This window comes from Zunongwangia sp. HRR-M8 (assembly GCF_027594405.1).
Classification (GTDB): domain Bacteria; phylum Bacteroidota; class Bacteroidia; order Flavobacteriales; family Flavobacteriaceae; genus Zunongwangia.
This window is the reverse complement of sequence record NZ_CP115161.1, coordinates 749,726-865,068: the sequence shown is the minus strand read 5'-3', so window position 1 is coordinate 865,068 and position 115,343 is coordinate 749,726. Positions and strand designations below refer to the sequence as shown.

Annotated in this window: 87 protein-coding genes, 1 tRNA gene and 2 riboswitches (2 of these 90 running past the window's edge); of the genes, 31 read left to right on the top strand and 57 right to left on the bottom strand. The window is 35.1% G+C overall.

What is annotated here, in order from left to right; genetic code table 11:
* The 5 genes from PBT89_RS03755 to PBT89_RS03735 all read left to right on the top strand — a co-directional run.
* On the top strand, window positions 1–209 hold the end of the coding sequence (locus PBT89_RS03755) for a TolC family protein (protein WP_270063455.1). The gene continues 1,072 nt to the left of window position 1, outside the view; only the last 209 of its 1,281 coding nucleotides appear in the window; the start codon falls outside the window, past its left edge; the stop codon is at window positions 207–209.
* A 228-nt stretch (window positions 210–437) separates the two neighbouring features.
* On the top strand, window positions 438–1,019 hold the full coding sequence (locus PBT89_RS03750) for a Crp/Fnr family transcriptional regulator (protein WP_270063454.1): 582 nt from the start codon (window positions 438–440) through the stop codon (window positions 1,017–1,019).
* An 83-nt stretch (window positions 1,020–1,102) separates the two neighbouring features.
* Entirely contained in the window at window positions 1,103–2,173 is a 1,071-nt protein-coding gene (locus PBT89_RS03745; RefSeq protein WP_270063453.1) for an SDR family oxidoreductase, read from the top strand.
* Between the two features lie 153 nt (window positions 2,174–2,326).
* Window positions 2,327–2,911 (top strand): Crp/Fnr family transcriptional regulator, encoded by a 585-nt coding sequence (locus PBT89_RS03740; protein WP_270063452.1) that lies wholly within the window; start codon window positions 2,327–2,329, stop codon window positions 2,909–2,911.
* A 57-nt stretch (window positions 2,912–2,968) separates the two neighbouring features.
* On the top strand, window positions 2,969–3,427 hold the full coding sequence (locus PBT89_RS03735) for a DUF2798 domain-containing protein (RefSeq protein ID WP_270063451.1): 459 nt from the start codon (window positions 2,969–2,971) through the stop codon (window positions 3,425–3,427).
* Window positions 3,428–3,735: 308 nt separating this feature from the next.
* Here the strand turns inward: PBT89_RS03735 and PBT89_RS03730 are convergent, their stop codons facing one another.
* The 7 genes from PBT89_RS03730 to PBT89_RS03700 form a co-directional block, all read right to left on the bottom strand.
* Complete coding sequence (locus tag PBT89_RS03730; RefSeq protein WP_270063450.1) at window positions 3,736–6,087, bottom strand: beta-glucosidase family protein; 2,352 nt, start codon at window positions 6,085–6,087, stop codon at window positions 3,736–3,738.
* A 10-nt stretch (window positions 6,088–6,097) separates the two neighbouring features.
* Window positions 6,098–6,979 carry an alpha/beta hydrolase gene (locus tag PBT89_RS03725; RefSeq protein ID WP_270063449.1) on the bottom strand — a complete coding sequence of 294 codons (882 nt, stop codon included), beginning with the start codon at window positions 6,977–6,979 and terminating at the stop codon, window positions 6,098–6,100.
* A gap of 6 nt (window positions 6,980–6,985) precedes the next feature.
* Entirely contained in the window at window positions 6,986–9,295 is a 2,310-nt protein-coding gene (locus PBT89_RS03720; RefSeq protein ID WP_270063448.1) for a glycoside hydrolase family 3 protein, read from the bottom strand.
* Window positions 9,296–9,357: 62 nt separating this feature from the next.
* Window positions 9,358–11,646 carry a TonB-dependent receptor gene (locus PBT89_RS03715; RefSeq protein WP_270063447.1) on the bottom strand — a complete coding sequence of 763 codons (2,289 nt, stop codon included), beginning with the start codon at window positions 11,644–11,646 and terminating at the stop codon, window positions 9,358–9,360.
* Between the two features lie 93 nt (window positions 11,647–11,739).
* A complete protein-coding gene (locus tag PBT89_RS03710) occupies window positions 11,740–12,885 on the bottom strand; it encodes a formylglycine-generating enzyme family protein (protein ID WP_270063446.1) in 1,146 nt (381 codons plus the stop codon).
* A 4-nt stretch (window positions 12,886–12,889) separates the two neighbouring features.
* A complete protein-coding gene (locus PBT89_RS03705) occupies window positions 12,890–14,605 on the bottom strand; it encodes a sulfatase family protein (protein ID WP_270063445.1) in 1,716 nt (571 codons plus the stop codon).
* Window positions 14,606–14,945: 340 nt separating this feature from the next.
* Window positions 14,946–16,703 carry a hypothetical protein gene (locus PBT89_RS03700; RefSeq protein WP_270063444.1) on the bottom strand — a complete coding sequence of 586 codons (1,758 nt, stop codon included), beginning with the start codon at window positions 16,701–16,703 and terminating at the stop codon, window positions 14,946–14,948.
* 437 nt (window positions 16,704–17,140) lie between these two features.
* On the opposite strand from PBT89_RS03700, the gene PBT89_RS03695 reads away from it, so the two are divergent.
* Window positions 17,141–20,116, top strand: a complete 2,976-nt coding sequence (locus PBT89_RS03695) for an AsmA-like C-terminal region-containing protein (protein ID WP_270063443.1) — start codon at window positions 17,141–17,143, stop codon at window positions 20,114–20,116.
* A 260-nt stretch (window positions 20,117–20,376) separates the two neighbouring features.
* Here the strand turns inward: PBT89_RS03695 and PBT89_RS03690 are convergent.
* Together PBT89_RS03690 and PBT89_RS03685 are read right to left on the bottom strand one after the other, a co-directional pair.
* Window positions 20,377–20,450: transfer RNA gene (locus PBT89_RS03690), tRNA-Arg, on the bottom strand.
* Window positions 20,451–20,479: 29 nt separating this feature from the next.
* On the bottom strand, window positions 20,480–20,929 hold the full coding sequence (locus PBT89_RS03685; RefSeq protein ID WP_270063442.1) for a GatB/YqeY domain-containing protein: 450 nt from the start codon (window positions 20,927–20,929) through the stop codon (window positions 20,480–20,482).
* Between the two features lie 105 nt (window positions 20,930–21,034).
* Here PBT89_RS03685 and PBT89_RS03680 point away from each other — a divergent pair, with 105 nt between their 5' ends.
* Window positions 21,035–21,931 (top strand): alpha/beta hydrolase, encoded by an 897-nt coding sequence (locus PBT89_RS03680; RefSeq protein WP_270063441.1) that lies wholly within the window; start codon window positions 21,035–21,037, stop codon window positions 21,929–21,931.
* Between the two features lie 81 nt (window positions 21,932–22,012).
* Here the strand turns inward: PBT89_RS03680 and bglX are convergent, their stop codons facing one another.
* The 6 genes from bglX to PBT89_RS03650 form a co-directional block, all read right to left on the bottom strand.
* Window positions 22,013–24,310, bottom strand: coding sequence for a beta-glucosidase BglX (bglX, locus tag PBT89_RS03675; protein ID WP_270063440.1), 2,298 nt, complete (start codon window positions 24,308–24,310; stop codon window positions 22,013–22,015).
* A 152-nt stretch (window positions 24,311–24,462) separates the two neighbouring features.
* Window positions 24,463–25,194 (bottom strand): prolyl oligopeptidase family serine peptidase, encoded by a 732-nt coding sequence (locus tag PBT89_RS03670; RefSeq protein WP_270063439.1) that lies wholly within the window; start codon window positions 25,192–25,194, stop codon window positions 24,463–24,465.
* Between the two features lie 42 nt (window positions 25,195–25,236).
* Window positions 25,237–26,619 (bottom strand): glucoamylase family protein, encoded by a 1,383-nt coding sequence (locus PBT89_RS03665; protein ID WP_270063438.1) that lies wholly within the window; start codon window positions 26,617–26,619, stop codon window positions 25,237–25,239.
* 65 nt (window positions 26,620–26,684) lie between these two features.
* Window positions 26,685–28,163, bottom strand: a complete 1,479-nt coding sequence (locus tag PBT89_RS03660) for a RagB/SusD family nutrient uptake outer membrane protein (RefSeq protein ID WP_270063437.1) — start codon at window positions 28,161–28,163, stop codon at window positions 26,685–26,687.
* A gap of 14 nt (window positions 28,164–28,177) precedes the next feature.
* Window positions 28,178–31,153, bottom strand: a complete 2,976-nt coding sequence (locus tag PBT89_RS03655) for a SusC/RagA family TonB-linked outer membrane protein (RefSeq protein WP_270063436.1) — start codon at window positions 31,151–31,153, stop codon at window positions 28,178–28,180.
* 223 nt (window positions 31,154–31,376) lie between these two features.
* Window positions 31,377–34,142 carry a helix-turn-helix and ligand-binding sensor domain-containing protein gene (locus PBT89_RS03650; RefSeq protein ID WP_270063435.1) on the bottom strand — a complete coding sequence of 922 codons (2,766 nt, stop codon included), beginning with the start codon at window positions 34,140–34,142 and terminating at the stop codon, window positions 31,377–31,379.
* A 116-nt stretch (window positions 34,143–34,258) separates the two neighbouring features.
* Between PBT89_RS03650 and PBT89_RS03645 the strand changes: the two genes are divergently transcribed.
* From PBT89_RS03645 to PBT89_RS03630, 4 genes are all read left to right on the top strand, one after another.
* The gene (locus PBT89_RS03645) at window positions 34,259–35,530 is read left to right on the top strand and encodes a putative DNA modification/repair radical SAM protein (protein ID WP_270063434.1); all 1,272 of its coding nucleotides are present in this window, start codon (window positions 34,259–34,261) and stop codon (window positions 35,528–35,530) included.
* Window positions 35,520–36,287 carry a TIGR03915 family putative DNA repair protein gene (locus tag PBT89_RS03640; protein ID WP_270063433.1) on the top strand — a complete coding sequence of 256 codons (768 nt, stop codon included), beginning with the start codon at window positions 35,520–35,522 and terminating at the stop codon, window positions 36,285–36,287. The genes PBT89_RS03645 and PBT89_RS03640 overlap by 11 nt, the downstream gene beginning before the upstream one ends.
* 48 nt (window positions 36,288–36,335) lie before the next feature.
* Window positions 36,336–36,551, top strand: a complete 216-nt coding sequence (locus tag PBT89_RS03635) for a hypothetical protein (RefSeq protein WP_270059061.1) — start codon at window positions 36,336–36,338, stop codon at window positions 36,549–36,551.
* A gap of 89 nt (window positions 36,552–36,640) precedes the next feature.
* Window positions 36,641–36,883 carry a hypothetical protein gene (locus PBT89_RS03630; protein WP_270059062.1) on the top strand — a complete coding sequence of 81 codons (243 nt, stop codon included), beginning with the start codon at window positions 36,641–36,643 and terminating at the stop codon, window positions 36,881–36,883.
* 39 nt (window positions 36,884–36,922) lie between these two features.
* Here PBT89_RS03630 and PBT89_RS03625 read toward each other — a convergent pair whose 3' ends face one another.
* From PBT89_RS03625 to rsgA, 10 genes are all read right to left on the bottom strand, one after another.
* Window positions 36,923–37,900, bottom strand: coding sequence for a polyprenyl synthetase family protein (locus tag PBT89_RS03625; protein ID WP_270063432.1), 978 nt, complete (start codon window positions 37,898–37,900; stop codon window positions 36,923–36,925).
* A 43-nt stretch (window positions 37,901–37,943) separates the two neighbouring features.
* Window positions 37,944–38,990, bottom strand: coding sequence for a 23S rRNA (adenine(2503)-C(2))-methyltransferase RlmN (gene rlmN, locus PBT89_RS03620; RefSeq protein ID WP_270063431.1), 1,047 nt, complete (start codon window positions 38,988–38,990; stop codon window positions 37,944–37,946).
* A gap of 101 nt (window positions 38,991–39,091) precedes the next feature.
* On the bottom strand, window positions 39,092–40,141 hold the full coding sequence (gene queA / locus PBT89_RS03615; RefSeq protein ID WP_270061472.1) for a tRNA preQ1(34) S-adenosylmethionine ribosyltransferase-isomerase QueA: 1,050 nt from the start codon (window positions 40,139–40,141) through the stop codon (window positions 39,092–39,094).
* Window positions 40,142–40,232: 91 nt separating this feature from the next.
* Window positions 40,233–41,456 (bottom strand): 3-phosphoshikimate 1-carboxyvinyltransferase, encoded by a 1,224-nt coding sequence (gene aroA, locus PBT89_RS03610; RefSeq protein WP_270063430.1) that lies wholly within the window; start codon window positions 41,454–41,456, stop codon window positions 40,233–40,235.
* Window positions 41,457–41,471: 15 nt separating this feature from the next.
* Window positions 41,472–41,735, bottom strand: coding sequence for a hypothetical protein (locus PBT89_RS03605; RefSeq protein WP_270059066.1), 264 nt, complete (start codon window positions 41,733–41,735; stop codon window positions 41,472–41,474).
* Window position 41,736: 1 nt separating this feature from the next.
* Window positions 41,737–42,063, bottom strand: a complete 327-nt coding sequence (locus tag PBT89_RS03600; protein WP_270063429.1) for a nucleotide pyrophosphohydrolase — start codon at window positions 42,061–42,063, stop codon at window positions 41,737–41,739.
* Window positions 42,032–44,035, bottom strand: a complete 2,004-nt coding sequence (locus tag PBT89_RS03595; RefSeq protein WP_270063428.1) for a DUF3857 domain-containing protein — start codon at window positions 44,033–44,035, stop codon at window positions 42,032–42,034. Before PBT89_RS03595 ends, PBT89_RS03600 begins: the two co-directional genes overlap by 32 nt.
* 11 nt (window positions 44,036–44,046) lie before the next feature.
* On the bottom strand, window positions 44,047–45,957 hold the full coding sequence (locus PBT89_RS03590; protein WP_270063427.1) for a DUF3857 domain-containing protein: 1,911 nt from the start codon (window positions 45,955–45,957) through the stop codon (window positions 44,047–44,049).
* Window positions 45,958–46,008: 51 nt separating this feature from the next.
* A complete protein-coding gene (gene dtd, locus PBT89_RS03585; RefSeq protein ID WP_270063426.1) occupies window positions 46,009–46,461 on the bottom strand; it encodes a D-aminoacyl-tRNA deacylase in 453 nt (150 codons plus the stop codon).
* Complete coding sequence (gene rsgA / locus PBT89_RS03580; RefSeq protein WP_270063425.1) at window positions 46,458–47,405, bottom strand: ribosome small subunit-dependent GTPase A; 948 nt, start codon at window positions 47,403–47,405, stop codon at window positions 46,458–46,460. Before rsgA ends, dtd begins: the two co-directional genes overlap by 4 nt.
* Window positions 47,406–47,469: 64 nt before the next feature.
* Here rsgA and PBT89_RS03575 point away from each other — a divergent pair, with 64 nt between their 5' ends.
* Window positions 47,470–48,111: a hypothetical protein gene (locus tag PBT89_RS03575; protein WP_270063424.1), complete on the top strand. Its 642-nt coding sequence runs from the start codon at window positions 47,470–47,472 to the stop codon at window positions 48,109–48,111.
* Between the two features lie 89 nt (window positions 48,112–48,200).
* On the opposite strand, the gene PBT89_RS03570 is transcribed toward PBT89_RS03575, so the two are convergent.
* From PBT89_RS03570 to PBT89_RS03555, 4 genes are read right to left on the bottom strand one after another with little or no spacing between them, the layout of a single operon-like run.
* Entirely contained in the window at window positions 48,201–49,283 is a 1,083-nt protein-coding gene (locus PBT89_RS03570; protein ID WP_270063423.1) for a bifunctional 3-deoxy-7-phosphoheptulonate synthase/chorismate mutase type II, read from the bottom strand.
* Between the two features lie 11 nt (window positions 49,284–49,294).
* Complete coding sequence (locus PBT89_RS03565) at window positions 49,295–50,143, bottom strand: prephenate dehydrogenase (RefSeq protein WP_270063422.1); 849 nt, start codon at window positions 50,141–50,143, stop codon at window positions 49,295–49,297.
* The gene (locus PBT89_RS03560) at window positions 50,140–51,285 is read right to left on the bottom strand and encodes a pyridoxal phosphate-dependent aminotransferase (protein WP_270063421.1); all 1,146 of its coding nucleotides are present in this window, start codon (window positions 51,283–51,285) and stop codon (window positions 50,140–50,142) included. Before PBT89_RS03560 ends, PBT89_RS03565 begins: the two co-directional genes overlap by 4 nt.
* A 2-nt stretch (window positions 51,286–51,287) precedes the next feature.
* Window positions 51,288–52,112, bottom strand: coding sequence for a prephenate dehydratase (locus PBT89_RS03555; RefSeq protein ID WP_270063420.1), 825 nt, complete (start codon window positions 52,110–52,112; stop codon window positions 51,288–51,290).
* A gap of 419 nt (window positions 52,113–52,531) precedes the next feature.
* Here PBT89_RS03555 and gldA point away from each other — a divergent pair, with 419 nt between their 5' ends.
* Entirely contained in the window at window positions 52,532–53,437 is a 906-nt protein-coding gene (gene gldA / locus PBT89_RS03550) for a gliding motility-associated ABC transporter ATP-binding subunit GldA (RefSeq protein ID WP_270063419.1), read from the top strand.
* Here gldA and PBT89_RS03545 read toward each other — a convergent pair.
* From PBT89_RS03545 to PBT89_RS03475, 15 genes are all read right to left on the bottom strand, one after another.
* The gene (locus PBT89_RS03545; RefSeq protein WP_270063418.1) at window positions 53,434–54,321 is read right to left on the bottom strand and encodes a retropepsin-like aspartic protease; all 888 of its coding nucleotides are present in this window, start codon (window positions 54,319–54,321) and stop codon (window positions 53,434–53,436) included. The two genes, gldA and PBT89_RS03545, sit on opposite strands and share 4 nt — an antisense overlap.
* A 165-nt stretch (window positions 54,322–54,486) precedes the next feature.
* Window positions 54,487–57,873, bottom strand: a complete 3,387-nt coding sequence (gene thrA / locus PBT89_RS03540; RefSeq protein WP_443089605.1) for a bifunctional aspartate kinase/homoserine dehydrogenase I — start codon at window positions 57,871–57,873, stop codon at window positions 54,487–54,489.
* 125 nt (window positions 57,874–57,998) lie between these two features.
* A riboswitch (SAM riboswitch) is annotated at window positions 57,999–58,100 on the bottom strand.
* A gap of 427 nt (window positions 58,101–58,527) precedes the next feature.
* Window positions 58,528–59,484 (bottom strand): methylenetetrahydrofolate reductase [NAD(P)H], encoded by a 957-nt coding sequence (gene metF / locus PBT89_RS03535; protein WP_270063417.1) that lies wholly within the window; start codon window positions 59,482–59,484, stop codon window positions 58,528–58,530.
* Between the two features lie 139 nt (window positions 59,485–59,623).
* Complete coding sequence (gene metH, locus PBT89_RS03530) at window positions 59,624–62,344, bottom strand: methionine synthase (protein ID WP_270063416.1); 2,721 nt, start codon at window positions 62,342–62,344, stop codon at window positions 59,624–59,626.
* Window positions 62,345–62,346: 2 nt separating this feature from the next.
* The gene (locus PBT89_RS03525) at window positions 62,347–63,366 is read right to left on the bottom strand and encodes a homocysteine S-methyltransferase family protein (RefSeq protein WP_270063415.1); all 1,020 of its coding nucleotides are present in this window, start codon (window positions 63,364–63,366) and stop codon (window positions 62,347–62,349) included.
* A 48-nt stretch (window positions 63,367–63,414) separates the two neighbouring features.
* Window positions 63,415–63,525, bottom strand: a riboswitch (SAM riboswitch).
* A 328-nt stretch (window positions 63,526–63,853) separates the two neighbouring features.
* Window positions 63,854–64,276, bottom strand: a complete 423-nt coding sequence (locus tag PBT89_RS03520) for an OsmC family protein (RefSeq protein WP_270063414.1) — start codon at window positions 64,274–64,276, stop codon at window positions 63,854–63,856.
* 445 nt (window positions 64,277–64,721) lie between these two features.
* Window positions 64,722–65,783: an NAD(P)/FAD-dependent oxidoreductase gene (locus PBT89_RS03515; RefSeq protein ID WP_270063413.1), complete on the bottom strand. Its 1,062-nt coding sequence runs from the start codon at window positions 65,781–65,783 to the stop codon at window positions 64,722–64,724.
* Window positions 65,776–66,369 carry a precorrin-2 dehydrogenase/sirohydrochlorin ferrochelatase family protein gene (locus PBT89_RS03510; protein ID WP_270063412.1) on the bottom strand — a complete coding sequence of 198 codons (594 nt, stop codon included), beginning with the start codon at window positions 66,367–66,369 and terminating at the stop codon, window positions 65,776–65,778. Before PBT89_RS03510 ends, PBT89_RS03515 begins: the two co-directional genes overlap by 8 nt.
* Before the next feature lie 258 nt (window positions 66,370–66,627).
* Window positions 66,628–67,425 carry a uroporphyrinogen-III C-methyltransferase gene (cobA, locus tag PBT89_RS03505; RefSeq protein WP_270063411.1) on the bottom strand — a complete coding sequence of 266 codons (798 nt, stop codon included), beginning with the start codon at window positions 67,423–67,425 and terminating at the stop codon, window positions 66,628–66,630.
* Window positions 67,418–69,511, bottom strand: a complete 2,094-nt coding sequence (locus PBT89_RS03500) for a HEPN domain-containing protein (RefSeq protein WP_270063410.1) — start codon at window positions 69,509–69,511, stop codon at window positions 67,418–67,420. The genes cobA and PBT89_RS03500 overlap by 8 nt, the downstream gene beginning before the upstream one ends.
* Before the next feature lie 208 nt (window positions 69,512–69,719).
* Window positions 69,720–70,349 carry a phosphoadenosine phosphosulfate reductase domain-containing protein gene (locus PBT89_RS03495; protein WP_270063409.1) on the bottom strand — a complete coding sequence of 210 codons (630 nt, stop codon included), beginning with the start codon at window positions 70,347–70,349 and terminating at the stop codon, window positions 69,720–69,722.
* Window positions 70,350–70,503: 154 nt separating this feature from the next.
* The gene (locus PBT89_RS03490) at window positions 70,504–70,914 is read right to left on the bottom strand and encodes an RrF2 family transcriptional regulator (protein WP_270059087.1); all 411 of its coding nucleotides are present in this window, start codon (window positions 70,912–70,914) and stop codon (window positions 70,504–70,506) included.
* Window positions 70,915–70,971: 57 nt separating this feature from the next.
* A complete protein-coding gene (locus PBT89_RS03485; RefSeq protein ID WP_270063408.1) occupies window positions 70,972–72,138 on the bottom strand; it encodes a trans-sulfuration enzyme family protein in 1,167 nt (388 codons plus the stop codon).
* A 48-nt stretch (window positions 72,139–72,186) separates the two neighbouring features.
* A complete protein-coding gene (locus PBT89_RS03480; protein ID WP_270063407.1) occupies window positions 72,187–73,464 on the bottom strand; it encodes an O-acetylhomoserine aminocarboxypropyltransferase/cysteine synthase family protein in 1,278 nt (425 codons plus the stop codon).
* Window positions 73,465–73,954: 490 nt separating this feature from the next.
* Window positions 73,955–75,403: a PQQ-dependent sugar dehydrogenase gene (locus PBT89_RS03475; RefSeq protein ID WP_270063406.1), complete on the bottom strand. Its 1,449-nt coding sequence runs from the start codon at window positions 75,401–75,403 to the stop codon at window positions 73,955–73,957.
* 333 nt (window positions 75,404–75,736) lie between these two features.
* Between PBT89_RS03475 and metK the strand changes: the two genes are divergently transcribed.
* The 7 genes from metK (at window position 75,737) to PBT89_RS03440 (ending at window position 84,446) form a co-directional block, all read left to right on the top strand.
* The gene (gene metK / locus PBT89_RS03470; protein ID WP_270063405.1) at window positions 75,737–76,993 is read left to right on the top strand and encodes a methionine adenosyltransferase; all 1,257 of its coding nucleotides are present in this window, start codon (window positions 75,737–75,739) and stop codon (window positions 76,991–76,993) included.
* 114 nt (window positions 76,994–77,107) lie between these two features.
* Window positions 77,108–79,702 carry a DUF3857 domain-containing protein gene (locus PBT89_RS03465; RefSeq protein WP_270063404.1) on the top strand — a complete coding sequence of 865 codons (2,595 nt, stop codon included), beginning with the start codon at window positions 77,108–77,110 and terminating at the stop codon, window positions 79,700–79,702.
* Between the two features lie 171 nt (window positions 79,703–79,873).
* Window positions 79,874–81,238, top strand: coding sequence for an acyl-CoA dehydrogenase family protein (locus tag PBT89_RS03460; protein WP_270063403.1), 1,365 nt, complete (start codon window positions 79,874–79,876; stop codon window positions 81,236–81,238).
* 60 nt (window positions 81,239–81,298) lie between these two features.
* Window positions 81,299–82,228, top strand: coding sequence for a 2-hydroxyacid dehydrogenase (locus tag PBT89_RS03455; protein ID WP_270059094.1), 930 nt, complete (start codon window positions 81,299–81,301; stop codon window positions 82,226–82,228).
* A gap of 12 nt (window positions 82,229–82,240) precedes the next feature.
* A complete protein-coding gene (locus PBT89_RS03450; RefSeq protein ID WP_270063402.1) occupies window positions 82,241–82,684 on the top strand; it encodes a universal stress protein in 444 nt (147 codons plus the stop codon).
* Between the two features lie 72 nt (window positions 82,685–82,756).
* On the top strand, window positions 82,757–83,710 hold the full coding sequence (locus PBT89_RS03445) for a pyridoxal-phosphate dependent enzyme (RefSeq protein ID WP_270063401.1): 954 nt from the start codon (window positions 82,757–82,759) through the stop codon (window positions 83,708–83,710).
* Window positions 83,711–83,807: 97 nt separating this feature from the next.
* Window positions 83,808–84,446 (top strand): hypothetical protein, encoded by a 639-nt coding sequence (locus PBT89_RS03440; protein WP_270059096.1) that lies wholly within the window; start codon window positions 83,808–83,810, stop codon window positions 84,444–84,446.
* A gap of 150 nt (window positions 84,447–84,596) precedes the next feature.
* Here PBT89_RS03440 and PBT89_RS03435 read toward each other — a convergent pair whose 3' ends face one another.
* Complete coding sequence (locus PBT89_RS03435) at window positions 84,597–85,112, bottom strand: DinB family protein (RefSeq protein ID WP_270063400.1); 516 nt, start codon at window positions 85,110–85,112, stop codon at window positions 84,597–84,599.
* A gap of 179 nt (window positions 85,113–85,291) precedes the next feature.
* On the opposite strand from PBT89_RS03435, the gene PBT89_RS03430 reads away from it, so the two are divergent.
* The 5 genes from PBT89_RS03430 to PBT89_RS03410 all read left to right on the top strand — a co-directional run bounded on the left by PBT89_RS03430 (window position 85,292) and on the right by PBT89_RS03410 (window position 89,494).
* Window positions 85,292–87,085: an SLC13 family permease gene (locus PBT89_RS03430; protein WP_270059098.1), complete on the top strand. Its 1,794-nt coding sequence runs from the start codon at window positions 85,292–85,294 to the stop codon at window positions 87,083–87,085.
* Between the two features lies 1 nt (window position 87,086).
* Window positions 87,087–87,404 carry a DUF202 domain-containing protein gene (locus PBT89_RS03425; RefSeq protein ID WP_270059099.1) on the top strand — a complete coding sequence of 106 codons (318 nt, stop codon included), beginning with the start codon at window positions 87,087–87,089 and terminating at the stop codon, window positions 87,402–87,404.
* Window positions 87,405–87,446: 42 nt separating this feature from the next.
* Window positions 87,447–87,806: a DUF6122 family protein gene (locus PBT89_RS03420; RefSeq protein ID WP_270064298.1), complete on the top strand. Its 360-nt coding sequence runs from the start codon at window positions 87,447–87,449 to the stop codon at window positions 87,804–87,806.
* A gap of 370 nt (window positions 87,807–88,176) precedes the next feature.
* A complete protein-coding gene (locus PBT89_RS03415) occupies window positions 88,177–88,791 on the top strand; it encodes a deoxynucleoside kinase (protein ID WP_270059100.1) in 615 nt (204 codons plus the stop codon).
* Window positions 88,792–88,801: 10 nt separating this feature from the next.
* Complete coding sequence (locus PBT89_RS03410) at window positions 88,802–89,494, top strand: sterol desaturase family protein (RefSeq protein ID WP_270063399.1); 693 nt, start codon at window positions 88,802–88,804, stop codon at window positions 89,492–89,494.
* Window positions 89,495–89,800: 306 nt separating this feature from the next.
* Here the strand turns inward: PBT89_RS03410 and PBT89_RS03405 are convergent, their stop codons facing one another.
* The 5 genes from PBT89_RS03405 to PBT89_RS03385 form a co-directional block, all read right to left on the bottom strand.
* Window positions 89,801–92,608 (bottom strand): M16 family metallopeptidase, encoded by a 2,808-nt coding sequence (locus PBT89_RS03405; RefSeq protein WP_270063398.1) that lies wholly within the window; start codon window positions 92,606–92,608, stop codon window positions 89,801–89,803.
* A gap of 125 nt (window positions 92,609–92,733) precedes the next feature.
* Window positions 92,734–94,242: a redoxin domain-containing protein gene (locus PBT89_RS03400; RefSeq protein WP_270063397.1), complete on the bottom strand. Its 1,509-nt coding sequence runs from the start codon at window positions 94,240–94,242 to the stop codon at window positions 92,734–92,736.
* 6 nt (window positions 94,243–94,248) lie between these two features.
* Complete coding sequence (locus tag PBT89_RS03395; protein WP_270063396.1) at window positions 94,249–95,679, bottom strand: RagB/SusD family nutrient uptake outer membrane protein; 1,431 nt, start codon at window positions 95,677–95,679, stop codon at window positions 94,249–94,251.
* A 24-nt stretch (window positions 95,680–95,703) separates the two neighbouring features.
* Window positions 95,704–99,063 carry a SusC/RagA family TonB-linked outer membrane protein gene (locus tag PBT89_RS03390; RefSeq protein WP_270063395.1) on the bottom strand — a complete coding sequence of 1,120 codons (3,360 nt, stop codon included), beginning with the start codon at window positions 99,061–99,063 and terminating at the stop codon, window positions 95,704–95,706.
* Between the two features lie 77 nt (window positions 99,064–99,140).
* Entirely contained in the window at window positions 99,141–100,253 is a 1,113-nt protein-coding gene (locus PBT89_RS03385) for a FecR family protein (protein WP_270063394.1), read from the bottom strand.
* A gap of 297 nt (window positions 100,254–100,550) precedes the next feature.
* Between PBT89_RS03385 and PBT89_RS03380 the strand changes: the two genes are divergently transcribed.
* Complete coding sequence (locus PBT89_RS03380; RefSeq protein ID WP_270063393.1) at window positions 100,551–101,117, top strand: RNA polymerase sigma-70 factor; 567 nt, start codon at window positions 100,551–100,553, stop codon at window positions 101,115–101,117.
* A gap of 22 nt (window positions 101,118–101,139) precedes the next feature.
* Here the strand turns inward: PBT89_RS03380 and PBT89_RS03375 are convergent, their stop codons facing one another.
* The 6 genes from PBT89_RS03375 to PBT89_RS03350 all read right to left on the bottom strand — a co-directional run bounded on the left by PBT89_RS03375 (window position 101,140) and on the right by PBT89_RS03350 (window position 109,660).
* Complete coding sequence (locus tag PBT89_RS03375; RefSeq protein WP_270063392.1) at window positions 101,140–102,177, bottom strand: App1 family protein; 1,038 nt, start codon at window positions 102,175–102,177, stop codon at window positions 101,140–101,142.
* Window positions 102,178–102,212: 35 nt separating this feature from the next.
* On the bottom strand, window positions 102,213–104,633 hold the full coding sequence (gene ligD, locus PBT89_RS03370) for a DNA ligase D (RefSeq protein ID WP_270063391.1): 2,421 nt from the start codon (window positions 104,631–104,633) through the stop codon (window positions 102,213–102,215).
* A 2-nt stretch (window positions 104,634–104,635) separates the two neighbouring features.
* Window positions 104,636–105,412, bottom strand: a complete 777-nt coding sequence (gene ku, locus PBT89_RS03365; protein WP_270063390.1) for a non-homologous end joining protein Ku — start codon at window positions 105,410–105,412, stop codon at window positions 104,636–104,638.
* Between the two features lie 140 nt (window positions 105,413–105,552).
* The gene (locus PBT89_RS03360) at window positions 105,553–106,065 is read right to left on the bottom strand and encodes an inorganic diphosphatase (protein ID WP_270059112.1); all 513 of its coding nucleotides are present in this window, start codon (window positions 106,063–106,065) and stop codon (window positions 105,553–105,555) included.
* Between the two features lie 68 nt (window positions 106,066–106,133).
* A complete protein-coding gene (locus PBT89_RS03355; protein WP_270063389.1) occupies window positions 106,134–108,620 on the bottom strand; it encodes a DUF5686 and carboxypeptidase-like regulatory domain-containing protein in 2,487 nt (828 codons plus the stop codon).
* A 62-nt stretch (window positions 108,621–108,682) separates the two neighbouring features.
* Window positions 108,683–109,660, bottom strand: a complete 978-nt coding sequence (locus PBT89_RS03350; protein WP_270063388.1) for a pyruvate dehydrogenase complex E1 component subunit beta — start codon at window positions 109,658–109,660, stop codon at window positions 108,683–108,685.
* 307 nt (window positions 109,661–109,967) lie between these two features.
* Between PBT89_RS03350 and PBT89_RS03345 the strand changes: the two genes are divergently transcribed.
* The 5 genes from PBT89_RS03345 to PBT89_RS03325 all read left to right on the top strand — a co-directional run bounded on the left by PBT89_RS03345 (window position 109,968) and on the right by PBT89_RS03325 (window position 114,593).
* A complete protein-coding gene (locus PBT89_RS03345; RefSeq protein WP_270059115.1) occupies window positions 109,968–110,714 on the top strand; it encodes an electron transfer flavoprotein subunit beta/FixA family protein in 747 nt (248 codons plus the stop codon).
* Window positions 110,715–110,766: 52 nt separating this feature from the next.
* Complete coding sequence (locus PBT89_RS03340) at window positions 110,767–111,735, top strand: electron transfer flavoprotein subunit alpha/FixB family protein (protein ID WP_270063387.1); 969 nt, start codon at window positions 110,767–110,769, stop codon at window positions 111,733–111,735.
* A gap of 83 nt (window positions 111,736–111,818) precedes the next feature.
* Window positions 111,819–112,442, top strand: coding sequence for a bifunctional nuclease family protein (locus PBT89_RS03335; RefSeq protein ID WP_270059117.1), 624 nt, complete (start codon window positions 111,819–111,821; stop codon window positions 112,440–112,442).
* A 15-nt stretch (window positions 112,443–112,457) separates the two neighbouring features.
* Window positions 112,458–114,155: a NupC/NupG family nucleoside CNT transporter gene (locus PBT89_RS03330; protein ID WP_270063386.1), complete on the top strand. Its 1,698-nt coding sequence runs from the start codon at window positions 112,458–112,460 to the stop codon at window positions 114,153–114,155.
* A gap of 9 nt (window positions 114,156–114,164) precedes the next feature.
* The gene (locus tag PBT89_RS03325; protein WP_270063385.1) at window positions 114,165–114,593 is read left to right on the top strand and encodes a VOC family protein; all 429 of its coding nucleotides are present in this window, start codon (window positions 114,165–114,167) and stop codon (window positions 114,591–114,593) included.
* Between the two features lie 26 nt (window positions 114,594–114,619).
* Here the strand turns inward: PBT89_RS03325 and PBT89_RS03320 are convergent, their stop codons facing one another.
* On the bottom strand, window positions 114,620–115,343 hold the final stretch of the coding sequence (locus PBT89_RS03320) for a hypothetical protein (protein ID WP_270063384.1). The gene runs 899 nt beyond the window's last position; 724 of the gene's 1,623 nt are visible here — the last part of the coding sequence; the start codon falls outside the window, past its right edge — the gene reads right to left on this strand; it ends in the stop codon at window positions 114,620–114,622.

Here is a 115,343-nt window from a genome sequence, read left to right as displayed (position 1 = left end):
GAGAAGTAAAACTTTCTGAAGAATCTTTAGAGCAGGCGCAGGAGAATTTAAGATTACTCAAAAATCAGTTTGATTCCGGTATTATTACCGGGAAAGATGTTTTAGAAGGACAAGTGTTGTGGCAAGAAGCTTACACGCAAATGATTCAGACCAAAGCGGCACTAAAAATTAACGAGGCAAAGTATAAAAAGGCGATTGCAGCTTATTAATTGCTGAATTTTTTTAAGCAAAAAAACCCTTCAAGCTAATAGTATTTAGATTGAAGGGTTTTCTTTTTACCCGCATCTTAATTTTGATAGCTATTTTACAGATCACAGTCTGTTTTAAACTTCGTTTCCTAGAGCTAAAAACTTTTAAGTATAAGATTGTAAATTTTGTATATTTTCGTTTTTAAACGACAAAGCTTACCCGTAAAATAAAAAGCCAATACAAATAATATGTTTAAGGAACTTTTTGATAATCTTGAAGACAAAATTGAATTAACAGAAAGCGCCAAAAAACGTATTCCTAATTTTTTTTCGACTAAAAAACTTAGTAAAAAACAGTTTCTACTTCAAGAAGGAGAATATTGTAAAAACCTAGCCTTTGTAGCTAAAGGAATTTTGAAATCTTACACTATAGATGATAAAGGACAAGAACACATTAGTTTATTCGCTATGGAAGGTTGGTGGGTCTCAGATTTTAAAAGTTTTATTGTAGATGAAAAAGCTATTTTATCTATTGATGCTATTGAAGATAGCGAGGTTTTATTGATTTCGCGTTCTAATTACGAGCAACTTTTAGTTGAAGTACCTGTGATGGAGCGCTATTTCAGAATTTTATATCAAAACAGTTTGGTAACAAAAGATCGACGCTTAATAAGTTCTAATACTCATACTGCAGAAGAAAAATACGCGCATTTTTTAAAATTATATCCATCAATTTCACAGCGTATTCCGCAGCATCTTATTGCCTCTTATCTTGGGCTTACTCCAGAAACCATTAGTAGAATAAAGAAGAATATCATTCAGAATAATTGATAAAACTCAATTCTCGTTCTTGATTCAAATCAATGCACAGCAGTAAATTTCAGCATAACTTTGTCAAAAAGAAAAAGATAATTATGGAAAATATTGCATTAATAGTTGGCGCAAGCGGCATTGCAGGAAACAACCTTGCCCAAGAACTCATCGAAAATAATTGGACCACCTACGGGATTACACGAAATTCTGACGTAAACCTAGAAGGATTAAAAAATATTAAGGCAGATTTGCTAGACCCGGAAGCGCTAGAAGAAGCCTTAAAAGATGTAAAACCAACTCACGTATTTTTTACCGCCTGGATACTAAAAGATTCAGAAGAAGAAAATATTAAAGTGAATAGCAAGATTGTTAGAAATTTGATAGACGTTTTATCTCCTAAGAAATCGGTAAAACACGTTGCGTTAGTAACCGGACTTAAACATTATTTAGGTCCATTTGAAAATTACGCGAAAGAAGGATTTTCACCAGAAACCCCTGTAAGAACCGAACACCCACGATTAGAATTGAAGAATTTCTACTATGCACAAGAAGATGAGGTTTATGAAGCTTCTAAACGTGATGGATTTACGTGGAGCATACACCGTGCGCACACGATGATTGGAAAAGCGGTTGGAAATTTAATGAATATGGGAACCACTTTAGCCGTTTACGCAAGTATCTGTAAAGAACACGGAACCCCATTTATCTGGCCGGGCTCTGAAGCACAATGGAATGGAATTTCTGATGTGACCGATGCCAATATTTTAGCCAAGCAATTTTTGTGGGCGGCCACTACACCAGAAGCAGAAAATGAAGCCTTCAATATCGTAAATGGCGATGTATTTCGTTGGAGCTGGCTGTGGAAAGAAATAGCTAATTACTTTGGGGTTGAATATCAAGGTTATGTTGAAAACAATAAAACTCTTGAAGAAATGATGAAAAATGATGAAGAGATTTGGAAACAAATTGCAGAGCAACACGAATTAGTTGAATCTGAATTAAAAAGACTAGCTTCTCCCTGGCATACAGATCTAGATTTGGGAAGACCAATTGAGGTGATGACCAATATGGCCAAAAGCCGCAAACTTGGTTTTAAAGAATATCAAGATACCAGAGAATCATTTTTTAACTTGTTTGAACAACTGAAGGAAGAAAAAATAATTCCGGCTTAGGGTTGATTCAATCATCATCATTGTATAAAAACAAAAGCGGTTTAGGTGAAAACTAAAACCGCTTTTTTATTTTTATTTAGTATTTTTCAACTCAAAAATAGAACTTATAATTAAAGAATAAGAAATAATTCAGCTGAAACAAATCCCCAAAAAGTGTTTGAAAAACTAATTGAAAATATAAATAATTCCATTAATTTAAAGAAAAGTGAATGGTCTTTATTACAAGAAAAATTCACTGTCAAAAAGATACTGAAGAATGATTTTTTTGTTCGAGAGGGCGACATTTTTAACTATGAAGCTTTTGTAACCAAGGGTTGCTTTCAAGTTTATCATATTAACGATAAAGGAAACAAACACGTTATTTATTTTGCTCCTGAAGAATATTGGCTTATCGACCCAAGTAGTTTCAATAGCAAAAAACCTTCCCGAATTTTTATTCAAGCTATTGAAGATAGTGAAATTTTAACGCTGACGCTTGAAGACAAAAATGAATTATTAGAAAAAATGCCTGCGTTAGAAAAGTATTACAGAAAATTATTAGAAAACGTATATGAACACTCTCATAACGGTATGATTACCCGTTCTGGAAAAACTGCAAAAGAGAAGTATATTCATTTTATGGAAGAGAATCAGCATCTAAAACACAGACTTTCTAATGTAAATATTGCAAATTATCTCGACCTGACTCCAGAAATTATCAGTAGAGTGCGTAAAGAATTCTATTCAGAAAAACAATAAACGAGATCAATGTTTTAAAGATCTTGAATGCTCAAATTTGCATTTTAAAAATAAATGATGCAAAAGATAAAATTATTCTCCCCAATACTTTTAATACTACTAACCATTGTTGGCGCTATAACCTTTTTCTTTACTTGGGTTAATTTAGGTTTTGCTCCTCAATTTTTAGAAGAATGGTTTACTTCATTAATTATAGGACTATTTATATTTTCACCATTAGGAATGCTTAGTACCTTAGTAATTACAAAATTAGTTTCGCTATTTTTTAGAAGAGATTCCTTATCAAAAAAGATTTTGATCGGTGCTTTAATTGGTTGTACGATGGAGTTCTTCATTTCTTTTATTGTAGTCACCATCAATTTTGGATTCACTTCATCTTTTATCAATCAATGGTTTAATGCTTTTCTAAAATCTGTACCTATAGGTATTTGTTTGGGATTACTCATTTCATTTTTAATAAAACCCTGGATTTTAAATCGTATTCAGAAATTTAAAACCGCTGAACAAATAAGTTAAGGAGATGAAGAAAATCTAAAGCTTAGAGATTTCAGGTCAATGTTTTTGCTAAATAAAATTTGCAGATAAAACACTTAATTTAAATATAATGAAGCATTTACCAGAAAACTATTTGATATTTCGAGGCAAGTTTCGGAACATTTAATCTCAATTATCGAGTAAAGAAACGATCTGCAAAAAGCGCATTAATTTTTTAAGAATCTTGATTTAACAAGACCTGGAATAATTAGCAATGATGATAAAACAACTTCAATAAAAAAGCCTTATCAATTTGATAAGGCTTTTTAATAATTACTGTATTTAAAGAATTAATTCTTTAAAGTTTTCATATCTACATCAAGATCAAACGTATTGTTTACTTTCTCTACTGTAATGTCGTTATCTAAAGTGAAATTTTTAGCCATTTTAAGGTCTAAAGATGAAGCACCTATTTTTACAGTATAAGTTCCTTTTTCAGCAATCCAAGCACTTTTAGCATCTACAAAAGAAGCTAAATCTCTTGCTTTAATGGTGAAATTTAATTTTTGAGACTTTCCTGGTTTTAAAAGTTTAGTTTTTCCGAAAGCACGTAATTCTTCAGCAGGTTTATCTACCATTTTTGCCGGAGCAGAAACGTAAACCTGAACAACTTCTTTACCCGCAACTTTTCCGGTATTTTTCACTTTTACAGACACTTCTATTTCATCTTTAAAATTAGTTTCGCTAAATTTTAAATCTGAATATTCAAAAGTGGTATACGATTTACCAAAACCAAACTCGTAAGATGGCTTCACATTAAAGGTATTAAAGTAACGGTATCCTACATAGATTCCTTCTTTGTAAAATACTTCTTTAGGATCGTTAGCAGGAACGCCTGGGAAGTTAGCCGCAGAAGGTTCGTTGTTATAATCCATTGGGAAGGTCATTGTTAATTTTCCTGAAGGGTTTTTAGCTCCAGAAAATACATCGGCTACAGAGTTTCCTCCTTCTTGTCCGGCTTGCCAAGCTAGTAAAACAGCATCTACTTTATCTTTCCAGCTAGCAGTTTCAATAACTCCACCAATGTTTAAAATTACGATCACTTTTTTTCCTTCGGCGTGAAAAGCATCACTTACCGTATTGATCATTTTTATTTCATCTTGACCTAAATAGAAATCATTATCGATTTTTCTATCGTGTTGCTCACCGGCATTTCTACCAATAGTAATCACCGCAACTTCAGAAGATTTTGCCTTATTTGCTACCATCTCATTTTCTAAGGGCATCTCTGGGATACGTTGTACAGAGGCTAGCAAACCACCTTCTTCTTGGCGACGTTTCATTTCTTTTGCTGTCGCTTCTTTTACAAAAGGAACGTAAGCATTTTGAAGATCTTCATCGATGGTATAACCTGCATTGGTTAAACCTTCAATTAACGAAACGGTATAGGCTTCATTTACATCTCCACTACCGGTACCACCCGCAATAAAGTCGTAAGAAGTATCGCCAAAAACAGCAACAGTCCCTTTTTTATTGGTAAAAGGCAATGCGTTTTCGTTGTTTTTCAATAAAACCATTCCTTCTGTAGCAGCGTTACGCGTTACTTCAGCGTGCGCTTTTAAGTCTGGATCGTCGCTGTACTTATAGTTTGCTACTGTTGGTGTTTGCAAAATATAATTTAAAATATGGCGTAGGTTTCTATCAATAGCTGCTTCATCTACTTTACCTTCTTTAATGGCTTTGATTAAAGCATCTTTTTGGTTTTGAGTACCCGGCATTAATAAATCGTTACCAGCTTCCATCTGAGCAACAACATCACTTACGCTATTTTTTCCATTGATAGAACCAAAACCTGGATAACCACCAAACCAGTCTGTCATTACCAAGCCTTTATAACCCCACTCATCTCTTAAAACTTTGGTTAGTAAATCTTCATTAGCAGAAGCATACACGCCATTAATTTTATTGTAAGCCGTCATTACCGTCCACGGATTCGCTTCTTTTACGGCAATCTCGAAACCACGTAAATAAATTTCGCGCATTGCACGTTCTGAAATATGTGCATTAACCGATAAACGGTTAGTTTCTTGATTATTTGCTGCAAAGTGCTTGATGGAAGTGCCCACATCGTGAGATTGAATTCCTTTAACATAAGCCGAAGCAATTTTACCGGATACTAATGGATCTTCGGAGTAATATTCAAAGTTTCTTCCGTTTAATGGGTTTCTATGAATATTTAAAGCAGGAGCCAATAAAACATCAACACCATATTCTTTTACTTCTTCACCCATCGCTTTACCTACTTCTTCAATTAATTCAGTATTCCAAGAAGAAGCTAAGGCAGTTCCTACCGGAAATGCAGTAGCGTAATAGGTATTGGGATTATTTTCTCTTTTAGGCTGAATTCGTAATCCGGCAGGACCATCAGCAAAAACGGTTTTAGGAATTCCTAAACGGTTCACTTCTTCATTTCCTCCGGCTTGTCCTAACACACGTACGTCAGGCTCACCTTCTAAAGGCACCAAACCTGCATAACCAGGCATCCCGGGACCTACTAATAATTCTACTTTTTCTTCAGGCGTCATTGCCTTTATAACTTCGTCTACCGAAGCTTTGCCTAACTGAGGTGCTTTTTGCGCATTGGCAAGCGAAAAACTCCCTAATGCAACAAAGGCTAAAACCTTTAGTTTGTTCATTTTCATATGCTATTATTTATTTGAGGTATTTATATTGAGTTAACCAGTCTTCAAAACGCTTATACCAAGCGTCTACCGGTAAATTTTGTGTTTTCATTCCAAAACCGTGTCCGCCTTTTGCATACATATGCAACTCTACCGGATACCCTGTTTTTAGCCATTTGCTATACAGCGCAACACTTTTTGGTGCTAATTTTAATTGATCGTCACTTGCAGCTGAGATAAACAACGGAATTTCTGGAACTTCTTTAGCCATTAACTCATCGCTAGGCCCTCCGTAAAGGGAAGCTGCAAAATTAGGTAGGCTTGCTGAATGAGCTTCGCCTAAAACAGTTCTAAGAATCACCGATGCTCCTGCAGAAAAACCAATTACTCCTACTTTTTCGGTATCCACTGAAAATTCTGAAGCGTGGTTACGTACATAATCGATAGCTGTTTTACAATCCTCCCCCGCTAGTTTCTGAATAGCATTAGATCTTTTATAATGCGCATCACGATCTTTTAAACCCTCCATAAGTTCTTTTGCAGGCGTATCTGTTTTAGAATGAATCAACCGATATTTTAATACAAAAGCGGTTACGCCTTTTGATGCTAATTCTTTAGCTACATCAATCCCTTCTCTATTAATTGATAAAGTTTGAAAACCTCCACCCGGAGCGATAATAATCGCGGTTCCGTTTGGATTTTCTGGTTTAAAAACTAATAACTCAGGGTCGGTTACATTATAGACCACTTCCGTCTGAAATAAGTCGGAATATTTTTGAGCTTCCTGCCAGTTCCAATCTTCAGATCCCGGAGCTTTTCCGTCGTAAAGTTTCACTACCTGATCTTGTGCGCTAAGCTGAAAAACAGCCATTAGCAACATTACAGAAGTGATTATTTTAGTTAACTTTTTCATTTTATTCTAATTTTTATATTTAGCAGTTCTTTTATCTGAAATCACTCCATTCCAGTCTAAACCATAACCAAAATCGTAGGTATTTCCTTCTGAATCTTGATACGGAATCATATCGAAAGGCACATCTTCTTTTTGCGCTTCTACTGTTTCCATATTAGCCGGCATTTGCACTGGTAATAATCCTGAAGGTTCTGATTTTCCGGAAACAATATCTAGCACCGCTTGCGTTGAAATACCAAAGTTGAGCACAATACCTTCCACCTGTGATTCAAATTCACTAAAAATCATTGGTTTATTTGCGGTTACCGAAACAATTACCGGTTTATCTCCCATTAACATTTTGGTATCTTCAATAGTTCGTAGATCCATAATGTTAGAAGAAGTTGACGTTTTACCTTTGTACGAACGATCTTTAATTTCAGGATCAATCACCGGGTCACCGGCTGCAATACTATGCTCTCTTGCAGTAGTTGCGGTATATGTTTCGTATTGAAGTGAAATAGGCACATATCCATTCCCCCCTTCTTTACGATCTACTTCGCTATAACCGGCTTCTTTAGTTTGCGGATTTTTGACAAAAACCATCGCAAAATCTGCTTCTTTTGGATTATCGGTTACCTTGTAATACTTCTCAATAAGTTCTATATCTACCGGATAATCTAGTTTTGCCGGTGTAGGATTTCCCCACCAGTCGGTCGCAACCGGCGTATAAATTTTAGGAATGTAAACCGTTTTCTTTTCTTTTATAGGTAATACTTGAGCTTTATTTTTAAGCATTACCACAGATTTTACCTGAGCTTCATAGCCTGCCTGCATAAATTCAGCATTTCCTACGATTGCTTTAGTTTCAGCAACATTTACATAAGGATTTTCAAATAATCCGGTTCTAAAAATATTTTTTAATAACCGAACCGCAGAACGCTCAAAGCGTTTACGCATATAATCTTCTCCAAATTCTTCAACTCCCATTTGGTAAGCTTCCAAAACAGGACCTTTTTCGTTATTACCTCCAAACTGGTCTACACCCGCTTTTAGCACTTTATAATGACGTTCGGCTATAGAAAGTTCTTCGGTTCCCCAAGGTTTTCCGGCAAAAGTAGCTGGTGTCGCGCCTTCATCTGAAGTGATTAACCAGTCGGTACACACCACTCCGTCGTACCCATATTGATCACGAAGTAATTCAGTAATCATATATTTACTGAAACCGTTCCCTACATTTTCATTATAAACATCGTCACGATCAAAACTAATGGTGTAATATGGCATTACAGCAGCGGCTTTTTCGGTACCACCATCTAATTTAAAAGCTCCTTCGGTAAACGGTTTTAAGTGATCTGAAAAATTATCTCCCGGATAAACCGCAAATTTTCCCATTGCCCAGTGCGCATCTCGTCCACCTTCTTCCGGACCTCCGCCAGGCCAGTGTTTTACCATCGCATTAACACTTTGGTAACCCCAACCGCTATTGATTTCTGAGTCTTTATCTGAAGTTTGGAAACCTTCGATATAAGCTTTCCCCATTGCTTTTACCAATTCCGGAGATTCACTAAATACATAAGCAATGCGGTACCAACGTGGTTCGGTTCCCAAATCTACCTGAGGCGAAAGTGCTGTGGTAATACCCAAAGCACGATATTCTTTAGAAGCCATTTCTCCAAACTGTTTTACCAGTTGCGGATCGAAAGTAGCGCCCATTGCTAAACCGTCAGGCCATAATGAAATCGTACCACCGGCACCGGCATTAAATTCTGAAGTAACTTCTGCCGTATTTCTTGGGTCTGAACTGTTATTTGCAGGAATCCCTAAGCCCAAACCTTCTACATAAGCTTGTACATTGTTATTCCATTTCGCAGCAACTTCAGGCGATTTTACCGCGGTAAGTAAAACGTGGCGTAAATTATCGTCTTTTAAAAATTGTTTTTGCTGATCTGATATTGCAGAAGCTTCAGCTCCGCTTTCAGAAAATGGCTTTCCGTTATAAGTTCCGGCTCCAAAACCAACCTCTCCGGAAGGAATGGATTGATGCTGACTATATAACATTAATCCTGCGATTTGCTCGACAGACATTTTTGAAGCCAAATCTTTAGCACGCTCTTCTACGGGAAGACGCCAATCTTCGTAAGTGTCTAGCTTTCCGTTTTTATTTAAATCTTTAAACGATTCTTTACCGTCTTTTATGATTTTTACACCAGAATCTTTATGATACTTCAAAACAGTACCCGATTTACTGGTTACTGTTTTTATATCATTTTGTTGTGAAAATCCCATTTGAATTCCTAAGGCTAAGCTTAGTACTAAGCAAGTTTTTGTTTTCATAGCTAATCTTATAAAAGTCAAAAAGCATTCATATCTGAATGCTTTTTGAGGATGTTTATATTTTAGAAATTAAAGCTTACAGAAAGTTGTGCTGTAAACGGACGGATGTATGAAGCCGTTAACAGTCTTCCGTAATAAGGTTCCGGATCTTCAATTAATTCAGCTCCATTAATGGTCCCTTTAGCTCCAACTTGGTTTAAGAAGTTAACCAATGTAAGACCAAAATTTAAGTGGTCACTAAACTTGTAATTAATCCCTCCAAAATTTTCCCAACGTGGTGCAAAAGTCAGCGCATTATTGATATTAGCATATTGCTTACTAAAATATCTAAAACTAGCCCAAACTCTCCAGTCTTTGTAGGTATAACTTGGATCTAACTCTAATAATACTTTAGAAATCTCTAATACCGTTTTATCACTAAAATCATAATTGTTTCCGAAAGCATCAAAAGTAAAATCTTTATATTTTGGATCCTGTACCGTTACTAAACCATGAAAACTAAAACCTTTAAATGGAGTTAATACTACATCTGTAGTCCAGCCTAAGGTTTCTATATCATAAAAAGTTGTTGTTTGTTGCGTTTCAGAACTATTATCTGGATTAACTAAATTAAATCGTTTTAAATAGTTATTTTTAGTTAAATAGGTTACTTGTGAAACTAAACTTACCCAATCAGAATTATAGAATACACCAAAAGCACCCATTGGGCTTTTACTTGTAGTGGTATTAGGGTTTATAGGAGCAGAATATCTTTCTAATCTTCCGTTCTCTTCGGTATATTGTAAATTAGCTAGTACTCCAAATTTTTTAGTTAAATTATAGGTTGCATTTACTTTACCGGCAATATTGAACCAATTTTTATCGATAGGTGATTTTTCAGCGTCCTGAATAGTAAAATCTACCCCTCTTTGTTGCAAAGAATACTCACCGTCTAAATATTGATGTCTAAAGAAAACACCATAACTAAGATTAAAACGATCATTTACCTGCCAGTCGTCGCTAGCGTATACCGCCAATTTATTTTCTTTACCGGTGTGAAACTCTGCTCCTCCATTATATCCGTAAAATCCATATTCATCTGTTGTTGGACTAATTAATCGTTGAGGCTGATTTTCGACAGTTTGGTAGAATAAAGATCTATTAGATACATAATTATCTATGTTGTAATATTGTTCTAAAATCCCCAGCGTCACATCGTGATTTTCAATTTTTTTATTTATTGAGAATCTTCCCATAACACTTGTACTAGAAATTTCTGGAGAATTCATTCCTAACTGCGTGCCTACAGATCCCGTGTATGCTTCACCTGTACTTGCTATTTGATAACCGTCTCCAGCATTTGCATCAATTATACTAATAGGTATAATATTCAGTAGAGAAGCTTTAGCCAAGTGTAAACGTGTAGAATATTTAAAATTCCATCCATTATCCATAAGATAATTACCGAAAATATCAATATTATGAGATTTATTGGTATTTTCTTTCCCATCCATAGATGCCCAATAATAATCGCCCCCATCTACATCTTTAAAACGAACTTTACCGTCTCTAACTATATACGAATCGCGACCAATGCGAAAATCATCTATTTCATTAGCTTCACCATCTGGACCGTATTCGACCACCGCATAATTAGTAGTAGTATAAGAATCGGCATATTTGTAAGAAATATTAAAAATGCCTTTTCCATCCTTAAATCGTTTGGTTAAACCAGCTCTAAATATTTTAGTTTGATCTGCATAATTATTATATCCTAAATCGTAAGTACTGGGATCAAAGTTTACAAATGCACCAGCAGTGTAAGACCATCCATTCTCTGAAATTGGTCCAGAAACATTAATATCCCCCTGAAACCATCCAAAATGGCTTCCTGAAAGCTTTCCTTTTAATTGAAATTCTTCAGTCCCTGTTTGTGTGTAAGAATTAACCGCAAAGCCTAAATCTCCCATTGTGCTGGCTAACTCATCCATCTTTAACAAACCGGTTTTTTGAAGACTTACACTTTGTCTCCAAGTTTTGTTAGGCAACTCTGGCCAAAAAAGATAAACCACAGGTAAATCATTCTCAAGAATTGTTATACCTCCTACACTTCCTGGCAAACCTATATTTACATCTCTGGGACCTGAGTTACTAGATGCATTTAGCATCACATTTCGATCACTCCCGTTTTTCTTCCCGTCTGCTTCCTTGTCTCCTTTCAAATCCTGTTGCAATGCAATGGAATCCTGAACACTTATATTTTTATCTTTATCTTCTTGCGCAAATATCGATTGCGAAGCAAATAAAGAAAAGCCTGCGAAGAATAAGCTTAAACTTGTTTTTGTAAAATTCCTGTTCATATAATGCTTCATTTTGAAACTTTTAAAAATTGATATAAAATTTTCTCACCCTAACATGAGAAAAGACTTTTTTAAACTTTTTAATTCTTTTCTACTTCATGTAGATTATTGACTAACTATTTCTTTTACACAACGAAAGCCTGTATTTTCTAATCCTGTATCTGGTGAGGAAGCCATTCTTGAAGATGCTCTATAGCCAGAACAATAGGATTCGTTACACATAAACGAACCACCTCGAACTGTTTTTACTGGAATACCAGGCTGACGAGGATCGTTACTTGTTTGTGGACCTATAGGGTTATCTTGAACATCTACCGAGATTGTTTTATAATAATCACTTTTGTAATTATCTGCCGTCCATTCCCAAACATTTCCCGCCATATCGTATAGACCAAAATCATTAGGCGCGTAAGATTTTACAGGAGCAATCCCATAAGCCCCATCACTTTCTGTATTTTTGTAAGGAAATTTTCCCTCCCAGGTATTGGCTTTAGGCTTACCATGATAAGGCTCCTCTTTTCCCCAAGGATAGGGTTGGTTTTTTAATCCACCTCTGGCAGCATATTCATATTCGGCTTCTGTAGGCAATCGTTTTCCTGCCCATGTAGCATAAGCATTTGCATCATCCCAAGACACATGAACTACCGGATAATTTTCTTTCCCTTCAATAGAGCTTTGAGGTCCTTGAGGATGTTTCCAATCGGCGCCTCTTTTCCATTCCCACCATACTGAAGGATTATTTAAAGGAACTTCATTTTTAGTGCCTTTAAACACTAATGATGATGCTTTTAACAAACTATCGGCAGGTTTTGGAGTATTGGCAGGTAATTGTTTCTTCATCTCATTCCAGTCTACATCTCTTTCAGCAGTGGTTACATAACCTGTTGCTTTTACAAATTCAGCGAACTGAGCATTCGTTACAGAAGTTACATCCATATAAAAGGGATCTACTTTTACTTGATGCTGAGGGTACTCATCTGCTCTACCTCTATTATCTGAAGCCCCCATTAAAAACACACCACCTTCAAGTTTCACCATTCCTTTAGTAGAAATACTATCACTTTTCTTTTTAGAAATATTGGATTTTTCTGAAACTGAAAATCGACTCGGTAAATTAGCGTGACAACTGAGATAGGTGGAATCTTTTTTCGATACCGTTTTCGTTACCAAATCTTCTTTTTGTTTCTTCTCGTTTTTACAAGAAGAAACAAAAAGTAAAAGCAACAGTATGTAACTAAACCTAAATCCCATTCAACTATTTTTCAAATTCAGTAGTATAGGGTTTATAACCAATACGCATCGCATTAATTTCTAAGCGTTCATTTCTTTTAAGATCTAAAGTCTCGCCGTTATAAACCTTCCAACGTTTAGGAGCTTCTAGCTTTTCTCCTTGTTTATTGATTTTAAAAATAATTGCAAGATCCCAAGATTTAACCACGTGTTCGACAGGTTTGTAATCTTCAGATTTCTTAACGATTCTATAGCCTATAGAAGTTCCTGGAGTTTGCGCCACTAAATGAATTCCATCTTTAGCCTGAATAACTTCTACCGGCTTGGTTTGAGGTGCTTCTCCTTCTCCATTCCACATATATTCTTTCACCATTTCTGGCTCTGACATATAAGAAAGATCACCAACTCTAGAAACCCAATCTAAATATGCTAAACGCATTTCTTTTAATTTATCTTGATATTTAGGATCTTTTGCAAGATTATGAACTTCATCTGGATCTTCACTTACATTATATAACTCTTCAACTGGTTTTGTAGGTTTAAACCAATCTGCTAAATAAGGATTGGTGATTTCTCCCGCTTCTTTTTTGTCCAAAATTTCTTGCATCAACGGAATACCTTTTCTGTAATTAAGATCTTGATATTTTGGAAGTTCCGGATGATAATTATAAATATATCTGAAATTCTCATCTCTCACTGAACGTACTCTATCGTATTGTGCGTCCATTCGATCTCTAGCGGCATATACGTAATCACGCTTATTTTCCGCTGCATATTTTCCGATAAAGGCCTGACCTTGTAAATATTTTGGTGGCTTAATTCCTGCTATCGAAAGCACGGTTGGAGCAAAATCTATAGAACTAATCAAATCTTTAACTTCTGTATTAGCATTTGCGCCTTTTGGATACTTAACTACCAAAGGAATATGAGTCCCTCGTTCTAGAATTTCTCTTTTCATCCAAGGTAAATTCCCGCCATGATCGCTATAAAAGAAAATATAACTATTATCATATACTCCATCTTCTTTTAATTGCGCTATAAGCTCTCCCACGTTAGCATCCATCATTTCAATATGCGTTAGTAGGTTTGCAAAATCTTTACGTACTGTAGGAGAATCTTCATAAAATTCAGGCACGTCTACTCCAACATCGGCTGGATCTACAGTGAGCGTTTCAGGATATTCCATCACCTGAGATTCGTGAGTGATGAATAAATTATATACACTAAAAAAAGGTTGATCTTTATCTCTATACGTATAACTAGCAGCCGCACTGCTCTCGTCCCAAACGGTTACCGGAGCCTTAAACTGATAATCTTCTTTCATATTATTAGTAGTGTAATACCCCTCTTTACGTAAAAATTCTGGAAATGCTTTTACTTCAGCCGGCAATACCGCATCGTACATAGGTACTCCTTCCGGCATAAATTTAGCTTCAATAGCTCTGGTTCTCATATGCTGAGTTCCTACTGAAACCGGATGCATACCCGTAATAATACCCGCTCTACTAGGTGAACAAACTCCGGCAACAGTATATGCTGAAGTATATTTAACACCTTCTTCTGCTAATTTATCAATGTTTGGAGTTTTAATAACTTCATCCCCAAAGGCAGCGATATATGGAGATATATCTTCACATGTAATCCAAATAATATTTGGCTGCTCGTTATTTTGCTGAGCAAACATGCTATTGACTAGCAGAATCGCAATAATAACTAAAGGTTTGAATAATTTTTTACTCATGGGACTTACATCGTTTTCGAGATAATTTATTGTTTCATTTAAAAGCAATATTACAGCATTTTCTACAAGTTTCAAAAAGAAGCATTGTAATTTTAATCAACTTTTCTACTTCATAAAACTTAATACTTTCTGAATACCTTGTTATTATTGAAATAATGAGAAAAATGGATTTTAAAATAAATTCGTAATTAAATTTAAACAATATTAATATTTAGTTATTGCTGAACTCTAAAATTACTGATTTGATATATTTAGATTTCTTTAAAAATAATTTAGCCCCATGATAGGGGCTTTAAAGTTATTGTTCAAAAAATGCAATTTGACTTAAGATATTTTTATTTTAGAGTGTTCCTATTCTTTTCAAGTTGAAATTAGAACTTCCACTTACCAAAGATAATTTATCGCCTTCGCCGCGAGTATTATATTTTCTAGCATATACCGCTAATTGTTCCCATTGATTAAGTTCTACAAGCTTATTTAAACTGATTGTATAAATTTCGCCATTTTTAACTGCACTATCTATTGTTATAAAAACTGAAGATCCTTCAATTTTATTTCCCCACTTTGCAAAATAGAATTCGTAAACTGTATTTTCAGCATCGTCATCTTCTATTTTCAACGAGATAGTCGAATTAGCTTCGTAAACTCCGGACTTTTGTACCTGTATGCCATCTCCAGACATACTAGAATTTTTCAAATAAGAAGATTTATTGAATTTGATACTAAAAGCATTTCTATCGTTTCTCAAAAATTGAGTCCCATTATTATAAAGATCTCCAAAAACTTCTGCACTATTATCGGCAGCACCTCCACCACTAGATACTTCTTTCCAACTCGCATTACCGTTGCCGTCTGAAGTTAATACCTTACCAGCTCCTTGAGTCCCATCCACTAATTTAAAGCTTCCGTGAAGATCTAAACTAGCTTCAGGTTTATAGGTACCTATCCCTATTTTAGATTTATACCAATCATTCTTCCCACCGTTACTGTCATATCCAGCATTTCCTATAATTACAGTATTGTCTTGATCAGCTTTCGCTCCGTAGCCGATAGCAACAGCATTTAAGCCTTTTGTATTAGCCTCGTAACCTAGGGCTATAGAATTTACGCCATCTGCTCGAGATTTAAAACCATATGCTATAGATTTATCTGCGGTTGCGGTAGAACTTCCTCCAATGGCCATTGCGTGCATTCCACTAGAAGCAGCACCATTACCTAGTGCGATACTAAATTGATTTGATGCATTCGCTGAAACCCCAATAGCTAATGAATTTACATTGGAAGATTTACTATTCTGTCCCAAAGCTAAAGAGGCGCTAGAAGATGCATTTGATCCCGTACCTATAGCAAAAGCATCGGTTGCTGAAGCTTTTGAATTGCTACCTACAGCAAAAGAACTTGTACCATCTGCCCGTGAATTTACACCCATTGCAAAAGCATTGGTTTGATTTGTTTCTGCATTATAACCTAAGGCTACAGATCTATTGGTATTAGCTTTGGCTTTTGTACCTATGGCAAACGCATCCTGATTTCCGCTGGCATCAGATTCTTGCCCCAGCGCAAAAGAACGCTGGCTATTATCTATCACAGATCCTATACCGAAACTAACACCTCCGTTAGGGTGCAATTTACCAATTTGCTTATCGTTAACTCGGAAATTTAATTCTGCATAAGTAGTGCTGCCTATATACTTTTCTGAATTACCAGAATAACCAAGATCATTACCTTCCAAAGACCAAGAGCCAGAAGCATTATTACCAGGTCCAGAAGATAAATCATCTATTCTTGCTTCAAGAAAATCAAAATCATTTTGAGATTGAATTTTATCCCATTTTTCACCATCCCAAAAATAAAATCGTTCTTCTAAATCCCTATTTTTAATATCGTTATAAACTAATAGCCCAAGGACAGGATTAGGAACAGTAATTCTATCGGTCAAAGAAGTCAATTCTACTCTGGGGATTAATACTCCGGCATGTTTACTTCTAATATCCACTATAGAAGAAGGATCGGGTTTGGTTGTATTTATACCTATTTGTGCTGAAGCAAAACCTGACATTAAAAGACAGATTATTATAAAAATTTTATTGGTTTTCATATTGTAGGGTTTTTAGCCAGACAAATTTATTTTGAAAACCTTGGCTTAATGCCTGTTATTCGACAAGCTGCAAATCTGTATCGTTCAATTCATTTAAAATGAAATCGAATGGTTTTGAGCAATTCTCATATTATGCAAAATTCAGATATTTTAATGTGGTCATTAATAGCTTTGCTCATTTATAATTACTGAAGAAATTAGTCGGAACTCATATTTATATTCTTTTTATAATATCAAGATATGTCTCATTGTTTACTAGATTATTTCTTCAAAATAGGCGGTCTTATTCCAAAAAATTCTTTTCTTATTTTTAAAATCTGTCAGCAGATTAATTACGTTTATAAAATATTAGATTTTACAATACGTTGAAAGATTTCAATATTTGTAATAAAAGAAATACGTTCTCCTCGCCTCAGAAAACTGTATTCTATACTAGAATGAAAACAAAGAAAATAATAAGAAGAAGTCTAAGAATAATAATTACGCTTGTTTTAGTACTGAGCTTAGCAATGGGTATTTTACTGAATTTTGTATTTACTCCGGAAAAAATCACTCCAAAAGCGTTGGCAATTGCCAATGAATTTTTAGTAGGTGAAGTAAAATGTGAACGTATTGAACTCACTTTCTTTTCTACTTTTCCAAATTTTGGATTGAAATTTCAGGAAGGCGCCTTGTTGCCAAATCCCAGTTACCCCGATCAGGATACCTTAGTAAAATTTAAAGAAGCAAAACTTTCCTTTAATCTCTATAAATTCTTAAAACATAACGAAGTTGATATTAAGAATATTCAACTTGATGCGCCTCAAATTTACTTTCAGTTAGATTTGTTAGGCGATTCTAATTGGAACATTTTAAAACCTGAATTAGCCGAAGAAGAAGCTCAAGACACTACCGAGCAATTAGAAATTAAGGCGTTTGCTATTGAAAAATTAGAAATTAATCACGCCCAAGCACGCTATAAAGATGGTGTTTCTCAACTCAATTATGCCGTTAATGATTTTAATGTGCTTTTAAATCTTGCTAAAGACGATAAGGGTTTAGAACTTAAGCTTAAAAATCTAAATAAAGAAATTGCCGTTTATCGCGTTCCGGAGAAAAAGTTTAAAATTGAAAAAACCGGAATGGATGCTGAGCTGTATTTTTCATTTTCAGACACCTTGTTAAGCCTTCAAAAAAGTAATTTTATAGTGAACGATATTGATTTTCAGAATAAAGGTGAAATTCAATTCTATCCTAATCAAAAGCGCACTTTTTTCAATATTGACAGTGAACTCCAAACGAAATCCTTGAACAATATTATTGATTTAATTCCGCATACCATTTTAGAGAAAAGAGAAGTCACTACACAAGGAGATGTACAACTTCAATTGCATACCGAAGGTTTTTATGCTAAGGATGAATACCCTAAACTTAGTGCTAATTTACAACTAGAAAATGCCGCTTTGGCGTACACAGATTTCCCAGGAAAAATTAGTGATTTGACCGCGCATATCACTTCAGAAATAGATGTGCAAAACCCTGAAAACTCTTTCGCCACTATCCAGAATTTAAAAGTATTGGGTACCGGAATTAATTTGCAAAGTTCCGGTAATATTCAACAAATATTACTCGATCCGCGAGTTCAAGTACAGGTGAACGGAAATCTTAACCTTACGCAACTTTACCAAGCTTTTCCTTTTGATGAGAACATAAAAGCTGCCGGAACTATTTATACAAAAATAAACACTCGTTTCTTAGCCTCTCAACTTCAAAATAGCGAGTTTAAAGATTTAGAAATTGGCGGTGAAGTTCAGCTGAAAGACTTAGCCATTGCCTCGATAAAAGACAGCCTGTCGATTAATTCAAAACGTTTAGACCTGCATTTCTTTAAAGATAAAGAGGAATATAACACCTTGGCCTCTAAAATTGATCTTATTAAATCTAATGTTGAATTTAAAAATCAGTTGAAAGCTTCCGCAGAAAAATTAGCAGGAAAAGTTTGGATAGCACAAACCGGAAAACGAAAAGCGCATATAAACAGTCAAATTGAACTTCAAAAATTAAAATTCAACGCACAAGATTCGATTTGGGGTTTTGTTAAAAATGCACAAATTGATGCCGAATTACAGCCCAAAGAAAAAGATCGCCCAGCTTCTATCAACTCTCAATTTAGCATTGATAGTGTTGCGGTAGGGCTCCATAAATCGTATATAGCCATTGCCAAAGGAAACTATGAGCTAGAGCTTACTAAAAAAGCACCTAAAAAATGGCTCCCTAAAGGTTCGGTACGTTTTAAAAATTTAATGGCTTACGATCCTAAATTAATACATCGTTTGGAAATGCCAACTTCTACCATTGATTTTGAAAATGACAACCTTAGGTTAGATAAAACTAAATTGACCTTTGGAGATTCTGATGTTGAACTCACCGGAAACCTTGATCACGCCATAGGATTTAAAAACGGAGAACAAGTTACTGCTAATTTATCGTTGAATTCTACTAAGATTAATGCCAACCTATTAATGCAAGTTTTTGCAGGCATCGAAGACCAAGTTGCCAATACAGAAGATACGAATGCAACCACAACCGATACAAGTGATAGCTTAGCCCAAGAAAAACACGCATTTAAAGTACCGGAAAATTTAGCTTTTCAGCTAAACACCAATATTAAAAAATTGGAATTTGGGAAGATGGGATTGAACAACATTTACGGAAAAGTAAATGTGAATAATGGTGACTTAAAACTGAATCATTTACACTTCAACACTCCTGCAGCAAACTTAGATGCCAGTTTAACCTATACGGCTAAAGATAAACAAAAGCCGGCTTTAGATTTTGAGTTTTATATGACCGATATTGAAATGAGAAAACTAGATGAAGTAATTCATGTATTAGATTCTTTACTGCCCGCAGCCAAGGCTTTTGAAGGAAAAGCTGATTTTAGAATTAAAGGTAAAGTGAACCTTACTAATCAATTAGATTTTGAAGCTTCAAGTTTACGCGGTATTGCTGCACTAAAAGCCAAAGATATTATGGTTCTTGATGGGCCGACGTTTAGAGAACTCGCCAAAACGTTTATGTTTAAAAGCAAAGCCAAAAACCCGGTTAAAAATTTAGAAGTCGAAATGGAATTTGAAGAAGATGATGTACACATCCTTCCGGCCTTACTTGAAATTGATCGCTATCGCTTAGCTATTGGCGGCGTACAAAATTTAGATATGACCTATGATTATCATATTTCGGTATTAAAATCTCCCGTGCCGTTTAAAACTGGAGTTGACGTTAGCGGCAAAGATTTCGACGATTATGATATCTCGATCACCCGTGCCAAATACAAGTATTATTTTACGGATAAAGAACGGTTACTTAAAAAAGCTGATTCTAGTGTCTTTAGAAAGAAAGCACGAATTTTAGAAGAATTGAAATTTGAGTAATATTTATAATTGAAGGCGCATCACAGCATTCACTTTTTCCACTTATGCATTTATTTAGAATTCAGAAAAAGATTCGAAGAAAATTAAAAAAGAGGCTTAGTAGATAATGTAAAGAATTCTATACCGAAAAACAATAAACTAGATCAATATAGCAATTTATTGGAAAAAAAAGATCTAAATTTAATTTAAAATATCAAAACAAAAAACCACGCAATTCCTAGGATTTGCGTGGTTTTGTAATCATTTACCTTCTTAAAAAGTGACCCCGGCAGGATTCAAACCTGCAACCCTCAGAGCCGAAATCTGATGCGCTATTCAGTTGCGCCACGGGGCCTTTTTTCCGACTAAAGTCGGAAAATATTATTAGTTGCTAAGCTTTTGCTTAACTACAGTAGAAATCGTTTTTCCGTCAGCTTTACCAGCAAGTTGTTGAGAAGCTATTCCCATAACTTTCCCCATATCTTTCATTCCATCAGCTCCGGTTTCAGTAATAATTGCTTCTACTTTAGCTTCAATTTCAGCTTCACTTAACTGTTCTGGTAGAAATTGAGCAATCACTTCAATCTGCTTCTCTTCCGGTTCAGCTAAATCTTCTCTATTTTGTTCTCTGTAAACTTGCGCGCTATCTTTACGCTGCTTTACTAACTTCTGAACAATTTTCACTTCTTGCTCTTCAGTTAATTCCTGCTGACTATTTTCAGTCTTTGCTAAAAGTATTGCTCCTTTAACTGCTCTTAAAGCTTCTAAAGCTGCCGAATCTTTTGCTTTCATCGCAGCCTTCATCTGGGTCATTACGTCTTTTTCTAAGCTCATCGTAATAAATTTGAAGTGCGAAGATAAAATTTTAAAATCAAAAAAACCACATTAAATTCAGCCAAAAATCGCTAATTTCAGCTTATATCAAAACATATTAAAGTAATGAGAATCCTCTATTTTGGCTTAGTTATCCTTATAAGCCTGCAAGTTTCTGCGCAACAACATTTTACCGAAAGTATTTACCGATCAAAAGATCGAAAAACATATACTTATGCTGAAAAAGATAATGAAGAACTATATCTCGATGTTTACGAACCTGAAAATACTTTTAAAAACCGACCTGTATTTATTTTTATGCATGGTGGCGGTTTTGGCTATGGAAGTCCGCGTAATGATGACGAAGTAAAATTGGCAAAGATCGCCGCTAGCTATGGCTATGTAGCCGTACAGATCTCTTATCGGCTAACACGAAAAGACCAATCTTTTGGTTGTGATTTTGATGCTAAAGGAAAAATCGAAACTTTTCAGCTGGCTGCTGAAGATTTTCTGGATGCTGTTAACTTCATGATCGATAAGAAAGACGAATTCAATATTGATCCTAATAAAATTATTATTGGCGGAAGTAGCGCCGGGGCTGAAGCTGTTTTAAGTGCTGCTTTTAACCGTGATTTGCTTTTAAAAAATGCTTCACAATACAAGAATCTTAAAATTAAAGGTATTTTATCTTTAGCGGGCGCTATCGTGGATAAACGTTATATCGATAAAGAAAATGCTGTACCTGCAATATTTTTCCACGGAACTGCTGATAATTTAGTTCCTTACGCTACCGCACCTCATCATTTTTGCAAAAAAAATGAACCTGGCTATCTAATTTTAGATGGCTCCAGAAGTTTAGCTGCTAAATTGAAGGAATTAAATACATCTTACATGCTAAATACCTTTCCTGAAGCAGGACATGAGATATCCAGAATCCCTTTTGATCATTTACAAATGGTTTTTCAATATTTCGATGATGTATTTTTAAATTCTGAAAATCAACAGGTGGAGAATACTTTTTAGACCGAAAAATCTTAAAATTAAAAAACCGATGCTAAAAGCATCGGTTTTTTTGGAATTATAATAAATTAGTTAAGCTTCAAATTATTCTGTAAGCATAAATGTATTTTCAAATTCAGCATCAGAGCTTCCTGCGATAAAGAAATCAAATTCGCCTGGCTCGGCTACGTGTTCTAAACTGCTGTTATAAAATTTTAAATCTTCAGCACTTACTTCAAAAGTAACCGTCTTAGATTCACCTTTTTTCAGCATAATTTTTTCAAAACCTATAAGCTGCTTCATTGGCGGTGTGATGCTTCTCACTTTATCATGAATGTAAAGCTGAACCACTTCCTCTCCATCATAATCACCAGTATTTGTAATTGTAGCGCTTAGCGTTATCGTTCCGTCCATTTTTAATTCATCAGCGCTTGCTTTTACATCACTATATTCAAAATTGGTATAACTTAAACCGTATCCAAAAGGATAAAGAGGTGAGTTATCTACATCTAAAAATTCAGATTTAAATTTCTCAAAACCTTCTGCTTCCCCAGGTCTTCCTGTTCTTTTCATAGAATAATAAACCGGCACCTGCCCAACATTTCTTGGCCAAGATGCAGTAATTTTTCCTGAAGGATTGTAATCTCCAAAAATAACATCGGCGATTGCGTTACCCGCTTCTACACCTGGATGCCAAACCTGAAGAATATCTAAATTCATTTCAGACTCTTCTGAAATATTTAAAGGACGACCACTCATTAAAACTAACGCCATTGGCTTTTCTAATTTAGCCAATTCTCGGATCATTTTTTTCTGACTTTCAGGAATTAATAAGTTAGTTCTACTTGCAGCTTCTCCGCTCATTTCGCTTGCTTCACCAACAACAGCCACAATAACGTCAGATTTTTCAGCTACTTTTAATGCTTCTTCTAACATTTTTTCAGGAGAAGTTTCACTAATTTCAACACGAGGACCAAAAACATTTATGTTTTCAGCAAATTGCTTATCGTCGGTAATATTTGCTCCCTGAGCGTAACTAATCTTTGCCTTTGGAGCAACATTTTTCATTCCTTCTAAAACCGGAATAGAGAGTTGTGGATCACCAGTTGGTGCCCAGGTTCCTAACATATTATTTTTGTTGTTGGCTAAAGGCCCGATAAGTGCAATCTTAGCTTTTTTATTGATCGGGAAAACTCCGGCATCTTTTTTAAGTAACACAAAAGAATGTGCTGCTACTTTTCTGGAAAAAGCTCTATTTTCTTCGGAAAGAATATTTTTTTCAGGTCGGCTTTCATCTAAGTATTTATAAGGATCTTCAAAAAGACCAAGCTTATATTTAGCTTCTAAGATTCTACGTGCTGCTGTGGTAATTTCTTCTTCAGTTACTTTTCCTTCCTCTAAAGATTTTTTCAAAGTCTTTAAAAAACCTTCACCTACCATATCCATATCTAAACCAGCTTTTAAAGCTAATGCTGAAACTGCCTGAAGATCTCCCATTCCGTGAGCGATCATTTCATTTAGAGAAGTATAATCTGAAGTTACAAAACCATCAAATCCCCAGCGGTCACGAAGCAAATCGGTTAATAACCATTTGTTACCTGTTGCAGGAATACCGTCTACATCGTTAAACGAACTCATAATACTTGCTGCACCGGCATCGATCGCCGCTTTATAAGGAGGCAAATATTCGTTGAACATCTTTACTCTACTCATATCGGTCGTATTGTAATCACGACCAGCTTCTGAAGCTCCGTACAAGGCAAAATGCTTAACGGTAGCAATCATGGTATTTTCTTTAGTAAGATCGTCACCCTGGTAACCTTCTACCATTGCTTTTGCAATTTGAGAACCTAAATAAGGATCTTCTCCTGCACCTTCAGCAATTCTTCCCCATCTTGGATCGCGAGCGATGTCTACCATTGGAGAGAAATTCCAGTTAATCCCATCTGCGGTAGCTTCTTGAGCGGCAATTTCTGCAGTTCTTTTGATCATCTCTAAATCCCAGCTAGCTGCAGTTCCTAACGGAATTGGAAAGGTGGTTTTATAACCATGAATAACATCTGAACCGATAAGCAATGGAATTCCCAATCGGGTATCGTTCACTGCATAATCCTGGGCAATTCTAATTTTATCGGGACCGGCCACACCAAAAAGTCCGCCTACTTCCCCGTCTTTAATTTTTTGCTGAACGTTATCACTTACCACAGCACCGGTAGCAACACCGCCACCAGGATTTAATAAGTTAAGCTGACCTATCTTTTCTTCGATAGTCATTTCGGCTAAAATCTCATCAACTTTAGCATTCATTTTTGAATCACTTGTGGTTTGTGCAGTAGCGTTTTTTGTTGGGGCAAAAAAGCATCCTGTAATTAGCGAAAATGTGATTAAACTTTTCTTTATCATGTAAATTTATTTAGGATTGTACTAACAATTATTTTATAGGTCTACCACGCATTCTTTCGAAATTTCTGTAGGCATTTTCTATACTTTTTTCTGAAGCTTTTTCAAATTCCTTTTCAGTTATATTATAATATTGCTGAACAGAATATACTTTTTTATTTCTTTTTCTCCTGACTTAGCAACCAGTCATATAATTCTGGATTATTATAGGTTTCTGTCCAGCTGTTGTGATTTGCAAAGGGATAAATAGTATATTTTACATCTGCATTACCGGCTTGTTTTAAAGCCATCACCATATTGTTACTGTTCTCAGGTAAAACTACATCGTCCATCGCTCCATGAAAAACCCAGATTGGCATTGTTTTAAGATGCTGCGCATTTCTATAAATTGGTCTGTAAATTGCACCACAAACCGGAGCCATAGCAGCAAATAATTCAGGATATTTTCCACCGGTAGCCCAAACACCATAACCGCCCATACTTAGACCGGTTAAGTACACTCTACTAGGATCAATATGTTCTTCTTTAATAATTTTCTTTATTAGACCTGCAACTTCATCGGGTTGCCAATACGTACCTTCCGGGCACTGCGGGGCAAGTATTACAGCATCAATTTCATTGCCGTCTTTTAAATATTGAAATGGTCCATTTACTTTTACTTTCTGAAGATCTGTGCCGCGCTCCCCGGCACCGTGTAAAAATACAATTAAAGGATAATCTTTTTTAGAATTCTTATAGCCTTCAGGTTTATAAAGTAAGTAGCCCATATCTACAGGGATTTCTACTTTCTCTTTAAATTGGTTTTTTGAAATACCGTCGGTTTGTGCTTCCGAAGAAATTCCGAAGAAAATAAACAATCCTAATATTGCGATTTTCGATATTTTCATATTTACTTTTTTTGAGTTTATCTTAATTGAATTCTGATTCCCTTATCTTTTAAAATCGAGTCTTTCAAGCCCATTTTTAATTTCAGGAGCACTCATAAATAGATCCCAAATGAGTCCGCTTCTATAATTTTCAATCATTACCATCATAGGTCCCTGATCGATCGCTAAGTATCTTTCAGCCACCCAATCACCGCCATCTAAACTGAAGGCATCGTAAAAACCGGCAGGTCCCCAAAGTAAATCATGCTGATCTTCGTAAAAATATCTTATTGCTTTTAAAGACTTTTCGGGAGTATAAGGTATAGAACTTACTGCTGCAGTTGGCGCTACAACACCTTTATCATCATCTGGAGAATGTGCTGTATACCCCACACTTCCGTCTTTATTCTTAGTATAACTTGCAGTTAAGCCCCAGCTATTCTCGCTATATGTTTTGAACTTATTAGGATTTTCCTGAGCATATTCGTAATTAATATTGCTGTGATTTACATTTAAATCCCAATAATTTGCATAACGATCGCTCAACCCTTTTGGATTTAAACCTAAGTAAGAATAGTGCGCCCAGAAAAGTGGTCCTGCTTTATCGCCATTAGTATTAAATTTTAATATTAGCGGAATTCCGTAAGCTTTTTTATCTGTTGTGATATTTCCGCTTCTCGCCCATCCGTCATGGTAAACTTCAGGTTTTATGGCATGTTCTGGAGAACTTGCTGCCATGATATAAGTGATTAGACATTCATTATAACCTTCAATCATAAAGTTTTTCTGGAACTCATAATTTGGTGACCAATGCCAAAAAATGCCGTTTTTATTATTTGTGTACCAATCCCACTCAATATTCTTCCATAATTTATCGAATTTTGCTGCTACAGCTTTTTCCTCTTCATTGCCATCTTGCAAATATTGGCGCACTACCAGAAATCCCTGAGCTAAAAATGAGGTTTCTACAATATCACCACCGTTGTCTTTAGTGTCGTTGCCAAATTCCTGAGTTCCGGCAGTTCTCCCATTGATCCAATGAGGAAAAGCACCGTGATATTTTGGTGTTTCTTCTAGGAAAGTTGCGATTTTATCAAAACGTTTCACAGCTTCTGCTCGAGGAATAAAACCACGTTCTACACCAGCAACAATTGCCATCAATCCAAATCCAGAGCCTCCTGTAGTGACAATATCAGGATCATTTTCTCCATAATCTCCGTTTGGATGGTATCGTTCTCTGGCCATGCCGCTATTAGGTTCAGCGAAATCCCAGAAATATTTTAAAGTTTGCATCTGGACGGTGTCCAGCAAAGCTTCTTCACTCAGTTTGGTTGAATCCTGAGCAGTTTCTTTTTTGTCTTCTGATTTTTCTTTTGAAGCGTCATTGCATGCGGTAAATGCGAAGCCCAAAAACAGAAGATATATAATGTGTTTATTTAGATTCATCGGTTAAGCTTAAAATAAAAAAGGTGTTTCAGAAATCTCCCGAAACACCTTTTAAAATAGATTTATTAGTATCCAGGGTTTTGTTTTAATAGACCTCCTGAAAGGCTTATCTGATCTTGAGGAATAGGGAAAACTTCATTTTTGCCAGCCTGGAAACCAAGCGGTCCAAAAACCTCTTGTCCTCTTCCTTGTCGAATTACATCAAAATATCGATCGAATTCCATACCAAATTCTAATCTTCTTTCTTTCCAAATAGTTTGTCTAAGTTCAGATTGAGAGGTTGTAGTAATTGCAGGTAACTCTACACGAGATCTTACTTCATTAAGACTGGCCAGGGCTGCACTTGAATTTCCTAACTCATTATTAGCTTCAGCATTCATAAGCAATACATCTGCATAACGAAGCAATATTAGATTTTTATCCAAGGCATTAGCTGCAAGTGGCCCAAAATACATCTTCTCACTATAGTAAGGATTAGGCGCATCTTCACTTACCACTGCAGAGATATTTGGATCACTGTCGTAAAGATCGTTATCATACATTTCTTCTCCACGGAAAATAATTGTTGCATCCCTACGAATATCATCTCCAGCAGCGTTATAAGCATCTACGAGACTTTGGGAAGGAACATCAAACCCCCATCCCCACTGGCCACGTACGCCATGGTGTTCTGCAAGGTTATTAACTCCTAAATTTTCTGAAGAGCTTCCCTGAACTTCAAATATTGATTCAACAGTATTTTCATTCTGTATTCTCCATAGCTCTTCGTAATTAGGATGTAAAGCATACTGTCCTGAAGCAATCACTTCATTCGTAAGTTCCAAAACTTCTTCCCAGTTCCCTTGATACATTTGCACTTTGGCAAGTAAAGTTTTAGCTGTTCCTCTAGTAACTCTACCTGTTTGCGCAGGCGTTTGTGGTAAGTTTTCTGAAGCTTCAGTTAAATCTTCTACGATAAAATTGTAAACATCTTCGCTACTGTCTCTTACAAGTAGCGCTTCCTGATCACTAGGATCTGTTTCTTCAGTAATAATTGGCACTCCCCCAAAAACTTTCACCAACGTAAAATAATGGTATGCTCTAAAGAATTTGAATTCTGCCTGATATTCTGCTATAGTTGCTTCAGCTAGATTATTTGAAGGTTCATTTACAATATCAATCCCGGTATTTGCAGTAGCAACACCACGATAATTTGCTCCCCATATTCCAGCTACAGAAACATCTGTAGGCTCGTGAGTAAAATTATCCAATTTAGCTTTATCTGCTCCTGTATCTCCTGGCGAACTTCCTTTATCTGCATCGTCTGATGCTATACTGAAGATACCAGAGAAAGAAAAAGAATGCTGACTATAATCTAACAAGTGAGAATAAGAAGCAACCACTGCCTGCTCTACATTTTCTCCCTGAAAATACCCACTGCCTGTTGTGGCCTGGCCTTCAGGTTTTACATCTAAATAATCGTCTGAACAAGACATTGCCAGCAGTGCAGAAACCACTACTAAGGTTTTTGTCATTGTTTTATATTGAAGTCTTAAATTTTTCATTATCATACTATTTTTTAAAAGTCAATATTCAATCCTAAAAGAAACTTAGCTGTCGTTGGATATGCATCCAATTCTAAACCGCTATCAAGAATTCCTCTTGGTAATTCAGGATTAAATCCGCTATACTTTGTGAACGTTAGTGCATTTTGTGCTGTAGCATACACTCTTAAGCGAGAAAGTTGAATCGCTTCCAGAATATTGTCTGAGAAATTATAACCTACAGTGATGTTATTTACTCGAAGAAAATCGCCATCCTCTAAGTAATAATCTGATGGAAGAGGCACTTCATTAAAAGCTGCCGGTCCTCCGTTAGTATTACCTCCAGTATATCTCTCTCCAAACAAATCTGAATCTATGTTCTCTCCACTAAATCTTTGTGCTCTTAAACCATTAAATACTTTGTTTCCTGAGTTTCCGAATAAAGAGGTAGAAAAGTCCACTTGCTTATATGTTACTCCCAAATTAATTCCGTAGTAAAAATCTGGCTGATAAGATCCCATGTATTGTCTATCGGTTTGCGTAATAGAGCCATCGCCATTAGTATCTACATATCTAAAATCTCCAACTTTAGCTCCTGGTTGTGCGCTGTTATCGATTTCCGTTTGATTTTCAAAAACACCATCTGTTTTATATAACCAAAATGTACCAAGTTCATTACCTTCTACGGTTCTAGTAACGATCTGTCCATTTTCTAAATTTCCACTATCAATAAACGGAGTTGCATTTGCTATCACCGGATTAATGTTAGTAAGCTCGTTCTCATTTTTAGTAATATTGAAACCAATATTATAGCTAAAATCTCCACTCTCTGAAACATCAGACCAGTTTAGAGCAAACTCGACACCTGTATTCTGGATGCTTCCAGCGTTGGTTACAAAACTATCATCACCTGAAGTTTGTGGCAAAGCCAATGGGAATAGTATATCATCGGTTTTTTTGTCGTAATATGTGAATTCACCACTCAATCTATTATCCAACAATCCAAACTCAATACCTAAGTCCAGTTCTGTAGTGGTTTCCCAAGTAAGATTCTCATCATACTGCTGAATTGAAGAACCTCCAATGGCAACACCACCTGGGAATGGATAAGCTGAAAAATCTATTAATTGAAGGAAGAGACCAGAATCGATACGATCATTACCAACCAATCCATAACTACCTCTTAATTTAAGATTACTAAGGAAGTTTTGATTGCTGAAAAATTCTTCATTATCAATATTCCAGGCAACACCAAAAGATGGATAGTATTTTATACGCTGAGATTCTGCAAATTTTGAAGATCCTTCTCTACGAATTGTTGCATTAAAAACATATCGCTTATCAAAATTATAAAGTAAACGTGAGAAATAAGCAAGACGACTAGAGCGGTCACCCTCATTAGTTATCGTTTGCCCTTCTTGCTCACCTACTCCTAAATATAACAAGTTATCTGAAGGTGGAACGCCGCGACGTGAAGCTTCTAAAACCTCAGATGCTATTCTTTCTGAAGTTAATCCTAAAGTAAGATTAATGTCATGTTTACCGAATTTTTTATCGAAAGTTAAAAAGTTATCCCAGTTAAATCGCTCTTCATCATAATCACGAATTGTTAAAACCTGATTTTGATTATTAATTTGGTTACCACTTTCGTTAGCTACAATGTATCTAGCACCATAACTTCTATTTTTCTCTCTAAGCACATTCACACCTAAGCTAGAACGATAAGTTAACCAATCAAAAATGTCAATTTCTCCCCAAGCATTACCTAAAATTCGAACTTGTTCGTTAACATTCTTATTGTTTTCAATATTTGCTACAGGATTACCAACATTATTCACGTTAGTACTTCTATAGTTTCCATTCTCATCTCTTACAGGAATATGTGGTGATTGTTTGTAAGCATTGGTGAAATTGGCAAATGAAGGATTAAACCCTCTTTGTCTCACTAAACTTACATTATGACCAATACGTATATTCTCACTTAAATGATAAGTATTGTTTAAGCGCACAGTTAAACGTTCATAATCGTTATCTTTTAATATTCCTTCTTCGTCCAAATAGTTGGCAGAAATGTAGTAATCTACATCTTCCTTACTTCCTGAAACAGAGATATTATAATTTTGATATAAACCTTCTCTAGTTATCTGGTCCATCCAGTCTGTAGTTTGAAGGCCTCCAATTTCTGCATCAGAAAATGCAGGCTCGTTGCCTCCACGAACTAAAGCTTCATTTGTATAACGCGCATACTCCTGTGCATTAGCCATGTCTACTCCATTTACCAAAGTATTAATACCTGTAGTAGAAGAAAGAGAGATTTTCATCTTTCCTTTCCCAGATTTGGTAGTAATCAAAACGACACCATTCGCACCTCTAGCACCATATATAGCAGTAGAAGAAGCATCCTTTAAGACATCAAAACTTTCAATATCTGAGTTTGCAATACCACTTATATCCTGAGTAATAACTCCATCAACTACATAAAGCGGATCTGCACCACCAAGTACTGAAATTGCACCTCTAATTCTTACATTACCAACAGATCCCGGAGATCCGTCATTTACGACCTGTACACCAGGAAGTTTACCTTGCGCAGCCTGCAACGCAGACGTTGTAGGGGAATCATTAATTTCTTCGGCCTTAAGGTTTGAAATTGTTCCCGCTAAATCGCGAGATTCAGCTTTTCCATACCCAATTACAACGACCTCGTTCAAAGCTGCAGCTTCTTCCTTAAGTTTAATACTATATTGATTCTGGGAATCAATAGTAATATCAGTAGGTTGAAAACCTAAAAAGGTTACTCGAAAAGTATCACCTTCAACCACATCTTCTAAAGAGAAATTACCATCAAAATCGGTAACTGTAAAAATCTCTTTCCCTTGTACTTTTAATTGAGCACCAGGCAATGGCACATCAGCAGTATCTGTAACAGTACCGCTAATGGTCTTGGTTTCTTGTGCCATACCTATATAGGATAGAAGCATGACAAAAACAGTAATTAATTTGAATTTCATACGGTTTAATGTTTACTTAATTTTGCCGAAATATAGCTTTAGAACCAAAAACAACGCAAACGATATAGTACACATCTACTACATCAAGAGAATTATATTTTTAAACTTCTAAAAATCAGCACTATAAATACATTTTGTAGTAAAATTTAAAGGGCAAAATACAGCAGTGATGTAGTGTTGTAGTAGTAATAAATTAGAAAATTAAGCGTGAATTTTTAAAAATTTAGAAATTTTTAATAAGATAGTTTGTTAGATTCTCGTTTTTATCCAAATCCATTTTCTTTCTTAAGCGATATCGATGTACTTCTACGCCCCTTACTGAAATTCCCATTAGTGGAGCAATTTCTTTTGAAGTAAGATTCATTTTTAGATAAGAGCATAATTTTAAATCCTTGCTCGTTAAGGCTGGATAAACCTCTAGAATATCTTTAAAGAAATCTTCGTGTATTTCATTAAAATTGGTTTCAAAAACCTGCCACTCGTCTTTGTTTTTTATCGCAGCATTAATTTTAGTCATTATGTTCTTTAAGCGATACTCATTCATTTTAGACTTATCTTTATTCAATTCACCCTGAATTTCCATAAGCACTTCATTCTTCTTAGCAGCGATCATGGTTGTATTCGCCAATTCTTTGCGTTTCATGTCGATCTCATCCATCAAACGCTCTTTTTCCAAACGATTAATTCGTTCATTATGCTCTTTTTCAAATTTCTGTTCTATAAGAATACGGTGCTTTTTTAAGCGTTTTCGATTGTACCAGTAGATTAGCGTTGTTAAGAACACAAAAAAGAGAAAGTAAACTATCTTCATTATAGTTGATAAATACCATGGCGGAAGCACTCTAAAATTAAATGTTTCAATCTTTTCCTTTTCACTGCCAACGGGTTGCAGTTGCAATTCATATTCACCAGAAGATAAATTCTGAAATTCTAAATTCCCACTATCCAAGAGCCCGTTTACCGTGTCGTTACCTATTAAACGATATTGAATATTCTGAGAATCAGAAAGTGGATAACCTATATCAAAAGTTAGGAATTTAGCATCCTCGAAGGCAATATCGGGATGCTCAACTATATCATATTCTAATTTCACGCCATCTAGACCTGCTACATAAGGCTTCGCTATAAATACCTTTTTTTGCTCTTGTTGTAAACCTTTAATATTTAATTTTGCGAAACCATCTTTAAGAGTAACATAATATATGGAATCTGAAGTGGAGATAATATTCTCATAATCCTTAACTAATCGATCTTCTAATCTATGGGAAGGCAAAATGAGATTTTGGTTCTTAAGATCTGTATACACCAAATCATTATTCTTAGCATTTATGAACCAATAATAACCATTCCGTTCTTCTAAAAGTCGATTTGAATTAAGGTGCTTCAATTCATCAAAAATTTCTAATTTATCTAAAAATGAATTATATCGATACCATTTTGAATTAGAATAAACCGCAATTTGATTATTAATCTTATAAATTTCAGGATTAAAAAACTGCAGACTATCTGAACTTGGTAATGAATATACTTCAGTTGTTTCTTTTAAATCTTCGCTCAGGCTAATCCTATAAATTCCTTCGTAAGGGTGTGCCGCCCATAAGACCCGTTCATTTTCAAACACAATCTTTTTAACCGGAAAATCCAGTTTTTCGAAGCGAGTGAAAGCGGTATCACTCAGCTTCGCTAAACCGGTATAAGTTCCTATCCAAAAATCTTTGTTAGGGGACAATTCACTTTCAAAACTTCCCGTAGAATTATCTAAAGCAACAGCTCGGTCTTTATATATCTGAAAAGTCGCAGCATTACTATTACTTATAATCCTGTTTTTTGTTTTAGTTAGATTCCAAGAGTGACCTTCGGCACCCTTAAGTAATTTGAGACCTTCATCATCTAAATAATAGACACCTGTATTACTAGCAAGGAAAAAATGATCTTCTTCTTTAATCATATCATAAACAGTACCCAGTTCTCCATAACTATCTGTATAAAAGTTTATTGGAGATCCAACCTCTACCCTATCAATCCCATTATCAAGACCAAGCCACAAATTTCCATTGAAGACGTCCATAGAAAGAATGGTGTTGTTTTGCAAGCCGTTTGTTCTATCAAATGTTTGGATCTTGCCAGTATCACTATCCCAAGTTAAAAAACCATTTTTTAAAGTTCCTACTACTAAAACTTTACTTGACAAAGAACTAAGTTTATTAAGTTCAGCTCTACTGATAAAATCATTTACCTCAGTACTAATTAGTTGAAACTGATTGAGCTCTTCATCTAACTGATATAACCGATCTTTAGAGCCCACAATTAATTTCTTATTATGAACAATTATATCCGCAATAGTATTTTGAATTATTTCTGAAGGTTCAAAATGAGTCAATTTATCATTCATATCTACTGTAAACAAACCATCCCTGCCCTTAGCGACAAACAACCGATCTTTGAACAATATCATACTGGTAAAAACACCACTTTCAATCTTTACTATTTCCTCACCATTATATTTATATAACCCTGCGAAAGATCGAAAATAGATATTGCCATGATATTGTTTAATACCCCAAAATTCTTCATTACTAAGTTCTATGTCTTTAAAAAGATGTTTTAAAGAATGATAGACAAAAGCACCTTTAGAGTTCCGTTTCCAATAGCCAAACTCCAAATATGACCCTGTATACACTCTATCTTTATACGCAAAAACAGAACGAATTATGGAACCACTTTCTAAATTGAAAATTTTCCATTTTAAACCATTAAAAACTAAAAGACCTTTGTTGTTCGCACTGTATATAATTCCGCGTTCATCTATTGATAAATCCCAATTTTGACTAGCCGCACTGTATTCGAATGAAGTATAATTTTGTATAGGTGGATTTAATTGCTGTGCAGTAGAAACTTTGGTATTTAAAATACTGAGCAACAATAAATTGAAAAACAATAGAAAGTTTATAAAAATTCTATTTGAGCAAGTAGGGTTAATGTATTTCATGTCTCAAAATTACAACAAAAATTAAATAATTTAAGCCAAAATCACCTAGGTAAATATTTAACATTGGAATATATCCTTACAATAGGATTTATTCCTATTTTTGAAAAAAGAAGAGTATGAATTTCGAAAGAATAAATGAGAAGCTGGAAATTTTAGCTGATGCTGCTAAGTACGATGTCTCATGCTCTAGCAGCGGAAGTAATCGGAAAAATAAGAATAATGGCTTAGGAGATTCTTCTGGAATGGGAATTTGCCACAGTTATACAGAGGATGGTCGCTGTGTCTCTTTGCTTAAAATATTACTTACTAATCATTGTATTTTTGATTGTGCATATTGCGTTACTAGAAGAAGTAACGATATTAAACGAGCTGCTTTTAAGGTGCAGGAAGTGGTCGATTTAACAATCAACTTTTATAGACGAAATTATATAGAAGGGCTTTTTCTTAGTTCCGGCATTTTTAAAAGTCCAGATCATACTATGGAGCGCTTAATTAGAGTGGCTAAAAAATTAAGAGAAGAAGAAAACTTTAATGGCTATATTCATCTAAAATCTATTCCCGGCGCTAGTGATGAGTTAATGTATGAAGCAGGTCTCTATGCCGATCGTTTAAGTGTAAATATTGAAGTGCCTACAGTTTCGGGCTTAAAACTACTTGCTCCGGAAAAAAAGCATGAGGATTTCACCAAACCGATGGAGAAGGTCAAAAATGAAATTATTCAGTTTAAAGAAGACCGTAAGTTGATACGCAGTACGCCTAAGTATGCGCCGGCGGGCCAAAGTACACAAATGATCGTTGGCGCAACGGGAGAAAGTGACCGCGATATCATGTACTCTGCTCATTACTATTATAAAAAATACAATATGAAGAGAGTTTATTATTCAGGATATGTTCCTGTTGCGGTAGACCCTAGACTCCCTGCAATCACCTCTCAGGTGCCTATGCTACGAGAAAACAGATTATACCAAACCGATTGGCTTCTGCGTTTCTACGGTTTTGACGTAAGGGAACTATTAAACACAAATCATCCCAATTTAGATTTAGATATAGACCCAAAATTAAGTTGGGCCCTTAGGAATCAGCACTTATTTCCAATCAATATTAATTATGCCGACAAATCTATGTTGGCAAGGGTGCCCGGTTTAGGGATGCGATCGGTTTTTAAAATTTTACAGGCTAGAAAATATCGAAAACTAAACTGGGAACATCTTAAAGCTATTGGTGTTGCACTAAATCGTGCAAAATATTTTATTGTTTGTGATTCGCGATTATGGGAGAAAAAAGATCTAACTGCAGAGCAAATTAAATCTAAGATTATAAAAACAAGTTCGAGCAAGTTCAGAAAAGCCTATTCTACGCAATTAAATTTATTTGATCATGCCTCATAAAATTCTTATTTATGATGGCACCTTTCAGGGGTTGCTCACATGTATATTCCAGATATATGAAGAAAAAATTGTGGATTTTAACATTCATCCTGAAGGAAACGAAAAACCCGACTTTTTCGCTGAGAAAGAACTTATATATACAGATACTGAAAAATCAAAAAGAGTACTGCAAAGCTTTCAATCGTACACGTCTAAAAAAGCGGTACATCGTATTTATAGATCTTTCCTTTCAGAAATCCCCGGAATTGAAATTGATATTGTAGCTTTTTTTCAGCATATTTTCAAACATAAAACTGATCTTTCCGATGATTTCTCCTATCCACCGATCTTAAAAATTGCGCAGATCGATCGAAAAGTAGGACGCGAAAAGCATAGAATGGAAGCTTTTATTAGATTCGAAATGCTAAAAGATGGAATATTTTTTGCAAAAATAGCCCCAGATTTTAACGTTTTACCCCTGATTTTAAAACATTTTAAGAACCGATATGCCGATCAAAAATGGATAATTTATGATGAAAAACGCAAATTCGGCCTTTATTATAATTTAAAAAAAGTAGAACCTATAAGCCTCAATTTTAACAATAATTCAAAAAATGAAGCCGATATCCTCCATAATGAAGAAATTAGCTTTCAAAAATTATGGAAATCATATTTCACCTCAACCAATATAAAATCTCGAAAAAACTCTAAATTACACCTTCAACATGTCCCTAAACGTTATTGGAAATATTTAACGGAAAAGACCACTGTCATGTAATAAAAAATAGTTTAAATTTGCTTGTTCAACTAATTAAACATTATAACGATGAAAAGATTATTTTTATTATTTGCTGTAGCAACAATGACAATTTCAATGTATTCTTGTAGAGAAACTACTGAAGAGAATGCTGAGGAAAATATGGAACAAATGGGTGACGATATCGAAGATGGCGTTGAAGACGCTGCCGAAGATACTGAAGATGCTGTAGAAGAGGCTGGTCAAGAAATTGAAGATGAAGTAGAGAACAACGACGATATGTAATTTTCACTTACTGTGAAAAGAAAAACAAAAGCCACTCTCTGTAGTGGCTTTTTTTAGCCATTTTAATTTATCATTAAACTATATTAATCATGAAAAAACAAATTTTAGCATTATTTGTTGCTATTTTCGCTTTATCACTATATTCATGTAGAGAATCCACTGGAGAAAAAACAGAGGAAGCGGTAGAAGCCATTGGCGAAGATATCGAAGACAACGTAGAAAAAGCTGGAGAGAAAATTGAAAGAGGAGCCGATAAAGTTAAAGAAGAGGTAGATGAAGAAATTCATGAAACCGATGATATCAACGGCGAAGAGGCTAACGACGATATGTAAAAATCGAAACAAAAATAAAGGCTTCAAAATTTGAAGCCTTTATTTTTTTCTTTCTATCACATAATTTACCATTAGCTCTAGAGAATCTTTAAATTGAGATTGCGGATAGTTTTTAAGGATTTTTAAAGCCTCTTCCTGAAAGGCTTCCATTCTTTTAGTCGCATAATCCAATCCTCCCTTTTTCTTCACAAACGTAATAACTTCTTTTACGCGTTTTTTATCTTTATTGTGATTTTTAATCGAATTAATCACCCACGCCTTTTCTTTCTTATCTGAATTATTCAACGCATAAATCAAAGGCAATGTCATTTTCTGTTCCTTAATATCAATACCTGTAGGTTTGCCTATTTTATCATCACCGTAATCAAATAAATCATCTTTAATCTGAAATGCCATCCCTATAAGCTCTCCAAATCGTCGCATTTCTTCTACATCTTCAGAATCTGGTTTTACTGAAGCAGCTCCCAAACTACAACAAGCCGCAATCAAGGTTGCTGTTTTTTGCCTTATTATTTCGTAGTAAACTTCTTCTGTAATATCCAAGCGACGGGCTTTTTCAATTTGCAATAATTCGCCTTCACTCATCTCCCGCACCGCTACCGAAATAATTTTAAGCAAATCAAAGTCGTTATTATCTATAGAAAGCAATAATCCTTTTGACAATAAATAATCTCCAACCAGCACTGCAATTTTATTTTTCCAAAGTGCATTTATACTGAAAAATCCACGCCGACGGTTACTATCGTCCACAACATCATCATGCACTAATGTAGCAGTATGAATTAATTCAATTACAGAAGCTCCACGATAAGTGCGCTCATTCACTTTCCCTTCGGAAACCATCTTAGCTACCAAAAACACAAACATGGGACGCATTTGCTTCCCTTTTCGATTTACGATGTAATGTGTGATCCTGTTAAGTAACGCTACTTGTGAAGACATCGATTGGAAGAACTTCTTTTCAAAAAGTTCCATTTCCTTTTCAACAGGAAGTTTTATTTGAGAGATTATCTTCATAAAGAGCCCAAAGATAGGTTATTTCGGAAAAATTGAAGTTAAATTAAGACGCCGATTTATTTGCTAACTGTCCACATGCAGCATCGATATCTTTACCGCGAGAACGACGAACGGTTACCGTGATTCCATTTTGTTCTAATAAATTTTGATACATATCTGTAGCTTGTGAAGAAGCTTGCTGAAAATCACCATCATCGATAGGATTATATTCGATTAAGTTCACTTTACACGGAACATATTTGCAGAATCTAACTAAAGCCATTGCATCTTTACGAGTATCATTCACATCTCTCCAAACAATATATTCGTAAGTTATTCTACTCCTCGTTTTGGAGTACCAATATTCTAAGGATTCTCTTAGGTCTTCTAATGGAAAGGTTTCATTAAAAGGCATAATCTTTGTGCGAACCTCATCGGTTGCGGCATGCAAAGACACTGCTAGTTTTATTCTGGCTTCGTCATCTGCCAGTTTCTTAATCATTTTAGGAACTCCAGAGGTAGAAATCGTAATTCGTTTTGCAGACATTCCTAAGCCTTCATCTGAGGTGATTTTATCTACAGCTTTCATTACATTATTATAATTCATAAGCGGTTCTCCCATACCCATAAATACAATATTGCTCAAAGGACGGTCAAAATATAATCTACTTTCATTATCAATAGCGACAACCTGATCGTAAATTTCGTCCGGATTCAAATTCCGCATACGTTTTAAACGCGCTGTTGCGCAAAATTGACAATCGAGACTACATCCTACCTGAGAAGACACACAAGCCGTTGTACGCTTGGCTGTGGGAATTAGAACAGATTCTACGGTAAGATTATCATGTAATTTTACAGCATTTTTAATGGTGCCATCACTACTTCGCTGCATTTGATCGACGCGAATGTGGTTGATCACAAAATTATTAGATAGCATTGCTCGCGTTTGTTTAGAAATGTTCGTCATTTCGTCAAAACTATGCGCTCCCTTATTCCAAAGCCATTCGTAGACTTGCGATCCTCTAAAAGATTTGTCTCCGTTTTCTACAAAAAACTCTTGCAGTTGTATTTTGGTTAATGCTCGTATATCTTTTTTCTTCTTTTCCACGCTACAAAATTACAAAGATTCTAAGGATAATTTATTACCTCATTAAATGCAAAAAGCCACAATTGAAATAATTGCGGCTTTTTAATTGATATTCTAATTACTTATATAATTAACATGGCATCGCCATAAGTATAGAATCTATATTTTTCTTTTACTGCTTCTTCGTAAGCTCTCATCATAAAATCATGACCAGCAAAAGCAGAAATCATCATCATTAATGTCGATTTTGGAGTATGGAAGTTTGTCACCATACAATTAGCGATACTAAAATCGTAAGGAGGGAAAATAAATTTATTTGTCCATCCACCAAATTCGTTTAAAGTTTGATTAGAAGAAACTGAACTTTCTAAAACGCGCATTACGGTAGTACCAACTGCACAAATTTTACGCTTTTCGTTTTTAGCTTTATTAATGGTATTTACAGCATCACCTTTTATAAATGCTTCTTCACTATCCATCTTATGTTTACTAAGATCTTCTACTTCAACTGGGCTAAAGGTCCCTAAACCTACGTGAAGAGTAACTTCAGCAAAATTAACGCCTTTAATTTCTAAACGTTTAAGTAGGTGCTTAGAAAAATGCAGTCCTGCCGTTGGTGCTGCAACAGCTCCTTCTTCTTTTGCATAAATAGTTTGATAGCGCTCCTGATCTTCAGGCTGCACATCTCTTTTTATATATTTAGGAAGCGGTGTTTCCCCAAGCTCTTTTAATTTTCTTCTGAAATCTTCGTAAGACCCATCGTAAAGAAAACGTAATGTTCTTCCTCTAGAAGTGGTATTATCGATTACCTCGGCAACTAAACTTTCGTCGTCTCCAAAATAAAGTTTATTCCCAATTCTAATTTTACGTGCAGGATCTACTAAAACATCCCACAGTTTAGTTTCAGGATTTAATTCTCTCAACAAGAAAACTTCAATTCTGGCACCGGTCTTTTCTTTGTTCCCATACAAACGAGCGGGAAAAACCTTTGTATTATTTAAAACCATCACATCTTCTGGCTCAAAATAACTAATAAGATCTTTAAATTGTTTGTGCTCTATAGTTTGCTCTTTTCGGTTAAGAACCATTAGGCGCGCTTCATCTCTATTTTCAGCCGGATACTCAGCAAGTAATTCTGGCGGAAGTTCGAAGTTGAAGTTTGAAAGTTTCATTCCCATATTTGAAATTTTAAAGGCTGCAAATATACAACCTCAAAACAGGGGTTGTCAAGTAATTGCGACATTATTTGAGAATTTAATTTAATTAAGCCTTTTCTACCACAAATTTTAAGCTTTCTAAATCATTATAAAAATCGGGATAACTCTTTGATACCACCATTGCATCGTCAATAATCACAGGAACTTTTAAAGCTATTGGTGCAAAAGCCATTGCCATGCGATGATCGTTGTAAGTTGCAATTTCAATATTTTCTTTTAAGCTTTTTGAAGGAAGTAATTCTAAATGATCTTTGGAGATTACAACTTCTCCACCCAATTTCTCTATTTCGTTTTTAAGCGCTACTAAACGGTCGGTTTCCTTGATTTTAAGCGTGTGTAATCCTGTAAGTTTACATCCCACTCCCAAGCCCAGACAAGTAACTGCTATAGTTTGTGCAATGTCTGGCGAATTTCTAAGATCTTCCGCGATACTTGCGGGCTTCGAACATTTCGATTTTTTAAGGGTAATGCTATTTTCACCGAAACTAGTTTTCACCCCAAACTGCTTATAAATTTTAGCCAAACAAGAATCTCCCTGTAAACTTTCTTCTCTATAATTCGATAAATTAATTTCAGCTTCTTCACATAAGGCAGCTATGCTATAAAAATAGGACGCTGAACTCCAATCTGATTCTACCGGAATAGTTTTAGGACTTAATGTTGAGCAAGCTTCAATTTTAATAGTATTCCCTTCAAAACTTCCCTGAATACCCGAACGCTGAAGCATCTCTAGCGTCATTAGGATATATGGTGCGCTGGTTACTTGGCCTTCAAGATTTATGGTTAATCCCTGCGGAAGTGAAGCCCCAATAAGCATTAATGCTGAAATATACTGGCTACTTATATTTGCCTGTAAACTAACCGAATTTGCCTGAAGTTTTTTACCTTGAATTCGAATTGGTGGATATCCTTCGTTTTTTTCGTAGGTAATTTCAGCTCCCATAGATCGAAGCGCTTCTACCAATAATTTTATTGGCCGCTCCTGCATACGCTTACTACCGGTTAAAACTGTCTCTCTACCTTCCTTAACAGCAAAATAAGCGGTAAGAAAACGCATGGCGGTACCTGCATGATGAATATCGACCTCAACTTCGTTAGAAGCCAAAGCCTTTTTCATTACCTGAGAGTCGTCACTATTCGAAAGATTTGTAATCTCAAGATTATTGAATAATGACTCTATAATTAGTAAGCGATTAGATTCACTTTTGGATCCTGTGATTTGCAGAGTTCCTTTTATATTTTTTTCTGAATGGTTTACTTTAAATTTCATAGAAAGTAAAGTTGATTATTTTTTTAGTTGGTCTTTATCTTTTCTGCGGAACTGCCCGTATGATACAATCATCCCATAAACAATCATTCCTACAATCTGACCTATAACAAAAGTAATCATTTTACCGTCTGCCATCTTCTCTTGATAGTAATCTTTAAAGGCAAATCCTCCATAATCGATAACCATCATCACAACATTATAAATTAAAACAAATAAAAAGCCCAAAATAGCTACAGACTTCCAGTATTTTTTACTGGACATAATTTCTTTAAACTTCATACTATTTCAGTTTTTCGTTATTATGATGTCTGTTATGATCTCGTTTGGTTTTAATATCTAACTTTTTATCAAAAGCTTCCTGAAGATCTACCCCTGTTTGGTTGGCAAGACATAAAACTACAAACATAACATCTGCAAGTTCCTCGCCAAGGTCTTTATTCTTATCGCTTTCTTTTTCGCTTTGTTCCCCATAACGACGCGCAATTATACGAGCTACTTCGCCAACTTCTTCAGTTAGCTGCGCCATATTGGTTAATTCGTTAAAATATCGTACCCCGTGTTCTTTAATCCAGGTATCAACGGCTTTTTGTGAGTTCTGTAGATTCATCGCTTTTTTCAATTTTAGACAAAACTATAGCTTCTGAATGTTTACTCACAATTTCATCGAAAAAGTTTTTTAGATGAGCATAATCTTCAGCTGGATAAATAGACTTATTTAAAAGGATTGAAGATTCTAATCTTAGGAAATTTGCGCTCTTATTAATTATAAACTTAAAAACAGCGCCGTCTTCGTTTATATTGACAATGGTACTTTCTGGCATAGATTCCAACTCATAGCCTTCTGGAACCATAAAATTGATTACCGAAACATAATTTACAGGAAAATCCATATATATAGGATACGTTCTCTCGTCTGCTTTGAAAGGATTTTCTTTTTCAGCTAAAAATAAAAGAGGGTTAAAATAAATATTATCTCCAATAACCTCTACGCCATGATTCAATTCAAATTGATAACTTTCTTTTATATCTGCCCCTACTTTCTTAACATTTTCTTTTTTAATATCGGTAATAACGATATCACCCTTATCTTCCTGTAAAAGTTGTTTATAATTTTCTTCGTCGACACCTTTGTATTTATCACGATAACTTTTTGCTACAAATTGACTATACATTCCTGTATACTTACCTTTGATTTTAAAATCTTCAGTAATCTTAATATTTATGAAATTTCTCTTTAAAGAACTGTAGTTAGGCAATAGAGAAACCCAGCCAGACTTACCATCATCTTTAATAATTCTACCCTGCCAGTTTCTAGCTCTCTCTGGTAACTGCCCTGGTGCTGCGTTAAGATCTGTCGCATCTAATAAAATTATTTGGCCATCGAAATCTACACTGGTAATTACATAATTAAAACCAGATCTTGTTGGAAAAACAGGTATTCCGTTACTTTTTGTGCTTACTAATACAGGGTCTGCATTCAAACCAGCGTATCTAAGCATCGCAGTAAGCAATAAATTTATATCGCCAGTATTTCCACTTCCGTCTTTATACGCTTTACGAATACCATTTTCCGCAATAAAACCTATATAGTCATTCCAAACCACTTTAGATTTCACAAAATTATAAATTGCGAAAATCTTATCTTGAAGTTTATCTATACCCTGCAACAAAGCTTCAAGATCATCTTTAAAAAAACTACTTTTTCTAAGCTCACTTGCAAAACCTCCTTCATCATAAATAGATTTAGCTACATCGTCCCAATTAGCACTAAAATATTCCATTGGAGTATCTGGAAATTTAGTATACTGCAACTCCCACTTAATACTTGCAGCATAATTGTCTAAATAATCGATATATACCTCTTCTTTCAACGCAGGAATGTTTTCCTCGGATATTTCATAAACCGTTTGCATATATTTAGTGGTCTGCGCATGCATATTGTATTGCTCATTATTTTTCTTTATTGGAAAAAATAGTGAAGAGAGTTGATTATAATGAGCCACAAAACCAAAAAATTCTGGTATTTCAATTTTCACATCCAGTTTCTTAGTTGGTATTCTAGCCTGCAATTCTGTCTCATCTAAAGAGGTTAAAAATGGAGATCTTTTTTCATATTGAAATTCTACCACGCTACCCGGCTTTAAAGAAGGCATTGTGAATTTCACTGATTCGCGATATTTAGACGTTTCCTCTTGGAAAATTTCATCCTTTCTCAATTTTTCTTCAACAAGTTTTCCATCTTGCAAATTATAAGTAAATCCTTTTAAACCGTAAATTTCTTCTTCATCATTACCGCTAATGTGTTTTGTTAAGTTCACAGTTGCCCAATCAAATCCATCTTCATTATAAATTTTTATACGATAGCGATATTTAGTTACTAACGATAGACCATTATTACTGTTATAGTCGTAGTACGTATATTGTTTTTTATAAAGATAAGCTGCATTAGCTTCTTTGTCTGAAGGATGTTCAGTCTCTGCAACTTCTTCTTCAGAAACTTTTCCAAATTTGTAATTCTGAGCCTGCATTGCGTTTCCTATGATTAGAAATGCAACTAAAAGATAAAATTTTGAGAGCATAATTATAGGTTTTAGCCGTTTTTAACCAAGACAGCTTTTTGATTACTTAAAATATTGATCTTATTTAAAAATTCTCTAAAATCACTAAATTGATTTGGAGACCACTTGCCTTCATTTATAGTTATAGATCGCTTAACCTGAAGAAGTCTGGGATCATCATCAGCAACCTCAACTGAAAAACTAAACTTGCCAAAATCGGTTTCAATATTTATAGCATCTGGTAAAGCTTCTATCGTATAGGCTTCTGGAATTTTAAAATCAAATTGATCTTTATTTGTAAAGCCCCGCAATATTTCTATAGGATACTTTCTATCTTCATCTCTAGTTACAGCATCAATTTCAGGCTGTATAAAATTTAATGGAAGTAAAATTCGGTTCCCAGCCGTGGTGTGAAATTTTTTACCACTAAAATCCAATTGTTCTGAAAAGCTAACTTGATCCTTGTTATTTTCAAAATTCAACGTATTGATATGAATACCAGGCAAATTCCCTAAAATCTCTTTATAGTATATATTTTTATCCTTTTCTTTTTGATTTTGAATATGATAGTTATTACCGTATGAAATCCCTTTACTCTCCCGCTTCACAGTTGCCGTGAAGGAATCTTCTGAAAGCTCGATTTTACAAAATGTCTCTTCAAGATTTTTTTGACATGTATATTGTGGTGTTTTTACAATTTCCCCACCTTCTTCCTTTATTAAAAGAACATGACGATTATCGGTAAAATCACCCAAATAGTTAAAAGGCATTGATTGGCTTGTACATTCTAACCAAACATCATCTTCTGCAATATTAGGAATATTTAAGATCACATGGTTTCCCTGCATCGATGCGAATCCCGGATCGATATCTTTTTGCTCGTTACCGGCGTAAACTACAGCGTAATTAGACTTAATACCCTGTGAAGATAGCAAAGCCTTTGTATAATTGGTTAAGCCTTTGCAATCGCCATATCCTACACGATCTACTTCGCTAGCCAAAATCGGTTCCCAACCACCTATACCAAGCTGTACGCTTATATAGCGGGTTTTACTTTGCATATATTCGTAAATCATCTTAGCTTTCTCGTAGTCATTGGCGGCATCCTTTACCAGTTCTGAAACTTCAGCAATAGTATTAGCATTAAGCTCATCTCTTCCTTTTAAAAGATTTTCAAATTGCCATTTCCCAAAAGTACTCCATTCACTTGCACTTCCCTCAACACCCATTAAGCTAAAATCATTTAAAGCAACCTTTACCATTGGTGCCATATTTGCAACTTTAGGACTGTAAGGTTCATAATTATAGGCTGGTATATTTTTAAAGGTGTATGTAAGCTCAAAATCACTTACTTTTTTTTCTACCTGAATGCTATCCAAATTTGTCTCTACGTAACGTATTGGTATATGATTTGGATTTTTCAATTCATATTTGCTTGAAGCGACACTTAAAAAGTAATTATTAATTGGCTGAAAAGCCTTTATAAAAACGGTAGTCGACATGCTTACTTCACTTTCGTAAACCACCGTATAGGGATAATCTGCAGGGGAATAATTAAGATAACTTACACGATTATCTGAGTATAAATTTGAAGAACCTACGGCGCTTTGATCTTTAAAATCACGCTGTTTAAATTGCTTAACCTCTTCCCCTAACTTATTTAAAACCAATGCATTTTGCTTTTTTATCTTTGCATCATTATCATCGTAAAAATCATAAGCTCTCACATAATCATCGCCATATTTATTCAAAACAGTGACCACTCTTTTTGTAGTAATGGTCATATCGTCTACATCTTCAATTTCGATGAGCACCTGTTCGTCCCTTAAAATAGCATTTGCATGCTCGGTAAGTTCATTTTTAAGTACGATACTTTGATAAGAATCTTGTGCAAAACACAATATTCCCGTGAAAAGCATTAAGCTGGAGAATAAAAATTTCATTACAAAAACTGATGGATTTCGTTTTGCAATATATCAAAATTTTAAGATATTTTAACTTTTATTTTTAGAATCTATTAAGATAGTTACGGGACCGTCGTTTAAAAGCTCTACCTGCATATCGGCACCAAACTCACCTGTACCGACCTTTTTACCCAGATGTCTTTCGAAAGTTTCGATAAATTCTTCGTAAAGCGGAATCGCAATATCTGGCTTTGCAGCTTTAATATAACTGGGACGATTTCCTTTCTTAGTACTGGCGTGTAGAGTAAACTGACTTACAATAATTGCATCCCCACTAACATCTATTAGCGAATTATTCATCACTCCGGTTTCATCATTAAAAATTCGCATATTTACGATCTTACGACACAGCCATTCTATATCCTCAGAAGTATCTTCTGCTTCAATACCAACTAATAATAAGAGTCCATTAGCTATTTCAGCATTTAATCGATTTTCGATGCTTACCGAAGCTTTTTTTACTCGTTGTAAAACTATTCTCATTTTTTGTATTGATCTACTCGATAAGGATCATCTTCTCCTTCAATAATTTGCAAATAACTTTTATAACGCGACCATGGTATTTCACCATTTTCCAAGGCATCTTTTACGGCGCATTTTGGTTCATTAAGGTGCAAACAATTATGAAATTTACAATCTTGTTTCAATTCAAAGAATTCTGGAAAATAATTGCCAAGCTCTTCTTTTTCGATATCTACCACTCCAAATCCTTTTATTCCCGGCGTATCTATTATTCGAGCATCAAAACTTAAATCAAACATTTCAGCAAAAGTAGTAGTATGCTGTCCTTGTTTATGTTGTTCTGAAATTTCTAAGGTTTTTAAATTTAAAGAAGGTTCTAAAGCATTTATCAACGTAGATTTACCAGTACCGCTATGGCCAGAGAACATCGAAGTTTTCCCTAACATCATTTCTTTTACTTTATCGACATTTTTCCCTGCTTTTGCTGAAATACCAACACACTCATAACCAATTTCTCGATACATTTTTGCGAGGAATTTAATCTCTAAAAGTTCGTCTTCGTTATACGTATCGATCTTATTAAACAACAACACCGCTTTTACATGATAAGCTTCAGCAGTAACCAGAAAACGATCGATAAACGTGGTAAATGTTGGTGGATTGTTTAAAGTCACCATCAGAAAAACCTGATCGATATTTGCAGCGATAATATGTGTTTGCTTAGAAAGATTTACAGATCGCCTGATAATATAATTATCGCGTTCACCAATCTTTTTAATAACCCCTTGAATTTCTTCTGAGTCTTTATCAATATCGATTTCTACCCTATCTCCTACTGCAACAGGATTGGTGCTTTTGATCCCTTTTATGCGGAATTTCCCTTTGATACGGCAGTTGTAAAACACACCATCATCTGCCTTTACCTGGTACCAACTTCCTGTAGATTTATAAACCGTTCCTTTCATTGAAGAAATTTGTTTATTAACAAATTTTTAAGATATATTAGCAGCCTCAATCTTTATTTTTAAAATGAAAAAAATAACATTAAAACTATTGCTTGCGCTTACTTTATTAGTAGGCGCAACCGTTGAAGCTCAAACTCATCTTTTTGAGCATCCAGATTTTGAAACTATTGCCAAAGACCATCAGTCTATTGCAATTATTCCATTTTCAGCAAAGGTAAGTCTTCGTCCTAAACAAATGAAAGAAATTACTGTAGAACAATTAAAAGAAATGGAAATTGGTGAAGGACATTCTATCCAAACCGCTATGTACTCTTGGTTTCTGAAAAGAAAAAAACGTGGAAAACTCTTAATTGACGTTCAAGATCCAAACAAGACCAATGCGATATTGAAGAAAAATGAAATAGACATGGGGATTACAACTCCAGAAGAACTTGCTCAGCTTTTGGATGTAGACGCTGTAATAACCGGTAAATTCGAAACCGACAAACCTATGTCTGAAGGCGCTTCTGTCGCTTTAGCGCTTCTTGTTGGATTTTGGGGAACAACGAACTCAGCTACCGTAAATATGAGTATAAACAACGCTGAAGATGGTGTTTTACTTTGGAATTACAATAAACGTGTTGTTGGAAGCTTAGGCAGCTCTAACGACCAGCTTATTAATAAACTAATGCGAAAAGCTTCAAGAAGATTGGCTTACACAAAGTAATCTTAAATATTAAATCCAAAATGAAAGGCTGTTCAGGTATTCTGAACAGCCTTCTTTATTTTTGGAAAATCAAGAAATCATTTAAATACTTAGCTATCTAAAATTGACTGCTGATGATTAATTGATTCCTGGTGAACAGCTTTAAATAACTTTAAGACAAACTCTTCACTTAAACCTACCTGCTCTCCTTCTAAAACCATTTTTCCTAAGATCTCGTTCCATCGCTTAGTTTGAAGAATAGCAACGTTTTGTGACTTTTTTACATGTCCGATTTCCTCAGAAATCTTCATACGTTTCGCTAAAAGCTCGATCAATTGATTATCTGCGATATCAATTTTAGTTCTTAGATTGCTTAATTTATTTTGAAAATCTTCACTTTCAGAAATCTCCTTTCTAATTTTTAGATCTTTCATGATCTGTACTAAAGTTTCCGGAGTAATTTGCTGTTTAGCGTCACTCCAAGCATTATCTGGATCCCAGTGAGTTTCTACCATTAATCCGTCGAAGTTAAGATCTAGCGCAGTTTGGCAAAGATCAAAAATAATATCACGACGCCCTGCGATGTGCGAAGGATCTAAAATTAAAGGAAGATCTGGGAATTTATTTTGTAATTCGATCGCAATTTGCCATTCTGGGTTATTACGGTATTTTGATTTTTCGTAGCTAGAGAAACCTCTGTGAATCACTCCAAGATTTTTAATATCTGCAGTATACATGCGCTCTACTGCACCAAGCCATAACGCTAAATCTGGGTTTACCGGATTCTTAATTAAAACAGGTTTATCTGTTCCTTTAAGGGCATCTGCAATTTCTTGGATCATAAAAGGAGAAACTGTAGTTCTTGCTCCAATCCAAAGAATATCTACATCGTGTTTTAAAGCCAACTCTACGTGATGCGGATTTGCCACCTCTGTAGTAGTTAACATCCCGGTTTCTTCTTTGGCTTTTTGTAACCATTTTAAACCTAAAGCTCCTACGCCTTCAAAATTCCCGGGTCTTGTTCTAGGTTTCCAGATTCCGGCGCGTAAAACTGTAGCATCTGTATCTTTTAATTGGTGAGCAATTTTTAATACCTGCTCCTCAGTTTCTGCACTACATGGTCCAGCGATTACCAATGGATGATCTAATCCAAATGCATCTAACCAGTTTCTTAATTCCTTCTTGTTTTCCATGATTATAAATTTTAGCTAATTCCGTTTAAAATTGATTTTATATGATTTGTACGTTCCATTTCGTTATACACTTCACCAAACTCGTCGTTGGCGATTAAGTCTCTAAAAGAACTTAAATTCTGAATATATTCATTTAAGGTTTCCAGTACATTTTCTTTGTTCTGCTGAAAAATTGGTGACCACATTGCCGGCGAACTTTTTGCTAATCTTACTGTCGAAGCAAATCCACTTCCCGCAAGGTCAAAAATGTCACGTTCATTTTTCTCTTTTTCAAGCACTGTTTTTCCCAGCATAAAAGAACTGATATGCGATAAATGAGATACATAAGCAATATGCCGATCGTGAGACTCAGGATCCATATATCGAATACGCATTCCTATTTTCCTAAAGATCTCCATGCCTCGCTCCTGAAGTTTAAAAGCTGTCTTTTCTACTTCACATACGATATTGGTCTTTTCTTTATATAAATCTTTTATAGCTGCTGAAGGACCAGAAAACTCGGTTCCCGCAATAGGATGAGCAGATAAATAATTTCTGCGCTTGGGATGATCTTTTACCGCTTCACATAATTTGAATTTTGTGGAACCGGCATCGATCACTAAAGTATTGTCGCCTGCATGATCTAAAGCTTCTTTTAAAACTTGTATGCTAATATCTACCGGAACCGCTACAATGGCAACATCACTATCTGCAAGATCTTCCATGGTTCCTGCCTTATCGATAAAACCGATCTCTAAAGCTTCATTAACATGGGCTTCACTCTTATCGATACCAAAAATCGTACTTTCAGGAAAGGATTCTTTAATCGCTAAAGCGAACGAACCACCAATAAGACCTACTCCAATTACACTTACTTTCATCTTTTGATTCGTTTTATAGCTTCATCAACATTTTTTTCGTCTGTACACAATGAAAAACGAATATAGCCTTCGCCCATATCACCAAAAATGAAACCTGGTGCAGTAAAAATGCTATGCTCATGCAGCAGATTATCTACAAATTCTTCAGATGATTTTCCTTCGGGCACTTTACACCAAATAAACATTCCTGCCTGTTCTTTACCCGGTGTGCACTCTAAAGCTTCAGCTAATTCTAATATTTTAGCTCTTCTGCTTTTATAAACCTCGTTCATAGAATCGAACCAGTTTTTATCTAATTGTAATGCTGCAGTAGCGCCAGCCTGCACAGGATAAAACATTCCACTATCCATATTGGTTTTTACCTTTAAAACAGTGTCGATATTTTTAGCGCTTCCACACAACATTCCTACACGCCAACCTGCCATATTAAAGCTTTTACTTAAGCTGTTCAGCTCTAGCGCTACTTCCTTGGCACCTTCAGTCTTTAAAATACTTTTAGGGTTCTCATTCAGGATAAAACTATATGGATTATCATTAACAATAAGTATCTGATGTTTTTTTCCAAAAGCAACCAATTGCTCAAAAACTTCATCTGTAGCCGATGCTCCGGTTGGCATATGCGGATAATTAACCCACATGATCTTCACTTTACTTAAATCTTTTTGCTCTAATTCATCAAAATTTGGCAACCAGTTTCCTTCTTCATTTAGATCATAAAAAATGGCCTTTGCACCAACTAATTTTGAGACCGAAGTATATGTAGGATACCCTGGATTTGGAATTAAAACCTCATCTCCTTCATTTAAATAAGCCATAGAAATATGCAAAATCCCTTCCTTGCTTCCCATTAATGGAATCACCTCAGACTCTGCATCTAATGATACCTGATAATACTTACGATAGAACCCGGCAATCGCATTCCTAAAATCAGCAGTTCCTTTATAAGGCTGATATTGATGCGCACCATTTTGAGTTAATCCTTCATTTAAGGCGGCAATCACCTGTGGCGGTGGCGGTAAATCTGGACTACCAATTCCTAAATTGATAATGGGTTTACCTGCGGCCTGCAAGGCACGAACTTCTCTTAATTTTGAAGAGAAATAGTACTCTTTTACATGTTCTAACCTATTGGCTGGTATCATTATTAAACGTTGTTTTTATATGTTCCAAAAATTCTTAATTGCTCGGTCATCATTCCCAAAACTTCCATAGCTTTAGAAAATCGCTCGTAATCATCGAAAGTGATATCTATAAAAAAGCTGTATTTCCAGGGAGTTTCGATAATTGGCATACTTTGGATCTTGGTCATGTTAAGATCAAAATCACGCATAATATTTAATACTGAAACTAAACTCCCGGTACGGCTTTCTAACTCAAACTTCAAAGAAGCTTTGTCTATTTTCTCTCCGTTAGGCTCTTTTTTAGTTTTACTGATAATTAAAAATCGAGTAGAATTACTCTTTTTTGTATGAATGTCTGAAGCCAAAATATCCAGTCCAAAAATTGAAGCCGCTGCAGTGCTGGCAACAGCCGCTACATGCTTTGATTGCTTTTCTGAAATTCTTCTGGCAACCTCTGCAGTATCTGTATCTTCTATTAATTTAATATTGGGATATTTTTTGAAGAATTCTTTACACTGCAATAAAGCCATTGGGTGAGAATATACTTTTTTGATCTGGTCGATCTGCTGTCCTTTTAAAGCCATCATATTCATAGCGATTGGGATATAATGTTCACCAACCACATGCAGATCATTCTCGTCGATCAATGCATAATTAGGAAGAATTGATCCTGCTATAGAATTCTCGATCGCCATCACAATTTCTTGGGTTTCTCCGGCAACCAGACTTCTTACCAGTTCCTGAAAAGACATACATTCCAAAATCGCTACATCCTCACCATAATATTGCTGAGCAACCAAGTGATGGAAAGATCCCTGAATTCCCTGTATTCCTATGACTTTATTCATTCAAAATTTGATATAAAAAAAAGTCCCGATTTTTAGATCGAGACTTTTATATAATATTGTTTGCTTAATTACATACCATTCCCGATCTCTATTCCTTAAAAAAGAAATAAAAATAAAAGAATGCGTTCCAAGTAAATAAGTTGTTCATCTGTTCTTTATTACGCTGACTAAAGTATAATTATATTTTAATATTAAAAACCATTTTTATATTTTTTTTGAGATAATCTTACTTTTTACGAATCTTTTTATATTTCAGTTTTTTCAGAAGAAATCTTGCAGCGAATACAATTTTAACCAGGGTGTTTTTAAATAATAAATATTAAAACCAAAAAATCAGTTTTAATAAAGTGTACGTTAATACTCTAAACCTGTTTTTACTGCGCCAATTTTATGCTTACTTTTGGCCTAAAGCTTCCAACATGTCGATTTCAGTAGAAAAAATATCAAAATTTTATGGGGATCAAAAAGCCCTTAACCAGGTTTCCTTTTCTATTGAAAAAGGTGAAATTGTTGGTTTTCTTGGTCCAAACGGTGCCGGTAAATCTACACTCATGAAAATTCTTACCGGATATCTTAAAGCATCGGAAGGTAAAGCGACTGTGAGTGGCTTTTCGGTAGAGCATCAGCTTCACGAGCTACAAAAAAGTATTGGCTACCTACCAGAACATAATCCTTTATATACTGAAATGTACATACGGGAATATTTGGGCTTTAATGCGAAAGTTTACGGAATCAGAAAAGAACGTATAGAACAGGTGATTAAATTAACCAATCTTGCTCCCGAAGCTAATAAAAAAATCGATCAGCTTTCTAAAGGTTATCGCCAGCGAGTTGGTTTGGCAGCGGCTTTATTGCACGATCCACAAGTTTTAATTTTAGATGAACCAACCACAGGACTGGATCCTAACCAGCTTGTAGAAATTCGTAGTCTGATAAAAAATATCGCCAAAAACAAAACGATTTTTCTTTCTACTCATATTATGCAAGAAGTTGAAGCGCTTTGTGATCGCGTGATCATTATTAATCATGGCAAAATTATCGCCAACCAAAAACTAACCGATCTTCGTAAAGGCCAGGAACAAATTATCGAAGTTGAATTTGATTATCGTATTGAAATGGTGGCGCTGCAAAAACTTCCGCATCTAAAGCAAGTAAAAAACCCTGCTGGTTTTGTTTACGAACTTACTTTCACCACAACAGAAGATATGCGCCCGGCGGTTTTTGATTTTGCGCATGATAATGGACTAAAAACGCTTCAGCTTAATCAAAAAACTAAAAATCTGGAGAGCTTGTTTACTGAATTAACACAGCAACCTAAAATTTAAGATTCGTTGTTTCTCACAACAATTTTTTTCTTAGGCATATCAAAAGTAATTACCTCGCCAATCCAGTTGATTCCCATTATACCTTCATGAATTAAACCGTCGATAAATGTTACTTGAAAATCGGTTTTTTCAGCATTCATTTTTAAATCTCCAAAACTGCCGATTTCAGCTCTATAATATTGATTTCCTTGTTCTGGTTTAAAGGAACTTGGAATATATTTGCTTTCTACCTTTGTAGAATCAATTCCTAAAGCTTCCATGTACCTTGAATTAAATCGAAAAACATCAAAACCGGCACCACTATCTAAACCAACATGTAGTTTTAAAGAATCGATTTTTACCATTGTCCCGATGCTGACTTTTATGTTTCGATCGTTATTAATCTCCAGCGGCATTTCGAAATCCTGATTTTTTTCTCGCTGTTGAAGTGACTTTTTAGATTCGACAATCAATTTCTTTTCAACAAAATCAATCGTAAAAGCTTTTTGCCGAAGTGGTGTTAACGAAATTAAACCGTCTAATGGAAAATCGATATCATAAACTGCAAATTGCTCATTTTTAACATTGAAGTCTCCAATTTCTAAACGTTCTGAATCATATAAATCGGTAGTAATCGCTTCTCCTGTAGCTCGATGGCCGGTATAAAAATGATTCGTTTTTTTAAGATTATCGATTTTATCGGCAAAATCTTTAGTCAGCAAATTCAAACCGGCACCGGTATCAAATACAAAATTTCCGGTCACGCCGTTTACGCTTGCTTTAATCATAATATGCCCATTCGGACTCAATTTAAACGGAATTTCAATCTTTTCTTCCGAATAATTCTGTGCAAAAAACACACTTGAAATCAATAAAAACGTAACTACTAAAACTGCTTTCTTCATAATATCCTCTTTCTTATAACACGACTCAGCAGCAGATTTGTTACAAAAAAGCCTCATAATGTATCGAATATGAGGCTTTAAGTATGTAAAATATAAGATGAGACCCTGAAACAAGTTCAGGGTGACGTAATCTTTTAATAATAAAATAAAGATGCTATTTCCAATCTATTTCTTTTCTGAAAGTTTTAAAATATCACCAAACACACCACGAGCGGTTACCGCGGCGCCAGCTCCGGCGCCCTGAATAACGATTGGGCGATCACCATACGATTCTGTATAAATTTCAAAAATCGAATCGGCTCCTTTTACTTGCCCTAAACTACTTTCATCGGGTACAGAGACCAATTTAACTTCTAACTCTCCTTTGTCTTGCTGTAAATCTCCCGATAAATCACCAATATATCGCAGTACATGATTTGGCTCTTGCTCTTCTTTTATTTTTTGATACGTAGCATCTAATTCTTCCAGTCTCGACACAAAAGTTTTTACATCGCCACCTCTCAGATCTTCCGGCACCAAATTATTTATTTTCACATCACTGAATTCATTTTTCAGCTCTAATTCCCTAGCCAAAATCAGTAATTTACGGCCAACATCATTTCCGTTTAAATCTTCACGCGGATCGGGTTCGGTAAATCCTTTATCGATCGCTTCTTTTAAAACACTGCTAAATTTCCGATCTCCCGCAGAAAAAGTATTGAATAAATAACTTAATGTTCCTGAAAACACCCCACGAATCCGGGTAATATTTTCTCCGGAAAGGTGTAAGATCCTTATCGTATCGATTAACGGTAACCCGGCACCAACATTGGTTTCATATAAATACTGCTTCTGATTTTTCTCTAAATTCTCACGTAATGCGGAATAAAAATCGAAACTTAATGTATTTGCAATTTTATTTGAAGAAACCAGATCAAAACCATGGTCTACCAGCTTGTTATAATTTTGCACAAAATCTTCGCTCGCTGTATTATCGACTGCGATCAGGTTTTCTAAATGAAATAATTTGGTGTAATTAATCACTTCATCTAAAGAAGCTTCCTGCTCTGTGTTTTCTAGCTGAGTTTTCCAATCTTCGCCAATTCCGGTAGCATGAAGCAATAGTTTTCTGGAATTAGATACGGCAAAAATATTCAGTTTTACATTTTTTCGTTCTTCTATTGAAGCAGCCGAATTTAAAATCTGATCGATCAACGTTCCGCCAACCGTACCATGACCAAAAATCGCAATATTGATTTTTTTACAAATCTCAAAGATTTCACCATGAATCACATTTAGCGCTTTGTTCAGCTGTGATTTTTTCACCACTAAACTCACGTTTTTCCCGGTTACGGTATTATTGAAAAGCAACGGAACAATTTGGTTTCTAATTAAAGCATCGTAAGGTTTATGGAATGTACTTAAATCTTGCCCAACTATTGAAATCACAGAAACATCATCAACTACCGAAATTTTATTGACATCTTTCGAGTAAAAATCACTTTCAAATTCACGCTCTAAAGCTTTAACCGCACGAACCGCATTTTCAGCGTCTACCACCAAACCAATTCCACGTTCCGAAGAACCCTGCGAAATAATACTCACACTTATTTGTGCATCACCAAGTGCACGGAAAATTCTTGCATCGACACCCGATTTTCCTAACAGACCACGACCTTCTAAATTCAGCAATGCCGTATGCTCCAAAACCGAAAGGGATTTCATGCCTTCTTTATTCGGCTTTGCGGTAATCAAAGTTCCCTGATTATCGTTATTGAAGGTATTCAGGATACGAAGCGGTATATTCTTTTCGATTAACGGAATAATAGTTTTGGCGTGTAAAATTGTCGCTCCAAAATTCGCAAGCTCGTTCGCTTCGTTATAAGAAAGTTGATCAATTCGTTGTGCACTCGGTACTAAATCTGGGTTTGCCGTATAAATTCCGTCTACATGCGTATAATTTTGCAATTCTTCCGCATCCAAATAATTAGCAATTAACGAAGCGGTATAATTACTTCCATTTCTACCTAAAGTAGTGGTTTCATTTTTAGCATTCGATCCTATAAAACCAGTAACGATATTTACTGTTTTTCCATTAAATTCTTCAAAATGCGCTAAAACATTTTCTTTTGAAAGTGCTTCCAACGGCTGTGCATTTCCAAAAACATCATCAGTTTTAATAAGCTGGCGGCTATCCGTAAAATTAGCTTTGTAACCTCGTTGCTTTAGAATTTCAGAAATTAATTTAGCCGACATTAATTCGCCTTGAGAAAGTAATTGATCTTTAATTTTCGGGCTATAATCACCAAGCAAGCGAACACCTTCCAATAGCTTCTCGATATTTTTAAATTCTTCGGAAAAATCTACAAAATCATATTCTGAGATTTGGTAGGCTTTGAATTTATTGAAAGCCGAAGCAAAATCATCGTTTTCTGATGCTTTTTCTAATAAATTTTCAAGCTGATCGGTGGTTTTTCCTCGTGCTGAAACTACTACCGCAATACGTTCTTCATTTTTGATTTTTTCTTCAATAATTTCTAAAACCGTATTTATACCTTCTCCGTTGGCTAGAGATTTTCCGCCAAACTTTACTACCTTCATTTTATTTGCTTTTTGAAAAATGCCTGCAATTATATTTTCCAGTTGTTTAAATTCAATTAAAAATGCATCGTGACCGTGCAGGGAATGAATTTCGCCATACGTCACTTTATTGCTGCTTTGAGCTAGCTGTTTGTAAGTTTCTCGATTTTCTTCCGCAGTAAAAAATAGATCTGAATCGACCCCGATAATGCAAATATTGGCCTTGATACTTTCTAAAACCTTATCTAGCTCTGGCCTGCCACGAGAAACATCGATTGTTTTTAAAAGCTGATTCATTAATTTATACGCACCTACCTGAAACCGCTCCTGAAGTTTAGCACCATGGTGCAACAACCAGCTTTCTACATTAAAAACCTGAAGTTCTTCATTGGTGGTTCTTTTAAAACGAGATTTAAAAGACTCGGGCGTGCGATAACACAACATGGCGTGCATACGCGCATCGTGTACCGGATTTTTAGAATTATTTAAAAATAGCTCTTGAATTTGGCAATTTGCGATTAGCCAGTCGGTCGATTTCCAATCGGTTGCTACAGTAATTAAATTATCGGTGATCTCCGGACTCAATGCTGCCATTTCCCAGGCGATGCCACCACCCAGCGAACCACCAACCAATGCAAAAAGATGATCGATTTTTAACGAATCTAAGCCTAAAAGAAAGATTTTGGCCATATCTCTGGCTACAAAATCTTTATAGTTCTCGATCAGAATTCCGTCGTAACCATTACCGGGTACATTAAACGCCAAAATGGTATATTTATCGGTATCGATACACTTTTCTGGGCCTACAACATCTTTCCACCAACCGGTTTCTCCGGCAACTTCAGAATTTCCTGTAAGGGCATGATTTATCATCACGATAGGCGCCGAATGTAATGGTTGGCCAAATACATGATACGACAAGGTGATATCTTGAGTTACGCCACTTAACGTGGTAAAATTATGAAGTTGTATTTGTAATAAATCTTGTTTCAACTTTTCTATTTTTTAAACTTTAAAAGCTTAAAACCGACTGAAAAAAGCTAAACATCCATTTGATGGGTGCGTACTCTGTTACAATCAAGAAAAGTTTTTGAGAATAAATTCGGTGAAGAATCTTTCTGTTATCTATCCGAAAATCGGTAGAACGTAGCACCTTCTTTGTTGGCAAAGGGTTGCTAAGGCTTCAGCGGGTCTATTCCCTCAGCCTTTCTTGATAACAATCAGTAAGTTTTTGAACTTTGTCCCTACAAATTACGGTAATAATTTGCGATCAACCAACATTTTTTTCAATTAGTATTGAGAAGTTATATTTCTACCGGTTGACTGAATAATTGATCATTTTCCTTTTTTACATTGATGAAAAAAGAAAGAAAAAAATCTAGGCTTACGAAACTTGCTCTAAATTGTACATTCGAAAGCTAAATTTTAGGAACTCGCCCGATTACCATCGGACTCAAACAGCCTAAAATTTCTAACGCTTCTCTCATTTCCAATTTTACGAGCAATTTTCGATAGGCCAGTTACTTTATAAAATCTAATATCATAACGCCAATTCAAAATTCAACATCTAAAATTCAAAATAACTTAATCCTGATCTAAACGTCAAAAGTCTAAATTCTAATATCTAAGAGCGAAGCGGTCTAAAGACTAAAAAACGGCTTCAGCAATTTGCTTGATGTTTGAACTTTTTCCCATTGAATAAAAATGCAATACTGGTACTCCGGCTGCTTTTAATTCTTTGGTTTGCTCGATCGCCCATTCAATTCCTACCTGGCGTACTTCCTTATTATTTTTACAAGCTTCTACACCATCAATTAAATCTTGCGGAAGATCGATGCTAAACACATGAGGCAACAATTGCAAATGTTTTTTTACGGCAATAGGCTTGATCCCGGGAATTATGGGCACGTTTATTCCCATTTGTTTTGCTTTCTCTACAAATTTAAAATAGGCCTGATTATTAAAAAACATCTGGGTTACCACATAATCGGCTCCGGCATCAACCTTTGCTTTCAACTTTTTAAGATCGGTTTCTAAGGAAGGGGATTCTAAATGCTTTTCAGGATAACCGGCTACTCCTACACAGAAATCGGCATGATTTCCAGAATCGATAACTTCATTTAAATATTTTCCTCTAGAAAGATTTTTTATCTGATCTACCAGCTCGTTAGCATAACAATGCCCGCCACTTGTAGGTTCAAAATAACGCTGATGTTTCATGGCGTCACCCCGCAATGCCATTACATTTTCGATTCCTAAATAATGACAATCGACCAATAAATATTCGGTTTCTTCTTTGGTAAAACCACCACACAATACATGCGGAATGGTATCTACATTATATTTCTGTTTGATCGCAGCACAAATCCCAACCGTACCTGGGCGCATTCTAGTAATTTTACGCTCTAGCAGTCCATCTTCCCGCTTAATATAAATATGCTCTTCTCGAGAAGTAGTCACATCAATAAAAGGAGGATTAAATTCTATTAAAGGATCGATATTATCATATAATTCTTGAATATTTTTCCCTTTTTGCGGCGGAACAATTTCAAATGAAAAAAGCGTTTTTCCTTTTGCGTTTTCTATATGCTCGGTTACTTTCATTGTTTTAAGCTGTTAGCTGTTAATAGCTGTCATTTAAAAAAATCGTCACACTGAAATTGATTCAGTGTCTCATCTTGCTTGACTAATATGATGAGATTCCGGATCAAGTCTGGAATGACGACCATTCCCATCAATCACCCTAATCTGCAATATTAGGATTTAGCCATTTTTCGGCTTTTTTTAATTCAATTCCTTTACGCTCGGCAAAATCTTTTACCTGATCGTCCTTAATTTTCCCTAAACCAAAATAGCGAGCTTCAGGATTGGCAAAATAATAACCACTTACGCTGGCTGCCGGCCACATGGCCAGACTTTCGGTAAGCTTGACGCCAATATTTTCTTCAACCTTTAAAATATCCCAAATCGTTAATTTCTCTAAATGATCGGGACAGGCCGGATATCCGGGCGCAGGACGAATTCCTTTATAATTTTCTTTAATCAGTTCTTCGTTACTTAAATTTTCTTCGGAAGCATATCCCCAATCTTCTTTTCTGATTTTTTTGTGCAAATATTCGGCAAAAGCTTCAGCAAATCTGTCGGCTAGCGCCTTGATCATAATCGAATTATAATCGTCATGATTTTTTTCAAATTCGGCGGCTAATTCCTGTGTTCCGAATCCGGTTGATACACAAAAACAACCCATATAATCTTTTATTCCGCTTTCTTTTGGCGCGATATAATCGGAAAGCGCAAAATTGGGCTTTCCGGCATGTTTTTTTAATTGCTGCCTTAAGGTTCTAAAAATTGCTGTTTTTTCTTCGGAATCTTGATTATAATACACCTCTATATCATCATGATTTACGGTATTCGCTTCAAATAAACCGTAAATTGCTTTCGCTTTTAGCAGTTTTTCATCTAAAATACGCTTCAGTAAAACTTTAGCATCTTCAAAAAGAGATGTTGCCTGTTCACCTACTACTTTATCTTCTAAAATATTAGGATAACGCCCGTGTAAATCCCAACTTCTAAAAAACGGACTCCAATCGATATAATCTACTAATTCATTTAAATCAAAATCTTCAAGAATCTGAATTCCGAGTTTATTTGGTTTTGTGATATTGGTGGTTTTCCAATCTATTTTATAGTTGTTTTCTCGAGCTTCTTCAATAGACAGAAAACTTTTTACTTTACTTCGTTTGCCAAAATTGTTTCGGAAAACTTCATATTCTGTCTTCAGATTTTCTTTATAGGCTTCTCTTGTTTTTTTATTCAATAAGTCCCCAACAACTGTAACTGCTCGTGAAGCATCGTTTACATGGGCAACTGCGTGCATATATTGCGGATCTATTTTTACCGCGGTATGTGCTTTAGAAGTTGTAGCTCCACCAATAAGCAAAGGCACATTAAAATTTTGACGTTGCATTTCTTTAGCCAAAAAAACCATTTCATCTAAAGAAGGCGTTATTAATCCGCTTAAACCTATAGCATCAACATTATTCGCTTTTGCGGCATCAATTATTTTCTCTGGCGGCACCATCACACCAAGATCAATAATTTCGTAATTATTACATCCTAAAACTACGCTTACAATATTTTTACCAATATCGTGAACATCTCCTTTTACGGTGGCCATCAAAACTTTTCCGGCAGGTTCTCGCTTACTGGTTTTATCATTTTCAATAAAAGGTAATAGATAAGCTACAGCTTTTTTCATTACTCGTGCCGATTTTACTACCTGCGGAAGAAACATTTTACCGCTTCCGAAGAGATCTCCAACTACATTCATCCCGATCATTAACGAGCCTTCAATTACATCGATAGGCCGCTCTGCTTCCAGTCTGGCTGCTTCTACATCTTCAACAATATAAGCATCTACTCCTTTTACCAGCGCATGGGTTATCCGGTCTTGAATACTACCTTCTCGCCAACTTAAATCGACTTTGCTGGTTTTTGCGGTTCCTTTTACGGTTTCAGCAAAATCTAACAAACGTTCAGTTGCATCGTCACGACGATCTAAAATTACATCTTCTACATGCTCTAATAAGTCTTTTGGTATTTGATCGTAAACCTCCAATAATGCAGGGTTTACAATTCCCATATTCATTCCGGCTTTAATCGCGTAGTATAGAAATACCGAGTGCATCGCTTCACGCACCGGATTATTTCCTCGGAAAGAAAAAGAAACATTACTAACTCCACCACTAACGCTACAATGTGGTAAGTTTTCTTTTACCCAGGCGGTTGCTTCAATGAAATCTATTGCATTTCTACGATGCTCGTCCATACCTGTTCCTACAGGAAAGATATTTAAATCGAAAATAATATCTTCCGGAGGAAAGTTTACTTTATCTACTAAAACATCATAAGAACGTTTTGCAATTTCAATTCTTCGATCGTAATTATCGGCTTGCCCAACCTCATCAAAAGCCATTACAATAACTGCCGCTCCGTAACGCTTTATTTTTCGGGCATGTTCTATAAATTGAGCTTCGCCTTCTTTTAATGAAATAGAATTCACTACACATTTTCCCTGTACCACTTGCAAACCAGCTTCGATAATTTCCCATTTCGAACTATCGATCATGATTGGCACACGAGCAATATCCGGTTCCGCAACAATAAGATTTAGGAATTTTACCATGGCTTCTTTACCATCGATAAGTCCGTCGTCCATATTAATATCAATAATCTGCGCACCACCGTCTACCTGATCTCTAGCAACATCTAAAGCTTCATCGAACTTTTCTTCTTTAATTAATCGTAAAAACCGTTTAGAACCGGCTACATTGGTACGTTCCCCCACATTTACAAAATTGCTGTCGGGCGTAATAATTAAAGGTTCCAGACCCGATAATTGCAAGGGGCGATAATCGGTTTTCCCTGAAGTATTATTAGCTAAATTATGATCTAATCCTTCCATTTTTAGGCCGAAGCTTTTTTATGTTGAAGACTTTTTATAGGTCTTGGTTTGTAATCTTTAGCAATGTTAGCAATTGCTCTTATATGAGCTGGAGTTGTTCCGCAGCATCCTCCTAAGATGTTGACTAAACTTTTATCGAGATATTCTTTCGTTTGAATCGCCATTTCATCGGGAGATTCATCATACTCTCCAAAAGCATTTGGCAAACCGGCATTAGGATAAGCGGAAACACCATATTGTGTTTTATAGCTCAAAACCTCTAAATGTGGTGTTAATTGCTTTGCACCAAGCGCACAATTAAAACCAATGCTTAATAATGGAATATGAGAAACTGAAATTAAGAAAGCCTCTGCGGTTTGCCCAGATAAGGTTCTACCAGAGGCATCGGTAATTGTACCGCTTACCATCACCGGGATGTCTAGATTTAATTCTTCTTTAAGCTCATCGATTGCAAAAAGTGCTGCTTTTGCATTTAAGGTATCAAAAACAGTTTCTACCAACAAAATATCTACTCCTCCTCTTATTAAGGCGCTGGCCTGTTGTTTATAAGCCAGTCGGAGCTCATTAAAAGAAATGGCACGAAATCCAGGATCATTTACATCTGGCGACATGCTTGCCGTTTTATTGGTAGGCCCCATAGCACCGGCCACAAATTTTGGTTGGGCGGGATTGGCTTCGGTTAATTCAGTAGCTACTTGCTTAGCGATTTTGGCGGACTCGTAGTTTAATTCATCCACAAATTCCTCCATTTGATAATCTGCCATAGCTATCGTAGTTCCCGAGAATGTATTCGTTTCTACAATATCGGCTCCTGCCTGAAAGTATTTTTTATGAATTGTGGCTATTGCCTCTGGTTGTGTGATGGAAAGGAGATCATTATTTCCTTGTAACGACACCGGCCAATCCTTAAAACGATCACCACGGAAATCTTCTTCAGTAAATTTATATTCCTGAAGCATGGTTCCCATTGCACCATCAAGGATCAATATTTTTTCAGCTAATATTTCTTCTAATTTCGACATGTTATTCTGTTCTAAACGCTATCAAAAAAGAAGAAAAAGGAAGATTTGATGTTATCTATCTACGAAAATAACGTAGTAGAAGGTAGCACCTTCTCCATTGTACACAGAGGGTTGCTAAGGTTTCATCGGGTCTAATCCCTCAACCTTTCTTGATAACGCTATTATTTTAATGAACTTAGCCCGCTAATATACGGCGATCTATTATAATTACAAGAAAATGAGTAAAAATCTTGATTCGCTTCTTCTTTATTAGTTTTGAAGAAATTAATTATAATTCATCAATTCTGTTCATTTTTTTCATTGTTGAAAAAACGAACCAAAAAAATTTAGGCTTACGAATCTTGCTTGAAATTGTAGTTCGGAAGCTAAATTTTAGAAACTCGCTTCGCTCAAACAGCCTAAAATTTTTGCGCTTCTCTAACTTTCAATTTTATAAGCAATTTTCGATAGGCCATTTTTATTCCATATTAAAAATAAAACCCAAGTGTTATTTTACAGCTTCCCCATTTACATTTACTTCGTAAGAGATCTCAGCAGCTTTCTCTAACATTTTTGCTACGGAACAATATTTATCCATAGAAAGTTCTACAGCACGTAAAGCTTTTTGCGGAGAAACATCGCCTTTTAGCATGAAGTTTAAATGAATCTTTTTGAAAACATTGGGTACAGCACCATCTTCTCTGAAGCCTTCAACTTCTACCTGCAAATCCTCTAATTCTACTTTTTGTTTTTTTAGAATCATCACTACATCGATACTACTACAACCGGCAATACCACGAAGAATTAAATCCATCGGGCTACCACCTTGCGGATCTGCTTCAGATTTATTATCTAAATGAACAATATCTCCACGTTCATTTTTAGTCTCAAAGTGATAGGCATCGTTAAGCCTTTTTAGAAAGATTTTCATCTATTTTAATTTTGATTCAAATATACTAAACGTGTTGTGATTCTTTTGTAATCTTTGCTACTTTGAAGCTATTTATAGAAAACGCCATTTCTATAAAGGAAATGACGCTTTCAATATTAGTTTATACATTTTCTTTTTTCCATTGACGAAAAAAGAAACAAAAAAGTCTAGGCTTACGAAACTTCCTTGAAATTGTACATTCGGAAGCTAAATTTTAGGAACTTGCTGCGCTCAAACAGCCTAAAATTTTACGCTTCTCTCATTTCCAATTTTACAAGCAATTTTCAATAGGCCGATTTCAATTAGCAATCGAAAACTTCAATTCCTAATTAGACTTCATCTAGAGCTCCTATCTTTTTTAAAAATTTGACATTTAAAAATCATTTTTCTTTTTTTCATGTCTAATATCTAAAATCTAACAGCAAAGCGATCTAATATCTATTTTCTAGCCTATACTCTGTACTACTTCTTTCTTAGCTTCTTTTTTAGATCCGTCGAATCCTTCTACTCCGCCCACTGTCGTATATTTAAGCACATATTTTTTATCTGGGAAAATTCGCTGATACGCACTCTGGCACATAATCGCTGCTTCGTGGAAACCAGACAAGATCAATTTTAATTTTCCTTTGTATGTATTGACATCGCCAATGGCGTAAACTCCAGGGATATTAGTCGCATAATCATAAGAATTATCAACTTTTATAGCATTTTTTTCGATATCTAAGCCCCAATTTCCGATTGGCCCTAATTTTGGAGACAAGCCAAATAATGGAATAAAATGATCTACTTCTTTCAATTCTTCACCTCTGGCTTCATCTTTATGACGAATCACTACCTGCTCCAGATCATTATCTCCTTTAACACCAACAACTTCAGCATTAGTGATCATTTCAATTTTACCGAGTTTCGATAATTCAGACACCTTTTCTACAGAATCTAAAGCACCACGAAATTCTTTTCTACGATGTACCAAAGCGACTTCTTCAGCAACATCAGCTAAATAAATTGCCCAATCTAAAGCTGAATCTCCACCACCGGCGATCACTACTTTTTTACCACGATATACTTCAGGATCTTTAATAAAGTATTCCACACCTTTATCTTCATAATCTGCGATATTTGGAATAGGCGGTTTACGAGGCTCGAAAGAACCTAAACCTCCTGCAATGGCTACAACCGGAGCATGATGTTTTGTTCCTTTATTGGTGGTCACGATAAATGTACCGTCATCTAATTTTTCTAAAGTTTCAGCACGCTCACCTAAGGTGAATCCAGGTTCAAAAGGTTTTATTTGTTCCATTAGATTATTCACCAACTCACCTGCGTTAATTTCCGGGAAAGCCGGAATATCATAAATCGGTTTTTTGGGATAAATTTCTGAACATTGCCCACCTGGCTGCGGTAGAGCATCGATTAAATGTGTTTTTAATTTTAATAATCCCGCCTCAAAAACGGTAAATAATCCTGTGGGGCCTGCTCCTATAATTAGGATATCTGTTTTAATCATTTTTATCTTTCTTTACGATTAAAGATTCGGTTATTGTATTTAATTGTTCCACCTTGGCTTCAAAATCACCTTTAATGGTCTTTCTATATTCATTAAGATTTTCTACCATTCGATTAACATCTTCCGGAATCACTTCTTCGAAAAACTGACGTAAGCGCTTGGCTGTGGTTGGTGACTTTCCATTAGTAGAAATCGCTATTTTTACATTGCCTTTATTTACGATACCACCCATATAAAAATCACATAGCTCGGGTGTATCGGCAATATTCGCTAGCAAATATCTTCGCTTGGCGTGGCGATGTACTCTTTTGTTTAATCTCGCATCATTAGTTGCTGCCACTACGATATGCCGTTTTTTTAAATATTTTTTTCGATACCTGCCCTTGATCAATTTAATCCCATGTTTTTCAGCAAGTGCAGCTGTTTCTGGCGCAAACCATTTGGCCACAACCTCAACATTGGCATTCGGGCTCGATTTCAATAAAAAGTGAAGCTTTTCATGCCCAACATTTCCTCCGCCAACAACGAGAATTTTCAAGTTATTCACTTTTAGAAATACGGGATATAATTCGTTTCTTGGTTGCATATTTTTTTAGCGATTGGCTTTCAAAATAAATTCAAAATTCAATATTTTAAATTTGAAATAATATGATATAAGTTCTTGTTTTTAAAATCTAGCTACTTAACTAAAATCGGAATTCAACATTTGAAATTCAAAATTAATTTGTGTTGTTTCTTTAATGCCTGACAATCCTATTGACATCATGAAATCATTTATTTCGATCCTCTTTTCGTCAAATTTCTAAATTCTAACAGCGATAGAGATCTAAAATCTAACTTCTAACTATGCTGCTCCTATTTTAAGGAATTTTGAATATTCTGAAGCTGAAAAACCGCTTGCTTCTTTTAGTTCTTTCGGTAATTGATGACTTTCTTTAACCACTTCGCCAATTACAATTATTGAAGGTGCCGTAAGTTCTTTTTCAGCAACTACTTTTTCTATAGTTTTAATGGTTCCAAAACCAGATTGCTCGTTGATAGTGGTTCCGTTTTGAATTATCCCTACAGGCGTATCTTCTTTCCCAAATTCGCTGAAAATCTTTACAATTTCAGATAACTTACTCATTCCCATCAAAATCACAACAGTAGCCGTAGATTGCGCAGCCAGATAGACATCATTCGATAATTTTCTAGCCGAAGTTGTTCCCGTAATTACCCAAAAACTTTCTGAAGTTCCGCGTTGTGTAAGCGGAATTCCAACATTTGCCGGCACTGCAATAGAAGAGGTTATTCCTGAAACTACCGCAGTATCCAAGCCTTTGCTTTTGGCGTAATTAATCTCTTCAGAACCTCTTCCGAAGATAAAAGGATCACCACCTTTTAAACGCACTACATGACCGCACTCATTGGCGTAATTCACGATTAGCTCATTGATTTCATCCTGAGAGTACCGATGTTTATTTTTCCGTTTCCCAACATAAATGTGCTCGGCTTGTGGTGCGTATTCGAGTAGCTCACGGTTAATAAGTGCATCGTACAGCACAACTTTTGCAGATTTGAGTGTATTTAAAGCTTTTAGAGTGATTAGTTCCGGATCTCCAGGACCGGCACCAACTACACTTAATTTTGGTAAATTATACATTTTGCACCTCCTTCGTTCTATAGGCATCTACTCTTTTTAAGAATAAACGCGCATCTTCAATATATTTTTGAGCAAACTTTTCGCTAGGTTTATGCTCATTCAATTGATAAGCAAATTCTTTAAACGTAGTTGACAGTTCTATTTTTCCGGTTTCTACAAACAATTCGTCAAACTGGGCGATAATTCCCGCTTGAGTATTCGTTTTTACATCATCGGCTAACAATAATGCTTTTGCAGAATTTACGATTGATGTATAGGAATGATAAATAGAATCTGACCATGCCTTGCGATCTAAAGCACTCTGTGCATTATCGATTTTCTCTTCACTTTCAAATAGTAATGTGGCAATAAGATCGATCACCACGCCCGCACATTCACCAACACCAACGGCTTTGATATAGGGTTTTTCGTGGCCCCAATCGATAAAATCATTTTCATTGAGATTCGATGTATCCGCTAAATCTTTTAGTAAATCGTAGAAATACGTTTTTCCCTGACGATCGTAATAATGGATAAATTTCTCATCAGTTTTAGCATTTGCGTCAAAATCATTCAGCAATAATCGTAAAGCTTCTGGGCCACGCTTACTAGGAACTTTTACCACTTTATCTGCAAATCGGCCTTCACCATTCCCAAGGACCCCCCCACCAAGTAATACTTGCAATGCCGGAGCTACAGCTTTACCCGATTTAATTGACATTCCCTGAAAACCAATTTCAGCCATATTGTGCTGACCGCAAGCATTCATACAACCACTAATTTTAATGGTAATATCTTTTCCGTTGATGAATTGTGGATATTCTTCTTTTAAAACATCTTCCAACACGTCGGCAATTCCGGTACTACTGGCGATTCCTAAGTTACAGGTATCGGTTCCTGGACACGCCGTAATATCTACCGTTTTATTGTATCCCGTTTCCGCATAGCCCAACTTTTTTAATTCGGTATAGAAAAATGGTAAAAATGGCTCACGAACATGACGAATCAAAATATCCTGGCGTAAGCTTAAACGAATTTCGTTACCTGCATATTTTTTGACCAAATCGGCCAACTTTCTAGCACCACCAGTATAAAAATCGCCTAACGGAACTCGAATTCCAATAGCAAATAATCCCTGTTGTTTCTGCGGAATAACATTGGTATTTCTCCACACTTCAAAATCTTCTTGATCTTCAATATCTACTGAAGGAATTTCAACTTCCTGAAGTACTGGAGCCGCTTCAAACTTTTCGATATGAAATTCAGGTTGCTTTGTAGAAAGTGCTTTTTTCTGTTCTGCTACTAAATCTAGAAAAGCATCTAAACCAATATCTTTAATTAAAAACTTCATCCTGGCTTTTAATCGTTTAGCACGCTCACCGTGCCGATCAAAAACGCGAAGCACCGATTCTATTAGCGGAATAATTTCTTCAGCTTCAATAAAATCATATAATTTATCGGCGTGACGTGGCTGCGAACCTAATCCGCCACCTAACATTACCTTAAAGCCGCGTTTTCCATCTTTCAATTTCGGTATAAAACCCAGATCATGAATATAACTTAGCGCTGTATCCTCATCGGTTGCAGAAAAAGCGATTTTAAATTTACGCCCCATTTCCTGGCAAATAGGATTCCGTAGAAAAAATCGAAACGCAGCATCGGCATACGGTGAAACATCAAAAGGCTCATCAACATCGATACCGGCCGTTGGCGAAGCTGTAATATTTCTTACTGTATTCCCGCAGGCTTCACGAAGCGTGATATCGTCTTTCTCTAATTGCGCCCAAAGCTCTGGCGTTCGATCGAGACTTACATAGTGAATCTGGATATCCTGGCGGGTAGTGATATGCAATCTTCCGGTAGAATATTCATCAGACACATCGGCAATTCGATGCAATTGTTCTGAAGTTACTTTTCCAAAAGGCAGTTTTATACGAACCATTTGTACACCAGCCTGCCTTTGGCCGTAAACTCCACGCGCCAAGCGCAGGCTTCGGAATTTTTCTTCGTCTGCTTTTCCCTCACGGAACAGCCGAATTTTCTTTTCTAAATCGATGATGTCTTTTTCGACAACAGGATTTTCAATTTCGGTTCTAAAACTTTGCATGGATAATATAATTTTAATGAGGTATCTACTAGAAACAGATGTAAATAAAAAAGTCCTTTTTTGTGTTTTACACTTAAAAGGACTTCCTATATAACTAAATACAAAAACACTTTTAAGTGCAGGAGTAACTGCGCATGCACATCGATTTACACCAGATCATTTTTGTATTAAAATTTGTCATTTTTCAGTCTTCTTTTAAAATATAATATTAAGCGTGAAGTCCACATTCTCTATTTGCCAATACTTTTGTTGGATCAAAATATTTATGCTCGTTAGGCAAGCCGTGTTCTTCCAGATAAAGATCTAGTTTTTGGTCACTCCAGTGATAAAACGGACTCACTTTTAAAAGACCATCTTTACTATAACTAAGAATATCTATACTATTACGAAACGCAGTTTGTCCTTTTCTAAGATTTGTAAACCAAATATCTGGTTGCTGCTCTCTCATCGCTCTCTGGAAAGGTTCTAACTTAACCTGCCGGGTAAATTCATCATGATCTGCGCTGTCTACCTGCGGGATACCGTTAAACATTGCATCTCTATAAGCTGCAGTTTGCTTTGGCATATAAACCTTCACATTAAGATCTAAAGTATCGATTACTTCTCTAGCGTGCTTATATGTTTGCGGCGTGTTATAGCCCGTATCACACCATACCACCTGAACATCAGATTTAATTTTTGAAACAGCATGTAAAATTGCCACTTCGTAAGGTCTAAAATTAGTTGTCACCAACGGGCGCTTGCTATTAAGAATTACCCACTGGATAATTTCTTCAGGGCTTATACCTTTTAGTTGCTGATTAAGGATTTTTAGTTCTTTCTCTGTATACCTTTTCATAATCTTATCTTTCCTGAAGTCCACTTTTATATTTTTAATCTAATAACCTATAGATTTAGTAGGTTATTAAAACAAAAGTAACTTTCATTTTAATATAGACCAACAATTTGTTGATTAAATTTTGATTTTTAACATTTTACGTTTTAAATAACTACTACAAAGCCAAGTCCGCTAATGTATTTTCACCAAAAACATTTAAAGTACTGTCACGAACCTGAATCATTAGTTTATGAACAGAACATGTTTTTTCATCTGGGCAATCATCACATTTCTCGTAATAATTAAGACTTACACAAGGAACCATGGCAATAGGACCTTCTAAAACTCTAATCACAGCAGTCATTTGAATATCTTCTGGCTCTTTAATAAGATAGTATCCACCACCTTTTCCTTTTTTAGAACCCAAAAAGCCCGACTTCCGAAGGATTAAAAGAATACTTTCTAGAAACTTTTGAGAGATATTCTCGCTCTTGGCTATTTCTGAAGTTTGCACCGGTTTTCGTCCTGGTTGCCTGGCAATAAAAGTAAGTGCCTTAATTCCGTATTTCGTTTTCTTTGAAAGCATACGGCGAATATAAATAATTTTAATCTTTCCATTCGCCGTTATACTTTCAATACTATTTTAATCTAAGGCTTGTTTAATATCGGCAATAATATCGTCGATATGCTCTAAACCTACAGAAGTTCTTATTAAACCGTCTGTAATTCCCACTTCTAATCGATCTTCTTCGCTTAATTTGCTATGGGTGGTACTTGCCGGGTGTGTTACAATGCTACGTGTATCGCCAAGATTGGCACTTCTGGAACACATTTTTACTGAATTTAAAAATTTTCTACCCGCATCGATTCCACCTTTAATTTCAAAAGAAATAATATTACCACCTAGTCGCATTTGCTTTTTCGCAATCTCATATTGCGGATGCGATTTTAAAAATGGATATTTTACAACTTGTACGTTAGGATGCGCCTCTAAGAACTCAGCTAATTTTTGAGCATTTTCACAATGCTTTTCTAAGCGAACAGCTAAAGTTTCTAAACTTTTAGAAAGCACCCAGGCATTAAACGGGCTCAATGCCGGACCTGTATTTCTTGAAAACAAATAAATCTCTCTTATCAATTCTGAATTTCCTACGGTAACTCCGCCTAAAACTCTTCCCTGCCCATCAATCATTTTGGTGGCGGAATGAATCACTAAATCGGCTCCGTATTTTATCGGATTCTGAATATATGGCGTGGCAAAACAATTATCGATCACTAAAATTAGGTTGTGTTTTTTAGCAATTTCACCTAAAACTTCAAGATCTATAATATCTACTCCCGGATTTGTAGGGGTTTCCGCAAAAATAATTTTGGTCTCCGGCTTAATTAAACTTTCAATTTTATCTACCTCATTTACCTTGAAATAGGTGTGAGATATATTCCACTTCGGAAAAAATTTGGTAAACAACGAATGTGTGCTTCCAAAAACCGACCGAGCTGAAAGGATATGATCTCCGGCGTTTAACAACGCAGCTAGTGAAGAAAATACCGCACTCATTCCAGTGGCAAAGGCATAGCCCGCTTCTGCTCCTTCCATTTTGCAAATTTTCTCAACAAACTCTGATGTATTTGGATTCGAAAATCGGCTGTAAATATTCCGTTCTTTTTCTTCAGAAAATGAAGCGCGCATATCTTCAGCATCTTCAAAAATATAACTAGAGGTTAAATATAAAGGCGCAGAATGTTCTAAATGTTGCGAACGTTCCATTTGCGTTCTAATAGCTTCGGTTTCAAAATTTGGGGTAGACATACCTTAACGTTTTTTTGTTTTTGAATTCAATTCAGAATTGAAAATTACTTATTTTATTGTTGAAAATACATTTAATAGGTCGTCTTTTAAATCGGAAATATCTTCCAAACCTACCGACAAACGGATTAAATCTTGAGTAACACCAGCATCGTTTTGTGCTTTTTCGTCAAGCTGCTGGTGGGTGGTACTCGCAGGATGTATTATTAAGGATTTAGTATCTCCGATATTGGCCAATAAAGAGAATAATTTGGTGTCGTTAGCTACAATTTTAGCAGAGTCGTATCCGCCTTTTACGCCAAAAGTGATAATTCCGCTTTGACCTGCAGGCAAATATTCTTTTGCTAATTCGTAATAAGGACTGCTTGACAAACCAGGGTAATTAACCCATGTTACCACTTCTTGTTCCTGCAACCATTCGGCTAAAGCCAATGCATTTTCGCTATGTTGTTTTATTCTAATTCTCAAAGTTTCTAATCCCTGAATAATCTGAAAAGCATTAAAAGGACTTAAAGCTGCACCATGATCACGTAATCCTTCAACACGAACTTTTGCAATAAAAGCAGCATTTCCTAATGCTTCGTGATACACCAAACCATGATAACCAGCTGAAGGTTCAGTAAATTCAGGAAACTTACCACTGGACCAATCAAAAGTACCTGCATCGATTATAGCGCCTCCAAGAGAAGTTCCATTACCACTGATGTATTTTGTTAGTGACTCAATCACAATATCAGCTCCAAATTCTATAGGCTTCAGAAGATATGGTGTTGCTACCGTATTATCAACAATAAACGGAATATTGTGCGCTTTTGCCTGTGCTGAAATCTTTTTTAAGTCTAATACATCCAATTTTGGATTTCCCAACGATTCCGCAAAAACAGCACGGGTATTTTCTTTAACTGCTTTTCCAAAGTTTTCAGGATCAGAAGGATCTACAAAAGTGGTAGTAATTCCAAATCGTGGTAAGGTAACACTCAGTAAATTATAAGTTCCGCCGTATAAACTATTGGAAGCAACTATATGATCTCCGGCTTTCAATAGGGTTAACAAAGCAGTATTGATAGCTGCGGTTCCCGATGCGGTAACTACAGCGCCAATCCCCCCTTCTAAAGCAGCTAATCGCTGTTCTAGAACATCGTTGGTAGGATTATTTAAACGGGTATAAATATAACCCGGTTGCGCCAAAGAAAATCTACCGGCTGCCTCATCAGAATCTTTAAAGACGTAAGACGTTGTTTGGTAAATAGGAACGGCTCTTGTTCCTCCGTTAGTAGTTACGTCGTGACCGGCATGTAACGCATTTGTAGCAAATTTAGTAGTACTCATATTTTTTGTTTTTTAAGTAAACTACCTCAGGGCAAGCCCATAAGGCATTTATCAGAAAATTATATATTAATTTCGAGGCAAGCCTCGGAGCATTTAATCTCGATTTTCGAGTAAAATGAAACGATCTCCGTTTTGAGCTATTACCAGGGAGATCTTATTGAAGTTATTCCTCAATTTAGGTAATAGCTGTGCATTTTTTTGCACATATACATCGGTACACTAACACTGAAGAATACGGGTACTACATTCATATTGTCATTTTTTAGCATAAAAAAAAGCCGCTGTTTTTGGCAGCGGCTTTTATATATCATAATTATTTGAATTTATACAATAGCGCGCGCTGCGGAAGATTTCCACATCATAAACATAAAGCGCATCATAGTATTCAAAATCATTTTCTTACAATTCTATATCTGCAAATATAAACACAGATTTTTTTCTTAGCCAAATTTAATTTAAAAATTTATATTCTTTTTCTGAAAGCTTTGCGTTATTCGTTTTTTATTGTGTATTCTATAATACATCCCTTACAATTCACTTTATTTTTATTGTTTTTTGAAGGATTTGAACTTTGTGAGCTATAATCGGTAGTGAGATAGATTTTTGAACCATCTGGTGAAACTTCTACTTCACGATATCGTACTTCTCCTTTAAAATAGCTTTTGGGTTCACCAATTATCTTATCTCCTTTTTTGTTCAATTTCAATTGCAATAATTCTCCTTGTTTTAAGGAAGGTATTAATAGTGAGTTTTGCCAGCTGGGAATAGCTTTTTTATCGTAAACAGCGATACTACTGGGAGCGACCGCTTCCCAATCTGGACCATCTTCATTGTGCAACCGATGTTCAAAAATTTTTGATAAGATTTCCGAAGAAATTAATCCTAAAACTTTAATAGGTTCTTCAAAATTTTGTCCCATTTTTTTTACATTTTCACTTTCATCCTCTATTAATGGATAAGCAGTGTTCCATTTTCCCGGCAAATAATCATGATTGGAAACCCCGGCAGCAAATCCATTATAATTACCATCGTTATATCCTATAACCAAAGGATGTCCATAATTTTTGCCTTTCTTAATTTGGTTGACTTCATCATCTCCAAACGGACCATGTTCTGAAGAATATAACCTATATTTCCCGTTAATTTTCCCTTCAGCAATACCTTCCGGATTTCGATGACCGTACGTCCACACGGCGTTTCGATTTTCAGAAGTAAAAGGATTATCCTTCGGAATCCATGAATTTTGATTCGCTGCAGCACTATCAGGTTCTAAATTAAATCGTAAAATTTTCCCTTCATAAGAATTGATATTTTGAACTCGATTTTTTCTGCCTGCATTTCCATATTGACCGGCACCCATATCTCCGGCGCTATAAAACAAATACGGTTTATTATTTACATGTGCTATTTTTAAATCGCCACCATTATGGTCGCTACTTCCGGGAATAGTATCGCAAATAGTGAATGGATTTTTCAACTCCTGTTTTGTTTTATCATATTGATACCGCTCCAATTTTATCTTGTAAAAACAACCTCCAAAACTATCCTTACAGCCATCTTCGGTATTTTCAGCATTAAATTGATAAACATAAGCGACATACACAAAAGGCTTTCCTTTTGTAAAATTTGGATGTAAGGCCAAGCCCATTAGTCCGCCCATGGGCCAGCTTTTCTCTCCGGAAAAATTTCGATTTGGTGTAAAATCTTTTAAAACAGTTTTCTTTTTTGTTTCTAAATGTATTCGACTAAGCAAATACTTTTTAGATTCTACAACCCATAAATAATCGTCTGGGCCGTAAACAATAGCCCAGGGATCTTTTAAATTCTCGGCTATGATTCGCTTAGTGAATACCAATGAATCATTAGAATTTTTTGGTTGAGAATATATTCGCTGTGAAAAGCTTAAAAGAAACAGCAACAAAAATAATTTCTGAATCATATTGACATCTATTTGTAAAACAAAAAATTACGTTTTAAAATTAAGAGGTAAACAGATACCAATGCTGTTAAAAATTTATAATCATTTCAAAAAAGAAACTTATTAAATAACTATCGGCAAAAAAAGAGTGCCAATAAAAAGACGTTAAAGAGCGCTTTATTAAAAAAACTATTTTATACATTTGTCCCTGAAATAATAACAGGGAAAGATTTGACTGATTGCAACCCTATAACTTTCTAATTTTAGATGGTTAAAAATGCTAAAGCAGTACTACTTATATAGCCTGCCTTTACGTCAAATTTTCCTCTTTTTATAATTTAAAGGATAAAGTTTATGGCTTATTTATTTACTTCAGAAAGTGTTTCTGAAGGACATCCCGATAAGATTGCCGATCAGATTAGTGATACCTTATTAGATAATTTTTTAGCTTTTGATGAAGATTCTAAAGTAGCGTGCGAAACTTTAGTGACAACAGGACAAGTAGTTTTGGCTGGTGAAGTAAGATCTAATACATACTTAGACGTTCAGCAAATTGCCAGAGATGTAATTAACGATATTGGATATACCAAAGGTGCTTATCAATTTAGTGGCGATTCTTGTGGGGTAATTTCATTAATCCATGAACAATCTCCAGATATTAATCAGGGTGTAGATCGCGCTTCTAAAGAAGAACAAGGTGCAGGAGACCAAGGAATGATGTTTGGCTATGCAACTTCAGAGACCGAGAATTATATGCCACTCGCACTGGATATTTCTCATAAAATGATGATCGAGCTTGCTAAACTTCGTCGTGAAAATAAAGATATTACCTATTTAAGACCTGATGCTAAAAGCCAGGTTACAATTGAATATAGTGATGATAACATTCCGCAGCGCATTGTAGCAATTGTACTTTCTACTCAGCATGACCAGTTTATGGAAGAAGACGAGGAAATGTTGAAGAAAATTAAAAAAGATATTGTTGAGATTTTAATGCCGCGTGTTATTGAACAACTTCCCGAATATGTACAGAAATTGTTTAATGATGATATTACCTATCACATTAATCCTACCGGGAAATTTGTAATTGGTGGGCCACATGGTGATGCCGGACTTACCGGAAGAAAAATTATCGTAGATACTTATGGTGGCAAAGGAGCTCACGGTGGTGGTGCTTTCTCTGGGAAAGATCCTAGTAAAGTAGACCGCTCTGCTGCTTACGCATCTAGACATATTGCTAAAAACTTAGTTGCAGCCGGTGTCGCCGATGAAGTTTTGGTGCAGGTTTCTTACGCTATTGGTGTTGTTGAACCTACCTCAATCTCTGTAGATACTTACGGAACTGCAAAAGTAGACCTGAGTAATGGCGAGATTGCTAAAAAAGTAAGAGAGATTTTTGATATGCGCCCATTTGCTATTGAAGAGCGATTAAATCTTAGAAATCCTATTTACCGCGAAACTGCAGCTTATGGCCATATGGGAAAAGAATCGAGAACGGTTACTAAAATTTTCAAGAGTCCGTATAGCGGAGAAGTAAAAAAAGAAGTAGAGTTATTTACCTGGGAAAAACTAGATTACGTAGATAAAGTAAAAGAAGCTTTTGGATTGTAATTTTCATCCTATAAATTAAATAAAATCCCCTGAATAATCAGGGGATTTTTTTATACCACAAAATTTCCTTTTTTAATTTTATTAACGTTTATTTGAGGTTTCATTAACATCTCTATGAAGCGCTTACAATCGATCTGCACGTTATTCGCGTGCCTTTGGCTATGTGCAATTTCAGCACAAAGCGACCAAGTTTTTCAATCAAAAACACCAGACTGGGTTACACCAATACAAGCGAAACTTTCTTCAGAAAAGAAAGAACTTGATAATTCGCCTTTTTTGTATTTATTGGTAGATGCACAATTCAATTTAATCGAAGAAAAAGCTTACCGCCATTTGGCTTTTAAAATCCTTAATAATGATGGCGTACAGGAAATGAGCGATTTCACTATCGAATTTGATCCAGATTATCAAAGTTTATTTTTACACAAAATCAATATCTACCGCGATGATCAAGTGATCGACCAATTGGACCTAAATCGGATAAAAACCGTACAGCGAGAAACAAATCTGGAAAGACATTTATACGACGGTTCCCTTTCTGCACTTTTTAATCTAACAGACGTAAGAGTGGGAGATATTATAGAATATAGCTACACTCGCAAAGGTTTTAATCCTGTGCATAATGGAATTTTTTCTACGGAAGAATACTTAGAATATTCGCTTCCTGTAGTAAATATCCACGGAAGATACCTGGTACCTAAAAACAAGGATTTTGAGATCAAATTTTTTAATGGCACCGATAAACCTGAGATTACCGAACATCCCAATTACACAGAATATGTAATAAAAAACAATAACCCAAAAACTACTGTTTACGATAGCAATACGCCCGTTTGGTACGACGCTTCAAAATCTTATCAGGTTTCACAGTTTACCAGCTGGAATGACGTGGCCAAAAACTATAATCAATATTATCAAATATCGGTTTCAGATAGAAAATGGTTACGGGCGAAAGCTAAAGAAATTATAGAGGCCGATACTGTTTTCGACGATCCCATTGTGCCGCTAACCAGATTTGTTCAGGATAAAATAAGATATTTAGGTTTCGAAAATGGCTTAAGTTCTCACAAGCCCAGTAATCCAAAAGAAATTTTCAACCGCCGGTATGGTGATTGCAAAGACAAATCTTTTTTGCTAAGTGAACTTTTAAAAGCATACAATATAGATGCGCATCCGATTTTAGTTAATTCAACTTTCGGAAATACAGTCAACAAAGACTTACCATCGCCAAATTCTTTTGATCACTGTATCGTGCAATATCACAGATTTAACAAAGATTATTTTATAGATCCTACCATTAATAATCAGGGTGGTAATGCTGAAGCAATTTTTGCACCAGATTATGGCTACGGACTCATTTTAGATGAAGGTACTACCACACTTACAAAATTTGAAAAGCCAGATTACGGAAAAACTAATATTACAGAAACTTTTATTATCGACTCCATTGGCGGACCAACACGCCTTAGAGTAGAAACGGTTTATAGCGGTTATAAGGCAGATATAACAAGGGCTGAGTTTAACGGAAATGGGATTAGCAGCATTCAAAAAAGCTATCTGGATTTTTATAGTTTGGCCTATGCTGATATTGAAGTTTCCGAAGAACTTTATTTTAAGGATGAACGCGATCAAAAAAACACCTTTACAGTTTACGAAGAATACAGGATCCCAAATCACTGGACGGAAATGCCAGATGATCCAAGCCAGATCTATTCAGAATACTATGCATTGGCAATCGATAATTTTATGTTTCCGCAGAAAACAGCAAAACGTAAATCCCCGTATTATATAAACGAAAGCACCAATATCGATTATAACATTGTCATTTTCACTCCTGAGAAATGGGAAGTAAATACCGAATATTATAAGTCTGATAATCCATATTTTGAATATACTTACCAATCTAAATATTCTAATGCTAGAATCGATATTACTCACAAATACAAAGCTTTAAGCGATCACGTACCTGCTAAAGATTATTCAGAATTTCTAAAAGCTCATGAAAAAGCTTCAGAAAACATTTCCTATTACCTCACATATAATAAAAGCCTTGCAGAAAGTTATGCCAATAACGATGATTCTGATCTCTCATGGTTTGCATTGTTTTTATTCCTAGTAGTATTTACCGGGGTGGGATTCTTATGCCGTTTAATTTATACCAATTACGACATTCCATCTAAAGCGCATCCAGACGATCATCGCCCAATAGGTGGCTGGCTAATTTTAATAGCAATAGGACTTTGCCTTTCTCCGTTACTAACCTTATCGCCAATGATAAATAATGAGTATTTTACCTCCGATTATTTATTACTTTGGTCTAACGGAAATAAAGCCTTAGTTGGACTAGTCTTTTTTGAAATCCTGTTTAATGCTATTTCTCTTGCTTTCAATATTTTTATATTGATTATTTTCTTCAAAAGAAGAACAATAGCGCCAAGACTAATTATTGCCTTTTATGTTTTCAATTTTATAGGTGTAAGTTTAGATACGCTGGCGGCGTCATTTATTCCGTCTGTATATGCTACAGCCCCCGGTCCCGATTTATATAAAGAAGTATTTAAATCACTAATTGCGTGCATAATTTGGATTCCATACTTTATATATTCTGAAAGGGTAAAAGATACTTTTGTAAATACATATAAAAAGAAAAACACCGAAAAAGGAAATGCCGAAAACATGAACTTTTTAGAAAACAAGCCATCGGTATAAGCTTAAAAATACAGCCTATAAACTTCTAAAATCCCCTGATCATTTCAGGGGATTTTTTTATTTAAAAATGTTCTAACTAAACCCTTTCCGATTTTATCTTTTTCTTCGGAATTCCTTAACAGCGGCGGGACTTTTTAATCATTAACTTGAGATTACAACAAAAGCATTCTCATGTCCTTTTTTAAAAAAGTAAGAAACACGGTAAACCTGTTAAAGTCGGTTGATATGGATCAGCTGGCAAAAATTAATAAACAAATCGATTTGTCTGAAGCAATGAAAGCTTTAGGTACTTTAGATGAGCGCCAGCTTGCCGGACTCATGAAAATGTTAAAAACCAAGCGTCACAAATCACAAAGTGACCTTCCTCCTATCGATGGCGATTTCTATAATCTTGATTATAAACTTACCAAAGAACAACGCGAACTTCAGATGAAAGTGCGCAATCTTATGGAAGACGAAATTCGTCCATTAATTAATGACCACTGGAATCGCGCAAAATTTCCTTTCGAAATTATTGAAAAATTCAAAAAACTAAATATTGCCGGTATTCCTTACGAAGGTTATGGTTGCCCTAATCTTCCGTTTTTAATGGAAGGAATTATCGCGCAAGAAATTGCAAGAGTCGATGTTTCTACCTCAACTTTTTTTGGTGTTCACAGCGGCCTGGCAATGGGATCTATCTATTTATGTGGTAGCGAGGAGCAAAAGCAAAAATGGCTTCCGCAGATGCAAAAACTAGAGAAAATTGGCGCTTTTGGTCTAACCGAACCCAATGTAGGATCTGGTGTTGCTGGCGGTTTAGAAACCACCTGTAAATACGATGGTAAAAACTGGATTTTAAACGGACAAAAAAAATGGATTGGTAATGCCACTTTCGCAGATGTGATTATTATTTGGGCACGGGATGAAGAGAGCAACCAGGTGAAAGGATTTTTGGTAGAGAAAGACAATCCCGGTTTTAAAGCCGAAAAAATGGAAGATAAAATGGCGCTTCGTATTGTACAAAACGCCCTTATTACACTTACCGATTGTAAAATTGCAGAAAGTGATCGATTGCAAAATGCAAATTCGTTTAAAGACACTGCTAATGTTTTACGAATGACGCGTGCCGGTGTTGCCTGGCAAGCGGTAGGTTGTGCTCGCGGTGCTTATGAAAGTGCATTAAAATATACAAGAAAAAGAGAGCAGTTTGGAAGACCAATTGCCTCTTACCAGTTAATCCAAAATCATCTGGTAGAAATGGTTTCGAATCTTACCGCGATGCAAACATTATGTTTTAGACTTTCTGAAATGCAAGATGCAGATATGCTAACCGATGAACATGCTTCTCTTGCTAAAGTGTATTGTAGCATGCGAATGCGAGATGTGGTAAGCCGTGCTCGTGAAGTAATGGGCGGTAACGGAATTTTATTGGAACACGATGTTGCCCGTTTTGTGGCAGATGCCGAAGCGATATACAGTTACGAGGGAACCAAAGAAATAAATTCACTAATTGTTGGTAGAGCAATTACCGGTTATAGTGCTTTTGTTAGTTAACAAACTTCAAATTAAAAATTAAAAATCAAAACCCTCGATGAGGGCAAAAATTAGAATTAAATGTCAGTATTAGTTGTAGCCCCAGGTAGAGATGTATCTAAATGGGTAGAAAATTTAAAAGGTCAACATCCTGGAATGAATGTTTATACTTATCCCGAAGACCACGACACCGAAGAAGTTGAATTTGCCATTAGTTGGAAACATCCTCGCGGACTATTCAAAAATTATCCAAATTTAAAAGTTGTTGCCTCGATGGGTGCCGGTGTAGATCATATCACATCAGATCCTGAATTTCCTGAAGGAGTTAAAATTACCAGAGTTGTAGATGAGCAATTAACCAGCGATTTAAGTGAGTTTGTTCTTGCTTTGGTTATGAATCACACTCGACATCTTTCCGCATACAAACACCAGGAGAAAGATCATAACTGGAATGTAATGAAGTATTGCCGTAACAGCGATATGAAAATAGGTGTTATGGGAATGGGTGTTATTGGTACCGCCACTGCAAAACTCTTAGCAAAAAATAACTTTCAGGTTTCAGGCTGGTCGCGTACCGAGAAAGATTGTGAAGATATCAAATCCTATTCTGGTGATGGCAGTTTAGATGATTTTTTAAGTAATTCTGAAATTCTTATTTGTCTTCTTCCACTAACTGATGAGACAACCGGAATTTTAAATAAAGAATTATTCGAGAAACTCCCTAAAGGTGCTTATGTTATAAATGTAGGTCGTGGCGAACATTTAGAAGAAAATAACCTTATAGAAATGATTGATAATGGCCATTTAGCAGGCGCCTCTTTAGATGTTTTTAAAGAAGAACCTTTACCAGAAGATCATGCTTTTTGGGATCACAAGAGAATTAGTATTACTCCGCATACCGCAAGTTTAACCGAAGCTGAATCTGTAATTCCTCAGATCGTTGATAATTACGAACGTTTTAAAGATGGTGAAGAATTGAAAAATGTGGTAGAACAGGATCGCGGTTATTAATTTCTGAGAATTATGCTCATCAAAAACATCTTAGTAGCCGTAGATTTTAATGAAGCCGTAGGCGAAATGCTTACGTATGCCGAAAGTTTTGCTGAAAAATTTAACGCAAAAGTATGGTTGGTTCATGTTGCCGATCCAGATCCGGATTTTGTGGGATATGAAGTTGGCCCAAAGTATATTCGAGATACAAAAGCTGAAGAATTTAGACAGGAACACCGTATGCTGCAGCAATTATGCGATTCGTTTATCGAAAATAACATCGAGTCTGAAGCCTTACTGATCCAGGGATCTACGGTTGAAACTATTTTAGAAGAAGCTAAAAAATTAAAGACCGATATGATGATCGTGGGCACCCATAAACACGGATTTTTTCATAATCTTTTTGCTGAAAATGTTTCTATGGAAATTCTAAAGCAATCAAAGATTCCGGTTTTTACTGTTCCTATTGAAGAGTGATAATTCATTCAAAAACTTTTTTCCTGATGCTGAAATTGGCTAATTTTCCAACCAATTTCAGCATTTATATTTATGGACGATTTTACTCAAAAAAGCTTATTACAGGTTCATGAGCGTATAAAACCCTATATTCACGAAACGCCAATTTTAACTTCTTCATTAATTAATCAAATTGGAGGTTGTTCCATCTATTTTAAATGTGAGAATTTCCAAAAAATGGGTGCTTTCAAGATGCGTGGTGCCACTAATGCAATCCTACAACTAAGCAAAAAAGATCAGCAAAAAGGAGTGGTTACACATTCTTCAGGTAACTTTGCCCAGGCATTATCCTTAGCAGCCAAAAGCTTAGGAATTCCTGCTTATATAGTCATGCCATCTACTGCGCCTCAGGTAAAAAAAGATGCCGTAAAAACTTATAACGGAATTATTACGGAATGTCCACCAACTTTAAAAAACCGTGAAGAAACCGCGCAAAACATCGTTGAGAAAAAAGGCGCTACATTCGTTCATCCTTCTAATGATATTGATGTGATTTTAGGACAGGGTACCGCAGCTTTAGAATTGATTCAAAAAAAGCCTAATCTTGATTGTGTAGTAACTCCCGTTGGTGGAGGCGGATTAATTGCCGGTACTGCTCTTGCCGTGAATCTATTTACTGAAAAAACTAAAACATTTGGAGCCGAACCTTTTGAAGTAGACGACGCTTATCGCTCATTAATTTCAGGAAAAATAGAGATTAATAAAAGCTCCAATACAATCGCCGATGGATTAAAAACACAACTTGGAGATAAAAACTTTCCAATTATTCAGAAACATGTCGATAGCATAATCCGAGTTACTGAAGATGAAATAAAGATTGCACTGAAATTAATTTGGGAACGAATGAAAATTATAGTGGAACCTTCTAGCGCTGTAGCATTAGCAGCTATCTTGAAGAAAAAAGAAGATTTTAAAAACCAAGAAATCGGAATAATAATTTCAGGCGGAAATGTAGATTTTAACCAAATTAACCTTTACAACAATTAAATTTAACAGCAATTTTAAAGTAATATTAAACTTGAATTAAATGATATTTTTCAACCTCGAAAGCTGACTAAATTTGCGCGAAACAAAAAAAATCAAAATGAAGAAATTAATTATTTTAAGCGCGATTGCATTACTGGGAAGCATTGGTATTTCTAATGCTCAAATCCAAGAAGGAAACTTTATGGTTGGAAGTGATTTTGGTAGTGGCTTAATCAATACCGGAAACAGCAGTATTCTTGGTTTAAACTTCGGATTAAACGATGGCGCAGGTTACAATTTAGGTTTAAGTCCAAAACTTGGATATTTTGTAAAAGATAATTTTATGTTAGGAGCTGTAGCTAATATCGGATTTAGTAAATCTGCAGAGAGTGAAGGATCTACTGAAACTACTGTATATGGATTTCAGGCTTTATCTAGATATTACTTAAGCCCAGGTGAAAAAGGAATTGATAATCTTTTAAGCCACGGTCGTTTCTTCGTTGAAGCAAATGCAGGTATTGCTGGTGTTAATGTTGCTGGTGGAAATACTACCAATGGATTTGCTTTTGGTGTAGGCCCAGGATATTCTTACTTCCTTACAGATAACGTAGCATTAGAAACTAATCTTAAGTATAATGGTTTAGTTGGTGGAGGAAACACCACATATCAAAACTCTTTAGGTCTAAACTTCGGTATTCAGGTATTTATTCCTTCTTCTAGAGCTAAAGAGCTTAGAGATAACCCTGAAATGAGATAATTACTTTTACTCGATAATCGAGATGAAATGCTCTGAGGATTGCCTAGAAATAATAAATAATTTTCTAATAGACATCTAATTATTTCATCCTTAGGTAGTTTGCTATAATTTATTAAAAGGCTGAGAATATTTCTCAGCCTTTTTTAATTATTAAATTTCACTTTCTAATACGCTAATAGTAACTAGCATTTGGCCAATATGTCTCTGGCTGTGCTCTGCGGCATGAAAGTACAATCCTATCACACTAGAAGGTAACTTCTTTCTCCCTACCGTTCTCTTTTCGGTTAATATCGCTTCAGGTGTATTTTTAAAAGTCTGCAACGCTTCATCTACTTTTTCAGTAAAAGCTTTTTTCAAATTAGCGATTTTTACCTCGCGACCTTCAAAACCTTCTTTTCGTAAATATTCAAATTGAGTTTCAGAAAGAGATTTTTCTTCGGCATAGGTTAGCATTCGATCCAAAACCCCGGTAATGTGCTGCAAGTGGAAACCAACGCTTGCTCTTCCGGCAGGTTTCTTCCATAGTAGTGCTTCAGGAAAAGTTGCTGTATATTTAAAAACCTCTTCCTTAGACTGCAAAAGCGCATGGGCAGCTGGTTGCAAAAGTAACGGTATATCTGGTAAAGATCCTCGAAGCCAAACCTCTCTAGATTTTTCATTTTCCATATAAAACTCTTAAGGTGATGTTATAATATACTATTATCAGGCAAAAGATATAGTATCTTTAACATTAGAATTGAAGAAAGATTTAACGAAAGACAACTTAATGTTTTTTATTGTTAAGCATATTTATGCATTCTACATTGTTTATTAAACATTCAAATTAAAAATAGTCTTCATAATACATGGAACTTTATATCACCACCGCTATTATCCTGATTGGTATTTTCCTCTTTATTAAAGATTATTTTACGATCGATACTACATCGATCCTGATTATGGCATTATTTATAGTAAGCGGCGTTTTGAGTCCTGAAGAAGGTTTTTCTGGCTTTAACCACCCTGCAACTATTACCCTTGGATGCATGTTTGTTATAAGTGCAGCTATTTTTAAAAGCGGAATTATCGAAAGCTTCAGTGATAGGATTATAAGCATCGCCAAAATCAATTATGTGTTTGCTTTAATGATATTCTGTTTTTCTGCAGCATTATTTTCTGCTTTTATTAATGATACTGCCGTTGTCGCCATTTTAATTCCTATGGCATTATTGGTCTGCAGGGAAACTGGTATAAGCCCAGCTCGTTTATTGATTCCTATATCTTTTTCAGCATTATTTGGAGGCACGTGTACGCTTATAGGCACATCTACAAATATCTTAATAAGCGGTATTGCCAAGAAAAGTGGATTAGAAGCATTTAATATGTTTGAATTTACTTTACCAGCTTTATGCCTGCTGGCCATTGGCTTAGCTTACATAATTATAGTAGGCCCTTTACTCCTGCCAAAAAGAGCAGAGGCGCATGAAAGCGGATTAACCAAAGAAGCACAAAGTTATTTAGCAGAAGTTTTTCTCAAAGCTGAAAGTACAGATGTAGATCATAGTATAGGAAAATCTAAACTTGTAAGCCATTATGGAGCACAGGTTTTATCTATTAAACGGAAACATCATAGGGTTTATGAGATAAACGGAGATACCATATTGAGAGCAGAGGACTCTATTAAAATTATTATAGATCCCCAACATCTTACCGAACTTATGGAGAAAGGTGGTTACGAACTTATTGGTGATAAGGCAAATCTTTTAGAAAATGAAAAATCTAAGGATGGTAAAGAACAAAAACAAATTTACGAAGTGATGATCCCTTATGGTTCCTCGCTTGCAGAGCGATCATTAAGGCAGCTTAACTTTAGAAATATTTATTATGCATCGGTTTTAGCGCTGCGACATCGCAAAGAAATTATCACTCAGGATGTATCAAATGTCATTTTAAAAGAAGGTGATATGCTTTTAGTTTACGCTTCTGAAAAAAATATTCAGACCCTATTATCACGAAAATTAATAGTTATACTCTCTAATTATCAAACTAAAAAAGTTAATTATAAAAAAGCAATCCCTGCATTATTAATAACATTAGGTGTAGTTTTATCGGCGGCATTAAATCTCACCTCGATACTAATAAGTGCTATGATTGGCGGTTTACTAATCGTTACCACATCGATTTTAAAACCTAAAGAAGCTTATGATGCTATAGAATGGAAAGTAATTTTTATGATGGCCGGTGTACTTTCTATGGGAAAAGCTTTAGAAAAAACCGGAGGCTCAGATGTTATTTCACAATTTATTTTTGATCAAATTGGCGGTTTGGACCCCAGGATTATATTAAGCTTAATTTTTCTTATTACCTTTCTGTCAACCAATGTACTTAGCAGCAAAGCAGCGGCAGCATTAATGGCTCCAATTGTGATTAGTCTCTCTGCGGCTTTAGGCATTAGTGAAAAACCTTTATTGATTGGAGTAATGTTTGCGTGCTCATTAACCTTTATGACACCAGTAAGCTACCCAACAAACACAATGGTGTATGGACCTGGAAATTATAAATTTAATGACTTTTTGAAGTTTGGAACTCCTTTAAATTTAATAATTTGGATCGCAGCATCTTTTATAATTCCGATATTTTTCCCTTTTGAAATCAAATAAAATGAGAAAAGTAAAACTTAGCAATCCCTTTAAAACCAGAATAATTGATGAAAAACTCATAAGAGAACATCTTGCTTTAGAACGAACTAAATTGGCCAATGAACGTACACTATTGGCCTATATTAGAGCTTCGCTATATTTGCTAATCGGCGGACTCGCTTTATTACAAATAAAAGAATATCCAGAATTACATTGGCTGGGTTATGGTGCATTTTCAGTAAGTATTATATTTTTGTCTATTGGTATTATAAGATATATTCATCTTAACAAAAAATTGAATAAATTATTAAAGCCAGATAATTCTTCTGAAAACACCTGAATTTAAGCACCAATATTGATACAAAGTATTTTTCATTATTCGATGCATTTTTTGGTTATTGGAATAATTGCCTATTTTTTTGACAAAAAGAATTGGAAGCACAATTGGATTATTCTCGCACTAACCATGCTGGTGGATATAGATCATATTTTCGCTAATCCGCTTTTTGACCCTCATCGATGTGGTATAGGATTCCATCCCCTGCACTCCCAAATTGCGATCATTTTTTATATTTTAGGCGCCGTTTTTCTAAAAAAAGGAATTTTTAAACTCATTTTTATAGGGCTTAGTTTTCATATGCTTACCGATTTTCTAGACTGTCTTTTTACGTTTTATAAATGTGGATCTTGTTATGATAATTCAGCTTTAAAACAACTAATCCAAATCAACGTTTCTAATTAAAAATTGACAAGTACCCTTCTCTCCTAAAACCGGTAGCATTGATAAGTGAATCTTATCTTTTCCTGAATGATTATTTAAATTGAAGAAATGACTTAGTAGTAAATTGCATCTGATAAATTATAAAAAAATAAAATATTCTGCATGATTTTGAAATTCTGAAAAATTCGCTAAAGTTGTAAAAAAATATTAAATTCCTTATACAATTAGGATTTCACATTATAGAATGCATATTTTCGTTTAAATATTGTAAAAAATTAGATATCAATTTCAAAAGTATACTAGACGAATTACAAAAAATGCTGTGATTGAAATGCTTTATATTTACGATCTCAAAATAAAAAATAGTTCTAACTTATAACATTTCAATACCATGCATGTAGCGATTGCAGGAAATATTGGCGCAGGAAAAACCACGCTCACAAGACTACTTGCTAAACATTATAAATGGGAAGCGCATTATGAAGACGTTTTAGAGAATCCTTATCTTGAAGATTTCTACAACAAAATGGAACGTTGGTCTTTTAATCTTCAGATCTATTTTCTAAACAGCAGATTTAGACAAATATTACAGATTAGAGAAAGTGGGAAAAAGATTATTCAGGATCGTACTATTTACGAAGACGCCCACATTTTTGCTCCCAATTTGCATGCCATGGGATTAATGACCAATAGAGATTTCGAGAATTATAAGTCGTTATTCGAGCTTATGGAAAGTGTAGTTAAAGGTCCCGATTTGCTAATTTATCTAAGAAGCAGTATTCCCAATTTAGTTGCGCAAATACAAAAAAGAGGAAGAGAATATGAAAACTCTATTTCTATCGATTATTTAAGCAGGCTAAACGAAAGATACGAAGCCTGGATTCATGGTTATGATAAAGGTAATTTACTGGTTATTGATGTTGATAATATAAACTTTGTTGATGAACCGGAAGATCTCGGAAATATCATCAATAGAATTGACGGAGAGATAAACGGATTATTTTAAAATTTAGATTATGGAATCTACTAAACTTAAAAGGCCTAAGCATAAAGGCTCACCCAAATTATTTGAAAACCCATTATTAGAAAAATTAACACATACTCATATTGCTGCGCCTTTAATAATCTTTTTTGGTACAGCTGCTGCACTTATTTATTATGGGATTTTCCAAAAAGGATTTCAGGCGCCAGAGATTTTAGTATGGTTTCTAGGCGGATTAGCATTTTTTACGCTGATTGAGTATATAGCGCATCGCTATCTTTATCACATTCCCGCAACCACACCAAGGCGACAAAAAATATCTTATACAATGCACGGTGTACACCATGATTATCCAAAAGACAAAACCAGATTAGCAATGCCCCCGGTATTAAGTTTGATTGTAGCTACAATCCTGTTTATTATTTATCGTGCGATTTTGGGCGACTATGTTTTTGGTTTTCTATCTGGTTTTCTGGTTGGTTACGCTGCATATCTAGCCGTACACTATTCGGTACATGCTTTTAAAGTTCCCGATAACTTTTTGAAGATTTTATGGCATCATCACAGCATACATCATTATCGTGAGCCAGATCGCGCCTTTGGCGTTTCGTCCCCACTTTGGGATCATATTTTTAGAACAATGCCTAGAAAAAGCGCTGCAAGCGAAAGAACAGCAGTAGGCAAAAGTATTGACGACCAACACAAAGGCCCGGCACATACCCATTAAATTCAGAAAAAAAATAATTAAAAGTAAATTTCCCTATGCTAAGCCGAACAGATTTTTTTGGGAAAAGGTTTTCAGACTTTAAAAATTAATTCTCAAGGGAAATTTATAATCCAAAAATAAAAAAGGGGTTCAGAAAATATTCTGAACCCCTTTTTAGGCTAAATCTACTATTAAAAAAATCTTGATTATCTGTAATCTGTTAGTTTTCGTCTTTACGGACTGATCCAGAATCAGTTCTGGACTAGCCCCTGAATCCAGTTCAGATTAACCAAAACTTGGTATGATTACGGACATTCAAATGAAAAATTAATCTACAGCTGTATTTGAATCGTCTTCTTGATTTTTTGGGCTTAAAACACCTTCCACAATCGCTGGATTTTTATTTAAACGAACGGCTGTATTCTTGATGTCGCTTATAGTTATTTGATCTACTAAAGCTTCAAATTTTTCTTGAGAATCAATTGGAAGATCGTTCTCTAAACTAGATACAATGTTACTCATCCAGAAACCATTTTCTTTTTGCAGCTCTCTATGGTTTTTCTTGATATTACTTTTAATTTCTGAAAAATTAGAAGAATCAATGTTTTTAGAAATATTCTCTAACTCCTCATAAACGATCTCTAAGAGTTCTTCAGCTTTATCTGGATTACATTGAAAACTGATATTTAGATTAAAATTACCTTTTGGTTTACTTACAACATTACCTCCAACACTAACGCCATAACTTCCGCCTTCTTCTTCTCTAATACGTTTCATGTATTTTTTATTCAGCAATTCAGCTATAATATATACCTCTAGATTAGCTTTTCTGGTATATTTCATCTCACCATTCATGTAAATGCTAATTGTAGATTGCGGCGTTTCCATAATTTCTGAAACATGAACTTTAGTAAGTCCTTTTTTAGGAACCATGTTATGATTTTTAATCGTCTCTTTTTTTCCTTTTGGGATATTCCCAAGATATTTTTGAGCCAATTCAACTAAATTTTTCTCGTCAAAATCTCCTACAAAAACGAACGTAAAATCACCGGCATTAGCAATTCTATTTTTAAAAACGTTCTCTACTCCTTCTAAGCTTATATTATCTATAAGTTCACGATCAAAAATTAAAGCTCGCTCACTATGGCCTGAAGTCGCCAGGGTCAAAGAATCCTGAAAAGCGCTATTAACATTGTTTTTCTTTGCTTCTAAACTGTTTTCAAAATTTTGCTTTAGAATATCCAAGGCGTTGGCATCAAAACGAGGTGATGTAAAATTCAAATAGACCTCTTTAAGCAGTATTTCCAAATCCTTGGTACTGGCACCTCCAGAGATATTTTCAGAATAATTATTGATTGAAACTCCCAAAGAAACTTCTTTACCCGCAAGCTTTTTTTGTAATTCGATTTTATCCAAATCCCCTAAACCAGATTGTGAAACCACATAAGAAGCTACATTTACATTTGGTAAATCTTTAGTAGGGATTAGAGATTGACCACCCGGGCTAAAGGCACTCATATAAACTTTTTCTTTTTCAAAATCTGTAGGAAAAGTCACGATTTTCAATCCGTTTGCTAAAGTATATTGCTTGGCATCAATTCCTTTAAGTTTCGTTTCTCCGGTTACTTCAGTTTTCTGAAGTTCTTCATTAATTAAGGTCTTCTCCTGAAGATCTTCTTCGTAAGCTTCTAACGATTTGTTCTTTACGTTTTCTAAAACAACTTCTATCTCATTTTTTTCAGGGTAATTATAATCTGTAGTTCCTTTAATTCCGATTCCGCGGCCGTATTCACCTTCAAAATCAGACAAATAATCAAGAATATCGTTATTATTAATTTTTCCGATTAAATTTTCCCCGTACACTAAACTCGATTTGTAATCGAATACCGGTACATTTTCTAAATAAGCATCTATAATTGCTGAAGCATAAGAATCATTACTTCGTTTATCTACATTTTTAATTGCAGAAGTATAGCTAGTTTTAAAAGCCGCTTTAGCTCTTTCAAGCTCTGCAGATGTAGCTCCGTATTCTGCAAAACGCTTATATTCTGAAAGTGCAAATTCCAGACCTGATAATAAACTATCCTTTTTAGGACTAATATTAATACTCAACACTTCCAGAGGTCTCACAAAATCCTGAATACCGAAACCTACACCTAAAACTGGACTATCATCCTCAACAGATAATTCAGATAATCTATTATTTAGAATATAATTTGTTAAGCTTCCCACTAAGGATCTTTTCTCTTTTTCGAGTACCGACAGATCTTCTTTTTTATGCTTAATAAAATATTCTACATTAGGATTTCCTAGTTCTTTATCGGTAGCCACGATAAAAAGTGGTTCTTTGTTTAAAGTCACATCAAATGATTCTCTTGCAGGTAGGTCTTCCTTAAGGGGTATTTCAGAAAAAATATCTTTTACTTTTTGTTCCATCAATTCTGGATCGATATCTCCTACAACAATTACTGCTTGCTGATCTGGTCTATACCAGCGCTCGTAATAATCTCTTAATTTATCATATTCGAAGTTATTAACGATATCCATTTTGCCTATCGGCATACGCTTGCTATACTTCGAATCTTTAAGATAACCGTCTAACCAAATTTTTGTAGAAGCTCTATAATTTGCAGTATTAGAACTTCTCCACTCCTCGTTTACTACTCCTCTTTCGTTATCAATCTCTTCATCTGTTAACGATAAATATCCCGACCAATCGTGTAATATTAACAATACAGAATCCAATAATTTTTCATTGGTTACAGGAACCTGATTAATATTGTAAACAGTTTGATCGAAACTGGTATAGGCATTAATTTCTCTTCCGAATTTTAAGCCATTCTGCTCTAAATACGTAAGCATTTCTTTATCCTTAAAATTTTCGGTTCCATTAAAAGCCATATGCTCTAGAAAATGCGCCAATCCTTGCTGACTATCATTCTCTAAAATTGAACCTACATTTTGAGCAAAATAAAACGAAGCTCGATTTTCAGGTTCGCTATTTTGCATTATAAAATATTCAAGGCCATTACTTAGGCTGTCATGAATAATAGTTGCTTTTTCCAGCTTATTTTCCTGTGCGCTAAGCGCAAGTGTAAAAAGGGCTAGTAATAAGCATATTTTCTTTCTAATCATTCTTTAAAATTTATGTGATTTGTATTCTGAAGATTTACTGTATTATGATCCTTAGAAATTGAAGCTGAAACTATAAAAATTAAAACTCAACTAAAGACTACATAATAGTAGTTACTGTAGATTGATTATGAATTTTCATTCTTTACAGCGTCGATCATAGCAATAAGTTTTTTTCGTTCTACTTCTAGATTTCCTTCATAACCTTTGATCTTATATCTAATATTACCTTCTCCGTCAATTATGAATTTGTACGGAATTTCATGTACATCAAAATCTTCAGCCATCTGATAACTATTATCCTGATTTTTGAGATCGAAATACATATCTAAATTGTAATTATTAGACGAAACAAACTTTTTAACCTTTGGTTTTATTGCTGAAAGAGTTTCAGATTCCATCGTATTGACAAACAAAAATTGAATATTATCGTTTTTTAGATAATGATTTTTCACTTGCTGCATGGCTGGAAAAGAAGCTTTACAAGGTGCGCACCAGGTTGCCCAAAAATCTACAATCAGAATTTTATCTTTTAAGTCTGAAGAAGATATTTCAGCACCATCTAATTTCTGCAAACTGAATGCTGGTGCTTTTTCAGAAATCATTTTTATCTTCACCTCTTCTAATAAAGCAGCATCTCGCTCTTTTTCCATCTTCTTCTCGAAATCTCTAAAATCTTCTAGATTGCCTTGAGTTTCTAGAAACAATCGTTTAAATCTTGGGTAATTTGCTTCAGCAACTTCATTATTCATTTTTACAAGCGCTACGATTTGTTCATACGCTTTATTGCCATCCCCAAGTTGCTCTAAACAATCTGCATATTTGGAGTTTACTTCAGAATCTATAAAATCAATACGACTTTTATATTTTTCAAAATGATCAACCGCTTTTTGGCATTTGTTTGATTCCTTCAGTAAAATAGCATAAAACCTTATGGCATCACGATGTCTATTTAAAACCATCAGTTTAGATTGCTCTGGAATATCGCTTTTATTTTCCCATTTTTCTGCAGTTCTAATGCTGTTCTCTATACACGCGATCGCCTCTTCTCTTTTCCCATTATTATTGAGCAAGCCTGCTAAGTTATAAAGTGCATTAATCTTAGATGGATGGTCAAGAAAGCGAGATTTTATTGCATTGGTAACTTCAGTTTTATCCTGATTCACACTCTTCTCTAAGAGGTAATAAAGCGCAATATTATATAAATCCTGATCGACAAATGAATAATTGGCAGGTGGAAATTGCTTCACCCAGGCATCGTAAGCAGCTATCTGATCGTTAAGGCTATCTTTAGAAAATATATTTTGATATTCGGCAAATCTCGCCTGTAATCCTTTAGGAAATTTCTTTATAACAACCTTAGTTAGCGAATCTACTTTATCGGGTTCATTAAGACCGTAGTAATATTTGTAAGTGAGCTTAATCTTTGATTCGTCACCACTTTTGCTTAATTCTTCAAGTTTTTCTAAAAGGAGTTTTTCTGATGCTTCTCCATCTGAAGTTAATAAAGAATCCAAAGTAAAACTGATAGCTTCTTCTTTTTGCTGAGAAAATGCAATATGATCGCTATCTTTTTTACAAGCTGTAAACCCCAGCAACACCGAGGTTACAGCTATATATATAGTTTTTTTAATCATAGAAGCTTAGTATCCTTCGGTTTGCTCCAGGTTAGGATTCGCGTTTATTTCGCTATAAGATATAGGCCAAAATTGCTTATAGCTATCCCATGTTACCTCTCCAAACTTGGTCTTTTCTTTTACAACATCATTCATTACCTCATCGATCGTATTTGTTCTTTTTAGATCAAAAAATCGATAACCTCCTTCTGCAAAAAACTCAGCTCTTCTCTCTTTCATGATTGCGGCTAAAACTTCTTCCCGAGAATTTGCGGTAATAGCAGGTAATCCCGCGCGATTTCGCACTGCATTGATACTTGTAACTGCAGCTCCTAAATTTCCAATTTCAGCATTTGCTTCAGCATTTATGAGATACTGTTCTGCAATACGTAATATCGCACTTGCTTCTTCGCCTGCAGTTTTCGTTTGATATTTATAAGGTAAATAATAAGTTGTATCAGGTAATTCTACTGGATACACCCAGTTTTCAAAACGCTGATCGCCTTCTTCAAAAACATCTAATTGACTTTCACTTAAATATACCGGAGCATTCCCGAATTCAACTTCAACAGGACTAAAACCATAATTCCATCCAAAATAAATATTGTAGTCTGGAACGTACTTCATGTAAGAATCAGGATTATTATTTGGCATTAATTCCCAAATCATAGCGCCACTATCAGTTTTAAAAACATTCTCGGTATCAACTAAAGATTGTCCCGATTGATTTAATATAGCTGATGAAATTTCCACTGCCCTTTCCCAATTCTCGGTTTGCAAAAGAACTCTCGACAACAATGCCTGTGCAGCAATTTTATTAGGTCTTGCCTGAGATAAAGTTTCTGAACCATCGCTAGTTACATAACCTTCAGAAAGTAAAGATTCCGCCATCTCCAAATCAGCGATTATCTGCTGAAATGCTTCTTCTTGAGGCTGTCTAGATAATTTATTATTAACAATATAATCTGAAGTTGTAGGTAAAGCTATATCGCCATATATATTGGTTAAATAATAAAAACTAAATGCTCTTAAAAAATAAGCTTCTCCCAGATATTGATCTTTATTAGAGAGCGCAGCATTTGTATCATTTATCCCCTCTATGATCGCATTTACACGATATACTAAAGGATAAAAATCGGACCATGCACTAGGGGCATTATTACTAGTTAAATCGTTATTATAAAAACGTTGATAAGTTATCGCATTATTTAGATTCAAAGTAAACTCATCTGTATAAAGCCCTGTATATAAAGATAGGTTCGATAAATAATAATTTACGGATAACTGCGCTAAAACACCATTAATAGTAGTCGCCGTAGTAGCGTCGTTTACAAAAGTATTTTCTTCATAAAATGCATTAGACGGTGCTGGAATATCTAAATAATCCTCGCAACTGGATAGAGAAAAGGCGACTCCTAAAAACGCTATTAATTTTATATTATATATGTTGATTTTCATATTTTCTGAATTTTATATTGAAGACTACAAAGTGAAATTAAGACCAAAAACTACCGTGCGTAAAGGTGCCGCTCCTGCAGCAAGGGTTTCTGGATCGTAGCCATCATAATTTGAAATGGTTAAAAGATTTTGACCTTGTAAATAGACACGAATACTGTTGAAGTTTATTTTATCAGTAATTTCTGAAGGGAAATCATAACTTAAATTTACATTCTGCAATCGAGCGTAAGTAGCATTAGAATATGCACCAGAACTATTATTAAAATTTGCAAAATTGGTATATCCTAAATAACCAGCTCTTGGTTTCGCTACATTTGTAATATCTCCTGGTTGTTGCCAACGAGCATCGTAAATATCTTTAGCGATATTTGTATTAAATGTACCTGGCTGATCGGTTTGAGACCCTATAAAATTGAGTGCTTTCTTTTTAGTAAATGAAAACAGTACGCTCAAATTAAAATTTTTATACCTGAAACTATTTTGAAAACCACCAAAAAATTTCGGATTTAAATCTACAAATTCAGTTCGATCCTGATTATAATCTAATGCATCAGTGCCCGATTCCCATTCGCCGATTTCATTATTTGTAATTTGACCATCATTATTTAAATCTTTCCAAAAATTATAATTACCAGTTTCCGGATTAACACCTTGGTAATTATATACTTTCTTTCCGTTTATAGATTTACCAACTTCAAGATTTGGATTAGTTAAAGTTAAATCTGCAGGATAAGAAACTAATTTATTTTTTGGTAATGTAATATTAAAGCTAGTAGACCAAGTAAAATTTTGAGATATTATGTTTTTAGTATTTAGGGTGATTTCGTGCCCCCAATTTCTCACTTCCGCAGGTGAATTCATAGTTATGGAATTAACCCCTGTTACTATTGAAACCGGGAAAGGTACTAATTGATTATCAGTTTTATTATCATAATAACTTTCAGTTACTGAAATTCGTCCTTCTAAAAACTCTAAATTAACAGCAATTTCAGCTTTGGTCGTTTTCTCCCAATGCAAGTCAGGGTTTGCCGGTCCGCTTGATAAGTATCCAATATTTCCGTTATAAGAATAACCAGATTCATATATCGTTTTATATTTATAATTAGCTATTCCATCTATCCCACTAGTTCCGTAACTTCCGCGCAATTTTGCAAAACTTATAAAATTTAATGATTCTGCAAACCAATCTTCTTCACTTAAAATCCAACCGGCACCAGCAGACCAAAAATTTCCAAAACGATTTCCCGGACCGAATTTAGTGGAGCCGTCTCTTCTTATATTAAAGTTTAAAAGGTACTTATTTGCTAAATTATAATTCAATATCCCAAATCCACCAATATATCGATTCGTTGTACTAGAATATCTGCTACTGACATCCTCTGGGTTAGCCATCGTTGGATTTTTTATTACCGCTTTATTTAATAGATTGGTACCATATATATCGTTTTTCTCAGTCAGTTTGTCAATTAAAGTCGCTCCAACTTTAGCGGTAATTTCACCAAAATCGCCTAAACTAGTAGTATAACTAATATTAGGCTCTATCGTCAAGGTTCTTAATTTAGAAACACTTAGCTCACTACTACTAGGCAGATAAAAACCTGGATTGTAATATGAATCTGGTTTTCCAAATACTTCATTAGAAGATAAAACGTTAAGACCTACCATGGTGCTTATTTCAAGACCTTTAACTGGTATATACTTAAGATTTACATTTGAAATGAAATTGTCCGTTTTATTTTCATGAACCAATTCATAAATAGAGGCAGGATTTCGGTATCCGCCTGCGTTATAATCTGTCCAATTTAAACTTCCATCTTCATTATATAACTGTGGTCCATTAGGAGCCGTTAAAAGAAATGAATTATTAAATGGAACTACCGTATTTTTAGTTGTGTTGTAAGTACCTGTTAATCCCAAACTAAACTTACGATCATTGCTATTTACATTCAAGTTAAAATGAACCCCGCCGGTTTCATTTTTCCCATTAGCATTTTGAATATTCTCTTGCGAATTATAGTTAGCTCTTACCAAATAAGATACATTTTCTGAACCTCCTGAATAACTTACATTATTGGCAGTCGTAAAAGCAGCACCATCTAAAAAATAATCTGTCCAATCGGTTTCATTATTTGGATCCCATCTTTCAAGATCCCAATCGCTTGCCTGAGGAGTTAACCCAGCATTTTCTATTGCTTCCCGCCTTAAATTTAAATACTCATTAGTATTCAATAATTCAGGACTTCTCCCTCTAAAAGAAACTCCATTTCTAGAAGAAAATGAAATTTGCGCTTTACCCACTCGTCCTTTTTTAGTGGTAATTAAAATTACACCATTTGATCCTCTTGACCCATAAATTGCTGTTGCATCAGCATCTTTCAAAAAGTTGATGTTTTTTATACTATTAGGATCAATAAAATTTAAGGCATTCCCTCCGGTTAGAGTACCTGTTCCTTGAGTTGTCGGCAAGTTTCCATACGGATACTGTACTCCATCTATTATTACTAATGGCTGTGTATTAGGATTAACACTAATAGAGTTCAGACCTCGCATCTGTATACTAACAGGAGACCCAGGTTGCCCATTGGTTTGCTGAATATAAACCCCTGGCACTTTACCCTGAACAGCTTCTAAAACATTTGTTACCGGACTTTTTTGAATTTCTTCTCCTGTAATAGTTGTAATATTACCGGTATTAAATCTTTTAGAAGTTTTACCATAAGCGGTTACCTGAACGGCATCCAGGCCATTTACAGATTCTTTCATTACAATATCTAACGGATCTGTATTGCTTACTTTAACGGATGCCTTTTCATAACCGATAGAACTGTATTCTAAAATCTCGCCGATTGCAGCAGTTATAGCATACTTACCATTCTCATCGGTTATTACTCCTCGGTTTTTATCTTTTATTCTTACAGTAACTCCCATTAGAGGTTCACCGTCGACGTTAGTTATTCTTCCGCTAACAAGACTTTGTAAATTTTTGGTCTCTCTAAGATTTGTTGTTGTAGATTCTACAGATGGCTTACTCGGCTTAAGAATGATTTGTGTATCGTTTAGAGAATAATCAATACCTGTAGCTGAGAAAACTTCAGTTAAAATATCTTCTAAAGGCTCATCCTTCGCTTCAACATCTACTTTTTGAGATAAATCGATATCACCAACGTGATACAGGAAAGAATAATCGGTAATCCTTTCAATTTTATTAAATAACTTTTTTAAGCTTATCTGATGCTCATCAATAGATATTTTAACCGATTGTGAGGACGCTTTAGCCTGAACACTTAAAACTGAAAACAGAATGGTGATAAGACTTAATTTTAAGGTGTAGTTAAATTTAGGCCATAAAATCCTTGGCCCTTCTGCAATAGAGTTTTTTTTCATACTTTTAGTTTGTAGATAATTGTGGTTTAATAAATCACACTATTTCAACAGGATATGTGCCAGCATATCCTGTTTTTTTAACGTATGATCACTTGATTTTCATTTATAGAATATTCAAAATCATAACTTTGTTTAAATGACTCTAAAATTTTACCAATACTTTCATTTTCAAATTTCGCCGTAAAGCGTTCATGCTTTAATTTTTCATCTTCAAATTTTACTTGTATATCAAATTTACGCTCTAAAGTATTTGCTATATCTTCAAAAGAGCGTTCTTCAAAAACCAATCTTCCGTCCATCCATGCCGTGTAAACATCAGTATCAACTTCAGAAGTTTTAAGTGTTTTTGATTTTTTGGAATAGCTCGCCATCATTCCAGGTTCTAAATAAACCGTAGCTTCTCTTTGTCTTTCTACTGCAACTTTACCTTCGATCAACACAGCAAAAGCGTAAGAATTATTGTTGTAAGAGCTGAAATTAAAACTTGTCCCCAGCACTTCTACATCTAATTGCTCTCCATGCACAATAAATGGTCTACTTTCATCATGAAAAACGTCAAAATATGCTTCGCCTTCTAATCGTACTTCTCTATTTTGATTAGATTTAAAACCAGTTGGATAATATAACTTACTATTGGAATTTAAATGAACAATACTTCCATCTGCAAGTTCAACTACCATTTTCTTTCCTTTAGGAACCTTCAAGGTGTTTTGACTAATAGCGATAGTATTCGCTAGCGCTGAATATTTTATGGTATCTCCTTTTTGCTGAACTATAATTTCGTCAGCTTCAGTTTTTATCTGAAAATCTGTATTTTTAAGCACTTCTTTAGCGCCATCTTCCATTTCAATCGTGACGTATTGTTCTTCCTCACTAACAGCCTTCTTCTGAAAAAAGAAAAACAAAGTGGCGCCCAGCGCCACAATCAATACCGCTGCAATACTTAAGTAGCTTCTAAAATTTATCGATTTAACAGGAGTTGTAGCTTGTTTGATGTTTTTCAGTACAGCATCTTTATTATTACTGCTTCTACGTGTACGCTCCAAATTTAGCTCATAACTCAATCCTACCATTTTTTTAAAATGGTCCTTATTACCAGCGTGTTCTAGTAGACGGTTTAATTCCTCCAATTCTTTAGAGGTAATTTTACCATCAATATATCTTTCAATTAAATATTCTAATTCTTTCATTTCAGCTTCAACTATGCACTGTTTTACTTAAAAACGTTTGGAATCAGCAAATCCCCTGCTCAAATTTTGATTTTTTTCACATTATTCAAATTAATATTAAATTATAGTTAATAGATGTATTATATTAAAAAATGATTAATTTAACTCGAATTAAAAGCAGTATAAATAATAAATCTTCAAAGCATTTTTTTACAATTCTTTCTGTTCAATATAATTTAGAACAAAAATTATCGCTACGGAAGAAGAATTTCGTAGAGTTGCTTACTTTTGAAGACATTCCCGGAAATCTAAAATAAAGTGTCTACCTCTCAACATTCTTTAAATGGAGAACTTCTTATTTCGCTAAAAAAAGGCGACGAGAATACTTTTGGGTATATTTTTGACGCATTTTATGAAAAACTCTTAGCCTTTACAATTGGATACACCAAAGACAAAGCCGTCGCTGAAGATATTGTACAACAAAGTTTTATAAAGTTATGGGAAAAAAGAAAGAATTTGGCTGAAGATACCGTAATCGACGCTTACTTGTTTACCCTTTGTAGAAATAACTTTATAGACAGATATAGAAAAGAACGAAATACGATTTTACTTACCGATGAATTATATCTTGAAAGCGTTTTAGAATCTGAAAGTGAATCAGATGAAAAAACAGCTTATAAAAAGCAACTTCTACATAAAGCCATTACAAAATTGCCCGAAAAATGTAAAGAAGTGTTTTTATTGAAGCAGAATGAAAATCTTAGAAATAAAGAAATCGCAGCTTATTTAAAAATTTCTGAAAAAACCGTGGAAGACCATATTTCCAGAGCAATGCGGCTTCTTAGAAGAGAACTTCTTGTTTTTCTAATCTTTATGTTTCTTTAAGCCTATTCTATTCTTCAAATAGTTAGTTAATATACCCATTTTGACGCGCATGTGCCAAAGCATCTGCAGAGGTGTTTACCATAAGCACAGGCGTAGAATCAAAATTATCGATAATACTTTTTACACGATTCATACTTTTTTTACTAGATACACTTCTTAAATAAATAGCTAGTATACGATCAGAATGTTGCGCAGCAATTTCAGTATAAATCGTAGCATCATGCTCGCCACTATCGCCAATTAAAATAAACTTCAAATCTGGATAAGTATTTAGAATATTAAAAATCTCGCGCTGTTTGTGAGGCTTTTCAGGCTTTATAGTCGTATCAAAAGGTGTTCTTATATCACGCAGTAAAATTGGTCCTTTGGGAAATCCATTATAATCAAGAAACAACTTTAGATATTCGTACATATTCCACGGGCTGTTGCTTAGATAAAACATAGGATTACGATTACCCTCAGCTTTTCCTTTATGTAACAGCTTATATAAATCTGGTGCGCCTTTTAAAGGCATGCGTTTATAAGCATTGGTTAGTAAAGAATTTTTCAGCAAACGCCATTTTAGGAAAGACGTAACTCCTGTATGCAAAATAGTATCATCTATGTCACTAATAATACCATATTCGGCATCTGCAGCGGGTATTAAAAATTGCCCCTCAAAAGGATCTCCTAAAAGTTCGGTTTTTGGCTCTAATTCTTCACGATAATACAAGTGGTAATCTACCCAACCTTCGTCATTCGATAATTCAGAAATATTGTTCTCTAAAGTTTGATTGAAAAGAAAATACCCTTCATCATCAGTTGTGGTCTCCAATTTGATTTTACCGGGAAGTTCAAGTTCAATTTTAGCATCGGGAATTTCAAAACTATCAAACTGCTTGTATGTATTTACGAATGTTTTCCAGGTATTTTGATCTTGATGGATCTTTAATGGCGCATTATCTAACACACGGCCTTTCACAAAAAGTCTGGAATACGTGCCATAACTTCTATAAGGAACAACTAGTACCTGATCCAAATTCTTATATCTACCTAATAATTTTTTTACTCTTTTAAACATTAAATTTGTTTGGTTGCTTTGGGGTTGGTTGCTATTTATTCACTCAAATTCGCTAAGGCCTTCTCCATGTCTATACTAGATTTGAGAATGCCCTCAAACAGATCGCCAACTTCTGAAATTCTTTCGGGAACATTAAAAATAGTGAAATCTGAAATTTTGAGTCCGCTTTTTAATTCATCCCAACTTATGGGTGTCGATACTGTTGCTCCCGCCTTTGGTCGCACTGAATAAGGAGCTGCAATAGTTTGTCCTCTGCGATTTTGTAAATAATCGAGATAAATTTTATCCTTTCTCGCCTTCACTGCGCGTTCCATACTTGTTAGCTCGGGCAATCTTTCCTGAACCAGATAACATATTAATTTTATAAAATCCCTACCCTCTTCGTAAGAATAATTCTTTCCAAAAGGAACGTAAATATGCACGCCTTTTGATCCTGAAGTTTTGCAATATCCATCTATTTTAGCTGAATCTAAAACTTCTTTCACAACTTTAGCAGTTTCAATAACATCTCCAAATGTATTTTTAGCTGAAGGATCTAAATCTATCACACCATAATTAGGCGTATCTAAATTTTCAACTTTAGAATGCCAAGGATTAATTTCTATGCATCCCAAATTCGCCATATAAAGTAAGGTAGCTTCATTTTGACAAAGCATGTATTCTATATTTTTTTCCGAAGAATCAGAATAAATATTTGTTGTTTTTATCCAATCTGGTAAACTCTCGTTGTCTTTTTGATAAAAACCTTTTTGCTGAATTCCGTTTGGATGTCGATGTAAATTTTGTGGGCGATTTTTTAAATAAGGAAGCATAACCTCTGAAACCTGCAAGTAATATTCTATAAGATCATATTTGGTGATATTGTCTTTAGGCCAATAGATTTTATTAAGATTCGTAAAAGGAACTGAAATCCCACCGATATCCAAGTTTCCTGAAGTTCCATTCACTTTTTCTGGCTCCGGGGCTTCGGTTTTTTCCTCAGGCTTAATTTCTATAGTTGATTTATCTTCGCGAAGTCCTTTAAAAACAGGATGCCGCATGGAGCCGGCTTTGGTCCATTCAGAAAATTTCACTTCACAAATTAGTTGGGGTTTTATCCAATTTGGTGTTCTTCCTTTCAAATTAATTTTAGATGAAAATGGCGAATCTTTCAAAGTCAATTTATCCATTTTCTGAAGTAATTCTTTTTGCTGTGCATTAGAAAATCCGCTTCCGCAGTTCCCCACATACTTTAACTTTCCATCCTGGTACATTCCTAAAATCAATGATCCAAAAACAGCGCCTTTAGAGTTGGTATATCCACAAATTAAGGCTTCCTCACTTTCAACAGCTTTAATTTTTAGCCAACTTTCAGTTCTATAGCCGGGAGCATAAGTAGAATCTGCTTTTTTAGCGATTACGCCTTCCATACCGTTATCGACGGCTTTGTTATAGAACGCTGTTCCCATACCTTCTATATGATCGCAATAAAACGTATAATCTAAATCTTCTAAAATCTCCGGAATTAGACTTTTTCTATCTTTAAGCGGAAGTTCCAACATGCTGTGACCATTAAGAAAAAGCATATCAAAAACATAGAATCTCAATGTACCCGGAGTGTTTTGATCGTAATTTTGCAGCGCCTGAAAATCTGGAATCCCATTTTTATCTACAATTACAACTTCTCCATCCAAAATTACCTGATGGTCTAATTGTTTTAAATCCTTAACTAATAATGGAAATTTAGAACTATAATTAATTCCGTTTCGGGAATAAATCCTTACATCGCCATCATCGACATGGGCTATTAATCGATAACCGTCCCATTTTAATTCGTAAATCCAATCGGGATGATTAAAAATTTCTTTGGCTGTAGTGGCCAACATTGGTTTTACGGTATCTTCAGGCTTTAGCGTTCTTACCTTCGGCTTTGCTTTACTTGCTTTTTCTTCGGAAGAATTTTCAGCATAAACTTCAGCATCATAAATTAAATCGGTTGAAAATTGATCTTTCTTCTTTATTAACAACCAATGATTTTCCTTGCCTTGTTTGGTATGCACCAAAGCGAAATCACCTTTTAATTTCCCGCCTGAAAGTGTGATTTTTAAATCTCCATCTTCATATTGTTCTAAAACCGATTTAGAATCAAGCTTGCTAGAAAATGTCCCAGCGTCCCAAATATCCATTTGGCCGGCCCCGTAATTTCCTTTTGGAATTTCCCCTTGAAATTTTAAATATTTGATTGGATGATCTTCGGTATGCACGGCTAATCTTTTATCCATCGGATTCATAGACGGTCCTTTGGGAACGGCCCAACTTTTTAGCGTGCCACCAATTTCTAATCTTAAATCGTAATGCAAACGTGTTGCCTGGTGTCGCTGTATTACAAAACGATTTAGATTTTCACTAGTTCCATCGTCATCAGGTTCAGGAGTATTTTCAAAATTTCGTTTCTTTTTGTACTCGTCTAGACTCAAAATCAGGAAGCTTTATTCTTTTTCTTTTTATCTAAACTAGCTTTTAATTGTGCCATGAGGTCTTTTGCGGGCGTTGGTTTGCTGTCAAACTCTTCTGGCTTAGTGGTTTTTCCTGAAGATTTAGATTTAATAATCTTCATCAATTGTTCATTATAAACATCTTTAAATTTATCGAAACTGAAATCTGTGGTATATTGATCGATTAAAGAAATTGCCATATCTACCTCTTTCTTCTGAACTTTAGTTTTAGGCAATTTTAAATCTGAAGGATCACGAATTTCGTCTGCAAACCGAATTACATGAAGCACCAATGCATCATTATACACGCCTACCAAACTTAAATGTTCTTTTTGACGCATTACAAAAGTAGCAACACCTAGCTTTTTGGTTTTCTTTAGAGCATCCCTTAAAAGATTGTAAGATTTGCCGCCCTCTTTTTGCGGCTCTAAGAAATAAGGCTTTTTAAAAAGTACATCGGCTACCGCTTTTTCTTCGATAAACTCCTCGATATCTATGGTTTTACTTTTTTTCATATTGGCATTTTCGAAGTCTTCTTTTTCGAGTACCACGTAACCATCGTCCTTTTTGTAGCCTTTAACGATATCCTTCCATTCTACTTCTTTACCGGTATCTTCGTTGACGCGCTTGTACCGTATTCTATTATTATCACGACGATCCAGCATATCAAGATCTAACTTTCGATCTTCTGAACCTGAATATAATTTAATTGGTATTGACACCAGTCCAAAGCTTATTGAACCATTCCATATCGATCTCATAGATTATCATTTAAAGGAAAGTTAGTATAAATAATCGCCGCGATACGTTGTAAAGAAGTTAAAAAAGAAACGCTTAGAAAACAAAAAAGCAATAACCTTTAGTTATTGCTTTAATCTGTAATCTTAAATATAAACTAGAATTACAATCTTAGACGGTTTTTATCGCCATCATAATTCTCGTATCGTTTAACACATTCTTCGATGATTTTTCTAGCTTCTTCAGCATCGCCCCATCCACCAACATCAACCTTTTTCTTTTCAAGGTCTTTATAAACTTTAAAGAAATGTTCGATTTCTTTAATTAAGTGACCATTTAATTCTTTAAGGTCATTTAAGCGATTCCAAATAGGATCTGATACTGGTACACAAATAATTTTTTCATCTGGTCCTTTTTCATCTGCCATATGGAAAACGCCAATTGGTTTTACTTCCATTACAATCCCTGGGAACGTAGGTTCGCTAACAAGCACCAATACATCCAAAGGATCGTCATCTAAAGCTAAAGTATCTGGAATAAAACCATAATCTGCAGGATACATCATTGAAGAAAAGATCATCCTGTCGTAACGTACTTTTTTTAATTGAAAATCGTACTCATATTTATTTCTACTTCCTTTTGGAATTTCAATTAGTACATCAAAAGTTTCTGACATTTTTTTTGTTTTTGTTGAACTTTAATAGATTATCAAATATAATGAAATATGTATTTAAAAAGGCTGATTTAGAAGTGAAAACCGAAATTCACGGTAACTCCAAACGATCGCGCATCGGGATTATCAAAATAGTTTCCACGAAAATGGGCATCTATTCTAATAATTTTAAAAATATTTCCTACACCGGCACTGTACTCCCAATAAGGTTCTCCATTAGGCGCTACCAAAGGAATCCCAGATGCATTTAATTGTTTGTTATCCTCAGAAATTTGTCCCCAAACTCCTCTAATTCCTACAATTTCTCTCAGGTTCAAATCTCTTAACAAAGGTATCCTTGAAAAAAATCGACCATTAAAATTATGTTCAAAATGAGCGGCAACATAAGTATCGGTTACAAATTCATAATAGTCTAATAGCGAAAATGTGTTATAAAGCTGAAAATAGGTTTGGTTACCCGGCACCACACTTAGTAAAGCTAAAGGTACTTCGCCAAATGTCTTACCGGCCTCTATACTAGCATTTGCTCTACCAAATCCTCCAACCATTATTGGCTGATTATAAAAAAGCTGTAATTTTTTATAATCAAAATCACTATTAAAAAGATTTTTAATTCCCAATGTATAATTTAAAAAAAGCGTTGGGTGATCATCGTCTACGACTTCTCGTTCTACACCATATCCAGAAGTTGTACGTCCCGGAGTATACATGATAAGATTAGAAATTTCTGTCTGGTTTAATTCTGAAGATAAATTTGTCCTGGTCGCATCGGTATAATAGTCTAAACTAAAACCTTCTGAAGCTGCTTCTACTTCACGATAAGAACCGCTAACTCTAAAACTTAAATTTTCCCAGGGTTCAATTTCTACAGAAAAAACAGTAAGATTTATAGAACTTAAACTATTATTTGAACTTGTACTTATTAAAGCTGAAGAAGCAAGACTACGCCCTAAAACATCTGTAGTATTGGTTAAATTAACGCCTAATTGCTCTACATCTCTACGATTACCAGCGGTAATAATTAAGCGGTTTTCTGGATCTAGTAAAACTTTCCCCTGTATACCGTATTTAAATTTATCGTCTTTAAATCCATAAGCTCCGTAACCTTCTAGTCGCCATTTATCATGCTGAGAAAAGTAGGTTCTACCTCCTCCTCGTATTCGAACACCTTCAACATCGTTAAACCCAACAGTAGAAAAAACCGGACCATAATCCCAACCTTCAAAATCTATATAACCGGTAGCCAAAGCGGTAGAGACGTTATACAATCGTTTAAACTGTTTTACCGTTCTTAGTGTATCCAACATATCATAGACCCCACGCTCGTCACCGTTTAATTCTTCTAATCTGTTGGTTTCCCAAAATTCGTTATCCCTGTTATAAACTTCTTCGCGAAAGCGATTAACCTGTTTATTATAAAATGAAGAAGGACGTTCGTTATTAAACTCATATTCATCATAAAGTACAGTTCGCTTACCGTAAACACCCCGTGATTCTTTTTTTTCTCTTAATGCAAAATCTGCCTGAAAGAAATCCCTTTTTAGAAGAAAAACCGAATCACTTAATACTTCAAATTCTTGCTCTATATAAACACCTTTAACCCAGTTTAAATTGGCACCTTCAGACATATCAAGATTAATATCCTTAATTGCCCAAGTGGTATCATTTACCCAAAAATCTCCACTAAAAGTTAGTTCATTTTCCCGTCTAGGGTAATAAACAATATTGTAGCAGTACTTTCCATCTACATAAGCGGTATCTGCAAGAACGTAGTTATAAACGTTAATTCCTGTTTTTGAAAGCGGACTCACAAAATTCTTATCAAAAAATTTTAAGTAGTTATCGTAAACATCAATCTCATCGTAGATATCACGAACGGTAGAAATTAGCATTTGGTTATCGCTAAATCCTGAGTTTTTATTTCCTTTTAATTCAGTTAATTCTTGCCCGGTTTCATTATCGCCATATACTCTGCTTACCGATTCATTTAAAAATATTGGCAAATAGGTTTTACCGGTAATCCTATTGGTATCGAGATCTTCGAAAATAAATTCCATCCCATTGAAAATTCGGCTTTCGATAAGTGAACTATCAATAGTATTTAAATCGAATTCGAGCTTTTCGTATCTACGATAAGCATATTGATCAAATTTCTTAACGCCGTTTCCTCTACGGTTTGCCCAAATTTTACGTAAAATATCAATAGCCGGATTATTCTTTTTAGAAGTTTCCCCTTTATAAATTTTAACTTCGGAAAGTGATTCTGAAGAAGCGTATAGCGTTACTTTTAGATCTTTATTAGATTTGTTTTGAAGACTAACGTCTTTGGACTGATATCCCAAAAAAGAAAAGCTTACTGAAGTATATGTTTTTTGAGATGATAAGGAAAAGTTACCATCTTCATCTGTAGTAGTACCCTCGCTAGAGCCAGTAAATATAACGTTAGCAAAAGGTATTCCTGCTCCGTCTTCATCTACTACAACTCCACTAATATCCGTTTGGGAAAAGACATGTAAACAACTAAAAATAAACAGGGTAGATAAAAGAAAGTACTTCATATATATAATCAAAAAACCCCTCATCTTTTAGGGGATGAGGGGTCAAAGATAGTTTATCTGAATTACTTGTACATTACCTTTTTTACAGCTTTAACAACATCTTCACTATTTGGCAACCATTCCTTAAGAAGAACTGGAGAATATGGTGCCGGTGTATCGGCTGTGTTTATTTTAATGATTGGTGCATCAAGAAAATCGAAAGCTTGTTCCTGTACCTGATAAGTAATTTCAGTAGAAATATTTCCAAATGGCCATGCTTCCTCAAGAATTACTAAACGATTTGTTTTCTTTACAGATTCGATAATGGTAGCATGATCCATAGGACGAATAGTTCTAAGATCGATTACTTCCGCAGAAATTCCTTCTTTCTCTAATTCATCTGCCGCTTTATAAGCTTCTTTGATAATTTTACCAAAAGAAACGATAGTTACATCAGATCCTTCACGCTTAATATCGGCTTTTCCAATCTCGATTACGTACTCTTCTTCTGGCACTTCTCCTTTATCACCGTACATCTGCTCACTTTCCATAAAGATTACAGGATCATCATCTCTAATTGCCGATTTTAAAAGTCCTTTTGCATCGTAAGGATTAGAAGGAACAATTACTTTTAAACCAGGACAGTTAGCATACCAACTTTCAAAAGCCTGAGAGTGTGTTGCACCAAGCTGACCTGCTGAAGCTGTTGGCCCTCTAAAAACGATAGGACAATTAAATTGCCCACCACTCATTTGGCGAATCTTAGCGGCATTATTTATTATTTGATCGATTCCAACCAGGGAAAAGTTAAAGGTCATGAACTCAATAATAGGACGGTTACCATTCATGGCACTACCAATACCTATACCTGAGAATCCAAGCTCAGAAATTGGTGTATCTATTACTCTATCTGGCCCAAACTCATCCAACATTCCTTTAGAAGCTTTGTATGCACCGTTATATTCGGCTACTTCTTCACCCATTAAGTAAATGGACTCATCTTTGCGCATTTCTTCGCTCATAGCCTGTTGAACGGCTTCCCTAAATTGAATTGTCTTCATTATAGTTCTTAATATTAATATTTATGACTTTAGGAAAACAAAAATAGTAATTCAATAAAGTTTTTACCACATAAACCATTAAAAATTTAGATTTACGATCAACTTAATTTCATCAAAATTCTCACACCTTAAATATCACCAACAAAACCTATAATTTATTACTAAAACCTCAACTAATACCCTTTATTTTAAGCTTTAATTAAATTACAGGCTAATTTTTAGGAAAATTTTACTATGCATGCATAGTATTCCTGAATTTATTTATGTAACTTCGTAATCAATACGTTTAATATAAAGAACTAAAAATATGAAAATATTAGTGTGTATTAGCCACGTACCTGATACAACCTCAAAAATCAACTTTACCGATGGTGATAGTAAATTTGACACTAACGGAGTTCAGTTTGTTATAAATCCAAACGATGAATTTGGTTTAACCCGTGCCATGTGGTTTAAAGAAAAACAAGGCGCAAGTGTAGATGTTATAAATGTTGGCGGTGCAGAAACCGAACCTACCTTACGTAAAGCTCTTGCCATTGGCGCAGATTCTGCAATTAGAATAGATACTACTCCTACTGATGGATTTCAGGTAGCTAAAGAATTAGCCAAAGTAGCAGGTGAAGGAAATTACGATCTTATTATCTGCGGAAGAGAATCTATAGACTATAATGGCGGAATGGTTCCTGGAATGTTGGCAGGTTTACTTAAAGCTAACTTTATAAATACGTGTATTGCTCTTGAAGTTGAAGGTGATAAAGCCACAGCAACTCGAGAAATCGACGGAGGAAAGGAAACGCTAATCGCGAGCTTACCATTAGTTATTGGAGGACAAAAAGGTCTTGTTGAAGAAAGTGATCTTAAAATCCCTAATATGAGAGGAATCATGCAAGCGCGTAAAAAACCTCTTAATGTTATGGAGCCCGCAGGAGCTGAAACAGCCACTAAAGCAGTTAAATTTGAAAAACCTGCTCCAAAAGGATCGGTCAAAATGATAGATGCCGATAATCTAGACGAGTTAATCGATCTTCTTCACAATGAAGCTAAAGTTATTTAATTTCTTTTAGCAGATTTTCAAGAAGATTTTTAATCATTTCAAAATTAGAAAAATGTCAGTTTTAGTATATACAGAATCAGAAGACGGAAAATTTAAAAAAGGAGCGCTAGAAGTTGTTTCTTATGCAAAAGGTGTTGCCGATGCTATGGGAACCAGTTTAACTGCGATCTCTTTTAACACAGAAGACACCAGCGAATTAGGTAAATATGGTGTAGATAAAGTTTTGAACGTTAGTAACGATAAACTAAACAACTTTAATGCAAGCGCCTATGCCGATGCTATAAAACAAGCAGTGCAAAAAGAATCGTCAAAAGTGGTTGTATTAAGCCAATCTGCTAATGGCAAATACATTGCTCCTTTAGTGGCAGTGCAATTAGAAGCTGGATATGTATCAAATGTTACGGATTTACCAGAAAGCACTTCTCCATTTCAGGTAAAAAGGACAGCTTTTACGAATAAAGCTTTTAAATTTACAGAGATAACTACAGACATTAAAGTCTTAGGCTTATCCAAAAATGCATTCGGACTTAAGGAAAGTGAAGGTGCTGCATCAAGTGAAGCTTTTGAACCTCAATTTTCAGAAGAAGATTTTAAAATACAAGTGGAATCGGTAGATAAAGCCAAAGATAAAGTAACAATCGCCGATGCAGAAGTTGTTGTTTCTGGTGGTCGCGGACTTAAAGGTCCAGAAAATTGGGGAATGATAGAAGAAATGGCAGATATCCTTGGCGCTGCCACTGCCTGCTCTAAACCGGTTAGTGATATGGGCTGGAGGCCACATAGCGAACACGTGGGACAAACCGGTAAGCCTGTAGCGTCTAATCTTTATATCGCGGTTGGAATTTCTGGAGCAATACAACACCTAGCAGGAATTAACGCCGCTAAGACTAAAGTTGTGATTAACAACGATCCAGAAGCGCCTTTCTTTAAAGCTGCAGATTATGGAGTTGTGGGGGATGCTTTTGAAATTGTTCCTAAACTAAATGAAAAATTGAAAGAATTTAAAGAGAAAAACGCATAAATTTTATAACTTGCACCCCTTTAAAGGGCTGTCTAAATCCGGTAAAATGCCCTATTTAGACAGCCTTTTTTAATTTATGGAATATGAGTTTAGTGCGTCTGAATATCAAGGGAATATCATACAGTCAAACCCAGAATGGAGCGTATGCTCTTATATTAAATGAAGTTGGTGGGGATAGAAAATTACCTATAGTAATTGGTGCGTTCGAAGCCCAATCGATAGCCATTGCGCTGGAAAAAGAAATTAGGCCTCCAAGACCTTTAACCCACGATCTTTTCAAAAATTTCTCTGATCGTTTTGAAATTAACGTAAAGCAAGTCATCATTCACAAATTAGTAGACGGTGTTTTTTATTCAAGCCTAATTTGTGAACGCGATAAAATCGAAGAAATTATCGATGCTCGCACAAGCGATGCCATTGCATTGGCTTTAAGATTTGATGCTCCTATTTTTACCTATAAAAATATCCTTGAAAAAGCAGGTATTTTTCTTCAGGGTGAAGAGAAACAACATAGAGAAAAAGAGGAAGATCGTGAAGAAATTATTTCTGAAGAATTACTATCAGACGACATAGAAATTTCAAAAGAAGATAATAATTATAAGAAGTTATCCTTAAGCGAACTTGAAAGTTTATTATCACAGGCTGTACAAAACGAAGATTACGAAAAAGCTGCCAGTTTAAGAGATGAAATCTCTAAGAGACAATAACACCCCACTTAAAATATGAAGAGATTATTATGCTTTCTTTTTTTAATAATTTTGAGTTTTCAAGCATTGCAGGCTCAAAGTATTACGAAAAGCTGGAAGATCGAAACGAACGTAGATAGCCTTTCTAACGACATTTTTCAAAAGGGCAGCATTCTCACCATAAACAACGGAAGATTTAATTTCACCAAAGAAGAAGACACTATTTCTCGTGGTGATTATATGTTCCAAAACGATATTTTGGTATTCTTCTATACCCAACCCAAAAAGAACATGGTGAATTATAGAGTCACTAAACTATCAGACTCTTCCATGGTGCTTAAAAGTGGAAAAAAAGGAATTCAACTTATCGAACATCAGCAAGAAATTAATGAAATTATTCCTGCTGAAACTTCAAAAAAAATTATCGCCAATCAGGGAATTACAACTACAGGAATATTACGCGGTATATTAGGTATGTTTTCGCTGCTTTTGTTAGCATTTTTGTGTAGTAGTAATAGAAAAGCCATTAACTGGAAAACAGTTGGTATCGGCCTGGCAATGCAATTGTTGCTAGCTTACGGAGTTTTAAAAATTGGCTGGGTACAATCTACTTTTGAATTTGTAGGTAAAATTTTCGTAAAAATCCTAGAATTTACCGCTGCAGGAAGCGAATTTCTTTTAGGCGGACTTATGGATACCTCTAGTTTTGGTTATATATTTTTATTTCAGGTATTACCAACCATTATTTTCTTCTCCGCATTAACGTCTATTCTTTTTTACTACGGAATAATACAAATTGTTGTTAGAGGTTTTGCACTGGTACTTACCAAGCTTCTGGGAATCTCGGGAGCAGAAAGTTTAAACGTAGCAGGAAATATTTTCTTAGGGCAAACTGAAGCACCATTAATGATTAAGGCTTATTTAGAACGAATGACGCGTTCTGAAATCTTATTGGTAATGATTGGTGGTATGGCTACCGTTGCAGGTGGTGTTCTTGCCGCATACATTGGTTTTCTAGGTGGCGACGATCCCGTTGCACGACTGGAATTTGCTAAACATTTATTAGCAGCTTCAGTAATGGCAGCTCCAGGAGCGATTGTTATATCGAAGATTCTTTACCCTCAACAGGAAAAAGTAAATACAGATGTCGAAGTTTCTTCAGAAAAAATAGGCTCAAATGTTTTAGATGCGATTGCCATTGGTACTACTGAAGGTTTAAAACTAGCCGCAAATGTGGGGGCGATGTTATTAGTATTTGTAGGCTTAATTGCAATGATCAATTACGGATTTGCTAAAGTTGGTGAACTCACACACCTAAACGGATTTTTAGCTGAAAACACTCCATATCAAACCTTTTCTATTGAAGCCGTGTTGGGAACCATATTCGCTCCTTTGATGTGGCTTATTGGTGTTGCAAAGGAAGATATGATGTTAATGGGACAACTTTTAGGTATTAAACTGGCTGCAAGTGAATTTGTTGGATATATTCAGCTGGCAGAACTTAAAAATGCAGCTTCCGGTTTAAGTTTCACTTATCAAAAATCAATCATCATGGCGACTTATATGCTATGCGGATTTGCAAATTTTGCTTCGATTGGTATTCAGCTTGGCGGTATTGGTTCATTAGCACCGGGACAGCGTAAAAATTTGTCTGAATTCGGGATTAAAGCGGTAATTGGTGGAACTTTAGCTTCTTTACTTTCAGCAACTATTGCAGGAATGATTATTGGGTAGAAATTTAGCATGATCAAAGGAAAGATAAAAAGTCTTGGTGAAATTGTTATTAGAGTAAATAACATGGAAATTATGACTGAATTTTATCACAAAGCTATTGGTTTAGAACTTATTCGAAACTCAGAAAAATTCACCTTTTTCAAAATTGCAGAAGGGAATGCAGGGCATCATCAGACACTTGCATTATTTCACAATGAAAATGCAACAGCTTTCGGGGAAAAACTAAGTGACATAAATTCTAAAAATTCGTCATTACATCACTTTGCGCTTGAAATTGCAAAAGAAGATTATGATAATTTTTTATTGAAAATTGAAGAGCTAAATCTCGAATCTACTACTGAAGTTTTCCCGTGGATTAAATGGAAATCTGTTTTTATCAAAGACCCGGAAAATAATATTATCGAATTTGTGTGTTATGATGAAAACATTCAGGAATAATTAATCTGATCTAAGTCTAATACTTTTTATATTTCTGCTTTTAAACTTATTTCTCCTTTTGATGTTTCCCCTTCCTCACCTAAAACAATAAGAACATAATCATTTACGGGTAGTGCGATTTCTAGATCATCAGAATTTTCCGTTTTTAAATTAAGAACCGGCACGGCATTCTTTTTGTAAATATCAAACTCTTCTTTATTATAAATTTTCAACAATAAGGTATCTTCTAAATCGTAGTTTTTTAAATTCAGCTTATAGTTTTTAAATTCTTTTTCAGGGTAAGTATTTTTTAAATTAGTAGGTATATTGTTTATCAAAAAATAGTCATTTATCTTTTTTTGCCCTGGTGGCAGTTCATCAAATGGTATTAGTGTAAGGCTATTAGCCGTTTTATCAATAAATTCAACCTGATTTATCGTCAAAGGATTTATATCAGTGATCTCTTTGAAGTAAACAGCCATTCGCTTCCCGTTTTTGGTTGGCTCTTCCAAAATATGATCGATCCCAGCGTGTACCAGGATTTTAGCTTTTGGATCATTTTCTATAATCTCTGCAAGTTTTTTTGCTTGTCCTAATTCTCTATCTATCGCCTTATCGCTACTTTCATAAGCGGTAATTTTATATCCCAATTCTTTTGCTATCCTTATAAGATGTGCAAAATATGATTCCTGAATATAGTAGCCGGAACTCAATGTAGGATAAGGTCGGTCTTCATTAATCTTTGAAGCCTGAAAAGAACTACTCAAAGAT

What these genes read in the sequence shown, in the direction of transcription:
- PBT89_RS03750 (WP_270063454.1), top strand. Translation starts at nt 438, where the DNA reads ATGTTTAAGGAACTTTTTGATAATCTTGAAGACAAAATTGAATTAACA.
- PBT89_RS03745 (WP_270063453.1), top strand. Translation starts at nt 1,103, where the DNA reads ATGGAAAATATTGCATTAATAGTTGGCGCAAGCGGCATTGCAGGAAAC.
- PBT89_RS03735 (WP_270063451.1), top strand. Translation starts at nt 2,969, where the DNA reads ATGCAAAAGATAAAATTATTCTCCCCAATACTTTTAATACTACTAACC.
- PBT89_RS03730 (WP_270063450.1), bottom strand. Translation starts at nt 6,087, where the DNA reads ATGAAAATGAACAAACTAAAGGTTTTAGCCTTTGTTGCATTAGGGAGT.
- PBT89_RS03725 (WP_270063449.1), bottom strand. Translation starts at nt 6,979, where the DNA reads ATGAAAAAGTTAACTAAAATAATCACTTCTGTAATGTTGCTAATGGCT.
- PBT89_RS03720 (WP_270063448.1), bottom strand. Translation starts at nt 9,295, where the DNA reads ATGAAAACAAAAACTTGCTTAGTACTAAGCTTAGCCTTAGGAATTCAA.
- PBT89_RS03715 (WP_270063447.1), bottom strand. Translation starts at nt 11,646, where the DNA reads ATGAAGCATTATATGAACAGGAATTTTACAAAAACAAGTTTAAGCTTA.
- PBT89_RS03710 (WP_270063446.1), bottom strand. Translation starts at nt 12,885, where the DNA reads ATGGGATTTAGGTTTAGTTACATACTGTTGCTTTTACTTTTTGTTTCT.
- PBT89_RS03705 (WP_270063445.1), bottom strand. Translation starts at nt 14,605, where the DNA reads ATGAGTAAAAAATTATTCAAACCTTTAGTTATTATTGCGATTCTGCTA.
- PBT89_RS03700 (WP_270063444.1), bottom strand. Translation starts at nt 16,703, where the DNA reads ATGAAAACCAATAAAATTTTTATAATAATCTGTCTTTTAATGTCAGGT.
- PBT89_RS03695 (WP_270063443.1), top strand. Translation starts at nt 17,141, where the DNA reads ATGAAAACAAAGAAAATAATAAGAAGAAGTCTAAGAATAATAATTACG.
- PBT89_RS03685 (WP_270063442.1), bottom strand. Translation starts at nt 20,929, where the DNA reads ATGAGCTTAGAAAAAGACGTAATGACCCAGATGAAGGCTGCGATGAAA.
- PBT89_RS03680 (WP_270063441.1), top strand. Translation starts at nt 21,035, where the DNA reads ATGAGAATCCTCTATTTTGGCTTAGTTATCCTTATAAGCCTGCAAGTT.
- bglX (WP_270063440.1), bottom strand. Translation starts at nt 24,310, where the DNA reads ATGATAAAGAAAAGTTTAATCACATTTTCGCTAATTACAGGATGCTTT.
- PBT89_RS03670 (WP_270063439.1), bottom strand. Translation starts at nt 25,194, where the DNA reads ATGAAAATATCGAAAATCGCAATATTAGGATTGTTTATTTTCTTCGGA.
- PBT89_RS03665 (WP_270063438.1), bottom strand. Translation starts at nt 26,619, where the DNA reads ATGAATCTAAATAAACACATTATATATCTTCTGTTTTTGGGCTTCGCA.
- PBT89_RS03660 (WP_270063437.1), bottom strand. Translation starts at nt 28,163, where the DNA reads ATGAAAAATTTAAGACTTCAATATAAAACAATGACAAAAACCTTAGTA.
- PBT89_RS03655 (WP_270063436.1), bottom strand. Translation starts at nt 31,153, where the DNA reads ATGAAATTCAAATTAATTACTGTTTTTGTCATGCTTCTATCCTATATA.
- PBT89_RS03650 (WP_270063435.1), bottom strand. Translation starts at nt 34,142, where the DNA reads ATGAAATACATTAACCCTACTTGCTCAAATAGAATTTTTATAAACTTT.
- PBT89_RS03645 (WP_270063434.1), top strand. Translation starts at nt 34,259, where the DNA reads ATGAATTTCGAAAGAATAAATGAGAAGCTGGAAATTTTAGCTGATGCT.
- PBT89_RS03640 (WP_270063433.1), top strand. Translation starts at nt 35,520, where the DNA reads ATGCCTCATAAAATTCTTATTTATGATGGCACCTTTCAGGGGTTGCTC.
- PBT89_RS03635 (WP_270059061.1), top strand. Translation starts at nt 36,336, where the DNA reads ATGAAAAGATTATTTTTATTATTTGCTGTAGCAACAATGACAATTTCA.
- PBT89_RS03630 (WP_270059062.1), top strand. Translation starts at nt 36,641, where the DNA reads ATGAAAAAACAAATTTTAGCATTATTTGTTGCTATTTTCGCTTTATCA.
- PBT89_RS03625 (WP_270063432.1), bottom strand. Translation starts at nt 37,900, where the DNA reads ATGAAGATAATCTCTCAAATAAAACTTCCTGTTGAAAAGGAAATGGAA.
- queA (WP_270061472.1), bottom strand. Translation starts at nt 40,141, where the DNA reads ATGAAACTTTCAAACTTCAACTTCGAACTTCCGCCAGAATTACTTGCT.
- aroA (WP_270063430.1), bottom strand. Translation starts at nt 41,456, where the DNA reads ATGAAATTTAAAGTAAACCATTCAGAAAAAAATATAAAAGGAACTCTG.
- PBT89_RS03605 (WP_270059066.1), bottom strand. Translation starts at nt 41,735, where the DNA reads ATGAAGTTTAAAGAAATTATGTCCAGTAAAAAATACTGGAAGTCTGTA.
- PBT89_RS03600 (WP_270063429.1), bottom strand. Translation starts at nt 42,063, where the DNA reads ATGAATCTACAGAACTCACAAAAAGCCGTTGATACCTGGATTAAAGAA.
- PBT89_RS03595 (WP_270063428.1), bottom strand. Translation starts at nt 44,035, where the DNA reads ATGCTCTCAAAATTTTATCTTTTAGTTGCATTTCTAATCATAGGAAAC.
- PBT89_RS03590 (WP_270063427.1), bottom strand. Translation starts at nt 45,957, where the DNA reads ATGAAATTTTTATTCTCCAGCTTAATGCTTTTCACGGGAATATTGTGT.
- dtd (WP_270063426.1), bottom strand. Translation starts at nt 46,461, where the DNA reads ATGAGAATAGTTTTACAACGAGTAAAAAAAGCTTCGGTAAGCATCGAA.
- rsgA (WP_270063425.1), bottom strand. Translation starts at nt 47,405, where the DNA reads ATGAAAGGAACGGTTTATAAATCTACAGGAAGTTGGTACCAGGTAAAG.
- PBT89_RS03575 (WP_270063424.1), top strand. Translation starts at nt 47,470, where the DNA reads ATGAAAAAAATAACATTAAAACTATTGCTTGCGCTTACTTTATTAGTA.
- PBT89_RS03570 (WP_270063423.1), bottom strand. Translation starts at nt 49,283, where the DNA reads ATGGAAAACAAGAAGGAATTAAGAAACTGGTTAGATGCATTTGGATTA.
- PBT89_RS03565 (WP_270063422.1), bottom strand. Translation starts at nt 50,143, where the DNA reads ATGAAAGTAAGTGTAATTGGAGTAGGTCTTATTGGTGGTTCGTTCGCT.
- PBT89_RS03560 (WP_270063421.1), bottom strand. Translation starts at nt 51,285, where the DNA reads ATGATACCAGCCAATAGGTTAGAACATGTAAAAGAGTACTATTTCTCT.
- PBT89_RS03555 (WP_270063420.1), bottom strand. Translation starts at nt 52,112, where the DNA reads ATGAATAAAGTCATAGGAATACAGGGAATTCAGGGATCTTTCCATCAC.
- gldA (WP_270063419.1), top strand. Translation starts at nt 52,532, where the DNA reads ATGTCGATTTCAGTAGAAAAAATATCAAAATTTTATGGGGATCAAAAA.
- PBT89_RS03545 (WP_270063418.1), bottom strand. Translation starts at nt 54,321, where the DNA reads ATGAAGAAAGCAGTTTTAGTAGTTACGTTTTTATTGATTTCAAGTGTG.
- metF (WP_270063417.1), bottom strand. Translation starts at nt 59,484, where the DNA reads ATGAAAGTAACCGAGCATATAGAAAACGCAAAAGGAAAAACGCTTTTT.
- metH (WP_270063416.1), bottom strand. Translation starts at nt 62,344, where the DNA reads ATGGAAGGATTAGATCATAATTTAGCTAATAATACTTCAGGGAAAACC.
- PBT89_RS03525 (WP_270063415.1), bottom strand. Translation starts at nt 63,366, where the DNA reads ATGTCGAAATTAGAAGAAATATTAGCTGAAAAAATATTGATCCTTGAT.
- PBT89_RS03520 (WP_270063414.1), bottom strand. Translation starts at nt 64,276, where the DNA reads ATGAAAATCTTTCTAAAAAGGCTTAACGATGCCTATCACTTTGAGACT.
- PBT89_RS03515 (WP_270063413.1), bottom strand. Translation starts at nt 65,783, where the DNA reads ATGATTAAAACAGATATCCTAATTATAGGAGCAGGCCCCACAGGATTA.
- PBT89_RS03510 (WP_270063412.1), bottom strand. Translation starts at nt 66,369, where the DNA reads ATGCAACCAAGAAACGAATTATATCCCGTATTTCTAAAAGTGAATAAC.
- cobA (WP_270063411.1), bottom strand. Translation starts at nt 67,425, where the DNA reads ATGTATAATTTACCAAAATTAAGTGTAGTTGGTGCCGGTCCTGGAGAT.
- PBT89_RS03500 (WP_270063410.1), bottom strand. Translation starts at nt 69,511, where the DNA reads ATGCAAAGTTTTAGAACCGAAATTGAAAATCCTGTTGTCGAAAAAGAC.
- PBT89_RS03495 (WP_270063409.1), bottom strand. Translation starts at nt 70,349, where the DNA reads ATGAAAAGGTATACAGAGAAAGAACTAAAAATCCTTAATCAGCAACTA.
- PBT89_RS03490 (WP_270059087.1), bottom strand. Translation starts at nt 70,914, where the DNA reads ATGCTTTCAAAGAAAACGAAATACGGAATTAAGGCACTTACTTTTATT.
- PBT89_RS03485 (WP_270063408.1), bottom strand. Translation starts at nt 72,138, where the DNA reads ATGTCTACCCCAAATTTTGAAACCGAAGCTATTAGAACGCAAATGGAA.
- PBT89_RS03480 (WP_270063407.1), bottom strand. Translation starts at nt 73,464, where the DNA reads ATGAGTACTACTAAATTTGCTACAAATGCGTTACATGCCGGTCACGAC.
- PBT89_RS03475 (WP_270063406.1), bottom strand. Translation starts at nt 75,403, where the DNA reads ATGATTCAGAAATTATTTTTGTTGCTGTTTCTTTTAAGCTTTTCACAG.
- metK (WP_270063405.1), top strand. Translation starts at nt 75,737, where the DNA reads ATGGCTTATTTATTTACTTCAGAAAGTGTTTCTGAAGGACATCCCGAT.
- PBT89_RS03465 (WP_270063404.1), top strand. Translation starts at nt 77,108, where the DNA reads ATGAAGCGCTTACAATCGATCTGCACGTTATTCGCGTGCCTTTGGCTA.
- PBT89_RS03460 (WP_270063403.1), top strand. Translation starts at nt 79,874, where the DNA reads ATGTCCTTTTTTAAAAAAGTAAGAAACACGGTAAACCTGTTAAAGTCG.
- PBT89_RS03455 (WP_270059094.1), top strand. Translation starts at nt 81,299, where the DNA reads ATGTCAGTATTAGTTGTAGCCCCAGGTAGAGATGTATCTAAATGGGTA.
- PBT89_RS03450 (WP_270063402.1), top strand. Translation starts at nt 82,241, where the DNA reads ATGCTCATCAAAAACATCTTAGTAGCCGTAGATTTTAATGAAGCCGTA.
- PBT89_RS03445 (WP_270063401.1), top strand. Translation starts at nt 82,757, where the DNA reads ATGGACGATTTTACTCAAAAAAGCTTATTACAGGTTCATGAGCGTATA.
- PBT89_RS03440 (WP_270059096.1), top strand. Translation starts at nt 83,808, where the DNA reads ATGAAGAAATTAATTATTTTAAGCGCGATTGCATTACTGGGAAGCATT.
- PBT89_RS03435 (WP_270063400.1), bottom strand. Translation starts at nt 85,112, where the DNA reads ATGGAAAATGAAAAATCTAGAGAGGTTTGGCTTCGAGGATCTTTACCA.
- PBT89_RS03430 (WP_270059098.1), top strand. Translation starts at nt 85,292, where the DNA reads ATGGAACTTTATATCACCACCGCTATTATCCTGATTGGTATTTTCCTC.
- PBT89_RS03425 (WP_270059099.1), top strand. Translation starts at nt 87,087, where the DNA reads ATGAGAAAAGTAAAACTTAGCAATCCCTTTAAAACCAGAATAATTGAT.
- PBT89_RS03420 (WP_270064298.1), top strand. Translation starts at nt 87,447, where the DNA reads ATGCATTTTTTGGTTATTGGAATAATTGCCTATTTTTTTGACAAAAAG.
- PBT89_RS03415 (WP_270059100.1), top strand. Translation starts at nt 88,177, where the DNA reads ATGCATGTAGCGATTGCAGGAAATATTGGCGCAGGAAAAACCACGCTC.
- PBT89_RS03410 (WP_270063399.1), top strand. Translation starts at nt 88,802, where the DNA reads ATGGAATCTACTAAACTTAAAAGGCCTAAGCATAAAGGCTCACCCAAA.
- PBT89_RS03405 (WP_270063398.1), bottom strand. Translation starts at nt 92,608, where the DNA reads ATGATTAGAAAGAAAATATGCTTATTACTAGCCCTTTTTACACTTGCG.
- PBT89_RS03400 (WP_270063397.1), bottom strand. Translation starts at nt 94,242, where the DNA reads ATGATTAAAAAAACTATATATATAGCTGTAACCTCGGTGTTGCTGGGG.
- PBT89_RS03395 (WP_270063396.1), bottom strand. Translation starts at nt 95,679, where the DNA reads ATGAAAATCAACATATATAATATAAAATTAATAGCGTTTTTAGGAGTC.
- PBT89_RS03390 (WP_270063395.1), bottom strand. Translation starts at nt 99,063, where the DNA reads ATGAAAAAAAACTCTATTGCAGAAGGGCCAAGGATTTTATGGCCTAAA.
- PBT89_RS03385 (WP_270063394.1), bottom strand. Translation starts at nt 100,253, where the DNA reads ATGAAAGAATTAGAATATTTAATTGAAAGATATATTGATGGTAAAATT.
- PBT89_RS03375 (WP_270063392.1), bottom strand. Translation starts at nt 102,177, where the DNA reads ATGTTTAAAAGAGTAAAAAAATTATTAGGTAGATATAAGAATTTGGAT.
- ku (WP_270063390.1), bottom strand. Translation starts at nt 105,412, where the DNA reads ATGAGATCGATATGGAATGGTTCAATAAGCTTTGGACTGGTGTCAATA.
- PBT89_RS03360 (WP_270059112.1), bottom strand. Translation starts at nt 106,065, where the DNA reads ATGTCAGAAACTTTTGATGTACTAATTGAAATTCCAAAAGGAAGTAGA.
- PBT89_RS03355 (WP_270063389.1), bottom strand. Translation starts at nt 108,620, where the DNA reads ATGAAGTACTTTCTTTTATCTACCCTGTTTATTTTTAGTTGTTTACAT.
- PBT89_RS03350 (WP_270063388.1), bottom strand. Translation starts at nt 109,660, where the DNA reads ATGAAGACAATTCAATTTAGGGAAGCCGTTCAACAGGCTATGAGCGAA.
- PBT89_RS03345 (WP_270059115.1), top strand. Translation starts at nt 109,968, where the DNA reads ATGAAAATATTAGTGTGTATTAGCCACGTACCTGATACAACCTCAAAA.
- PBT89_RS03340 (WP_270063387.1), top strand. Translation starts at nt 110,767, where the DNA reads ATGTCAGTTTTAGTATATACAGAATCAGAAGACGGAAAATTTAAAAAA.
- PBT89_RS03335 (WP_270059117.1), top strand. Translation starts at nt 111,819, where the DNA reads ATGAGTTTAGTGCGTCTGAATATCAAGGGAATATCATACAGTCAAACC.
- PBT89_RS03330 (WP_270063386.1), top strand. Translation starts at nt 112,458, where the DNA reads ATGAAGAGATTATTATGCTTTCTTTTTTTAATAATTTTGAGTTTTCAA.
- PBT89_RS03325 (WP_270063385.1), top strand. Translation starts at nt 114,165, where the DNA reads ATGATCAAAGGAAAGATAAAAAGTCTTGGTGAAATTGTTATTAGAGTA.